Here is a 115,343-nt window from a genome sequence, read left to right as displayed (position 1 = left end):
TTCAGGTACACGCCGAGGAATTCCTGCGGGTCGCCGGCGCCGGTGCGCACGAAGGACAGCTTCACGTCGTTGTTCAGCTTACCGAAGCAGGCCTGCTCGAACAGCTTGATGGTCGTGCCGTCGGTCGACTTCTTCACCACGACCTCGGACATGTTCACGACCGAACCCTCGCGGACCGAGTTCACGCCGGAGGTGATCCGACGGCCCAGGCCGAACTCGAACGAGGTCAGCTCAATGTACTTCTCGAAACCCTTGATCTTCGATTCGCCAGGAACGCCCTGGTACTGCATCAGAATCGGCATCTGCGTTTTCCCTTTACCACCTACCCCCGGAAGGCGACCCGATGTCGCCCCCTGACACGAAGAATACTAACTCAACCGACCTCGTATCGGAACGAGCCATCGTCGTTCAACGCAACCTTCACCTGAAGGATTTCATGACCGTCGGCGAGGCGCGCAAGGATGCGCGCGGAGAGTTCCGGCAGCACCGTGCGGCTGAGGATGTTGTCGATGTTGCGGGCGCCCGAGGAGACTTCCTTGCAGCGCTCGACGATCGCGTCGATGACGTCGTCGTCCACCTGCAGCGGCACGTTGTACGCCTCCTTGAGGCGACGCCCGATGCTGCGCAGCTTGAGCCCCGCGATCTTCTTCAGGATCTCGGGCGCGAGCGGGTAGTAGATGACGACGTTGGTGCGGCCGAGGAAGGCCGGCTTGAACGACTTCAGCAGGTCCGGCATCAGCGCGTCGCGCAGCTGCTCGGGCTCCGGCGCCATCTCGGGGTCGGCGCAGAGCTTGTCGATGGTGTCCGTGCCCGCGTTCGACGTCATGATGATGACGGTGTTGCGGAAGTCGATGTCGCGGCCTTCGCCGTCCTTCATGGCGCCCTTGTCGAACACCTGGAAGAAGACGTCCTGCACGCCGGGATGCGCCTTCTCCATCTCATCCAGCAGCACGACGGAGTAGGGGCGGCGACGCACCGCCTCCGTCAGAACGCCGCCTTCGCCGTAGCCGACATAGCCCGGCGGCGAGCCCATCAGGAGGGAGACCTTATGCTCCTCCTTGAACTCGGACATGTTGATGGTCGTCATGTTCTGCTCGCCGCCATAGAGCAGGTCGGCGACCGCGAGCGCCGTCTCCGTCTTGCCGACGCCGGAGGTGCCGGCCATCAGGAAGACGCCGATGGGCTTGCGCGGATCGGTCAGGCCGGCGCGCGAGGTGCGGATCGCCTGGGCGATCGCGTCCAGCGCGTGGTCCTGGCCGACCACGCGCTCCATCAGATGGTCCTTGAGCTTGAGGACGGTGTGGATCTCGTCCGAGACCATCCGCCCGACCGGGATGCCGGTCCAGGTGCCGACGACGTCGGCGACCGCCTGGCCGTCCACCACCGGGAACACCAGCGGCTCCTCGCCCTGCAGCTTGCGCAGCGCGTCGGCCGCCTCGCCGAGTTCCTTCTTCAGCGCCTCGGTATCCGCGGGTGCGGCGGTCTCGCCGTTCGCGCCCGGCATCGGCACTGCGGCCGTCTCGATCTGGTGGCGGAGGTCGCGCATCTTCGCGACGAGCGCCTTCTCCTCCTCCCAGCGGTTCATCACCTCCTCGAGCTCGGCGGAGACCTTGGCGTGCTCCTGCTCGAGCGCTTCGCGCCGCGTATTGTGGTCGGCGCCGGTCGCTTCCTCGCGCTTGATCGAGCCGAGTTCGGTGTCGATCAGCGACAGGCGGCGCTGGCGGTCCTCGACCGGGGCGGGGATCGCCGCCTGGGACATGCCGACGCGGGCGCAGGCGGTGTCGATCAGCGACACGCCCTTGTCCGGTAGCTGGCGCGCCGGGATGTAGCGGGCCGACAGCTTGACCGCCTGGGTGATCGCCTCATCCAGGATGCGCACGCCGTGGTGCTTCTCCAGCGTCGCGACCAGGCCGCGGAGCATGGCGGCGGCCAGTGCCTCGGACGGCTCCTCGACCTTCACCACCTGGAAGCGGCGGGTCAGGGCGGCGTCCTTCTCGAAGTACTTCTTGTATTCGGCCCAGGTCGTGGCGGCGATGCAGCGCATCTCGCCGCGGGCGAGGGCCGGCTTCAGCAGGTTCGCCGCGTCGTTCTGGCCGGCGGCGCCACCGGCGCCGATCAGCGTGTGGGCTTCGTCGATGAACATCACGATCGGCGTCGGGGAGGACTTCACCGCGTCGATGACGCCCTTCAGGCGGTTCTCGAACTCGCCCTTCACGCCGGCGCCCGCCTGCAGGAGGCCCATGTCGAGCGAGTAGAGCTTCACGCCCTTCAGCGCGTCCGGCACGTCGCCGGCCGCGATGCGCAGCGCGAGACCCTCGACGACGGCCGTCTTGCCGACGCCGGCCTCGCCGGTGAGGATCGGGTTGTTCTGCCGGCGGCGGGTGAGGATATCCACCATCTGGCGGATCTCCCCGTCGCGGCCGAGGATCGGGTCGATCTTGCCGGCCTTCGCCTGCGCCACGAGCTCGGTGCAGAACTGGTCGAGCGGGCCGCCCGATCGCGGCGCATCGCCGGACGGCGCGGCGCCGCCATCGGGGCTCGCGGCCGCATCGGCACCGGCCTCGGCGGATTCCTCGCTGCCCTCGGCCATCTCACCGAGGTTCCGCCGCACCGCATCGGCCGGCAGGTTCAGCAGGGACGGCGCGCTGTCCTTCACCGTGCGGCCGAGCGACTCGTCGTTCAGCAGGGCGGCGAGCAGGTGGCCGGAGCGGATCTTCGGCGCGCCGCTCTCGAGGCTCGTCAGCAGCCACGCCTCGCGCAGCCAGGTGACGATGTCGGGGGAGAGGGAGGGGGCGCGCGCGTTGCCCGTCTTGAACTTGTCGAGGGCGCGGGTGATCTCGTTCGCCACGCGGCCGGCATCGACGCCACCCTTGCGCAGCACGGCCGCGACGTCGGACCCGCCGGTCTCGACCAGCTTGAGCAGCACGTGCTCGATCTCGACATTGTAGTGGGTGCGCGACAGGGTCAGCCCTGCCGCCGCTTCCAGTTGCCGACGCGTGAGCGCGTTCATGCGCCCGACGAGGGATTTCAGGTCGATCGCCACCATGCCGGACGTGCCTCACTTGGACAGAAAAAAGCGGACCAGGCGCGGTCCGCGGACCGGGACGGTAAGGGGGCATGCGAAACGAGTCCAGCGTGCTAGCGTGCGGCCACGGAGCCCCGGTACCTATGTGTAAGGGGCGTCACACAGGGGTTTCCGATGGGTGAAGGTGTGCTCGACATCGAGGCGCTGCTCGCGCCGCTCGCCGATGGCGACGGGGCCGGCGAGGATCTGCGCCCGGACTACTCGCCGACGTCGCTGTACCAGCAGGTCCGCACGCAGCGGAACGACGCCCGCGCGGGTGAGCGCGCGATCGACGGCGGGGATCCGGAGGCCAACCCGGCCGCCATCTCCATGGCCTGGCGGGATGTGAAGAAGCTCGGCACCCAGGCGATCCGCACGAAGTCCAAGGACTTCGAGATCGCCAGCTGGATGGCCGAGGCGCTGATTCGCGAGGACGGCCTGCCGGGCCTGATCGACGCGGCCGAGCTGATCGCCGGCCTGTGCAACCAGTATTGGGAGAACGGCTTCCCGGGCATCGAGACCCCGGAGGACCTGGAGGACCGCGCCGCCCCGATCGGCGGGCTGTCGGGCGAAGGTGCGGACGGCACGCTGATGGCCTCTATCCGCCGCTACCCGCTGTTCCAGCGCGGCGACGGTTCGGACGGCGACCTGTTCACCTGGCAGCGCGCCGAGGAGACGGCGGCGATCGGCGACGCGGAGCGGCGACAGGCGCGCATCGACGCGGGCGTGCCCGATTTCAACATCCTGCAGAACGAGGCGCGCGCCTCCCTGCCGTCGCTGCGTGCGGCGGGGCAGGAGGCGCGGAAGGCGCTCGCGGCCTGGGCGGCGATGGATGAGGCGCTGACCGCGCGCTTCGGCAGCATTGCTCCCTCGACGCGCAGGGTGAGTGAAGCGTTGCAGGCGATCATCGAGCTTGAGACCCGCATCGCCGGCGCGCCCGTGTCGGAGGAGACGGCCGGCGGAGAGGAGCCCGCGGCGGAAGGCGGTGGCGGCGGAGTGGCGGTGGCATCGGCCGGCGGCGGCGGCGGTGGCGGCCCGAAGCCGCTGCGCACGCGGGAGGACGCGATCCGCCAGATCGAGGAGATCGCCGAGTTCTTCCGCAAGACCGAGCCGCACTCGCCGCTGGCCTTCACGCTGGACGACGCTGCGCGCCGGGCGCGCCTGCCGCTCACGGAATTGCTCACGGAGGTGCTGCCCGACAGCTCCGCCCGCCGGGCGCTTCTGACCGCCCTCGGTATCCGGGTGCCGGATGAGTGGGGCTGACCATACCGGATGTGATGCGGATGCGTTGACCCGGATCATGCTGCCTGCGTAGTCTCCGCCACCGCAATCATGGGTCTCGGACCTCGCCCCTATTGGAGGAATGCTGATGAGCAGCGTGCATGACAAGCTCGCGCGGGTCCGGAAGCCGCGCGTCCACATCACTTACGAGGTGGAGACGGAAGGCGCGCAGATCGAGCGTGAGCTGCCCTTCGTGATGGGCATCATGGGCGATTTCGCCGGTGACCCGTCCGAGCCGCTGAAGCCGCTCGCCGAGCGCAAGTTCGTCCAGATCGACCGCGACAACTTCAATGACGTCATGGCCCGAATCCAGCCGGGCCTGAACATCAAGGTCGACAACACCCTGGCCGGCGACGGCAGCCAGATGGCCGTGAACCTGAAGTTCAACAGCCTGGATGATTTCGAGCCGACCCGCGTGGCCGAGCAGGTGCCGGCGCTGAAGGCGATGCTCGAGACCCGCGCCAAGCTGCGCGACCTGATGTCCAAGGTGGACCGCTCGGACGAGCTGGAAGGCCTGCTGGAGCAGGTGCTGCAGGACAAGGACAAGCTCGACAAGCTGTCCGCCGAGCTCGGCCTCGACAAGAAGGAAGGCTGATCCATGAGCCAGACCCAGTCGTCCCCCGCCGGCGCGACGACGACCACCACGGAAGAAGGCGGCCTTGGCCTCCTCGACCAGGTCATCGGCGCGACCAAGCAGACCGAGAAGGACCGGGCCCAGGACCTGATCAAGGCCCTGACCGAGGAAGCGCTGAAGGGCACCGTCACCTTCAGCCGCAACCTGCAGCAGACCTTCGACCGCGCGATCGCCGCGATCGACCAGAAGGTCAGCGAGCAGCTCAACCAGATCATGCACAATGAGCGGTTCAGCAAGCTCGAGGGCTCCTGGCGCGGCCTGCACTACCTGGTGCAGAACTCCGAGACCGGAACCTCGCTGAAGCTCCGCCTGCTGCAGATCAGCAAGCGCGAGCTGTCGCGCGACCTGCAGCGCGCGGTCGAGTTCGACCAGTCGCAGCTGTTCAAGAAGATCTACGAGAACGAGTTCGGCACCCCGGGCGGCGAGCCCTATGCCTCGCTGATCGGCGACTACGAGTGGACGTCCCACCCGGACGACGTCGAGACGCTGCGCCTGATGTCCTCGATCGCGGCCGCGTCCTTCGCGCCCTTCATCTCCGCGGCCTCCGCGCAGATGTTCGGCATGAACGACTACCGCGAGCTGTCGAAGCCGCGTGACCTCGCCAAGATCTTCGAGACGGCCGAGTACACCAAGTGGCGCGGCCTGCGCGACACCGAGGATGCGCGCTTCCTCAACCTGGTGATGCCGCGCACCATCGCCCGCCTTCCCTATGGCGCCGCCACCGTCCCGGTGGAGGAGTTCGCCTATGAGGAGGCGCCCTACGACGCCAACGGCAAGCCGAAGGCGATGGAGCACGAGCAGTACTGCTGGATGAACGCGGCCTACGTCATGGGCGCGCGCCTGACCGACGCCTTCGCCCAGCATGGCTTCTGCGTTGCCATCCGCGGCGCCGAGGGCGGCGGCAAGGTGTCGAACCTGCCGACCCACGTCTTCACCTCGGATGACGGCGACAGCGACACCAAGTGCCCGACCGAGATCGGCATCACCGACCGCCGCGAGGCGGAGCTCTCGGGCCTCGGCTTCCTGCCGCTCTGCCATTACAAGAACACCGACTACTCCGTGTTCTTCGGTGCGCAGTCCGTGCAGAAGCCGAAGAAGTACGACCGGCCGGAAGCGACCGCGAACGCGGCCATCTCCGCCCGTCTGCCGTACCTCATGGCAACCAGCCGCTTCGCCCACTTCCTGAAGGTGATGGCGCGCGACAAGATCGGCTCCTTCATGGAGTCGACCGATGTCGAGATCTGGCTGAACCGCTGGATCCAGAACTACGTCAACGCCAACGAGAATGCGGGCCAGGACCTGAAGGCCAAGTACCCGCTGCGCGAGGCGAAGGTCGAGGTGAAGGAAGTGCCGGGCAAGCCCGGCGTCTACAACGCCGTCGCCTTCCTGCGCCCGTGGCTGCAGATGGAGGAACTCTCGACCTCCATGCGCATGGTCGCGCGCATCCCGCAGAAGGCTTGACGCGACGGCAGGGCGGGAAGGGGAATGCGGCGTAGTGACACGGCCGCCCGATACCGACCCGCCCGTGCCGCTGCGCGCCCTGGTCCTGTCCGGAAACTTCCTGGGCAGGTCCGGCGCAAGCGGGGCTGAATCATTAGCGAACTTCGTCAGCGGCGGTTCGGCTGCCGCTGCCCTGCGGTCCTGGTTCGGGGACCGGCTCGACAACATCATCGACCATGACGGCACCAGGGCCGGACGCGCCGATGCGATGGCGCGGCTGGAGGAAGCCGTCGATCGCGACATCGCCTCTCTCGACCGGCTGATAGGCGCGCAACTCGACGCCGTGCTGCACGACGAGAGGCTGCGGCGGCTCGAGGGAAGCTGGCGGGCGCTCGCCTGGCTGACCGAACGCGTGCCCTTCGGCGCCCGCATCAAGGTCCGCGTCTTCACCGCACGCTGGGCGGAGATCTGCCGCGACTTCGAACGCGCCAGCGAGTTCGACCAATCCGCCCTGTTCAAGCAGGTCTACGAAAGCGAGTTCGGCACGCCGGGCGGCGAGCCCTTCGGCATGCTGCTGGCGGATTACGAGGTGCGCCACGCGCCCGGCCCCGGCAGCCCGACGGATGACGTCAACGGTCTGGATGGCCTGGCCGGCGTCGCCGCCGCCGCCTTCGCCCCGGCGGCGATCGCCGCCCACCCCGCGCTGCTCGGCTTCGATAGCTGGGCGGGGGTCAGCGCGGCGGCCGACCTGACCGATGTGCTGCGGGCGACCGACCGAACGCGCTGGCGCTCGCTGCAGGGGCGCGAGGACAGCCGCTTCCTGTCCGTCGTGCTGCCGCGCGCGCTGGGCCGCGCGCCCTGGCCCGACGACGCCACCCGCGCCGACCGCTTCCGGTATCGTGAATATGCGCCGGGACCGGAGGCGCGGGTCTGGATGAGCCCCGCCTATGGCCTCGCCGCTGCCGCGATCCGCGCCTTCGCCAAATCCTCCTGGCCCGCCGATGTACGCGGCGCGGCAATCGGTCACGAGGCGTCCGGCGGCGTGATCGAGGACATGCGGGCCGAGCATCTCTCGGGCGACCCGCGGTCCGGTACGCTGCGCCCGCCCGTGGAAGTCGCGCTGACCGACGAGCAGGAACGGCAGGCCGTCGAGGCCGGACTCATCCCTTTCATCGGGCTTGAACTGCTGCCCGAGGCGTCCTTCGCGGCGACGCCCTCCATCCACCGCCCGCCCCGCATGCAGGGAGAAACGGCGGCGGTGGCGAACGCCAACCAGCGTCTCTCGGCACAGTTCAACGCCATGCTCTGCGTCAGCCGCTTCGCCCATTGCGTGAAGCTGATGGGCCGCGACATGGTCGGGTCGTTCAAGACGGCGGACGACATCCAGTATCGGCTGCAGCACTGGCTGCAGGGCTTCACCAACATCTCCGCTGGCGGCGCCGGCGACGGTGGGGCGCGCTATCCCCTGCGCGATGCGCGGGTCGAGGTGTTCGAGAAGCCGGGGCAGCCCGGCGTCTTCGGCTGCACGGTGCTGTTGCAGCCGCATTACCAGTTGGACGAGGTGGGGGCGGCCTTCCGCCTCATGACGGATCTCCAGGCGGCGAGGCAAGCGGCATGACGACGGCAGGCGAAGCGTTCAAGGCAGGCGACATCGAAGGGGCGGTCGCTGCGGCGACGGCGGCAGTGAAGGCGGCACCGCGGGATGCGGGCGCGCGCTGGCTGCTGTCCGAGATGCTGCTCTTCGCCGGCGAGTACGAGCGTGCGGACCGCGCGCTGGACGCCGTGATCGAGGAGACCCCGTCGCCGACCGTGATGGAGTTCCGCCAGCTGCTGCGGGCCGAGGTGGTGCGCCGCCAGGTCTTCACCGAAGGCCGCGTGCCGAAGTTCCAGGGCGACGACCCGACCGAGGCACAGAAGGCGGCGGCGCAGGCGGTGACGCTGCTGCGCGCCGGCGACCATGCGGGCGCCGCGGCGTCAGGCGCCGAGGTCGAAGCCCAGCGCCCCCGCACGCCCGGCAAGATCGACGGGGTCGCCTTCGACGATCTGCGCGACGCGGATGACGTCCTCGCCGCCTTCATCGAGGTGCACACCTCGAACGGCGACTACATGTGGGTGCCGGTGGAACGCCTGGCCGCCCTGTCCTTCGATGAGCCGAAGCGGCCGCGCGACCTGTACTGGCGCCGCTGCAACATCGCGACCAAGGACGGGCAGGAGGGCGTGGTGTACATGCCCACCATCTATCCGTGGACGGTGAAGACCCTGCCGAACCCGCTGCGGCTCGGCCGGGGCACGGAATGGCAGGACGATGCTGGGCTGGTGCGCGGACTCGGCATGCGGGAATTCCTGATCGGCGAGGAGGCGAAGAGCCTCGCCGAACTGACCGAGGTGACGTTCGACTGATGGCGATGGCGGTACGCGGCGCATGGAGAGGGGCTCTGCCCCTCTCCAGACCTCACCCCGCCAAAGGCCGAAAGGCCTTTGGAAACCTCGACCATGGCGCTGGGTGCCTCGGCCGGGGAATGCGGGTGCGCACGCGCCGGACGCCGCGTGACGGGAGGGCCGGGCGACCCTCCAGCGTGGCCGCGCGCCGTGCGCGCCCCACACCAGGTAACGGTTTCCAAAGGCCTTTCGGCCTTTGGCGGGGTAGTATGGAGGGGCAGAGCCCCTCCATTTTCCGGCCGTCGACGCCATGAGCGACAACCGCTCCTCTCCCCGCATCCGCATGCCGCTGCTCGACCGGCTGCTCGATGCCGACCCGGACAGCCCGCGCGACCCGCCGCTGTCGCAATCCGTCGCGGTGGAGATGCTACGGTTCGCCGTCCGTCGCGACCTCGAGGCGCTGCTCAACGCGCGCCGGCGCCGCCTGCCGCCCTCCTCCAGCTTCCCTGAACTGTCGGTCTCTCCGATCGGCTATGGCGTGCCCGACCCGACCGCCGGTTCCTTCACCGAGGAGGAGCGCCGCTCCGCGCTGTCGCGCGAAATCCAGGCGACCATCATGCGCTTCGAGCCGCGCCTCACCGCGGTGAAGGTGCAGCTCCACAAGAATGAGGGCGAGTCGATCGACCGCGTCCTGCGCCTGCGCATCGAGGCCCTGCTGCGCACCGACCCGGTGCCGGAGCAGATCTTCTTCGAAACGGAGGTCCGCCCGACCACGCTCGACGTGGCGGTGAAGGAACGCTGACCGATGTCGGAATCGCTGCTTCCTTACTACAACCGCGAACTTCGGGCGATCCGCAAGCTGGCCGGCGATTTCGCCGATGCCTATCCGAAGGTCGCTGCCCGGCTACGCCTGACCGGGGAGGTCGCGGACGACCCCTATGTCGAGCGCCTGCTGGAAGGCGTCGCCTTCATCGGCGCACGGGTGCAGCAGCGGCTCGACGACGAGCTGCCGGAATTCAGCGAGACGCTGCTCGAGATGCTGGCGCCGCACCTGCTGGCGCCGGTGCCCTCCATGACGACGCTGAAGCTTGCCGCGCCGCCGGATTCGACAGGGCCGACCCGCGTCGGCCGGGGCCTGATGGTCGAGACGGAGCCGGTGCGCGGCGAGCCGGTGCGCTTCACCACCAGCCACGACGTCACGGTCTGGCCGCTGGCGGTGGAAGCCTTCCGCCTGTCGGGCCTGCCGATCACGGCGCCGGCCAACAACCGCGTGCAGGGCGCGATGGCGGTGCTCCGCATCACGCTGCGCACGACGACGCCGGAGCTCACCTTCGCGAAGCTCGGGCTCGACAAGCTGCGGCTGCATCTGCGCGGCACGGGGGCGCAGGCGGCGCTGCTGCACGAACTGCTCTGCACCTCGACGCTCGGCATCGCGATCGCCGACAGCCCGGTCGATCCCCGCCCCACGCTGCTCGACGCCGATGCGCTGTCGCCCGGCGGCTTCGGCGCGGATGAGGCGGCGCTGCCCTGGCCGAACCGCTCCTTCGCCGGCTACCGCATGCTGACGGAGTGGTTCGCGTTTCCGGAGAAGTTTCTCTACATCGACATCGACGGGCTTGACGCGCGGACCCTGCTGCAGGAATCCGACAAGCTCGATATCTTCGTCTACCTCTCGCGCGCCATGCCGGAGCTGGAGCGCACGGTCGGCGCGGACAATGTCGCGCTGGGCTGCACGCCCGCGATCAATCTGTTCCCGCAGCGCTGCGAGCCGGTGGCGCTGGACGGCACGCAATCCGAGATGATGGTGGTACCCGACGCCCGCCGGCCCGGTGCGCTCGAGATCTATGCGGTCGAGGCGGTACGCGAGAGCCGCGCCGATGGCCGTCGCCGCACGGTGCTGCCCTTCTATCGCCTCGGCCGCACCGAAGCGGACGAGGCCCATACCGCCGATCTGAACTACGTGACCTTCCGCCGCGGCGCGACGCCGCCCGTCACCGGCACCCAGACCTGGATCGAGTTGCGCGACACCGAGTTCGAACCGGCCCATGCCGCCGAGGGCGTGCTGACGGTCGAAGCGCTGTGCTGCAACCGCGACCTGCCGGCGCTGCTGCCCTATGGCGGCGGGCAGCCCCGGCTGCGCGTGGCGCAGGGCGGCGCGCCGGTCTCGGCAGTGGACTGCATCTCGCCCCCGACGCCGACGCTGCGGCCGCGGCTGAACGACCGCGGCGCGTGGCGGCTGATCTCCCACCTCGCCCTCAACCACCTGTCCGTCACGGGCGGGGAGGGGGGCGCCGCGGCGCTGCGCGAGATCCTGCGCCTGCACGACCTGCGCGACACGGCGGAGACGCGTGCCGCGCTTGCCGCCATCGTCGCCGTCGACACGCGGCCGGGCGTGGCGCGCCTGCCCGGCGGGCGCGCGGGGGCCTTCGCGCGGGGGCTCGATGTGACGCTCACCTTCGACCCGCAGGCGTGGCAGGCGGCTGGGCTCTATCCGCTGGCGCAGGTGCTGGAACGCTTCCTGGCGCTGCAGGTCTCGGTCAACGCCTTCTCCCGCACGCTGATCGCGCTGCGCGGCCGGCCGGGCATCGTCGCGCGCTTCGCGCCGCGCAGCGGCACCCGGACCCTGCTGTGATGCCGGCGGCGGGGTTCTTCGACCGCCAAGTGTTGAGGCATGCCTCAGGCGCGGGCGCACGCATGCGCGTGCCTGGCTTGCGCGCTGTGCAGCGTCGTTCCGGCTGCAACGGGTGGTCCGGGCGTGGCCCCGCTGTGCGCTCCCGGCCCCATGCGGGGCATCGGGCCAAAGGCTGGTTAGGGCCGTCGGCATGAGCGACACCGCCCGGCCCAGTCCCGACGCCGCGCCCGAGACGGCGGCCGAGACGATTGCTGACATCACCGAGCTGACCGTCGCGCAGCCCGAGGAGGCCGCAGCGGCCCGCCCGCCGCCCGAGCCCCCGCCGGCGCCGCTGCTTGCCCCGATGTCGCCCATCGAAAGGCTGAAGCGCGAACCCGCCCGCTTCGACATCGACCAGGCGACCGCCGTCACGCTGCGCGCCTCCGGCCTGCCCGCCGATGAGCCGGAGGCCCTGGTGCTCCGCAGCGCGGCGCGCCTCGCCATGCCGGCCGGCGCGGTGATCGCGGCGAAGCCGGAGGAGGGCGAACTCACCCTCGGCACCTTTGGCCTGATCGGCGCGGGCGGCGCGCTGCCGCGCCACCACACCGCGCAGGTGGCGGCCGAGCAACGCAAGCGCTCGCTCGCGCTGCATGCCTTCCTCGACATGCTCGGCGGGCGGACGACCGGCCTCTACAGCAAGGCGGGTGCGAAGTACCGGCCGACGCGGAACCCGGAACCGACGGCGCGGGTACTCTCCGCCGCGATCGGCATGGGCACGCCGGACCTTGAGGAACGGACCCGCATCCCGCAGGCGGCGCTGCTGTTCCACGCTGGCAACCTCGCCGCCCGGACCCGCAGCGCCGAGAGACTACGCGCGATGCTCGAGGCCGAGACGGGGCTGCGCGTCGAGGTCCAGGAATTCGCCGGCGGCTTCATCCGCCTGCCGGAGGAGGAGCGGACGCGTATGCCGAAAGGGCGCGGGGCGCCACAGCATTGCGCGCTCGGCGTATCGACCACCGCGGGGGCCCAGGTTTGGGACCCGCAGGCGCGGGTGATCATCCGCTTCGGGCCGCTCGACCGGGCGGACTTCGATTCGCTATTGCCCGGCACGCCGGCCTGGCTGCGCGTGACGCAGCTCGCGCGGCTGTTCGTCGGGCCGGACACCGCGTTTGCGGTGAACCTTGTGCTGCGCGCGCCGGATGTGCCGAGCGGCGCGCTGGGTTCGACCTCGAGGCTCGGCTGGACCTCCTGGATGGGGGCTTCCAAGCCGCGCAAAGGCGACGCCAGGGACGCCGTGTTCGAGCCGCGGGAGGTCGTGTGACGCCCGCTACCCGAGAATGCCCGTTATCATCGGAAACAGCGGATCGAGGCTTCTCCTCGATCCGGGAGCGCAAAGCGCGACCGCGCCCAGACTGCCAGCAGCCCCCGGCGCGCCAGTGCATGGCGCGAAGGCAAGGCCCGCGGATGCAGGCCACCCAACGTCTGAGGGCACGCAAAGACGCGGATCGAGGCTTTTCCTCGATCCGGGAGCGCACGGCGCGACCGCGCCGAGACCGTCAACAGCCGCCTGTGCAACAGTGCAGGGCGCGTAAGCCAAGCCGGCGAATGCCGGCGCCGGCGTTTGAGGCAAACAAAGACTCATGAACGACGCCAAGTCGCGCTACGGCGCTGCCGATGTCCGCTACGTGACGGCCTTCCAGCCCGAGGCCTCCCCGGCGCGGCTGCACTTCGCGCTCGCGCTGGCGGAGACGCATTGGGAGCCGGCGGACCGTGAGCGGCTCACCGTGCTCGACATCGGGTGCGGCCGCGGCGTCACGGCACGAATGCTCGCCGCGGCCAATCCGGGCTGGGACGTGGTCGGCATCGACCTCCAGCCCGTGCATATCGTGGAGGCGCGGGAGGCCGCCGCCGCCGCCGGCATCGACAATGTCCGGTTCCTCGAGATGGACCTGACGGAGTTCGACGAGGCGGGCTTCGCCGCGCAGCTGCCCGAAGCGGATGTCGTGATCCTGTGGGGTGTCTGGACCTGGGTTCCCGATGGCGCGCGGGACGGCATCGTCCGCCTGCTGAAAAGCCGCGTGAAAGCCGGCGGCGTCGTGCTGGTGGGCTACAATGCGCTGCCAGGCTTCAGCGATGCGGTGGTGATGCAGCGCCTGATCGAGGAAGGCGCCCGCCAGATGCCCGGCGAACCGCATGAGCGGGCGATGGCCGCGTTCGAGGCGGTCGAGGCCATGCGCGAAGCCGGCGCCTACAGCCTGCCGAACGAGCATGTGCTCGGGCACATGCTGAACAACGCGCGGCGGTCGCCGGCCTATCTGGTGCATGAATGGCTGACCACCTTCTGGCGGCCCGCCTTTCACGTGGATCTGGCCAAGGCGCTGGCGCCGGCGCGGCTTGAGTTCGGCGGCAGTGCCAACCCCTCGCGCAGCATGCCGTCCCTGCAGCTCACCCCCGCGCAGCGCGCGGTCGTCGAGAACGCACCGGCCGGCATCCATCGCGAGACGCTGCTCGACATGTTCCTCCAGCGGCGCTTCCGCGCCGACATCTTCGTGCGCGGGCGCCGGCCTGCCGGGCCGCGGGCGCTGGCGGACATCCCCGTCGCCCTCGGCATGGCGCCGGAGCTGATCGACACCTCGGTCACCACCGCCTCCGGCGAGGCGACGCTGAAGGATGAGCATGAGGCGGTCCTTGCCCAGGCCCTGGCGCATGGGCCGCGCACCATCGGCGAGCTGGCGTCGCTGCCGGGGCTCGGCGATCTCAGCCTGCTGGAGATTGCGGTGATGCTGGTCGAGAGCAGCGCCGCCCACCCGCTCTGGCGGCCGACCGTGCGCGACCCCGCGATCGCCGCGCGTGCGGCGCGCGCCAATGCCGCGCTGCTGGACAACCACACGAGGGAAGGCGGCAGCAGCGGCGCGTCGCTGGGCATCGTGGCCCCGGTTCTCGGCAGTGCCGTCGCCGCCTCGCCGTCCGACCTCGCCGTGATCGTGGAGTTGCAGAGAGGCGTGCCGCCGGAGCCGCGGACGCTGGCCGCCGCCGTCGTCGCGCCCGGCCTGCCGCCGGAAGTGATGGAGAATGCGACCGCCGCCATCGAACGCCTGCTCGCGATACGGCTGCCGGCCTGGCGTGGCCTAGGACTGGTGTGAACGGCTTCGGATGCGCCGTCTTTTCTGGCGTGCTATCCATGAAATCATCGAAGGAGGGCCGAGTATGACCCGTTCGCTGCTTCTTGCCGGCGCCGCCGCGCTGGCTTTCGTGACCGCCGCCCCCGCCGTCCAGGCGCAGAGCGACCCCGCGGCATTGTCCCTGATCGAGCGGCTGCGGCCGCAGGCCGGTGGGCAGACGCGCGGCATCCGCGTTCCCGGCGCGGTGGATTCGACGCCGGCGACGCCGTCGCCGGTGCAGCCCGCTCCGATCTACGGCCAGCAGCCGGCCCAGCCGCCGGCAGCGTCGGTCGCAGGCCCGGGCGCGCCGACTGTCGCCCCCACCACCGGCAGCTCGCGGCCGGCCCAGGCCGCAGCCCGCGCGCCGGTGCGCGAGACCACGTCGGAGGCGCCTTCGGCGTCGATCACGGTGACCTTCGCCTCGGGCTCCTGGACGGTGACGCCGGCCGCGGAGCGTGCGCTGGCGCCGCTCGGACGCGCGCTGTCCTCGCAGGACCTCGCCGGCTACCGCTTCCGCATCGAGGGGCATACCGACAATGTCGGCGATGCCGCGATGAACCAGGGGCTGTCGGAGCGCCGCGCGGCGGCGGTCCGGGAGTATCTGATCGCGCAGTTCGGCGTGTCGCCAGAGCGGCTCGTGGCGGTTGGCCTCGGCGAATCACAGCTCCTGGTGCCGACGCCGCCGCAGACCTCCAACGCGCGCAATCGGCGCGTGCAGGTCGTCAACATCGGCAGCTGACGGAGCTGCCGTGCCCGACCACGACGCGACGGTCCGCCTCGCGCGGCCCGGAACGGCGCCGGTGCAGCCACCATCCCGGCCGCCGGCGCCTGCAGGCAGGGGGCGGCCGGTCGCGCTGATCGCCGCCGCGGGTGCGCTGGTGGCCGTCACGGGTTCCGGGGCGGCGCTGTGGTTCCTGCGCGGCGCCGACCCGGCGGATCCACCACCGAAGCCCGAGGCCGCCGCGCTCGCGCCCCCGCCGCCCATCGTCCCGGCGGCGGCGCTGTACGTCGAACCGCCCGCCATTGCCGCGACCGAGGACACGATCCGCGAGCATCGTGCCGCCGTCCCGACCCTGTTCAGCCTGGCCAACAATCCCCGGGTCTTCGTGATCGACTTCCCGGACCTCGAGGCCCAGGGCGCGGCGATGAACCGCGTCGCGGCCCTGATCGAGAAGGCCGGCGCGCCGCGCGACCGCGTGCTGGACGATGCCGAACTCGCCGCCGCGATCGCCCGCAGCGGGGAGACGCCGGCGACCTACTACTACGGCCACAATTATCGCGGCCGCGACATCGACCGCTTCTTCGCCCTCGCGGCGCAGCAAGGCATTGCGCTGACGGCGGGTGAGACCTGGCTGCGCGACCAGCTTGCCCGTATCCGCACCACGGTGCCGGCGGGCGACGCGATCGCGATTCTCTCCGTGCCGGGCCTCGACGCGCGGATCGACCCACTGATGCGGCGCGCGATCCTGCACCACGAGATCGGCCACGGGCACTTCTTCACCAATACCGCCTTCGCCGACCATGTCGGGCGCGTGTGGCGAGAGGTCTTCACCGCGGACGAACGCGCCCATTTCCGCGCCTTCCTGCAGCGGGAGGGCTACGACCCCTCGCTGGAGGAGGTGATGATGAACGAGGCGATGGCCTATCTGATCTTCACCCCTGATACGCGCTTCTTCACCCCGGCCCATGCCGGGCTGGATGAGGCACGGGCGGATGAGTTGCGGGCCGCGCTGCGGGACGGCGTGCCGCGGTAGGGGCGGCGCCAAAGGCCGCAGGGGCGCTGCTGCTGACGCGAAGCACCCCGCGATCGGCCGCCATGGAGGTTGCTTCGCAACGCCACGGGCGGCCCGGTGCCGGGCAAGACAGACGTGCTGCGGCCCCTATCCGGCGGATTTCCTGCGCAAGGGCGGGTGCCGGCACTGACTGTGCCCGCGGCGCGCGGCACCAGGTGGAGGTTTGCAAAGGCCCTTCGGCCTTTGCTGGGGTGGCTTGGAGGGGCAAGGCCCCTCCAACGGCAACACCGACGTATCCCGGTCCCGGGAAGGCCTCACCCCGCCCGGATCAGCTTCACCCGCCTGCCGTCGACGCCCAGGGCGAGCCGCCCCGTCTTCAGCGCCAGCGCCGCATCGCCGAACACCTCGCGCCGCCAGCCCTGCAGCGCCGCCACGTCGGCGCCGTCGCCGCCGGCCAGCCGGTCGAGGTCGTCGCCGCTCGCGAGGAGCTTCGGGGCGACGTTGTGTTCCTCGCTCTTCGCCGCCAGCAGCACCTTCAGCAGCGCCACCAGGGCCGGTGACGCGGGCGGCCCGGCGCGCTCCTTGGGAGCCTCCGGCAGCGCCTCGTCCGGGGTCTCGCGACCGGCCTGCACGGCGGCGAGCAGCCCGGTGCCGGACTTCCCCTTGGCGAAGCCTTCCGAAATGCCGCGGGCGCGGGCGAGGTCGGCGGCCGTGCCCGGCGTGGTGGCGGCGATCTCGAGCAGTGTCTCGTCCTTCACCAGCCGTTGGCGGGGGATGTTGATGCGCTGGGCCTCGCGTTCGCGCCAAGCGGCGACCGCCTTCAGCACGCCTAGGAAGCGGCGGTTGCCGGTGCGCGGGCGCAGGCGTTCCCAGGCGGTCTCGGGGTCCTGCCGGTAGGTTGCCGGATCGGCGAGCGCGGCCATTTCCTCGGCCACCCAGGCGAGGCGGCCTTCCCGTTGCAGCTTGCCGTCCAGCGCCGTGTAGATCCGGCGCAGATGGGTGACGTCGGCGGCGGCATAGGCGAGTTGGGCGGCCGAGAGCGGCCGCGCCGACCAGTCGCTGAAGCGGTGGGCCTTGTCGATCTGCGCATTCGCGAGGGACCGGCACAGCGCGTCGTAGGAGACCTGGTCGCCATAGCCGGCGACCATGGCGGCGACCTGCGTATCGAACAGCGGCGTGGGCACGGCGCCGAACTTCAGCAGGAAGATCTCCACATCCTGCCGGGCGGCATGGAACACCTTCACCACTGCCGGGTCGGCCAGCAATTCGCCGAGCGGGGCAAGATCAAGTCCCGGGGCAAGGGCATCGACCAGCGCAACTTCCCCTTCGCCGGCGAGCTGCACGAGGCAAAGCTCAGGCCAATAGGTCCGTTCCCGCATGAATTCGGTATCGACCGTGACGAAACGTTCCTGTCGCAGCCGGGTGCAGAGGGCGGCCAGTTCCTCGGTGCCGGTGATCAGGGCGGGGGGCGCCTCGCCGGTGGTGGCGGGGGCGTGGGCAGGGCGTCTAGTCATCGGCGATGGGTTTAGACCCCGGGGCCGGCGAGGGAAAGGCGAGGCGGGTTCCAGGGGACTGGCCGCACCGCTCGGCCGGGCGCATGCTGCCGCCGCCATCGGGGAAGGATCATGGACATGCGGCAGCGCGCGCTCGGCCGGTCGGGGATCGAGGTTCCGGTCATCGTCTTCGGCGGCAACGTCTTCGGCTGGACGGCCGACCAGGCCATGTCCTTCCGGCTGCTGGATGCCTGCGTGGAGCGCGGCCTGGTCGCGATCGACACGGCGGATGTCTATTCCGCCTGGGCGCCCGGGCATTCCGGTGGCGAATCGGAAACGATCATCGGCGCCTGGCTTAAGGCGCGCCCCGGCGTGCGGGACAAGGTGCTGATCCTGACGAAATGCGGGATGGAGATGCCCGGCAAGGGCAAGGCCCTGTCCCCGGCCTGGATCGCGACGGCGGCCGAGGCCTCGCTGAAGCGGCTCGGGATCGAGCGGATCGATCTGTACCAGGCGCACCGGGACGATGAGGCGACGCCGCTCGCCGACACGCTCGGCGCCTTCCAGGCGCTGATCAAGGCGGGGAAGGTGCGGGCGATCGGGTCATCGAACTACAGCGCCGCGCGGCTGAAGGCGGCGCTGGACCTGTCCGTCGCCCAGGGCCTGCCGCGCTTCGAGAGCCACCAGCCGGTCTACAACCTGATGGATCGCGGGCTGGAAGCCGAACTGCTGCCGCTGTGCAAGGCGGAGGAGGTGGGGGTCATCACCTTCTCCTCCCTGGCCTCGGGGTTCCTGACAGGAAAGTACCGGACGGCGGCTGACCTCGGGAAAAGCGTCCGGGGGGAGCGGTCGGTGGCGAAGCACATGACCGACAAGGGCATGGCGGTGCTCGCGGCGGTGGATGCGGCGGCGGCGAAGCATGGGGTCAGCCCGGCGGCGATCGCGCTGGCCTGGCAGATCGCCCGGCCGGGGATCACGGCGCCGATCGCGAGCGCGACCAGCCCGGAGCAGCTCGCGGAACTGGTGAAGGCCGCGGATGTGACGCTCGGCGCCGAGGATATGGCGGCGCTGGACGCGGCGAGCGCGTGAGGGGGAGGGGCCCGGCCGCAGCCGGGCCTTCATCACTAAGCAGGCCGGCGGGCCGATACCGGTCGCCGCAAGGGGTGAACCTTGACACGGCGCGGCCGCTCGGTCCCTTTGCCGCCCTCCCTCGCATCCGAGCACGGTTCGACGATCATGCACGCCTACCGCACCCATACCTGCGCCGCGCTGCGCGCTTCCGATGCCGGCAAGACCGTGCGCCTGTCCGGCTGGGTGCATCGCAAGCGTGACCATGGCGGGCTTTTGTTCATCGACCTGCGCGATCGCTTCGGCCTGACGCAGTGCGTCTTCCCCGCGGGGTCGGTGGTGTTCGATGGGGCAGAGGCGGTGCGCCCCGAGAGCGTCATCACCGTGACGGGCGAGGTAGTGCTGCGGGAAGGCAGCACCATCAACGACAAGTTGCCGACCGGCCAGGTCGAGATCCGCGTCCATGAGATCGAGGTGCAGTCGAACGCCGAGGTGCTGCCGATCCAGGTCGCCGGCGACCAGGAATTCCCCGAGGATCTGCGCCTGCGCTACCGCTTCCTCGACCTGCGGCGGGAGAAGCAGAAGAACAACATCCTGCTCCGCGCCGGCGTGATCGCGTCCATTCGACGCCGCATGATCGAGCAGGGCTTCACCGAGTTCCAGACGCCGATCCTGACGGCGTCCTCGCCCGAAGGGGCGCGCGACTTCCTCGTGCCGTCGCGCAACCATCCCGGCAAGTTCTACGCGCTGCCGCAGGCGCCGCAGCAGTTCAAGCAGCTCGCCATGGTCGCGGGCTTCGACCGCTACTTCCAGATCGCGCCCTGCTTCCGTGACGAGGCGTCCCGCGCCGACCGCTCGCCGGGCGAGTTCTACCAGCTCGACTTCGAGATGAGCTTCGTCACGCAGGAAGACGTCTTCGCCGCCATCGAGCCGGTGATCGCCGGGGTGTTCGAGGAGTTCGCGGGCAGCCGGAAGGTGTATGGCGCGCCGTTCCCGCGCATCGCCTACGACACGGCCATGCTGGAATACGGCTCGGACAAGCCGGACCTGCGCAACCCCATCAGGATCACCGACGTCACGGAACACTTCGCGGGGTCCGGCTTCGGGCTGTTCGCGAAGATCGCGGCCGCCGGCGGCATCGTGCGCGCCGTGCCGGCGCCGGGCGCGGCCGACAAGCCGCGCGGCTTCTTTGACAAGCTGAACGAATGGGCGCGTGCGGAAGGAGCGGGTGGCCTCGGCTACATCCAGTTCGCCGCGGATGGCGCGAAGGGCCCGATCGCCAAGAACCTGGAAGCCGACCGCGTCGAGGCGATCCGCCGCGCCTGCAAGCTCAACGACGGCGACGCGGTGTTCTTCGCCGCGGGCAAGAAGGACGAGGCGCCGAAGTTCAGCGGCAAGGTCCGCACCCGCCTCGGCGAGGAGCTCGGCCTGATCGCGAAGGACGAGTTCCGCTTCTGCTGGATCGTCGATTTCCCGATGTATGAGCTGAACGAGGACACCAAGCAGATCGACTTCAGCCACAACCCCTTCAGCATGCCGCAGGGCGGGCTGGAGGCGCTGAACACGATGGACCCGCTGGAGATCAAGGCATTCCAGTACGACATCGTCTGCAACGGCGTGGAACTCTCCTCGGGCGCCATCCGCAACCATCGCCCGGACATCATGATCCGCGCCTTCGAGATCGCGGGCTACACCGCCCAGGATGTCGAGGACCGTTTCGGTGGCATGCTGAACGCCTTCCGCTACGGCGCGCCGCCGCATGGAGGCTCGGCGCCCGGCATCGACCGTATCGTGATGCTGCTGGCGGATGAGCCGAACATCCGCGAAGTCATCCTCTTCCCGCTGAACCAGCAGGGCGAGGACCTGATGATGCAGGCGCCGGCCCCGGTGCCGGCGGCGCGGCTGAAGGAACTTCACATCAAGCTTGATCTTCCGCCGGCAAAGGGTGCACCGGGCAGCAAGACTGCCTAAATTGGCCGAACCACCCCGGAGCAGGAGCCCGCGATGCGGCTGACGATCACTACCGCCCTCGTTCTCGGCACGCTGTTCGGGATGCCGCAGGCCGGGGCGCAGACCGCGGCGCCTGCTCCCGCCGCGCCGGCCACGCCTGCTGCCCCCGCGGCGGCAGCTGTGCCGATGGGCCAGCCGATCGAGGCGCGGCATCTGCTGGCGCATCGCGCCGCCTACCGGCTGTCGCTCGCGCCGTCCCGCGACGGGAACCTGACCAGCGCGCGCGGCGGCATGATCTATGAGCTGGTCGATGCCTGCGATGGCTGGGCGACGCGCCAGCGCTTCACCCTGACCCTGACCGACCGGGAAGGGACGGAGATCGAGACCGCCTCCGACTACTCCACGGTCGAATCGAAGGATGGCCGCCACCTTCGCTTCACCCTGACGCAGATGACCCAGGGCGCGGTCACGCAGCGCATCGCCGGCGAAGCCGAGCTGAACCCAGACGGTTCCGGCGTGGTCCGCTACAGCGAGCCGGAGGTGAAGGAGGAACGCCTGCCCGCCGGCACGATGCTGCCAAACCGGCACACCATCATCGCGCTGAACGCGGCGCGGAGCGGCCAGCGCCTGGTGGTCGGACCGCTGTTCGACGGCACCTCCGACGACGGGTCGCAGGATACGACGACGGTGCTGTCCGCTTGGGATGCGGCGCGCGAGAACGCCGAGTTCCCGCTGCTCTCGCCGCTCGGCTCGGTGCGCATGCGAATCGCCTTCTTCGACCGTGAGGCGCAGCAGCAGGGCGGCGGCGCGACGACGCCGTCCTATGAGGTCTCCCTCCGCTACTGGGAGAACGGCGTGGCCGACCAGCTGCTGATGGACTTCCGCGAATTCGCGGTGGACGGCCGGATGGTGAAGCTCGAGCCCGTGCCCGGCGGTTGCTGAGCCCGGTGGCGGCCGGAGGCAGTGCCTATGCGTGGCTTGGCCTCGCCATCGTCGCTGAGGTGATCGCAACCTCGACGTTGAAGGCGTCCGAGGGCTTCACACGGCTGTGGCCCAGCGTGATCACGGTGATCGGCTACGGCATCGCCTTCTACGCGCTGTCGCTGACCCTGCGGACAATGCCGACGGGCATTGCCTATGCGATCTGGTCGGGCGTCGGGATCGTGCTGATCTCGGCGGTCGGCTGGGTGTGGTTCCGCCAGACGCTGGATGCGCCGGCACTGATCGGGCTGGGGCTGATCATCGCCGGGGTGCTGGTGGTGAACCTGTTTTCGAAGACGGTGGCGCACTGAGGTTGGAGGGGCTTTGCCCCTCCAAGCCACCCCAGCAAAGGCCGAAAGGCCTTTGCAAACCTCAACCTGGTACCGGGCGCCGCTGGCAGACTCGGCGCCGTAATCCGCCCCTGCGCCCGAGGCGCGCGCGCCAAGCCCGGCACCAATAGATTGCGGTCCAGGATGCCCAGCATCCTGGCGGGGTGGTTCGGAGGGGCAGGGCCCCTCCGACCTTCATCCAGTTCACCCCCGCCTGAGGTTCCACACGAACGGGTTCGGCCCCTGCAACACCCCGGTCAGGTCGGACCGGAAGGCCGTCCGCAGCCGGAACAGGCCGGTCGGCGCAAATGGCACGGCGTCCCAGGCGAGTTCCTGAAGCCGCCGCATCGCCACCGACTGCGCCTCGGCCGTCGGGGCGTCGACCCAGGCCTGCACCTGTTCCTCCACCGCCGCATCCTCCGGCCAGCCGGGCCAGGCGGCCGGGCCGTTCATGCGGATGGCGAAGGAGACGGCGGGGTTCGCGATGGTCGCCGCCGGCCCGTTGGTGTTGTGCAGGTTCCACCCGCCCTGTGCCGGCGGGTTGCGGTTGTTGCGGCGGCCGAGGATCGACGCCCAGTCCGATTCGACCGGCTGGATGTTCAGCCCGAGGCGGCGCATCAACTCGACCGTCAACCGGCCCTGCTGCGTCACCGCGTTGAAGTCGGACGGGTTGATGTGGACGATCGGCTCACCGTTGTAGCCGGCGGCGCGGATCGCCTCCCGCGCGCGGGCCATGGCGGCGTCGCCACGGGGCGCGGGGGGGAATTCCACCACGTCGGGCAGGCCGCAGGGGAACATGGCGTGGCATTCCTGCCAGTCCCCTTCCAGCGCGACGGCCGACATGAAGTCCGATTGCACGATCACGTCGCGGATCGCGCGCCGCACCCGCACGTCGTTGAAGGGCGGGTGCAGGTGGTTGAAGCGCAGGAAGCCGAGGAAGCCGTTCGGGTCGTAGATCTGCGTCTTCGTGTGCCGATCGCGTTCCAGCACCGGGACCAGGTCGGGCAGGGGGTACTCGATCCAGTCGATCTCCCCGGTGCGCAGCGCGGCCGCGGCCGTGCCGCCATCGGGGATCCAGATCAGTTCCAGGCGGTCGAAATGCACGACCTTGCCGCCGGTCGCGGCCTCGGCGGGCTCGCTGCGGGGCCGGTAGTCGGCGTTGCGGACGTAGGTGCTGCGCGCGCCCTGCACGTAGTCGGCGGCGACGAAGCGCCAGGGGCCGGACCCGATCATGTGCTCGACGCCGAGGGGGCGGTCCGCCGGCAGGCTGGCGATGCGCTCCGGCATCATGAAGCAGGGGGAGGAGCCGGGCTTCGCTAGCGCGTCGAACAGGGCGGGGAAGGGGCGTTTCAGGCGGAAGGCGATGGTGCGGTCGTCGGCGGCGGCGAGTTCCTCCGTCGCGCGCAGCAGCAGCCCGCCGAAGCCGTCGCGGCTGCCCCAGCGATTGATGGAGGCGACGCAATCCGCGGCGCGTACCGGTTCGCCGTCATGCCAGCGCAGCCCGTCGCGCAGGCGGATGCGCACGGTGCGGTCGCCATCCTCGACGACATGGCCCTCCGCCATCTGCGGCCGCGCGGTGAGCGACCGGTCGGCGCCGTAGAGCGTGTCGAACACGCAATAGGCATGGGTGGTGATGATGGTGCTCGGGTTGAACACCGGGTCCAACGAGGCGAGGGCGGCCTGCGGCATGAAGCGCAGGAGGCGACCGCGCGCATCCTGCGCGACGGCGGCGCGCGCGAGGGGCGTGGCCAGGGCGGCGGCAAGCACGGCGCGGCGATGCATAACCTTCGTACCTCCATGCCGGCATGGAGAACGACGCCCGCGGCGCGACCGCGCGCACGGCCCCCTTCACGGGCTAAACGCGCGGACGAACGGGTGGCACCGTTCCCTTCGCCGGTCCGAACCGGATCAGGTTCCATGGGTCGCGGGTGAAGCCCGCCTCTCAGCCCCCGGACGGGGCTCCCCAAGGTGTCCGTCATCAAATTGATCGCATTCGGCGCCGGCGGCAAGGGCATGGCTGGCGCCGCGGCCTCTCCCCCGGCATGCTGCGGGCGGCGCCGCAGCGCGCCCAATCACGCCCGTCCCGGCCTGCGCAGACCTCTGGAGATCTGTACATGAGCGCCGGCCTCGCCCCTGACCCCGACATGCTCGACCTGCGCCCGGTGGGTGCGACCTTCGGCGCCGAGCTGAGCGGCTTCCGCCTCGACGGCGACCTCCCCGACGCGGAGATCGGGGCCTTCCGCGCGGCGCTGCACCAGCATCGCTTCCTGCTGCTGCGCAACGTTCCGAACGATCCGGCGGCATTGGTTGCCTTCAGCCGGCGCCTGGGCGCGCTGGAAATGCATTCGGCCTCGGCCCATACGCATCCCGACCATCCGGAGATCTTTCTCGTCGGCAACTACGCGGACGACCGGATGCGGGCGAATTTCGCGACCGGCGTCGAGCAATGGCACGCCGACAGCAGCTTCCGCGACCGGCCGAGCCTCTGTTCGCTGTTCTACGGCGTGATCTGCCCGCCCGAGGGTGGCGAGACCTGGCTGCTCGATGCCGTCGCAGCCTATGCCGAGCTGCCCGCGGCGCTGCGGGCGCGCATCGCCTGGCTGAACGGCGTGCACGATCTCGACACGCTGTCCGAGTGGAACCGCCGCCACACGCCGGGCCGGCCGAGGCTGTCGGAGGAGGCGCGGCGGCGCTTCCCGCCCGTGTCCCAGCCGCTGGTGCGGCGCCACCCCGTCACCGGGCGACCGTCGCTGTTCATCTGCCCGTCGGTGATCAGCCATGTCGAGGGCCTGCCGCCGGCTACAGGCCACGCCCTGATTGCCGAGGTGATGGAGCACGCGACCCGCGACCGCTACGTCTATCGCCATCGCTGGCAGGCGGGCGATCTGGTCGTGTGGGACAATTTGGCCACGCTGCACACGGCCAGCCTGTTCGATCCTGCGCGGCACCAGCGGCTGATGTTCCGCACGACCGTGGCGGGCTGACCCGCCGCACACCAGACGCCCGAAACCGCATGATCCACGGCGGCGGATCATGCTGTAGGCTCCCGCCCGACCAGGGAGAGAGACAATGGACGCCACGACGCTGCCGCCCGTGATCCGTCTGCACGCCGATGACGGGGTGGTCATCGCGCGAACCGTCCTGCAACCGGGCACGCAGGTCGCCCCGGGCGTGACCGTGGGCGGGCGGCGCATCCCCGCCGGGCACAAGGTCGCGATCCGGCCGATCGGGAAGGGCGAACCGATCCGCCGCTACGGCCAGATCATCGGCTTCGCGACGGATGCCATCGAACCCGGCGCCTGGGTCCACACCCACAACTGCGAGATGGGCGACTTCTCGCGTGACTATGCCTGGGGCGTCGATGCGAAGCCGACCGCCTATGTTGACACCCCTGCGACCTTCATGGGCATCCGCCGCGCCGATGGGCGCGTCGCGACGCGGAACTACATCGGCATCGTCACCAGCGTGAACTGCTCGGCGCACGTCGCGGAGCTGATCGCGCGGCAGTTCGAGCGCAACCCGATCACCGGCCACGACCCGCTGACCGACTGGCCGCAGGTCGATGGCGTGGTCGCCCTGACGCACAAGACCGGCTGCGGCATGACGATGGACGAGCCGCTGCGCGTGCTGCGGCGAACGCTCGCGGGCTTCGCGCGACATGCGAACTTCTCCCACGTCATCGCGATCGGGCTGGGCTGCGAGGTGAACCAGCTCGGCCCGATGCTGGAGGAGCAGAAGCTGACCGGGCGGCTGCGCAGCATGGACATCCAGGACAGCGGCGGATCGCGCGCGACCGTGCTGAAAGGGATGGACTTCGTGAAGGAGGTCCTGGTCGAGGCCGACAAGGCGCGGCGAGAGCCGGTGCCGGCCTCCGAACTGTGCGTCGCGCTGCAATGCGGAGGGTCGGACGGCTATTCCGGCATCACCGCGAACCCGGCGCTCGGCGCGGCGTCCGATCTGGTCGTGCGGCATGGCGGCACGGTGATCCTGTCGGAATCGCCCGAGACCTACGGCGCGGAACACCTGCTGACGCGCCGGGCCGTGTCGCGGGAGGTCGGGCAGAAGCTGGTCGACGTGATGACGTGGTGGGAGGGGTACACCGCGCGCGAAGGGGCCGAGATGAACGCCAACCCATCCCCAGGGAACAAGGCCGGTGGGCTGACGACGATCCTCGAGAAGTCGCTCGGCGCCATGGCGAAGGCGGGCACGACGAATCTGGTCGACGTGTATCGCTATGCCGAGCCGGTCACCGCCAAGGGCTTCGTCTTCATGGACACGCCGGGCTACGACCCGGTGGGGGCGACGGGGCAGGTGGCGGGCGGTGCCAACCTCGTCTGCTTCACGACAGGGCGCGGGTCGGTGTTCGGGATGAAGCCGGCGCCGTCGATCAAGCTGGCGACCAACACGGCGATGTATGAACGGCTGTCGGAGGATATGGACATCAACTGCGGCACCATCGTCGCCGGCGAGGAAGGCGTCGCTGCTTGCGGCGAACGCATCTTCGAATTGATGCTGCGCACGGCGTCGGGCGAACCCACCAAAAGCGAGGCGATGGGATTCGGGGCGCAGGAATTCGCGCCATGGGTGCTGGGCGCGACGATGTGAGTGCGGTGTTGCACGTGATCGCCTGGCTGTTCGCCGCCGCGTCGGGCGTCTTTGCCCTGGCGGCGCTCGTCGCGGCGTATCAAGCCGTCCGCATCGGCGGCGCGCGCCTGCTGTTCAACGGTTGGGACTGGTTCTTCGTGTCGAGCCGCGTGCCGGAGGCGGCGCGCCCGCATATGCGCGCGACGTTGAAGCGGTGGTGCTATGCGATCGGCTGCCTGATGCTGGCGGCCATCGCCGGTGCCCTGTCAGCGTGAGCGCCGCCGACCTCGTCGCCGCGGCGCAGCGCCTCGACGCGGCCGGGATGATGCCGTCGAAATCGGGCAATCTCTCCATCGGTGACGGCACCGGCTTCGTTATCACCCCGGCCGGGCTGCCCTATGCGGGGATGACCGCGGCCGATCCGGTGCACCTTGGTCTGGACGGCACGCCTGCGGCCGGCGCGCAGCGGCAGCCATCCTCCGAATGGCGCCTTCATGCGGCGATCTACGCCGCGCGGCCCGAATTCGGCGCCGTGGTTCACACGCACAGCCCGCGCGCGACGGCGCTGGCCTGCGCAGGGCGGGGGATTCCGGCCTTTCACTACATGGTGCTGCTCGCCGGTGGGCCGATCCGCTGCGCGGCGCATGCGACCTTCGGTACGAAGGCGCTCGCGCGGAACTGCGTGACGGCGCTGAAGGGCCGGCGCGCGGTGCTGCTCGCCAATCACGGCGTCGTCGCGTGCGCCGCCACGCTGGAGGCGGCGGTGATATTGGCGCTGGAGGTGGAGAATCTCGCGGGACAGTACCTGGACCTGCTGGCAGCGGGGCTGAGGCCCGTGCTGCTGAAGCAGCGCGACCTGGCAGAGGCCGCGGCGCAGTTCGCGGCGTATGGCCGGTGAGCGGAGGTCCGGTTCCGGGCCTACGCCGCCGCCATCCGCCGCCACCGACCCAGCATCAGTAGTGCCACGATCCCGGTGCCGATGAACAACCCGAGCCACACACCGACCGGTCCCCAGCCGGCGAGATGGGCCAGCGCCAGCCCGCTCGGCAGTCCGATCCCCCAGTAGCCGAGCGCCGCGAGCAGCATGGGCACCCTGGTATCCTTCCGCCCGCGCAGGGCGCCCGCGGCGACCACCTGGATGCCGTCGCCGAGCTGGAACAGCCCGGCCACGACCAGGAGCGTTGCCGCCAGTGCCGTCGCCTCGACGGCGCGGGGCAGGGTCGGGTCCAGGAACAGCCCGGCGATGCCCGGCGCCGCCACGATCAGCAGCACTGCCATCGTGGCCATGAACGCGGCGCCGAGCCCGATCCCCACCCAGCCGGCGCGGCGTGCGCCCGGCAGGTCCCCGGCTCCGGTAGCCAGCCCGACGCGCGCCGTCACCGCCTGGCCGACGCCCAACGGCACCATGAAGGTGGCGGAGGCGGTTTGGATCGCGATGGCGTGTGCCGCCGCAGCCACGGCGCCGAACCAGCCCATGGCGAAGGCGGCGGCGCTGAATACCCCGATCTCGAGCAGCATGGACCCGGCGATCGGCAGCCCGACCAGCGCCACCTCCTTCAGCGGTGCGAGCCGCGGCAGCCAGACCCTGCCCAGCAGCCGGAAGCGGCGGAACACACGGTCGCGATGGATGACCAGCAGCAGCGCGGCGAGCATCGCGGCGTCCACGATCGCGACGGCGAGCCCCGCCCCCTGCACGCCGAACCCGGCGGGAAAGATCAGCGCCCAGGCGACCGGCAGGTTCAGCGCGACGGCCGCGAGCGAGACCCACATCGCCGCCGCCGGCCGCTCCATCGCCGCGAGGAAGCCGCGCAGCACGACGAAGGCGCAGAAGCTCGGCATGGCGAACATCGCCCCGCGGGCGTAGTCCTGCGCCAGCAGTGCAAGCGTCGGGTCCTGCCCCAGGGCTCGCAGCACGGGCGCGGCATTCCACATCACCGGCCAGGTCGCGAGGATGGCGAGCGCCGAGGCCCACAGCGCCGCGCGCGTGCCCTTCCGCATGTCGCGCACCCACCCACGCCCCGCACCGCCCGGCAGCCGCGAGGCACCGCGGCACTGCGCCTGTAGCGGCGCGGCGGCGAGTGCCAGCCCGAAGCCCGGGGCCAGCAGCGCGAAGAACAGGCTCGACCCCAGCACGCCGGCCGCCAGCGCCTCGGTGCCCAGCCGCCCCAGCAGCATCGATTCGGTCAGCACCAGCGCCATCTGCGACAGGTTGGTGAGCACGATAGGGCCGGCGAGCGCGAGCGTCGCGCGGGCCTCCACGGCCGGGCCCGGCCGCGCCGTGGTGGTTGTTCCGGCATCCATCGCAGCGGTGTACAGCGGCGATGGGGGCGGCGCGACCCGGCGCCGCCGGACGGTCAGGTGCGCGGCGGCGGCCCGCGCGCTATCCTGCGCCCAACGACCGCAACGAGGCCGACATGCATCGACGTGCTTTGCTCGCCACCCCGATGATCGCGCCGCTGCTGGCGAGTGCCGCCGCCCAAGCGCAGACCGCGGCGATCGTCACCGAGGAATACATGGTCCCGGCCGGCGATGCCGGCATCGAGATCTTCCTGCGCAACAAGCGGCCGGAGACGATGACGACCTATGCGCCCGGCAGGACGCTGCTGATCGTGCACGGGGCGACCTATCCCGCGCATACCGCCTTCGACATCCCGCTCGGCGGGCTGTCCTGGATGGACTACATCGCCGGCCGCGGCTTCGACGTGTGGTGCATGGACATCCGCGGCTATGGTCGCAGCACGCGACCGCCGGAGATGTCACAGCCGCCCGAGGCGAACGCGCCGATCGTGCGCGGGGACGTCGCGGTTTCGGACATCGGCACGGCGGCGGCCTTCATCCGCAGCCACCGTTCCGTGCCGCGCATCATCCATATGGGCTGGTCCTGGGGCAGCACGCTGATGGGCCGCTTCGCGGCGGACAATTCGGGTCTGGTGGAACGCCTGGTGCTGTTCGCCCCGCCCTGGCTGCGGGAGGGCGCGAGCCCGGCTGCCGCCGGCGCCGGCGATTCGCTCGGTGCCTACCGCCAGGTGACGCAGGCGCAGGCGCGTCAGCGCTGGCTGAACGGCGTGCCGGAGGACAAGCGCGCCGGCCTGATCCCGCCCGGCTGGTTCGAGCATTGGGCCGGCGTCACCTGGGCGACCGACCCCGAGGGCATGCGCCGCAACCCGCAGGTGCTGCGCGCGCCGAACGGCGTGCTGCTCGACAGCCGGGAGTACAATCAGGCCGGCCGACCCTATTGGGACCCGGCCAAGGTGACAGCGCCGACGCTGCTGGTGGTGGGCGAATGGGACCGGGACACGCCGCCCGCGATGGCGACGGCTATCTTCCCGCTGCTGGTGAACAGCCCGGGCAAGCGGCTGGTGATGCTCGGTGAGGGCACTCACACCATGCTGATGGAACGCAACCGCGGTGCACTGTTCCAGACGGTGCAGGGCTTCCTGGAGGAAGCGGCGGCGTGAAGGCCTTCATTGCCGCGTAAGGCTTGCGGGCGCAGGGTGCCACGGTCGCCGATCCGGCGGCCTTCCACGGGACAACCCGCATGACCACTCGTCGCGCCCTGTTCGGCCTTGGTGCCGTCGCCGCTGCCACCGCCTTCGCCTTCGGCATCGCCGGTGCGGCGCATGCGCAGACCACGGATCCGTCGTTCCGGCTGAACAACCGGTCGAACGAGACGATCATGGAGCTCTATGTCTCCTCCTCCCAGGACAGCAACTGGGGGCAGGATCTGCTCGGCACCAACGTGCTGGCGGCGGGGCAGTCCTTCGTGGTGCGCCTGCCGAATGGCCAGTGCCAGAATGACATCCGCATCGTCGTCGACGGCGGGCGGGCGGTGGAACGGCGCAACATCAACACCTGCGAGCTGACGGACATCAACTTCCCCTGATGGGCGGCGGACCCGGCACGATGCACCGCTTCGTGCCCACGGCTCCCGTGGGCCGCGATTGACAGCTTCGGCGGCCGCGACCCACGCTCTCCTCCAAGGCAGCGGAGGAGAGCGTCATGGCGGAACACGACCAGACCAAGCGGCCGTTCAAGCTGCGGAGCCAGCGCTGGTTCGACGACCCGGCCGATCCGGGCATGACGTCTCTCTACATCGAGCGGCAGCTCAATTTCGGCATGACGCGGGATGAGCTGCAGTCGGGCCGCCCGATCATCGGCATCGCGCAGAGCGGTTCCGATATCGCCCCCTGCAACCGCCACCACATCGCGCTGGCGGATCGCGTCAAGGCGGGCATTCGCGACGCGGGCGGCGTGCCGCTGGAATTCCCGATCCATCCCATCCAGGAAACCCTGAAGCGGCCGACCGCGGCGCTCGATCGCAACCTGCAATACCTCTCGTTGGTCGAGGTGCTGCACGGCTACCCGATCGACGGCGTGGTGCTGACGACAGGCTGCGACAAGACGACGCCGGCGCAGCTGATGGGTGCCGCGACGGTCAACATCCCGGCCATCGCGCTGTCGGGCGGGCCGATGCTGGATGGGTACTGGCAGGGGCGCCTCGCCGGCTCCGGCACCATCGTGTGGGAAGCGCGCAAGAAGCTCGCCGCCGGCGAGATCGACAACGACACCTTCATCGAGATGGTGGCGGCGAGTGCGACGAGCGTCGGGCATTGCTCGACCATGGGCACGGCGCTGTCGATGAATTCGCTGGCCGAAGCGGTCGGCATGTCCATCACGGGCTGCGCCGCCATCCCGGGGCCGTACCGCCAGCGCGCGCAGATGGCCTATGAGACCGGCAAGCGCATCGTGCGGATGGTCGAGGAAAATCTCCGCCCGTCCGACATCATGACGAAGAAGGCGTTCGAGAACGCTGTCGCCGTCGCCTCCGCCATCGGCGCGTCCTCCAACTGCCCGATCCATATGGTCGCGATCGCCCGGCACATGGGTGTGGAGCATACGGTCGAGGATTGGCAGCGTGTCGGCGCGGACATCCCGCTGCTGGTCGATTGTCAGCCGGCCGGCCGCTTCCTGGGCGAGGCTTTCTACCGCGCCGGTGGCATCCCGGTGGTGATGAAGCAGCTTCTTGATGCGGGGCTGATCCATGGCGACGTGATGACGGTGACGGGCAAGACCGTCGCGGAGAATCTCGCCGATGTGGCGCCGCCGGACCCCGAGGTGATCCGCCCGCTGTCGAAGCCGATGAAGGAACGCGCCGGATTCGTCGTTCTCTCCGGCAACCTGTTCGACAATGCGGTGATGAAGATCAGCGTCATCGACAAGGCGTTCCGCGAGCGCTTCCTGTCGAACCCGCCCGACGTCTTCGAAGGCAAGGTCGCCGTCTTCGAGGGGCCGGAGGACTACCATGCCCGCATCGAGGATCCCGCCCTCGGCATCGACGAGAAGACGGTCCTGGTGATCCGCAATTGCGGCCCGGTCGGCTATCCGGGTGCCGCGGAGGTGGTGAACATGCAGCCGCCCGCGACGTTGATCAAACGCGGCATCACCGCGCTGCCGACGATGGGCGACGGACGGCAGTCCGGGACGTCGGGGTCGCCGTCGATCCTGAACGTCTCGCCGGAAGCGGCGGTCGGTGGCGGGCTGGCGCTGCTGAAGAATGGGGATCCGATCCGCATCGACCTCAATACCCGCAAGGTGGATGTGCTGATCCCGGCGGAAGAACTCGCCGCGCGGCGCGCCGCCTGGAAGCAGCCCGACCTGCCGAACAAGACGCCGTGGGAGGAGATCTACCGCAATTCGGTCGGCAGCCTCGGTACCGGCGGCTGCCTGGAGCCGGCGACGCTGTACCTCAACATCCTCGAGACGCGGGGCGAGAGCCGGCACAACCACTGACGCGCCAGCGATTTGTTGACGCCTGCGGCCGCCGACACCCACTCTCGGCGGCGAATCGGGGGAGGATGGGGATGCCCGGCAGGCTGGCAGGCAAGCGCGCGCTGGTGACGGCGGCGGGTCAGGGCATTGGGCGCGCCGCCGCCCTCGCCATGGCGGCGGAGGGTGCGACCGTCATCGCGACCGACCGCGACGCGCGCAAGGTGGGCGACCTGGCGGTGCGTGGCATCCTCCACCAGCCGCTCGACGTGCTGGACGATGCGGCCGTCGAGCGCGCGGCGAAGCAAGCCGGGCAGATCGACGTGCTGTTCAACTGCGCGGGCTTCGTCCACCAGAACACCATCCTGACCTGCACCGACGATGACTGGGACGTCGCCTTCGCGCTGAATGTGCGGGCCATGTGGAAGATGGCGCGCGCCGTGCTGCCCGGCATGATCGAGCGCGGCGGCGGCGTGATCGTGAACATGGCGTCCGCCTGTTCCTCGGTGAAGGGCGCCCCGAACCGCTTCCTCTACGGCACCACCAAGGCGGCGGTGATCGGGCTGACCAAGTCGATCGCGACGGAGTATGTGGCGCAGGGCATCCGCTGCAATTGCCTGTGTCCCGGCACGGTCGACACGCCATCCCTGCATGATCGTATCGCGGCCAATGCAACGGCGGCCGGTTCGGTCGAAGCGGCCCATGCCGCCTTCGTCGCGCGGCAGGCGATGGGGCGGCTCGCCACGGCCGAGGAGATCGCCGGCCTCGTCGTCTATCTCGCCGCCCCGGAAAGCACCTTCGTCACCGGCCAGGCCATCGTCATCGACGGCGGCTGGACGCTGTAGGGCAGCCCTGCGGCCGCCGCCCTTCCGGCAGGCCCGCCGCCCTGGCATGCTGGGCCATCAACGAACGAGTATCAGGAACACGCCGATGAAGCTCCTGCGCTATGGACCGCCGGGTCAGGAAAAGCCGGGCCTGCTCGATGCCGAGGGCGGCATCCGCGACCTGTCGGGCGTCGTCGCCGATCTGGCCGGGGAGGCGCTGTCGCCGGCCGGGCTCGCGAAGCTCGCCGCGCTCGACCCCGCGACGCTGCCGACGGTATCGGGAAATCCCCGCCTCGGCCCGCCGGTGACGGGCATGAGGAACCTGGTCTGCATCGGCCTGAACTACGCCGACCACGCCGCCGAGACCGGCTCGCCGATCCCGAAGGAGCCGATCGTCTTCCTGAAGTCCCTGAACGCGTTGCAGGGCCCGAATGACGACGTCGTGATCCCGCGCGGCAGCGTGAAGACCGACTGGGAAGTCGAGCTCGCCATCATCATCGGCACGCGCGCGAAATACGTGTCCGAGGAGAATGCGCTGGACCACGTCGCCGGCTACGCCGTCGGCAACGACGTTTCGGAACGCGAATGGCAGGCCGAGCGCGGCGGCACATGGGACAAGGGCAAGGGCTTCGACACCTTCGGCCCACTCGGCCCGTGGCTCGTGACCAAGGACGAGGTGCCCGACCCGCAGAACCTCGCCATGTTCTGTGACGTGGACGGCGTCCGCCAGCAGGACGGCTCCACCCGCACCATGATCTTCGGCGTGAAGCAGCTCATCGCCTATGTCAGCCAGTGCATCACGCTGAACCCGGGTGACGTGATCTTCACCGGCACGCCGCCCGGCGTTGGCCTGGGGAAGAAGCCGGCGCCGGTCTTCCTCAAGGCGGGCCAGGTGATGACGCTCGGCATCGCCGGGCTCGGTGAGCAGAAGCAGAACGTCGTGGCGTCGTCGTGATGCGCGTTGCCGCAGTCGCCCTGGCGTTGCTGCTGCCGGGCGTGGCCTTCGCGCAGCAGCAGCGCAGCCAGGCGGCGCCTCGCCCCGACGACCTGGCGCAGCAGGTCGAGCGCAACATCCGCAGTTGCGTCGGCAATGCGCAGGATATGGCACTGGTGGCCCGCTGCATGGACAGCCAGCGCACCGTTGTCGGCCCGCGGCTGGAAACGGCGGTGGAACGCCTGCTCGGGACCCAGACGAACCCCGAACGCCGGGAGAGGCTGGCGGCGGTGCAGGCGGCATGGGTGACCTACCGTGACATGCGGTGCGACTTCGCCGGCAGCAACCCGGATCGCGGCACGGAATCCGCGGCGGACCGGGCGGCCTGCCTGCTGCAGTTCGACCTGAGCCGGACGATGGAAATCGAGCAGCTGCTCGCGCCGCCGTCGCCGCCGGCCGCTCAGCAGCGGCAGCAGCAGCGGCGGTGATGGTGTGTCGGAGAGGGGCTCGGCCCCTCTCCGAACCTCACCCAGCCAAAGGCCGAAGGGCCTCTGGACACCTCGGCTTGGCGCGGGGCACGGCTGAGTGCTGAACGCGCTTCGGGCAGCGCCCCGGCGCGGTTCGCCCTTATCGCCGGGCCACCGTCTCCACCACCACCGGCCGCACCACCACCCGCGTCCCGTTTGCCCGCGCCGTCCGCAGGGCGGCCGCGAGCGCGGCGAGATATGCCGCCTGAGGCTCGACGACGGGGCGGGAGGAACCGAACAAGGGCCGGTCCGACACGATGACGATCGCAAGGTCCGTGCCGTAGGGCTCGTCGACCACCCAGCCGGGGAAGTTCCCCTGCGGCTCGCCCAGGCGCACCTGCGCGCCCGGCTGCTGCAGCGCGGACGGGACGAGGTTCGCGACCTCGCCCGAATGCATGAAGTAGGCGACGTACAGATGCGCCGGCCAGTCCGGCATCTGGACGTCGAGGCGCATCAGCTCCTCGCGCTGGAGAGGCATTTGGCCGATGACGGAGACGAGCGGCGGCACGCCGGCCGGCCCCAGCAGCGGGCGCAGCAGGTCCAGCGCTTCGCAGAAATTCCCGTCGAAGGCGGTAAGCTCGAGCCGCGCCACGTCGTCGGGCACGCCGCGGCGGGCGAGTTCCTGTCGGATCGCCGCCTCGTCGCCGCGCCGCACGACGCCGGACAGCGTCATGCTGCGGTCGGCGACCGACCAGGCGATCAGCGAGCAGGGGGTGGAGACCGCGATGGACTGCGCGGCGGCGCGCAGGTCGAGCCGCGCGAGCTGCTGTTCACGCGCGGCCTGGTCCCGGGCCGCCTGGTCTCGTGCCGCCTGTTCCCGTGCGGCCTGCTCGCGCGCGGCCTGTTCGCGGGCCGCCTGGTCGCGTGCAGCCTGGTCCCGCGCGGCCTGGTCGCGTGCAGCCTGGTCGCGCGCTGCCTGATCTCGCCCGGCCTGCTCGCGAGCGGCTTGTTCCCGGGACGCCTGTTCGCGCGCGGCCTGCTCGCGTGCGGCCTGGTCCCGGGCGGCTTGTTCGCGTGCGGCTGCCTCGCGGGCCGCTGCCTCGGCGGCGAGGCGTTCACGCTGCGCCTGTTCGCGTGCCGACTGGTCCCGCGCGGCGGCCTCGCGCGCAGCCGCCGCCTGAGCGGCGGTCTCGGCCTGCTGACGGGCTGCTTGCTCGCGTGCCGCGGCTTCCCGAGCGGCCGCTTCCCGCGCTGCCGTGTCGCGCACGGTCTCGGCCGCCTGTCGCGAGAGTTGCTCCTGCCGTTCGCGCTCGGCGATCGCCGGGTCGGGTCCCGAGCCGGGGCCTAGCAGGAAGAACCAGCCTGCTGCGGCCGCCACCACCAGCGCGCCGGCGCCACCGGCGATCAGCGCGACCGGCGGGCCCTTGCCGCCACCTGCCGGTGCGGTCGGGACCGGGGCAGCGCCTGGCCCGCCGCTTGGCGCCACGGGGGGGCGCGTCGAGACCATGGTCGCGTCGTCGTTCAGGCCGGGCAGTCCCGGCAGGCCGGCGGCCTCCGGCGGTGCGGCGGGCGCGTTCACCGCGTTGCGGATCGCCTCGGCGAATTCCGCGGCGGAGCGGTACCGGTCCTCCGGCCGCTTCGCCAGCGCACGGGCGATGACCGCGTCGAAGCCGCGGGGCGCGGTGACGGACAGGGTGGAGGGCGGCGGCGGCTCGGTGTTCAGCGCCTTGTGCATCACGGCGGAGAAGCCACCTTCGAACGGCTTCTCCCCGGTCAGCAGCTGGTACAGCATGACGCCCGAGGCCCAGATGTCGGCGCGCAGGTCCACCGGCTCGCCGCGGAACTGCTCCGGCGCCATGTAGGATGGCGTGCCGATCAGCGTGCCGACCTGCGTCATCGATGAATTCTCGAGCCGGGCGATGCCGAAATCGGCGATCTTCACCTGGCCCTCGGTGGTCATCATGATGTTGCCGGGCTTGATGTCCCGGTGCACCACGCCGCGCTGGTGGGAATACTGCAGGCCGGCGCAGACTTCGCCCATGAAGCGCACGATCTCGGGGATCGCGAAGCGTTCCTGCCTGTCGAGCCGGCCCTTCAGGGAGCCGCCCTCGACCAGTTCCATCACGATCCAGGCCTGGGTCGCGTTCTCGCCGTAGTCGTAGACGCCGACGATGTTGGGGTGCGAAAGACGGCCGGCGGCCTGGGCTTCGCGCCGGAAGCGGGCATGCGCCTCGACGGCCTCGGGGTCGCTTTCGTTCGGCCGGTTCACCACCTTGATGGCCACGCGGCGTTCGATGATCCGGTCGACCGCGTCGTAGACCGTGCCCATCGCACCCGCGCCGAGTGTGCCGCGCACCTCGTATTTCTGACTCAGCTCGGCTGGCAGCATGGGCTGAAGGAATCTCCGGCTTCCGGCAACGGCACTGCGGGGATGCTACAGCCTCTCGGCGCGCCTGTCGTCAACACCCGGCACGCGTCCTGCGACCGTGGTCACCATGATTGTCTCGCGACGGTGCCATCACAGCCGCGACGGCGCGGTGGCGCCCGCGCTCGGGCCGGGGCCGCGCCGGCCGTCCCCGATCAGCACGAAGGGCGCCCAGTAGTAGGGGTGCGCGAAGGCCGACGGCAGGTTCCGCCCGGCCTCATCGAGGATCAGCAACTGCGCCCCGCGCAGCGAGGCCGACGAACTCGCGCCCCCCTGCTGGCGGCGCAGCGTGTCGGCGACTGTCAGCGCGGCGGCCGCGTCGTCCACCGCCCAGTGCGTGACCATCAGCCCTCGCGCACCGGCGTAGAAGAAGGCGCGGGCGAGGCCGGACAGCGCCTCGCCGCCGCCCTCGCCGCCCGGCCCGCCGGTATTGCAGGCCGACAGGATGACGAGGTCGGCATCCATCTTGAGGTCGAGCACCTCGCTCGCCTTGAGGAAGGCGGGGTCGGCCGAGGGCGCGCCGGATGGCGGCGAGGCGACGATCGAGGGCTCGGTCAGGCAGGACAGTTCGCCCGGCAGCAGCGCGTGGGTCGCGAGGTGCACGACGCGGAACTGGTTCAGCGGCTGGCGCCGCAGGGCAGGAATGGTGAAGTCGGCCCCGAGGATTGCCCGGTCCGCGGCGGCGCCGAGCAGGGCCCGCGAGGTCAGCACCTCCGCCCGCGTGCCCGGCAGCCGGCCGAGGCCGGTCGCGAGCCGCGCATCTCGCCCGCAGCGGTCGGCCGGGAAGGATCGCGCGAACTGCGCCGCGGAGGGCGGCACGAAGTCGCCGAAGCCGATATACGGATGCGGCGCGGTCGAGCCCGTGCCGGCGGCGCGCAGCGTCACCAGCGTCTGCGGGGACGGCACGTGGACGATGGCGTGGCGGCGCACCAGCCAATCTCCGGCGCCGAGCGCATCTGGGCTGGCGGGCTGCGCCAGCAGCAGCCCGAAGGGCAGGGCCAGCAGCGGTCCATCCGGTGCCACCACCAGGTTCCCCGCCCCGGCAAGCGTGCCGGCGACCGGCGTTACCAGCAGCCGGTGCAGCTCGTGCGCGGCTTCGGTGTCGAAACGCGGCACGCCGCCGGGGCCGATCTCCGAGGACCGCCGCACGCGGGTGACGAGGGCAGCCACCGCATCCTCCCCCATCGGGATGCGGCGGGCATCGACGCGGCCGTCGCGCACCACCATGACGAAGCCCTGCTGCGGGCCGAGCAGCATGGTGAGCAACGCCTCGCCCTGACCAAGCGCGCGCGCCACGCTGTCGGCATCGACCGAGGCCAGCAGGAGCTGGCGATAGCCCGGTGCGGCGGCCGCGACCTCGCTCTCCGACTGGGCGCGCCGTTGCTGGGCGGCGGCGATGCGGTCGTCCAGCGCGGGGTTCTGCGTACCTGACGCGTCGCGCTCGGCGAACAGCTCGCGCAGCTCGCGGTCGGCGTCCTGCAGGCCGCGCACCGCGCCCTGCACCGCGGGGTTGCCCTCCGACGCGCCGAGGCGGGCGGAGGCCTGCTGCACGAAGCGCGCCGTGCTGGACCGCTGGGCGAGCTGCGCGGCGCCGAACATCTCCGCGCGCAGCCCCGGCGAAAGCCCCGGATTGGCGTTGGCTTCCTGGTCCAGTGCGTCGAGATAGGCGACGATAAGCGGCACCGGCAGGCCGATCTGGCGGGCGCGCAGGATGGCGGCGCCGGCGCGGAAGGCCGTCAGCGCTTCGGCCCGCCGGCCGGCGCGGATGCGCTGCTGGCCGGCGAGGAACAGCGTCACCGCCTCCGGCCGCTCGCCCGGTGCGGCGACGCCGAAGCGGCCTGCCGCGCGTTCCAGCAGCTGCGCCGCCGCCTCGTTCCGGCCGAGCCGGATGTCGGCGCCCGCCTCCGTGCGCATCGCGCGGCCGACCATCATGTTGGGCTCGAGCCCGGCGTTGCGCAGAACCTGTCGGGACTCATCGACCAGCGCGGCGGCTTCCGAGGCGCGGCCGCTACGGATCATCGCCACGGCCCGGTTGCGCTTGGCCTCGGCGAGGCCGAGCACGGCCGACTGCACGACGGGGTCGGAGACGAGGTTCATCGCATCCGCCTCACGCGCCGTGGCCGAGGCGGGGATCAGCGAGCCGTAGCTCCCCTCAGCCTCCAGCAGCAGCCCGGCCGCCGCGGCCGGGTCGCCGGCGTTCAACGCGTGCAGCCCGCGATAGTGCAGGACGCGGGCGGGGGTGGCGGGGTCGGCGGCGCGCGGCGCGAGGCCGGCGGCACGGTCCAGCAGGACGGCCGCTTCCGCCAGACGCTTCTGATTCGACAGGTTCACGGCGAGGTGCAGCATCGCCGTCGCGGTGTTCGGGTTGTCGCGGCCCAGCACGCGCTCCTGCACGGCGAGGGCGGCGCGGTACGCATCCTCGGCGGCGGCGAAGTTCTCGGTCTGGTTGAGGTCGCGACCGAGCGTCATGAGCTGCTCGTAGCGGCCGACATCGGCGGCGCCGAAGGCATCCGCCGACAGCCGCGCGACAGCGAGTTCGAGGGCGGCCGAGCGGCCACCGCCCCCACCGCCGCCGCCCGACTGGCCGGTGGCGAGGCGCTCGATGACCGGCAGGGAGGTCGCGACGCCGTCGGCGACCACGGGGCCCGATGGGCCGCGCGTGACCAGGGCGACATGCGGCCAGCCGCCGGCGCGGCGCGTGCAGGCGAGCAGCCGCGCATCGGTGCCGCCGGCGATGGTGGTGCGCGTCGGCGCCGCGCAGGTCACGCGCTGGTCGAGCCAGGACCGCCAGAGCCCCGAGGCCGCGATGGCGTCGAGATCGGCGCCGCTGGTGCTGCCCGACAGTTCGACCACGCGGGCGGCGGGCTGGGTCCAGCCGCCGCAGAACACCTCCCGCGCCCGCAGCACTTGCCGGTCGGCCGGCATGGTGCGGCCGGGCTGCACCTGGCAGGGTTCGTTGCGCGCGTCGTTGCCGGCCGGCTCCCCCGCCGTCGCACTGGCCGAGCGGGAGACATAGGCATCGGGCGAGGGCTCGGTGCAGCCGAGCAGGCCGAGCAGCGCGCCGGTGGCGATCAGCGTCCGCACCGGTCAGTAATCCTCTTCGGCGACGTTCGGGAGCTGCACGTCGGGGTCGGTGATGGCGCCGCCGCCCAGGCCGATCTCCACGCGCTGCGGCGGGGCCTGCGGGATCGCCAGCACCTGGCTCGGCACGATGCAGTTGATCGAGGAGACGACGCAGCCGTTCAGCCGGTAGCGCGTGAGTGCGCCGGTGCTAGCGGGGCGCGTGCTGTCCGCGAAGCGCGCCGCATTCTGCCCCTGGACCGGCGCGCCTGCGGGGTCGACGAGCTGGCCGGTCAGTTCGGCCGAGCCGCCGGTGCCGTGGATGGCAAGGCGCCCGGCGGAGACGATCTCCCCCGTTGCGCTGCCGCCGTCGAGCAGCAGGAAGATCGCGCTGCGCCCGGCATCGATGTCGATCTGCATCGGCCCGGCGGCAGCGGTGGAGGCAGGGCCGAAGGCGCCCGGCGCCTCGGTGCCCGGAATGCGCACCTGGGTCGCCTGCTGGTTCGCCGGCACCCCGGCGATGTCCGGCTCGACGACCTCGAGCGGGTCGATGGGGCCGGGCGCGCGCGTGTCGAACACCACAGCCGGCAGGACGCCGTCGCGGGGCGCGACGGTGATGGTGGAGGGCGTCGAGATGCCGCCGGGCGCCCGGAACGCGACTGCCCGGCCAATGACGTAGCGGCCGCCGTCTAGCGTCAGCGTCCCGTCGGCGGTCACGCCCAGCCTGTCGGCGACGATGGTGTTGCTGCGCAGTGCCGCTGAGCCGCCGCCGAGGCGGATGGTGCCCCCGGCGGTCAGTAAACTGCCTTCGACCAGCAGGCCGCCATCCGTCTGGAACGCAATGGCGCCGGTGCCGACCTGGAAGGAGCGGATGATGAGACCCTGACCGGCATCCAGCCGGACCTCGCGGCCCGCGGTGATCGAGCCGTCGGCCAGAGTGGCGACGCCACCGGCGGCCATGATGATGTCGCTCGCCGCCACGGTCTGCCCGGACAGCATCAGCGCAGCGCCGGCCGTCAGGCTGACGGCCTCGCCTGATTGCAGCACGCCCGACTGCGCCAGCGTGCCTCCAGCCGCAAGCAGAAGCGACTGGCCGGTCAGCGTGCCGGTCTGCAGGACGTCGCCGCCGGCCGCCGCATCGATCGTGCCGCCGGCGATTGCGGTCGCGCCGAGGCTCATGCCCGCACCGGCACGAAGCGTCATGTCGCTGCCGGCCTGCACAGACCCTTGCAGCGCCAGAGCCTGGCCGGCCCTGATCGTCACCGCCTGGCCGGCCGACACGGCACCGCTGCCGGTGACGCTGCCCGCGGCGTCGATGGCAAGCGCGGTGCCGGCGGTGTGCAGCTCGGACAGCGCCGCATCGCCGCCCGCGGTGACGGTCAATGTGGAGCCGGCCCGCACCTGAGCGGCGCTCTGCAGGCCACCGCCGGCGGCGAGCTGAATGGCCGCACCGGCGCTGAGCGTCCCGGCGATCGTGACCGGACCGCCGGCCGAGGCCAGCACGGCGTCCCGGCCGGCGGCGAAGGTGCCGCTGGCGCGCAGCCCCGCGGCCCCACGCAGGGTCAGGTCGCGGCCGGCCTCGATGCGGTTGGTCGCGTCGAGCAGCCCGCCGGCGACAAGGCTCGCATCGGTGCCGGCGACGACCAGCGCGCTGGTGGTGAGGGAGCCACCTGCCGCGGCGGAGATCGCCTCGTTAGCCGTGATCGCGCCGGCGAGGGTCATCGCGCCGCTGCCGGCGCGCAGGTCGATCATCGTGCCGCTGAGGGTGCCGGCCGCGGCGAGGTCCGCCGCGGCGTCGAGGCCGATGGCACCCCCAGCGTTGATGACGCTGCCGGCCGCGGCGGAGATGGCGCCCCGGGTCGTGATGGTGGTGGCGCCGCCTGCGGTGCCGACGGCGGTGTAGGTAACAAGGCCGCCGGCGTTGAAGCGCGCGGCGCCACCGGCCGACCAAGTGCCGGCAACGTCCATCGCCGCACCGGCGCCGAGGGTCAGCGCGCCAGCAGCCGCGATCCGGTTCGACGCCGACAATGCGCCGCCGGCGGTCAGGGTGGCGTCGCTGCCGGCCGTCAGGATCGCAGTCGTGGCCAGCGCGCCGCCGGCGTTGAGCGCCAGGTTGCCGCCGGCGCTGATGCTCGCTGACGCCGACAGGGCGCCGCCGGTAGTGAGCGTGGCGTCGCTGCCCGCCCTGATCGCCGCGGTGGTGGTGAGGCCCGTGCCGGCGGCGGCGGTGATGGCGCCGGCCGCATCGATGGCGCCGGCCAGCGTCATCGCGCCGCTGCCGGCGATCAGCTGGACCAGTGGTCCGCCGCTGATGGTGCCGGTGGCCGAGAGTGTCGTGCCGGCGTCGAGCCGCACCGTGCCGGCGGCGTGGATGGCACTGCCGGCGGCGGCGATCATGCCGCCCGGCGTGGTCACGATGACATCGGCCCCGCCGGAGCCGGCCGCCGTGTACGTGACGAGCCCGCCGGCGGTGAAGGTGGCCGCGCCGCCGGCTGACCAGGTGCCGTCGATGTTCATCGCCGCGCCGGCGTCGAGCGTGAGGGTGCCCGCCGCCGTGATCCGGTTGGATGCCGAAAGTGCGCCGTCGGCGATCAGGGTCGCGTCACGGTCGGTCGTCAGGATCGCGGTGGTGGCAAGCGTGCCACCGGCCTCGAGGGTCAGGCTGCCGCCGGCGTCGATGCTGGCCGATGCGGACAGGAAACCGCCCGTCGCCAGCGTCGCGTCGCCGCGCGCCGTGATCGCCGCGGCGGTGGTCAGCCCCGTGCCGGCGGTAGCGGTGAAGGCGCCGCTCGCGTCGATGGTGCCGGCAAGGGTCGCGTCGCTGCCGGCGATCAGTTCGACCAGCGGTCCGCCGCTGATCGTGCCGGTGGCCGAGAGTGCCATGCCCGCGTCCAGCCGCACCGTGCCGGCAGCCTCGATGGAACTGGCGGCGGACGCGATGATGCCGCCCGGCGTGGTCATGGTGACCCCGGCGCCGCCCGTGCCGGTCGCCGTGTAAGTGATGAGGCCGCCGGCGGTGAAGGCGGTTGCGCCGCCGGCCGACCAGACGCCATCGATACTCATCGCGCCGCCGGCATCCAGCGTCAGCGCGCCGGTGGCGACGATGCTGTTCGAAGCGGACAGCGCGTCGTCAGCTGTCAATGTCACAGCCCCGCCGGCGGTGATCGCCGCGGTCGTGGTGAGCTGAGCGCCGGCCGTGGCGGTCACGGCCCCGGTCGCGCCGATCGTGCCGGCCAGCGTCATCGCGCCGCTGCCGGCGATCAGTTCGACCAGCGGTCCGCCGCTGATGATGCCGGTCGCCGAGAGCGTCGTGCCGGCGTCGAGCCGTACCGTGCCGGCGCCGTCGATGGAACTGACCGCCGAGGCGATGATGCCGCCGGTCGTCGTGATGGTGACGCCGGCCTCACCCGTGCCGGTCGCGGTGTAGGTGACGAGGCCGCCGGCCGTGAAGGTCGCCGCGCCGCCAGCCGACCACGTGCCGGCGACGTCCATCGTCGTGCCGGCATCCAGCGCCAGGGTGCCGCCGGCCCCGATCCGGTTAGACGCGGAGAGGGCCCCGTCGGCGGTGAGCGACACGTCGCCATCCGCCGTGAGGACGGCCGTCGTCACCAGCGCGGCGCCCGCATCGAGGGTCAGGTCGCCGCCGACATTGATGGTGGTCGACGCCGAAAGCGCGCCGCCGGCGGTGAGGGTGGCGTCGCCGCCGGCCGTGATCGTGCCGTTGGTGGTCAGGCCGGCGCCGGCGGTGGCGATGACGTCACCGGTCGCGTCGATGATGCCGGCGAAGGTCATCGCGCCCGTGCCGGCGATCAGCTCGACGAGCGCGCCGCCGCCGATGGTGCCCCCGGCCGAAAGGGTCGTGCCGGCGTCCAGCCGCACGATGCCCGCAGCGTCGATGGAACTGCCGGCGGTCGCGATGATGGCGCCTGGCGTCGTCAGCGTCGCTGCGCCGCCGGCCGTGCCCGTCGCGGTGTAGGTGAGCAGGCCCTGAGCGTCGAAGGTCGCCGCTCCGCCGGCGGACCAGGTGCCGCCGACATCCAGGGTGGTGCCCGCGGTCAGCACGATTCCGTCCTCGGCCGTCAGCGCTGCGGTGCTGGCGAGGGCGCCGACCGCCTCGGCCTCGATCTCGCCGCCGGTGCCGATCGTGCCGGCGAGGGTCATCCCGGCGCCGGCGCCGAAGACCAGCGTGCCGCCGACATCGGCCGTGCCGGTGAAGGACAGGGCGCCGCCGGCGGTCAGCGTCGCGGCGCCGCTGGTCGTCAGCGTACCGGCGAAGTCGATGGCGCCACCGGCGGTCAGCAGCGCCGTGCCGGGGCCGCCGGTGACGGTGATGCTGCCGGTATCGGCGACGGTGAGGCCCCGATCCGTGGCGAGCGAGAGGCTGCCATTGGCGGAGATCGCGCCGCTGACCAGCAGCTCGAGCACGGTGTTCAGCGCGAAGACGGGGCCGGTCGCGACAAGGCCCGTCAGCTCGAGGATCTGGTTCTCCTCGGGCAGGGAGATGCTGCCGCTGCCGATCGTCAGTGTCTCGGCGATGATCAGCGCACCGGCCTGCTGCGTCAGCGCGCCGTCGCTGTCGATGCGGACGGAGCGGGCCGCGCCGCCGTCGCCTTGGATGAGGCCGCTCAGCGTGACGGAGCCGCCGTCGAGCACGATGTCCTGCGCCGTGACACCGCCCGCCGTCAGCGCGCCGCCCGCGGTCAGGCTGGCCTGGCCACCCGCCGTGATGGCCGCGCCCAGGCTGCCCGGCGTGCCGCCCGGCAGGGTAACGAGGCCGGTGGCCAGCGTGCCGCCCGCCGTGATCGAGAGGTTGCGCGTCGCGACGATGCCGCCCGCCGTGACGTTGCCGGTGCTGCGCAGCGCGACATCGGCTGCGACCGCCGCATCGCCGTTGCGTTGCTGGCCAGCGGTGATCTCGCCGAAGCCGTCGATGACGTTCGCGCCATCGACGCGGAAGTCGCCCTGCGCGCTGCCGGTCAGCGCCGCGACGTTGACGGTGCCGCCCGTCTGGCTGACCGAGCCGCCGCTGATGCCGGCGCTGCCGGCAAGCAGGTCCAGCACCGAGGCGCGCTCGCCGCCCGGCCCGCGCAACGCCACGTCGCCGACGATGCGGATGTTGCCCGCGGTGACGGTGCCGGCGCTGTCGCCGCCGATGCGCAGCCGCAGCGCGCCTGTCGCGCCGCCGGCGCCGAGCCGGGCAATCTCCGCCGCGTCCAGCGCCAGCGTGCCGGCGCCGGTGCCGCCGAGGGTGACGCCGTGGCCAGCCGTTTCCGGCAGCAGGTTGATGACGCCGCCCGGGGCCTGCACCGCTGCCTGGATGTCGAGGTCGTCGGCGCGCAGCGTCACGGTGCGGCCGGTGCCGTTCACCGTGATGGCGTTGCCGCTGCCGTCGTCGAGCAGCGCCATCATCCCCGCGCCGCCGCGGATGGCGACATCGCCGCCCGCCGTCACGCCATGCAGCGCCGCGATCCGGTTGCCGGCGCTGCCCGGGTCGAGCAACACCGCGCCATTGGGGAAGATCGCGCGCAGCGCGGCGACGTCTAGGCGCGTGCCGGCTGCCTGCGTCAGCGCGCCGTCCCCGATCAATGTCAGCCGATTGACGCGCGGCGTGGCGCCGGCGGTCGCGAGCGACACGTCGCCGACGATGTCGACGCTGCCCGTCACGCCCAGGGCGCCGAGGATCAGCTCCGCCGCCGGCGTGCCGGACGGGAAGAAGGACAGTTCCGTGCTGTCGAGCGTGATGCGCCCGGCATTGGTGCTGCCCGAGGCGCCGCCAAGAACGTAGCCGATCCCCGCGCCCGTCGTGTAGGGCAGCAGGGTGATGATGCCGGACGGCACGCGGATGGCCGCCGCGATGGCGAAGTCGTCCGCCCGCAGCAGCAGCGATCCGCCGGGGCCGATGTCGAGCGCCCCGGTCACGCCGAGCGAGGCATTCCCGCCATAGCCGGTGCTGCGCAGCACGGCCGAGGTGCCGGCGCGCAGGCCGAGGCCGAGATCGGCCCTCGCCGCGCTGGTGCCGCCGCCGAGCGCACCGATCGCATTGCCCGTCCGGTCGAGACTGACCGCCCCGCCCGCCAGCGCGGCAAGCGTCGGCGCGGTGATGGTCCCGCCCGTTTGGGTGATGTCGCCGCCCGAGGCGACGCCGCCGATGAACGACCCGGTGCGCAGCACGATCCGCCCGCCGGCGCCGGCCGTCAGGTTGTCGCCGATGGTCAGCGTCGGGGCTTCCAGCGTCAGCACCTGCCCCGCACCGACCGAGAGCGGCAGGTCGAGGGTGAGGGCGATGGCGTTGCGCAGCGTGATGTCGGCTCCGGCCGAGAGCGCGTCGATGTCCTGGATCTGGTTGCGCGCGGTGCCGTCCGGGTTGGCGCCGTCCAGGATGACGGAGCCGGTGGCGCCCGCGCGCAGGATGCCGGCGGCGAGGCGTGCGCCGGCCGCCTGGTCGATCGTCCCGGCGCTCGCCGTCAGGTCGACCGTCCCGGTGGCCAGCACGTCGTTCAGCCGCAGCGACGGGGCCGCGAGCCGCACATTGCCGGCGATCGCCGTGCCGCCTGCGCCGGTGGCGCCGGCCGTCAGGGCCCTGGTGTTCTCGAAGGTGACGCCGGTGCCGGCGATCGCGGCGAGGGTGCCGACTGCGTTGTTGCCGGTGAGATCGATCGTGGTGGCGGCGGTGGCGTTGAGCGTCGTCGCCTGCACCGCGGCGAGGTCGGCTGCACCGGTGATGCCGCCGGTGGTGGCCGTCAGCGTCGCCGTGCCGACGGCCCATACGGCGATGATGCCGGCGGCGTCGGACAGCGTGATGCTGCCGGCGTTGATGGCGGCATTGCCGAAGGCGCTGCTGGTGCCGAGGACGGTGGTCGCGCCGCCCGTGGCGATCGAGATGTCGCCGGTCGCCGTGGCCTGGATCTGCGGCAGGCTGTTGCCGGCGCGGTCGATCTGCACCGAGAACGCATCCGCCCGCAACGACTGGGCAGCCAGGGTGCCGCCCGACTGCGTGATGAAGCCGCTGGAGGCGAGGTCGAGCAGGGTCGCATCCGCCGCGTCGATGGCGACGGTGCCGGCGAAGTCGATCGCAGTGCCTTCGAGCCGCAGCGTGCCGCCGCGCGCGTCGAGCCGCGAAATCTCCGCCTGCGACAGCCCGGCCTCGGAGTCCGACACGCCGAGGTCGAGCCCGGCCGCGTTGGTCGACCGCACCGTGATGCGCGAGCCCGGCACGGCGCCGGTCTGCACCTCGGCGCCCGATGCGATGGCGAAGTCGGCGGCCTGCAGCGTGATCCCGGCACCGTCCGTGCGGATCGACGCATCGACCGCGAGCGTGCCGCCGGTTGCGACCGTAACATTGCCGCCGGCCCGGATGCCGTCGGCCTCGGTCTCGCCGGCGACGATGCGTTGGATGGCGCTGCCGGCGGTGCCAAGGACGACGCTGTCGGCCGCGTAGGCGCTGACCTCGCGCAGCGAGAGGGTATAGCCGCCGGCGAGGATGTCCCGGCCGCTGCGCAGTTCGAGGGCGAGCGGCGCGCCGACGCCGGTGAGGTTCAGCGCCTCCCGCAGCGTGATCGTCCCGGCCGTTTCGCTGCCGATCACGAGTCGCCCGGTATCGACGCGCTGCAGCAGGGACGTCGCGTAGGTGGTGGTGTCGCCGGACCCGCCGAGCCCGATCGTCGCGCCGGCAGTGAAGGGGAGGAAGCGCACCACGCCGCCCGGCGCGTAGAACACGGTGCCGGACAGGCCGGGCGCGACGGTCAGCCCATCCGCGATGATGCGCACGGCGCCGCCGGCGCCGGCATTGACGCGCGCGGCGACCTGGATGCCGTTGAGTCCGTCCGTCAGGTTAAGCGTGCCGCCGGCGCCCAGCACGATGCTGTTCGTGCTGCCCGCCGACACGCCCTGCCCGGCGACGAGGCGCGTGATCTGGTTGGCGCTGCCGAGATCGATCTCGTCGCCCGCCGAGGCCGAGAGGTCGCGCGCCTGGATGATGCCGCCGGTCTGGACGATCGAGGTGCCGTCCGCGGGGGCGTCGAAATCCGCCGCGGTGCGCAGGATGACGCGGCCGTCGAGCGTGCTGGCGAGGATGTTCCCGGCCAGGGTGAGGTTCGGCGCCTCCAGCACGATCAGGCTGCCGGTGGGACCGGTCGCCGTGACCCCCTCGACGGTCAGGTCCTCCGCGTTGCGGAAGATGACGGAGGTGCCCGAGGAGGGGCCGAGCGTCGCGACGCGGTTCAGGTCACTCGCATCGGCATCCGCCCCGCCGCCGTCGAGCGAGACGAGGCCTGAGGCGTTCGCACTCAGCCGGTCCGCGACGATCGGCGCGCCGAGCGATTGGGTGATGCTGCCGCTTGGCGCGTGGAGCGCGACGGTGCCGCCCGTCGCATCGATGCCGTTGCCGGCCACGATGTAGGACCCGCTCCCGCTGAAGGCGAAGGTCTCGCCCGCGCCCGCCGAGCCGGACAGCCGGTCGACATCGTTCAGCGCGAGGGCGCCGTCGAGGAGGACCGACCCGTTCTGCGCACGGGCGATCAGCGTCGGGGCAATGACGGCCCCGCCATTCTGGACGATGTCGCCCGTGACGGCGTTCAGCGTCAGCGTGCCGTTGGCGGTCCACAGGGCGAAGACGCCGTCGAGCGTGATGCCGCCGCCTTGCAGCAGAACGTCGTTGACGGTGGTCGGCATGCCGACCGCGCCGGCCACCGTCAGCGCGCCGGCACCGGCCTCCGACCGCCCGATGACGACGCTGCCGCCATAGAGCTGGTTGATGAGGGTTGCCGGCAGGGACAGCGCACCCGCCTCGCTGCCACCCAGCACGACCTGGCGGCTCAGCGTGCGCGGCGCGATCTCGATGCGGCCGGTGAGGCCGGGGCCGGCGAACAGGTAGCTGTTCAGCGCAAGGTTGTCCGCCCGAAGCCGCAGAACGCCATCGGCGGCCGAGGCAAAGGCCCCGATCCCGATGCCGAATCCAGCATAGGGGCCGAGATTCGCCGCATGGATCGTGAGGTCGGCCGCCGACAGCGTGACCGAGCTGCCCTGCACGCCCCAGACATCGGCGCTGCCGCCACCCGGCCGTTCCACTGCGATCGGGGCGAGGGTGGTCGCCAGCGCGCCATTGGTGTCGAGCGCGAAGACCCCGCCCGTCATCGCGGCGATCTGCCGCACGTCGTTGTCGCCGTCCATCAGCGACACGTCGCCGGTGGCCCTGAGCCCGAGCTGGTGGGCGACGATGCGCCCCGTCGCCCCCTGCGTGATGCCCGCATCGGTACCGAGCCGCACGACGCTGACGGGATTCGCCTGGTCGACGCCGATGGTGCCGCCGAGCGTCATCGCGCCGGGCGCGACCAGGGTGATGTCGCTGAAGCCGAGCACCGCGCCGGCATTCTGGGTCAGGGTGCCGCCGGCCGCGATCCGGACCGCGCCGCCCGGGCCGGTCTGCGTCAGGCTGCCGTCGAGGATGAGGTCGCCCGCGGCATTGAAGCGCAGGGTCCCGCCGATCGTGCCGCCACCGAGCGTGCCCACCACGTTGCGGTCGGCCGCGAGGGTCGGGTCGAGCAGTGCGTCGCCGCCCGCCGTCAGTTCGAGCCGCCCGGCGGTGATCGCCGCCCCGGCCGCGTCCTGGAGGATGTCGCCCGTGGTCGCGTTCAGCCGCACCGTGCCGCTGCCGGCGGAGATCGGCGCCTGGAGCAGGATGTCGCCGGTATCGGCGATGATGGTGATGTTGGCGTTGCCGCCATCGGACGGCGCCAGCGCACCACCGACCGTGAAGCCCGTCGTGCTGCGATAGCCGAAGCCCTCGGTGAAGCTGACGGTGCCGAGCGTGCCCACCTGGTTCGCCGCGAGGGAGAGGTCGATCGCGCCCTCGGCCGACAGCGTCAGGTGCCCGGTGCGGATCAGGCCCAACGCGGTCTGGGAGATCGTGCTCTCCCCGCCGCCGCCGGTGGCGGTGAGGGTGAGTGCCGACAAGCCCGGTAGGAGGATCGGGGCCTCGATTGCGATCGAGCGACCGACCAGCGCCGTGTACGTGGATGAGGCGGCGACTTCCATCGCCGCGGCGACCGTGATGGCGCCGGTCGTTTCGAACTGGATGCCTAAGGGGGCGAAGAGCGACCGCTCGCCGCTCGCCGAGGCCGGCGTGATGCCGCCGGCGAGGCGGAAATCGCCCGAGCCGATCAGGTCGATGGTTACCTGCGCATGGGCGATCAGGTCGACGACGGTGCCGCCGGGCGAGACCAGCGCGCCGCCGGCGGACTGCTCGATGCTGCCGGCCGAGAGCAGGGTGATCGCCGCGTTCGGGCCATTGGCCTCCACGTTCACCGCGCCGAGCGCAATGTTGCCCGCCGACGTTTCCATGCGGATGGAGGGCGCGGTGATGCCGGCATTGACGTTGATGCCGTTGGCGCTGACCAGCGACAGGGCTGCCGAGGGCGCCACCGCATCGACGACCGTCAGCCCGTTCGCCGTGATGGTCTGCGTCGCCTCGGAGGCGATGGTGGTGCGGCCGATGCGCAGCGTGCCGGCGGCGATCGCCTCCAGATCCGCGGTCGCAAGTTCCGTCGTGTTGGTGGGATTGCCGGATGTGCCGATCTGCACCGCACGGCCCGCCGTCCGCGGTCCGATCTCGACCGTGCCGGTGGTGCCGGCGGTGACGGTGGCACCCGTCAGGTCCAGGCTGTCCACGCGCAGGGAGATGGTGCGGCCGTCGGATGCGCTCACCGTGCCGGCCACATCCAGGCTGTCGGCGATGACGGCGACGTCGCCGGAGCCGGTGGCGACGATGCCGCTTTCGCCCGCCGCCCCCGTCGGTACCGTGATTGCCGCACCCGTCAGCGTCACGCCCGCGCCGTGCGCCTGCGTGACGGAGAGGTCGCCGGCGGCGGTGAAGGCGAGCGCGCCGGAAGCGCGGGCATCCAGCTCGGCGACGGAATTCGCCTGGGTGAGGGCGATACTTCCGCCGACGCTGGCGTCGCCGCCTTCCGGCCCGCGCAGCCGAAGGCGCCCGCCGCCGGTGCCGCCGAGGTCGAACGCCGCGGTCTGCGTCACGTCGCCGGCCGCGCCGATGGCCGCATTGCGAGCGGTGACCGCGGCTTCGATCGCCATCCCGCCGCCCGTCGCGACCAGTGTGACGTCGCCGCGCGCGGCGCCGGCCCGATCTGCGGTCACGGCGCCGGCGACAGTGAGGCTGCGGCCGGCCAGGATCATGTCGCCGTCCTCGGTCGTCGCACCGAGGATCCGCAACGCTCCGTTCGCGCCGGTGAGCGAAATGTCGTGGCCGTTGCCGGTGGCCGTCGCGGTCAGCGGCAGGGCGGCGGCGAGGTCGGCGGTGCCGTCCGCTGCGCGGCGCGCCAGCACGCCACCAGCCGCCTGGGTGATGGAACCAGTCGCGGACAGTGTCACGCTGTCGGCGAAGAGCGAGCCGTTCAGCAGCAGCGCGTTCCCGGTGTCATTGCCGGAGACGGTCAGCGCCGCCGCACCGGCCACCGAGAAGGTCTGGCCGTCGATCAGTTCGATATGCTGCGCACTGGTGATGCTGACCGAGCCATCGGCGGTGCCGCCGGACATGATCTGCATGTTGCCGTTGGCGCCGTCGAGCACGACGTCGCCGGTGCCGGTCACGTTGATCGTCAGCGGCAGGCCAAAATTGCTGTTCTCGCGGTGGATGATGGTGCCGCCGCCCTGGGTGATGCCGGTCACCGACGTCAGGGCCAGGCTGGTGGCGCGCAGGTCGTCGCCGAGGGCGATGGCGCCGGTCGTCGCGGTCAGCGACGTCCCGTCGGCGGCAAGGGCGCCGGTCACGCGGATCGCTTCGCCGGTCAGGGCGAAATCGCCCGCCGCGGTGCTCGCGCCAAGCGCGATCGCGCCGTTCGTCGTGCTGGTCAGGTCGACCGACCCGTCCTCGCTGGCGTTGACTGTCAGCGGCAGCTCGCTGCCGGCGGTGACATGCGCGATGCTGCCGCCGGTCTGGCTGATGTCGCCCGCGGCGGTGAGGCTGACGCTCTCGGCGCGCAGCGACCCGGCCAGCACGAGCGGATTGCCGTCCCCCGTCACCGCCAGTTCCAGGGCGCCCGCGACCGTCAGCGTCTGCCCGCTGCCGACCTCGAGGCGGCGGCTGCTGGCGACGCGCATGTCGCCATCGGCGGTGCCGCCGTCGCGCAGGCGCAGGTTGCCGTTGGTGGTGCGGTCGAGCCCGATGTCGCCGATGCCCGAGACACTCGCCGTGAGGGCGAGGGCGGTGGCGGCATTGGCGCGATGCTGGATGTTGCCGCCGGTCTGGTCGATGCCGGTGGCGGCGCGCAGTGTGAGGTCGGTCGCGCGGATATTCGCGTCGATGACCAGCGCGCCGGTGGTCGCGGCGAGCGAGACGGCGCCGCCCGAGAGCGTGCCGTCGACGCTGATCGCTTCCCCCGACAGCGCGAAGCTGCCGGGCGCGCTGCTTGCATTCAGCGCGATGCGCCCATTGCCGGCCTGGTTCAGGGCGACCGCGGAACCAGCCCCCGTGGCGGTGACGGTCAGCGCCAGATCGGTATCGGCGGTGCTGTGGGCGATGGTGCCGCTGGTCTGCGAGATGCTGCCCGCCGCGGCGAGGGTGAGGCTCGTCGCCCGGACATCCGCGCCAAGTGTCAGCGGCCCGGCCGTCGTCGTCAGCGACACGGCATCCGCGGTCAGGTCTCCGGCAACGCGTATCCGGCTGCCGGAAAGCGCGAAATCGCCCCCGGCACTGCTGGCCGCCAGCACGAACCGGCCGTTGCCGGCCTGGGTGAGGTCGACATCGGCATTGGCGCCGCTTGCCGTCACCGTCAGCGCCAGGTCAGTGCTGGCCGTGCGATGGGCGATGGTCCCGCCGGTCTGGGAAATGTCGCCGGAGGCTGCAAGCACGACGCCGGTCGCGCGCAGGTCGGCGCCGAGCGAGATCGAACCCGCCGCCGTCTGCATCGTCAGCACGCCGTTCACGGAGATGTCCGCGCCGGCATTCTGCGTGATGTTGCCGCTGCTGCCTGACAGGCCTGCGGTCAGCGTCAGGTTGCCGGCCGTGGTGCGGTTGACCTCACTGCCGATGACGATCTGGCGGCTGGCTTCGAGGATGATGTTGCCGGCGGCGTAGCCCTCGATGATGTCGGGGGTGATCCGCACCCAGTCGGAATCGCCGCCGGTGGTCGCGCTGATGGCGCCGGGGCCGGTCACCGAGCCGCCCACCGAGTCGAGACCGGTCGGCGTCTCCGTCACCGTGCCGGGCGGCGTCACGCCGCTGTCGGCGATGAAGATGTTGCGCGGGTCGAGCAGGAAGTCGCCCATCTCGCCATTCGGCGCGCGCAGGTCGACGATGCCGTCCAGCACGAAGGCGGACTGGCCCGACACCTCGATGAAGCCGCCATTGCCGCCGGCCTCGCCACCGCGGGCGGAGAGCGTGCCGCGCATCTCGGTGCGGTCGGTGCTGTTGACGAGGATCTCGCCGCCGCGCCCGTTCTGCGTGGCGTCGGCGCGGATCTCGGCGCCGCGTTCGACAACGGTGCGCGCCGCCATGGTCTGGTTGCGGCCGCGGCCCGTGGTGCCGGCCAGCACGCGGCCGCCGCCGGCGCCGCCCGAGGCATCGACCCGCGCCGCAGCGCCGACCGTGACCTGCCCGGTCGCCTGCATCGCGACAGTGCCGCCGCGCTGCCCGGCCCCGCCGGTCGCGCTGATCGTGCCATCCTGGCGCACGCCGCCGCCATCCGCGCGCAGCGCGACCTCACCCGTGCGCGCGCCGACGGTGTTCGCCTCGATCCGGCCGGTGTTGCGAACCAAATCTTCCACCAGGCCCGAGGCGGCATGCGCGGTGATCAGCACCGAGCCGCCATTCGCCTCGATCACGCCGCTGTTCGTCACCAGCGCGGCATTGCCGTCCGGTGCGGCAGTGACGGCGCGCGTCACGTCGATGCCGATCAGCCCGTCACCCGCGAGGTCGAGCACGAAGGTCTCGGCCGCCCCCAGCGCCACGCGGCCGAGATTGGCGCGGATCACGCCCGAATTGGACACGCCGGGCCCGACCAGCGCGGCGAGGCCGCGATCGGCGACCGTGATGGTGCCGCGGTTCTCCACGCGCGCGCCGGGCCGCGGGGCGCCGTCGAACACCATGCGCCCGGCCATGAAGTTGTTGTTGGTGATGTTGGCCGCGGAGGCGATCAGCGAGCCGACATCGACCTGCGCCCCACCCGCGAACACCATGCCCGACTGGTTGACGATGGCGACGCCGCCATTGGCCTGGATACGGCCGGCGATGACGGAGGGATCAGGGCCGACAACGCGGTTCAGCGTCCAGGACCCCTGGTTCGGCTGGACGAACTGCACCGTGTGCTGGCTGCCGACGTTGAATTGCTGCCAGTCGATTGCCGCGCGGTCGGTCCGCTGCGTGATGGTGGTGCGGTTGCCGCCCTGGGCGATCGCGGCCTGGCCGGCGACGACCTGCGCGCCCGTCGGCGCCTGGGCCAGCGCGGTGCCCGTGACCGGCAGCAGCGCCGTGGTCGCGAGCAGCCACCACCGCCGCACCGGCGGGCGCGTGGCGGCCGGGGCAGGGGCGGGCACGGCGGCGCGGCGGCGGGAAGGGCGGGCACGGCGGAGCACGGCGCGACGCGGCATGGGCTAGAACCTTATCAGCGTGCGGAAGTAGAGCTGCGTGGCGCGCAGCGGCTCGGAGAACTGGCCGTCGGGCTGGGTGGTGATGCGACGGGCGAGCTCGACATCGACCTGCACCGTGTCCGCGACGATGGTGCGCACGCCGCCGCCCCAGGAGGACAGCCGCCGGTTCGCATCGGTGTCGAGGTTCTGGTACGCCCAGCCCATGTCGCGGAACATGTAGAACTGCGTGGTGCCGCGGTTGTTGCCCATGGCGGGATCGGCCGGGATCTCGTAGCCGAGGTCGAGCTGCAACTCGATCGCGTAGCCATAGCCGTAGTCGCCCGTCACCTGGCCCGAATAGAAGCCGCGCCCGAGGCGGTTGCCGCCGAGGTAGTACTTCTCGGCATTCGGCAGGACGTTCGTCGACCACTGGCCGTTCACATAGGCCTGGATGTTGAACATGGCGCCGTCGAAGGGCGAGAAGAGCGGCTGCACCCGCTGGTATTCGCCGGTGTACTTGGTGAAGTCGAATTCGGATCCGATGCGCGTCGCCCGCGGATCGTCATTCGCGGTCGCATCCCAGTCGATGATGCCCTGATGCGCCCGGAAGCCACCCTGGTTGATGGCCGGTGGCAGGAACGGGATGAAGCTGTCGAGCGCCTGCCCGTCGAAACCGCCGCGCGCCGCCCGGATGTGGTCCCGCCCGGCGAGCGACCGGCCGGAGCTGGTGCCGACGCCCGTGTAGGTCGTGCTGTCGAACATGTCGAACTGCGCGACGGCCCACAGATTGGCGGGCCGCGAGCGGATGATCGGGTATGTCGCGACGACGCCGGCAAGGGTCGTCTCGCCATTGTAGCCGATCTGCGCGAGCTGGCCCGACGGCAGCGTGTTGCCCATGCCGGCATAGACGCGCACGCGCAGGCCCGAGCCGCCGATGAAGGTCTCGAAGCTGCCCTGGGTGAACCACTGCGTCCCCTGTTCGGAACCGAACAGCGTGAGCTCCGTCCGCTCGCCGAACTCGGTCAGCGAGTTCAACCCGCCGACGAACAGCGCCTCCCACGGGCCGGTGAGGTTGTAGGCGCGGTTGTCCACGTTGAAATAGCCGCTGACGACCGAGCGCGTGACCTGCGCGACGAGGCGCAGCGCGCCGGGTTCCCCCTGGATCGGCTGCAGAACCCCGCGAACGCGCACGCCCGGAACGTCGGAGGCGAGCAGCAGCGCGCGCTCGACGCCGGCAGTCGAGACCGGCCGTTCATCCTTGACCCGTTCGAGGAAGCGCAGCACCTGCGTGCCGGCCGGGCCGATATCGCCGTCCAGGCGCACTTCGGCGACGTAACCCTCGGTGAAGGCAAAGCGCAGCTCGGCCCGGCCATCGGGGCCCGGCACCAGGGCGGCAGCGACCGAGACGAACGGATAGCCGGCGCGGCGATACGCGCCGAGCAGGGTGAGCCGGACTTCCTCGATGCGCGACAGCGCGACGGTCTGGCCCTCGACCGGCGCGACCAAACGGCGCAACTCAGCGTCATCGAGCGCGGTGTTGCCTTCCAGGGCGACCGTGCTGATCGCCACCTGCTGGCCTTCGCCGGGTCCGCGACGGGCTTCAGGCGGCGGCGGCTGGGTCCGGGGCGAAAGTTCGGGGGCGCGGGGCGGCAGCACGCGTTCCTGGAGATCGACGGGCGGCGGCGGCGCGCGCGGCACCGTCGGCGGCACCTGTGCTGACGCGCCCAGAGGCAGGCCGAGCGCAAGCAAGGCAGCGGCCGAAGCCGTGCCGAAGTTCGACACCTGGCGAAAACGCGGAGTGGCCGTCACGGTCGCTCGCAGAAGGGTGCTGGGGGATATCCACAAAGATAGCTGGAATCTCAAAGATATGAACATCTGATTGATGAAATACGGGTGATTTGAAGTCACGATGCGCCGTTCCTGCAACGGTCCGAGGTCGTTTCGATCGATCTCCCGGATCGCTCATCTGCACGCGACGGTTGTGTATCGCCGCGGTCTGGACGGTGTCGCGACCATAGGTTGATTCGGCCCGCCTTGCGCGAGCAGCGCTGCGGCGAACGTGAACGGGCGGCGCGCATCGGCGGGCTTCGGAATCTGCGCCGCTGCCGCTCCGTTCCGCCGCCGGCCCCGCGGCGCCGTCGGGTCCGGTGGCCAATCGGGGGCATCCGCGTATCCTGCGCCGATGGAGGTCACCGCCGACTTCATTCCCCCGATGCCGCCACGCGCGGCGCGCGAGCCGACGGCGATCGCCGGGCTGCTGCGCGCCCGGCGGGACGTGCTGTCGATCTTCCCCGCCGACGCCTATCGCCGGCAGGTCTTCACGACGCGGCTGCCAGGGCGGCTGATCCTCGTCGCCAACACGCCGGAGGTGGTGCGGGACGTCTTCGTGACGCGCCACGACATCTACCAGCGCAAGGCCCGGTTCCTGGAGGACGCGCTACGCCCGGTGGTGGGCGGCTCCTGCTTCATCGGCTCCGGCGAGGACTGGGCGGAGCGGCGGGAGGCAGTCTCCCCCCCCATCCACCCCTCCGGCCTCGCCCAGTTCCACCCCTGCTTCGTCGAGGCTGCCGAGACCTGCGCCGAATCGCTCGCCCGCGCCGAGGGGCCGGTGGACGTCGCCGCCGCCTATGCTGCCGCGATCAGCCATGTGCTGCTGCTCGCCGTGTTCGGAAAGGCAGGGACCGCCGCGGAGGCGCGGCTGATCGCCGAGACCTTCACCGCCTACCAGGACGCGGCGGAGGTGGTGGACCTGCTGGGCCTGATGGGCCTGCCGGACGTGTTCGGATGGCTGACGCGGCGGCGGGCGCGGCAGCTCGCCGCCGTGCTGCGCGGCCGCGTCGCGCGGCTGATCGACGCGGCCGGCCCCGATGGCGGGACCCCGCTGCTGCGCGCCCTGCGCGCTGCCCGCCGGGAGGACGGATCGCCGGTGCTGGCCGGCGAAAGGCTGCTGGACGAGGTGGTGATGTTCCTTCTCGCCGGCGCGGAGGGGGCGGCGATCACGCTGACCTGGACGACCATGCTCGCCGCGCTGCATCCCGCGACAGCCGACCGCATGGCGGCGGAACTGCCGGCGGACGTCCCGGACCTCGCCGCGCTGATGGCGCTGCCCTTCACCAAGGCGGTGATCCAGGAATCGATGCGGCTGTATCCGCCCGTCGCCGTCTTTCCCCGCCAGGCAACGCAGCCCCACCGCATCCGCCGCTGGGACATCCGCACGGGCGACATCGTGCTCGCCGTGCCTTGGCTGCTGCACCGGCACGAGGCGCTTTGGGAGGCGCCGGACGCGTTCCGCCCGGAGCGCTTTCTCGGCGAGGCCGCCCGGCAGCGGCCGCGCTTCGCCTACATGCCCTTCGGCGTGGGGCCGCGTATCTGCGCCGGTGCCGCCTTCGGCATGGCGGAGGTGACGGTGTTCGCGGCGGTGCTGTTCCGCCGGTTCCGCTTCGCGCTGGCGCCAGGCTTCACGCCGCAGCCGAACTGCCGGCTGGCGCTGCGGCCGAAAGGCGGGATGCGGGTTGTGGTGACGCGGCGATAACCGGCCCGCCGAAGCGCTGAAGCCTTCGATCCCACGCCCCATCGCCCGACATCGAACGATCCAGAACGCACAAGGCTGCCCCCCTGAGGGCAGCCCTGGATCACGCCACGCCCATCTCCGGAAATCCCGAGAGTGCATACAACCGAGCTAGCCGCTCGTGATGTTGTTGCTGCGCGCGATCTCGCCCCAGCGCGCATGATCCGCGCGGACGCGCTGGTCGAAGGCGTCGGCGGTTCCGCCGCCCACGACGGCGCCCTGCGCCTCGATCTGCCGGCGCACGGTCGGGTCGCGCAGGACTTGGTTCACCGTGTCGTTCATGCGGGCGATGATCTCCGGCGGCGTGCCGCGTGGCGCGGAAATCCCCGTCCAGGCCCCGACGACGAAGTCGTCGATGCCCTGCTCGCCCGCGGTCGGCACGGTGGGGAAGGCGGGAACGCGGGTCGTACTCGTGGTCATGACGCCGCGGATCTGCTCCGCGTTCAGCGCGCCGGCCATGACGGACAGCGAATCCGTCATCACCGGGAAGCGTCCCGCCAGGAAGTCTTGCAGCGCCGGCCCGCTGCCGCGATAGGGGATCTGCTGCATCTCGGGCAGGCCGGTGCGCGACCTGAACAGCTCCATCGCGAGATGCGGCAGGCTGCCGGCGGCGGGAATGCCGTAGTCGATCATGCGCGGCTGCGCCTTGATCCAGGCGACCAGTTCGGGCGCTGTCGTCGCGGGCACCGAGGGATGCACGCAATAGACCAGCGGCGCATCGAGGATCATGCAGACATTGACAAGGTCGAGCGGGTTGAGGCCGGTCGGCGGGAAGGTGTGTGGGTTGATCACCATCGGGCTCGAATTCGAGGCCAGGAAGGTGTAGCCGTCCGGCCGCGCACGCAGCACCGCGTCGAGGCCGAGATTGCCGCCGGCGCCGCCGCGGTTCTCCACCACCACGGGCTGGCCGAGCGCCTGGCTGAGCCCGTTCTGCACGATGCGCGCGGCGAAGTCGGTCTGCCCGCCGGGCGGATAGCCGACCACCAGCGAGATCGGGCGGCCCGGCCAGGCCTGCGCGTAAGCCGGCGCCGAGAGCGCGGCCGCGGTGCCGCCGAGCATCAGAAGGCGCCGCGACAAGGCATGACGTGGTGACATGGTGCTGGTTCTTCCTGTCGTTCGGATGTCCTCAGCGGCCGGCGGCCGCCAGGATGGCGTCGATGTCGGGCATCCCGTCGCTCAGATCCGGGCAGGCGGCGCCGGCGGCGATGCCGGCTGCGCGGCGCGCCGGGTCGAGCGTCAGCAGCGTGACGGCGGCAGGCGCCATGCCGAACAGCGCGGCTAGGCGCGGTACGAGGTCAGGTTCGCGGCTGATGGGTTCGGCGGGCAGGCGGCGGCCGGGCTGCGCGCCCGGCGGCAGATAGAGGGACAGTGCGTCGGCTTGGCCGGCGTCGCTCCCGAGAGCCTGGAAGAAGGCATCATGCGCGTATTGCAGGCCCCGCCAGGTCGCCGTCCCGGTCTCCGGCGCGTGCCAGGGCGACGCGATGGCGACATGCCCCTGCGCGGCGAGGCCGGCGATGATCCTGGCCATGTCCGAGCGAGGGACCAGCCGCGGCGCTGCGCCGTCAGCCGGCGGCAGTGTCAGCAGCCCCGGACGATCGACGATGGTGAGCTGCTTGGCCGCCGTGAAGGACGCGCCCAGCGCATCCTCCTCCATCGCGATCGGTCCGCCGGGATCGATGCGGAACACGCGAAAGCGGTGTGGCGGCTCGCAGAAGGCGGGGCAGGCGCCCATCAGGGCATTTCCGACCTGCACCATCGGCGTGCCCTCGTGCCAGTGGCCCGAAAGGAGCAACCGGCGGCCGGGGGCATCCGCGACGCGGCGGGCAATGTCGTCGGCATCGCCGTAGAGCAGCGGGTAGTGGTAGTCGACATGCGGGCGGACGAGGAAATGCTGGAGGTGGACCTCATCCGTCTCCACGCCGGACGCGGCGATGGCCTGCTCGAAGTGCCGACGCGACGGGCCGATGCGCAGCGCCTGGTTGCCGGCCTGCTCCCAGTCATGAAAGGCGTGGATCGTCAGGTGGCCGCAAGGGCGCGTGACCGGTTCTGACCCGAACACCACGTCGAAGGCCGGACCGTGGTCATGGTTGCCGGGCAGCACCATCCATGGCCGGCCAAGCGAGTCCAGCCAACGGCGCACCAACAGGTAGTCGGCAAGCGCGGCCTGCGTGATGGCTCGCAGGTCATGGCCCGGTTCCCCATCCAGCAAGGCATGCGGCACGTCGAGGAGGTCGCCGGTGACGGCCACCAGGTCGGGCGCGACGGCGGCGATGCGGCCGGACAGCGCGTCTAGCAACGCCGGCATGCGGCGCGACAGCCGGTGGAGATGCCCTGCATGGCCTGGCAGGGCCTGGCGCAGATGCAGGTCGGTGACGTGAAAGATGGTGGCCATGCTGCTCCTCGCCCGACCCTGTGCCACGGCGCATCGCGGGCGCGGGTGACAAGCGGGTGAAATATTGTTCTTATGAAGGGACAATATCTCATTTCTCCGGAGAAGCCATGCGTTCCGACAGGGAATTGAAGCTCTGGGTGGGCTGGCTCCATCTGGTGGAAGGTGCCACGCAGGATTCCATCGCCGGGCGCCTGGGTCTGACGCGGGCGAAAGTGAACCGCTACGTCGCGGCGTGCCGCGAAGAAGGCCTGATCCGAGTCTCGGTCGATACGAGCCTGCGCTTCTGCTTCGAGGCGGAGAGCGCGCTGACCGCGCGGTACGGGCTGACCGCCGCCTATATCGTGCCGACGCCGGCCGACCGCGATGCGGTGGCCGGCGTAATCGGGGTCGCCGCCGGCGCCTTCGTCTCGGCGCGGCTCGCGCCCGGGCAGACGCTGGCGCTGGGCTGGGGCCGGACGCTCGATGCTTCGGTGCGGGGCCTGGAACCGCGCAGCGCCGGCGGCAACGTGGTCGTCGGGCTGATGGGCGGCCTGCCGCGCGCGGGCAGCATCAACCCCTACGACATCGCCGCGCGCTATGCGCGGCAACTCGATGCGGCCTGCTACTATCTGATCGCGCCGATCCTCGCGGAATCGGTCGAGGCCGCCGAGACCTTCCGCACCATGCGCATGGTGCGCGAGGTACTGGAGCGCGCCGCCGGCGCCGATCACGCGCTGGTCGGCGCCGGAGATCTGCATCAGGCGTCGACCGAGATCGCCTCGGGCATCCTGACACGAGCGGACCAGCAGCGGCTGATGCGCGCGGGGGCGGTCGGCAACGTGTTCGGCATCTACCTGTCAGCCGCCGGCGAGGTCGTAGACGACCCCGTGAATGCACGCCGCGTGCAACTGGACCCCGCGGCGATCCGCGGCATCCCGAACCGCATCGTGGCCGCGGGCGGGCCGGAGAAGGTGGCTATCCTTCGCGCGGCCCTGGCGGCAGGGCTGTGCACGGGCCTCGTCAGCGATCTCGAGACGGCGGAGGCGATCCTGAAGGCGGAGGCGCTCGGCGGGAGCGCGCGATAGTTCTCGCGCCGGTGGCCGATGCCGGCCCGCGCGTCACTCGTTCCGCAGCACTTCCATCAGGTCCAGCGCCTGCATGTCGTCATGCGTCACCTCGCGGCGTGGTGCCGCGGCAAGCCAGGCTGCGACCTTCGCGCGAGAGGCCTCGACCAACCGCCGTTCGGGGCCGGCGCGCGGGTCGGGCGGCGGGACGGAAAACGGGCCACGGCCGTTCCAGCGCAGCGTCGTGCCCCATTCGGCGCGGAAGGGGCGCGGGCGGCGCGTGGGCGGGCCGCAGGTGCCGAAGACGCCGCGCGCGAAGTGGTTCAGCCGTAAGCCCTTGCCATCGGCCAGCGGCGTGATGCGGATCGTGAGGTAGGAGGCATCGCTGCAGATCGCCGTCAGGCGGTTGTGCAGCGTTTCCAGCGCCAGGATACGCGCGACGCCGTCATCATCCACGCCGATCACGGCCTGGATTTCCTGATAGACGCCGGTGCCAGTGTTGCCCTCGAAGGCGACGACCAGCAGGTCGCGGTCACGGACCCGCAGCACCCCGATGATCCGCGCATTGCCGTACCAGGACGGCAGGCGGAAGACCTCCGTCGGCGCCCCGGGGCCGGTGAAGCTGATCTCGATGGGCTGCTGGCCACCATCGCCAATGCGCGCATGCGCCATGACCGGCGCGGCGCCGGGGCGCAGGCGCACCGGGAGTGGCGTCGGCAGCGCCGGCGGACGGCGGCTTTCATCCTGCGCCAGGGCAGGGGCAGCGAGAAGGAAGGGAACGGCGAGCAGCGCACGGCGAATTGGCATGGCCAGGATATCACCACGCCGTGTGCGACCGCGCGATGAACGGCTTCGGCGGCGCCCTATAGCCGCGAGGGGAGCTGGGCGATCACGCTTTCCTCGGCATTGGCGAAGGCGAGCCGAAGGTGCCGATCCTGGCCCGGCCCGAAGAACGGACCCGGCAGGCCGAGCAGGCCACGCTCGACGGCGAGCGTCTCCGCCATCGCCACCGCGTCCGGCGCCTCCGCCGGCAGGCGCAGATAAGCGAAGTAGGCGCCCAGCGCATCGAGCCGCCAGCCCGGTAGCTGCGAGGCCGCGCGGCGGAACGCCTCGGCACGGCCCGCCATCAGGTCGCGGTTGGCGAGGCGCCAATCGCGCAGCGCCTCCACCCCCCAGGCCAGCGCCGTCTGCGCAGCCCGCGGCGCGCAGATCTGCATGGTGTCGAGTGCCTTCATCAGCGCGCCGCGGAACGCGGCACCCGAGGCGATGGCCGCGACGCGGTGGCCCGGCACGCAATAGGCCTTCGAGAAGGAATAGAGATGGATGAAGCCGTCGCCCCAGTCGCGATCCGCGAACAGCCCATGCGGCGGCGACTGCGTGGGGGCGAGGAAGTCGCGATAGGTCTCGTCGATCACCAGCCAGGCGTCATGCTGCCGCGCCAGCGCGGCGAAGCCTTCGATGATGGCGGGCGGATAGACGGCGCCGGTCGGATTGTTCGGGCTGACCAGCACGATGGCGCGCACGCCGTCCATCAGCGCGTCGGCGCGACCGGGGTCGGGGATGAAGCCGTCCTCGGCGCGGCAGTCGAGCGGTACGCAGGGAATGCCGAGCGCCGTCAGCGCCATGCGATGGTTGAAGTACCAGGGGGCGGGCAGCATCACCTTCTCGCCCGTGCCGGCCAGCACGCTCATCGTCATGGTGAAGGCCAGGTTGCCGCCGGAGGTGATCGCCACCGCATCGGTCGGCACGCGCGCGCCGTAGACGGTGGAGATGTCGGCGGCGAGCGCCTCGCGCAGCACGGCTTCGCCGTCGATCGGACCATAGGTCGCCGCGGCGCGGCCGCCCGCGGCCTCGGCGAGCTTCGCCAGCAGGTCCGGGTGCGGCGGGTAGCCGGGCACCGCCTGCGTCAGGTCGAGGATCGGGCCGGCGCGGCCGTCATAACGCCCCGCCCAGGCGCGGACGGCGGGGATAGGCGGGTCCTGGGTGTCGCGGATGCGCGGGGAGAGTGCGGGCATGGGGGCGGACCCTTCCAGCGCCGGTGCGGAGCCGTCAAGGACGGGCGTTGTCCGTATGCGTGGGGATTGGCGGGGCGGTCGGATCAGGAAGGGGCTCTGCCCCTTCCCGAACCCTACCCCGCCAAAGGCCGAAAGGCCTTTGGAAACCTCAACCTGGCACGGCGCGCACAGGGTCGGAGCATCGTCGTCATGCGGCGCCGCGCACCGAACGAATTTGACGTCAGGGGAATGACCTTTGCGCCCGGCGCCAAATGACGGCGGTCCAGGCCATCCATGGCCTGGCGGGGTGAGGTTCGGAGAGGGGCAGGGCCCCTCTCCGAGACACCGCCCTACTCCATGAACCACCCATGGCTGACCACCAGCGACTGGCCCGTCAGCGCCTTCGACCCGAAGGAGGCGAAGAACAGCGTCGCCTCGGCCACGTCCTCGACGGTGGTGAACTCGCCGTCCACCGTCTCGCCGAGCATGACCTTCTTGATCACCTCGTCCTCGGAGATGCCAAGTTCCTTCGCCTGCTCCGGGATCTGCTTGTCCACCAGCGGCGTGCGGACGAAGCCGGGGCAGACCACGTTCGCGAAGACGTTGTGGGCGGCGCCTTCCTTGGCGACGACCTTGCAGAGGCCGAGCAGGCCGTGCTTCGCCGTGACGTAAGGCGCCTTCAGCTTCGACGCTTCCTTCGAATGCACCGAGCCGGTGTAGATGATCGAGCCGCCGCGGCCCTGCTTGTACATCTCGCGCAGGCAGGCGCGGGTGGTCAGGAAGGCGCCGTCCAGGTGGATCGCCATCATCAGCTTCCACTTGGCGAAGTCGAACTGGTCGACGGGTGCGACGATCTGGATGCCGGCGTTGCTGACGAGGATGTCGACGCCGCCGAAGGTCTTCACCGTCTGCGCGACGCCCGCATCGACGGCTTCTTCCTTCGTCACGTCCATCGCGACGGCGAGCGCGACCTTGTCGCCACCGAGCTCATCCGCCGTCGCCTTCGCGGCGTCGAGGTTGAGGTCGGCGATCACCACCTTCGCGCCTTCACGCACGAAGGTCTTCGCGATCTCCTTGCCGATGCCGCTGGCCGAGCCGGTGACGATGGCGACCTTGTCCTTGAGACGCATGATCCGCTCTCCGTATGTTCAGGCGAGATAGTCGTGCACGACCTTGCCCAGGCCGAGGGTGAGATCGGCGACGAGATGGGTCGCCGAGAGCACTTCGAGCACCGGCAGCTCCGCGACGGGGGCGAGCGCGTGCGGCAGCAGCGACAGCGCCGCCGGCCCGGTCCACGCACCCTTCAGCGTCACGTCCTGCAGGTAGTATTCCACCAGTTCGCAGACGCGGGCCGTGCCGTCGACATGCGGGATGATCTTCAGCAGCCAGTTCGGCGTGGCGAGCGAGGCGAGCACCGCATCATGGTCTGCCTCGCGATGCTTGTAGCCCATGGTGCCCGTGGCGACGCGCACCGGGCCGTAATCCAGCGTGCCGACCAGCGTGTCGATCTCGGCCTTCAGCGTCGGGTTGGCGAGCTTCTTCGGAAAGCCCCACAGCTCCCGCCCGCCAGCGATCGGCGGGTGGTCGTTGAGGAACATGCAGTGGGTGTAGCCGCCCTTCTTCCCGTTCAGTGAGACGGGGATGACCTGGCCGGTCTCGGTGTAGTCACCGAAGCCGGTCGAATCCGGCATGCGGATGAACTCGTACTTCACCACCGGCTCCGTCACCTCGAGCGGCGCGGGCACGATGGCGCGCAGCTTCTCCGGGTCGGTGCGGTAGGTGATGATCATGAATTCGCGGTTCACGAAGCGATACGGCCCGACCGGATAGGCCGGGCTCGTGAACGGCATGGCGAAGGCGTTCTGGCGGATCTCGTCTTCGGTCATTGCGTCCTCTTGGAGGGTTGTGCGCGCGGTCAGCGCTCGTCGCCACGGGCAAGGTCGTAGGTCGCGAGGCAGGTATCGGCCGAAGGCCGCTCCAGCGCCGCGGGGTCGCGCAGGGTGCGGACCGCATCCAGAAGGCCGGATTCCCAATGCTCGCGCATGGAGCGGCGGGAGAATTCGTAATCCTTGGAATCGCTCTCGAACTGGCGGGAACGGTAGATCAGGTGGACGATGCGGAACACCGTGTCGTTCGCGGCGCGCGCCAGCACCTGCCCGTCCGGGGTGGCGAGGATCTCCGGCGGCACCTGCTTCAGCACGTTGCGCAGCGCGACGCGCAGCCGCTGGATCTGCATGAAGGTGTCGGTGTTCGCGCGGGTGCGGCTGGAATACTGAATCTCCTTCTGCCGCATCGCGACTTCCGGGAGATCCCGCGGCAACTGGCCCTGCGCGCTCCAAAGATCGACCTGGAAGGCGATGGTGTCGCGCATCGGCCGGTCCTGCACCACCCATTGCAGCGGCGTGTTCGAGACGATGCCGCCATCCCAGTACAGCTCGCCCTCGATCTCCACCCCCGGGAAGCCCGGCGGCAGCGCACCCGAGGCCATGACGTGCTCGGGGATGATCGTGTCGGTGCGGCTGTCGAAATAGACGAAGTTGCCGCTGCGGACATTGACGGCGCCGAGGCTCAGCCGCGGCGAGGTCTCGTGGTTGATGCGATCGAAGTCGACGAAGGACAGTAGCGTCGCCCGCAGCGCCGAGGTGTCGTAGTAGCTCGTCGCCTCCCGGCAGCCCGGCGGATGTAGATAGGGCGGCGGCAGCCGCGGGGCGAAGAAGCCCGGCGCGCCGCCGAACAGCGCGGCCGCCGCATGGGTGCCGTTCACCCAGCGCCGCCAGTCGGTGCCGTGCGCCGGCGGCTCGTAGCTGTCGAAGGCCCCGCCGATCAGCCCGCCCTGGGGCGCGGTGATGCCTTCCCAGAAGCCGCGCAGGGCGGGAATGCGCTCATCTGGCGCATTGCCGGCGATGATCGCGGCGTTGATGGCGCCGATCGAGATGCCGGCCACCCAGTTGGGCTCGATCTCGGCCTCGCACAGCGCCTGGTAGACGCCGGCCTGGTAGGCACCGAGCGCACCGCCCCCCTGCAGCACGAGGGCGATGTTCTCATAGGGGAGGCGGCCGATGCCGCGGTGGGTGCGTCGGAGCATGATGCGGGGCACCATAGCCCAACATTCTTGCGACGGGATGACGGGTTTTGAGCCCTCGGGTGCTCCCGGATCGTGCGTGGCCGCGATCCGATGAGAAGCGGGGTTAGCTCAGGCCGCCTCCCCCGCGGGGCGGCCCGTCGCATGGCGCCAATGGTGCCACAGCAGCCGCGCGGCCAGGGACCGCCAGGGCGACCAGGCCGCCGCCATCGCCACCAGCGCCTTCTGGCTCGGCCGTTCCGGAAGGCCCTTCAGGTGGGCGAGGCCCGCCGCCAGCGCCACATCGCCGACCGGGAAGACATCTCGGCGGTCGAAGCCGAACAGCAGGTGCACCTGCGCCGTCCAGGGGCCGATGCCCGGGACGGCGGAAATCGCGGCGACCGCTTCGATATCCGTGGCGGCGCGCAGCGCGACAAGGTCCAGTCGTCCTTCCGCGATCGCCGTCGCCAGCGCCCGCACATGCGCCACCTTCGGTCGGGACAGTCCTGCGCCGCGCAACGCGACCTCGTCCAGCGCCAGCAGCCCGGCGGGGTCGAGCGCGCCGGGCAGGGCTGAAACCCGCCCCCAGATGGCAGCCGCCGCCTGATTGCTGATCATCTGGCCGCAGATGGTGCGCAGCAGGCCCGGAAAGCCGGGGTCCCGGCTGCGCCACGGCAAGGGGCCGGCCGCTGCCTCGATGCCGGCGAAATCGGGGTCGAGCCTCGCGAGTTCGGCAATCCCATCCCGCGCCCAGTCGGGCGATGCGGGGAAGGCGGCGGGGGCCGCAGTCAGAGGGGGGATCACCCCCGCCGCCGCGGAGCCGCGCCCGGGGGGGAGGCAGGGCGCGATGCTCCTGACCGGATGAGATGGGTCGCTCATGGCCCGCACGAAGCCCGCAACGCCGGATAATTGCAACGCAGGGCAACACGCCCGGCGGCCGTTACGGATCGAAACGCGAACCCCCGCTGAATGCCTGCCGGAACGCGCTATTGTAACAGCCTATGGAACCCGTCCCTCACATCCTGGTGGTCGATGACGACCGCGAGATCCGCGACCTCCTCTCCCGCTTCCTGGAAAAGCAGGGAATGCGCGTCACCGCCGCGCGCGATGCGCGGGAGGCGCGGCGGGTCTGGCCGCTCGGCCGCTACCACCTCGTCGTGCTCGACCTGATGATGCCCGGGGAGCCGGGGCTCGATTTCGCCCGCTGGCTGCGTAGCCAGTCCGACGTGCCGGTGGTCATCCTCACCGCCATGGGTGAGGAGACGGACCGCATCGTCGGCCTCGAACTGGGCGCCGACGACTACGTCGCGAAGCCCTTCAATCCGCGCGAGTTGCTGGCCCGCATCCGCGCCGTGCTGCGCCGCGCGAATGGCGAAGGTCCCGCGAAGGAGCCGCCCGCCAAGGTCATCGAGTTCGCCGGCTGGACGCTGGAACCGGGCCGCCGCCGCCTGCTCAACCCGGATGGCGCCGAGGTCCCGCTCACGGGGGGCGAGTACGAGCTGCTGCTGGTGCTCGTGGAACGCCCCAACCGCGTATTGACGCGCGACATGCTGATGGACCTGCTGCGCGGCCGCCAGGCGGGACCCTTCGACCGGGCGATCGACGTCGCCGTCTCCCGCCTGCGGCGCAAGCTCGAGGATGACGGCCGCAACCCGAGCCTGATCAAGACGGTCCGCGGCGGCGGCTACGTTCTGGCCGCGACGGTCGAGCGTGGCTGAGGGCGCGCCGCCGGCCACCGACGCGCGCCCGCCCCAGCCGCGCGCCCGGCGCTGGCGCGTCGGCTGGCCGACGAGCCTGGGGGGGCGTACCGCGTTCTGGCTGATCCTGGCGCTTGTGTTGGTGCAGGCGGCGGGGCTGACAATCCATGCGCTGGACCGCGTGGATCTCCAGCGCTTCAGCCATGTCCGGGAGATCACGGGGCGCACCATCAGCGCTTGGCGCACGGCCGTCCTCGCGCCGCTTGATCGGCGTGAGCAGATGCTCGGCGACCTCGACCTGCCGGATGGGCTGAGGGTCGAGATCGACCGCATCCCCATCGTGCGGCAGGGGGCGCCGCCGCCGCCGCCCGAGGTGGTACGGCTTTTCCGGCTCGACCTGCTCGGCGGCGGGCCGCCGCGTCAGCGGCCGCGGGAGGTGCGGATCGGCCCGTCCGACCGCCCCGGCGGCGGCTTCAACGCTTCCCTGCGGTTGCCCGACGGGGACTGGCTGAACATCCGCGTGGCCATGCCGCCGCCCCGGCCGTGGCATTCCGCGACTTTCCTGGCGGCCTTCGTGCTCATGACCGTGGCCGCGGTGCTCCTGATCGTCGGCGCCGTAGCACGCCTGATGCGGCCGGTGCGGCTGCTGGCCGCCGCCGCCGACCGGCTCGGCCGCGACGTGAACGCCCCGCCGATGGAGGAGAGCGGTCCGTCAGAGGTCGCGACCGCCGCGCGCGCCTTCAACCAGATGGCTGAGCGCATCCGCCGCTTCGTCGCCGATCGCACCCAGATGCTGGCGGCGATCGGCCATGACCTGCGCACGCCCATCACCCGGCTGCGGCTGCGGGCCGAGTTCATGGACGACGACGAGCAGCGCCGGAAGATGCTCTCCGACCTCGACGAAATGGAGCAGATGATCGCCGCGACGCTGGCCTTCGCGCGCGACGACGCGGCGGCAGAGCCCGCGGCGCCGCTCGACCTTGCCGCGATGTGCCGCACCGTGGCGGATGAGGCGGCGGATGCACGGCCCGAATGCGCCGAGACGATCAGCTATGACGGGCCCGAGCGGCTGACGGTGCGGGCGCGCCCGGTGGCGCTCAAGCGGGCGCTCGCGAACCTCGTCAACAATGCGCTCGCCTATGGCGGCGCCGCGCGGCTGCGCCTGACGCGGGACGAGAGCGGGCTGGTCCGGCTGACGGTGGATGACGATGGACCAGGCATTCCCGAGGGCGAGCTGGAGGCTGTGTTCGCCCCGTTCCGGCGGCTGGAGCAGAGCCGCAACCGGGAGACCGGCGGGACCGGGTTGGGACTGACCATCGCCCGCAACATCCTGCGCGCGCATGGCGGTGATGTCGTGCTGCGGAACCGGGCGGGCGGCGGGCTGACGGCGGTGGCGAGCCTGCCAGGTTAGAAGGGCGCTGCGCCCTTGCACGAAGATTGGTGGGCGCTGTTGGATCAGGAAGGGGCTCTGCCCCTTCCCGAACCCTACCCCGGCAAAGGCCGAAAGGCCTTTGCAAACCTCGACCTGGCACTGCGCGCGTAGGGTCGGACGGTGGTGGTCAAATGGCTATGCGCACGGAAGCGCTCTGCCATCAGGAGAATGGGCTTCGCGCCCGGCGCCAGATGATGGCGGTCCAGGCCATCCATGGCCTGGCGGGGGGAGGTTCGGAGAGGGGCAGAGCCCCTCTCCGATCTTGCTTTCGCGCGCCTGGGACTTTCTCTAGGTTCACCCGCCGCGCCGCGTCACCGCATCAGGGCGGAAGCACTACTGGCACCAGCAGCACGCAGACCACCATCGTCACGATGGTGAACGGCACGCCAACCTTCAGGAAGTCTCCGAAGCTGTAGTTCCCCGGCCCGACCACGAGCGTGTTCACCGGCGAGGATACCGGCGTCATGAACGCCGCCGAGGCTGCGAGCGCGACGATCATCGCGAAAGGGTAGGGTGAGGCGCCGACATCCTTGGCGACGGCCAGCGCGACCGGCGCCATTAGCACGGCCGTGGCAGTGTTGGAGATGAACAGCCCGAGCAATGCCGTGATGGCGAAGATGACCGCGAGCAGCACGCGGGGGGAGGCGGCGCCCGCCACCGAGAGCACCGCATCCGCCGCAAGGTCCACGCCGCCGGTGCGTTGCAGGGCGAGCGAGAAGGGCAGCATGCCGACGATCAGCACGAGCGTCTTCCAGGAGATGGACCGATAGGCGCTGTCGAGGTCGATGCAGCGGAACAGCCCCATCAGCAGGCAGCCGATCAGCGCGGCATGCGCGTTCGAAACCCAGCCGCTGATCATCAGCCCGACGGTCAGCGCGAGGATGGCGATGGCCTGCGGCATGCGTCCGGCGGCGGGCAGCACTTCCTCATGCTCCGCCGGCAAGTTCAGCACCAGCAGGGTATGCCGGTCCGATTGCAGCTTGCGGATGTCGGACCAGAAGCCGGTGATCAGCAGCCTGTCACCGGCCGTGAGCTTTTCCTCCAGCAGGTCGGCACCGGCCACTTCCTGCCGATGGCGAAGGCCGATCACGGTCAGGCGGTGCTCGGCGCGGATGCGGGCTTCGAGCACCGTACGGCCGATCAGGGGGGAATCGGGCGGCACGATCACCTCGACCATCCCGATCTCCTGCGAGCGATCGAGGAAGTAGTCGCCGTCGATCAGGGGCAGCGGCGCCACGCCGTACTCGTCCCGCAACTCGGCCATGCGGTCCGGCGCGACGCGTACATCCAGCAGCACGACATCGCCGGCGGCGAGAACGCTCGTTGCATTGGGCCGGACGACATCGACGGCGAAGCGCCGCTGCCGCTCGATGGCGAGGATGTTCACGCCTTCCTTGCGCAGGTCGAGCTGGTCGAGCCGCTTGCCCACCAGCACGGAGTTCGGGGAGATGCGGACGCGATAGGCGCGGTCGGCGAGGCCATAGGCGGCGATCCAATCGCGCAGGCTCGGCGCGCGACGGCTGTCCGTCCCCGGGGGGCGGCGATCCGGGAGCAGGCGGCGGGCGAACAGCATGTAGAGGATGGCGAGGGCCAGCACCGGCAGGCCGAAGGGGGTGAAGGCGAAGAAACTGAAACCCTCCTGCCCCTGGCGGACGAGTTCCGCGCTGACCACGAGGTTCGGCGCCGTGGCGACCAGCGTCATCATCCCGCTGATCAGCGCCGCGACGGACAGCGGCATCATCAGCTGGCTCGGCGCCGCGCCGCTGTTGCGGCAGATGCGCAGCACGACAGGAATGAAGATCGCGACCACGGCTGTCGAGCTCATGAAGGCGCCGAGCCCCGCGCCGGCAACCATCAGCAGCGCCAGCATGCGCGTCGGGCTCTTGCCGGCGCGGGCATTCAGCAGGTCTCCGATGCGTTGCGCCGTGCCGGTGCGCACGAGGCCCTCGCCCACTACGAACAGCGCGGCGAGCAGGATGATGGACGGGTCGGCGAAGCCGGCCAGCGCCTCGTTGATCGTCAGCGTCCCGGTGAAGGGCAGCAGCACGATCATCAGCAGCCCGACGGCATCCATGCGCGGCCGGTTCGCGATGAACATCGCGATCGCCGCGCCCAGCAACGCGAGGACGAGAACAAGCTGCGTGGTCATGGCCGGGACACCATTGGGGTCAGCCGCGCGCGGCGAGAAGCGGCCGGGGAAATCCACCAGCCGACGCCGGCCGAATACTCGCCGACGCCGAAAGGGTGGAGACGCCAAGGCTGCCGCATTCCAGGCCGCGGACGTGCAGGCGCCCGCCCCCTGTGCACGACGGCCGCGCCGCGTCGCTCCATCAGAGCCCCCAGGGCAGGCCGAGTAGGTGCCAGCCGGCTAGGAACACCGTCCAGATCACCGAGATCACCAGCACATAGGGCAGCATCAGTGCGATTACCGTCCCGACACCGGCATCCTTCTGGTACTTGATGGCGAAGGTGACGATCATCGCGAAATAGGCATTGAGCGGGGTGATCGAGTTCATCGGGCTGTCGCCGACGCGATAGGCCGCCAGCACCGCCTCCGGCTCGACGCCAAGCTGCATCAGCAGGGGGACGAAGATCGGCGCGAAGATCGCCCATTTGGCGATCGCGGCCGTGATGATCAGGTCGAGGATGAACACCACCCCCACGAAGCCGACGAGCAGCCACAGCGCATCCAGGTTCATCTGCTGCAGCATGCGGGCAAGGGAGACGGCGGCGAGCGTCGCCATGTTCGTGTAGTTGAAGTAGGCGATGAACTGGCTGATCACCAGCAGCAGCAGGATCAGCCCGGCGAGGCCCGCGATCGCCTTCTGCATGGCGCCGATGACGTCGTTGGTGCCCTTCATCGTCCTGGCACCGATGCCATAGGCCGCGCCGCAGACCAGGAAGATCAGTGCGATCGACACGATCAGGCTGTTCATGAACGGGGAGGAGCCGATGATCGCACCGGTTTCCGGATGCCGCAGCGGCGCGCCGGGCGGTACCGTCAGCAGCGCGAGGAAGGCGAGGACGCCGAGCAGGCCATAGAGCGCGTAGCGCAGGCCGCGATACTCGTCCTCGGAAAGCCCGGTCTCGCCCGGCACCTGATAGTCGCCCGTGTAGGCGCCGAGGCGTGGTTCGATGACGCGTTCGGTGATGACCGCGATCAGGACCGTCAGCAGCACCACCGAGCCGATCGAGAACCAGAGATTGGCGGCAAGGTCGATGGTGCGGGTCGGGTTCACCAGCCGGATGGCGTCGTTGGTGATCTCGGTCAGGATGCCGTCCACCGGCACGATCAGCACATTGACCAGGAACGCCGACGCCACCGCCGCGAAGGCGGCCGCCAGGCCGGCCAGCGGATGCCGGCCCACGCTGATGAAGGCCGCCGCCGCCAGCGGGATCAGCACCAGGTACCCCGCATCCGCCGCGATCGAGGAGATGATGCCGACGAAGACCAGGATGTAGGTCAGCCCCTTGGGCGGCGCGACAACCACCAGCTTGCGGATCAGCGCCTTGACCAGGCCGGCCTCCTCGGCGACGCCGACGCCGACCATCGCGACGATGATCACACCGACCGCGTTGAAATTCATGAAGTTCTGCACGAAGCCGGTGAACATGAAGCGGATGCCGTCGGCCGTCAGCAGGCTGCGCGCCGTGGTGCTGGCGGGCTCGATGTCGCCGGTCGCCGGGTTGTAGGCCTGATACGTCACATGCGCGCCGAGCGTCCCCAGCAACGCCGACAGCACGATGACGATGCCGATCAGGTAGACGAAGATCATCACCGGATGCGGTACGCGGTTGCCGATGCGCTCCACGGCGTCGAGCAGCTTCTGCATCATGGTCTTCGGCGCTTCGGCGGTCGCGGTCATGCCCAGGGCCTCACTTCGCCAGCGCGTGCAGGATGCGTGCCCAGGACCGCATGCCCTTGCGGAAGGACTGCAGGTCGTACTTCTCGTTCGGGCTGTGGATCCGGTCGTCCTCCAGCGCAAAGCCGGCGAGGATCACGTCCATGCCCAGTGCGTTCTTGAGTTCGGTCGTGACCGGGATCGAGCCTCCGCCGCCGATGAAGACCGCCGGCTTGCCCCATTCGGCGGTCAGCGCGTCGCGCGCCTTGCCGAAGGCCGGCGCCTCGATCGGGAAGCGGATGGCGCTGCCCGAGCCGTAGTCGGTGAACGTCACCTTGCAGTCGGCCGGCACGCGGGCGCGGACGAAGTCTCGGAAGGCTGCGCGCACCTTGTGCGGGTCCTGGTCGAAGACCAGCCGGAAGGAGATCTTGGCCGAGGCGACGGATGGGATCACGGTCTTGAACCCCGCGCCCTGGTATCCGCCGCCCATGCCGTTCACCTCGCAGGTTGGGCGCGACCAGGTCATCTCCAGCACGGACCGCCCCTTTTCCCCCGCTGGAACGGACAGCCCGATGGCACCGAGGAAGGCGCCGGCATCGAACGCCAGGCTGTCCCACTGCTTCTTCAGCGCCTCTGGCAGTTCGGGCACGCCGTCGTAGAAGCCGGGCAGGGTGATGCGGCCATCCGTGTCGCGCAGATCGGCGATGATGCGCGCCAGCACGTGGTTCGGGTTCGCCGCGGCCGAGCCGTAGAAGCCCGAATGCAGGTCGCGGTCGGCGGCGGTGATGGTGATCTCCTCCCCGCACAACCCGCGCAGCATGGTCACGATGCCGGGCGTTTCGGCGTCCCACATGCCGGTGTCGCAGATCAGGCCGATATCGGCCTTCAGCTCGGCGGCGTGCTTCTGCAGGAAGGGCGGCAGGTTCACGCCGCCGGACTCCTCCTCCCCCTCCAGCAGGACCGTCACCGGGAGGGGCAGCGCGCCGGCCACTTCCTTCCACGCGCGGCAGGCCTCGATGAAGGTCATGACCTGGCCCTTGTCATCGGACGCGCCGCGGGCGCGGATCACTTTCGATCCGTCGGGGCGCGTCTCGATCCTCGGTTCAAAGGGGTCATGGTCCCACAATTCCAGCGGATCGACCGGCTGCACGTCGTAGTGGCCGTAGAACAGGGCGCTGGGGCCGCTTGCGCCGCGGTCATGGGCGACGACGATGGGATGGCCGGGTGTCGCATGCGCTTCGGCCGCGAAGCCCATCGAGGCGAGATCCGCCGCATGCCAGTCCGCGCAGGCCTTGCACTCGGCCGCATAGGCCGGGTCGGTCGAGATCGACCTGATGCGGAGCAGCGCGAAGAGGCGATCGAGCGCCGCATCGGCATTCGCATCGATGCAGGCGAGAACGGCGTTGAGCTTATCCATGAGAAGTCCCGAGGGTGAGAGGGCGGTGGTCGGGCGATCGCGGGTGCGCCGGGGCGCAGCATGGCATGGGGCCGCGCGCGGCCGGCATCAGGCGCGCAATGGCGGCAAGGCGTAGGCGGCCGGCCACGCCATGCCCGTCCCCTTTCGCGCCGCCGGACAGCCCGTGTCGCGTGAGCAGGTATTCGGCGCGGCGTAGGGTGAGCCTCGCACCGGCTGGGCCAGCCAGCCGGATCGTCCGCCCTGGTGGCGCGGCGGCACAACCATGCGCGGGGGCCGGCGCCCATCGCGTCATCGACTTCTGCTTCCCCCCAGCCAATGCTTCCCGTGAGGTTACGGGCGGCCATCCGGCGACAACAAGATGATTGCCATGGCCGGCCTGTGCCGTGCGTCTCTTTGTCGCGCCGCTGGCGCCCGCACTGTGCTGGGACGGCTGGCGCAGGGGCGGGATAGATGACCAATGACGCAGTGCGGCAGGATGCGTAGGATCAGGCGCCGCTCGCGGGACGTAAGGTGAGGTGTGGGCCCCATGCCCCTGGTGACGATGCAGACCGGCCGCGAGGCGGCACCGGCCCATCCCGGGCGCGCGTGTGTCGGTCCGGTTCCACAAGTGCCGCCGCTGGCGCACCATCATCTGCCGTCCGCCCCCATCCCCCGGGATCCCGCCATGCCTCATCGGCCGCTCCGTCCACTTTCCCCCCGGCCGCTGGCTGTGCTTCTCGCCCTGCTGATGGTTGCCGGCTGCGACGGCGGCCCGCCGCCGACGCCGCCGGAGGTCCGCCCTGTCCGCGTCGTGACGGTGGAGCACAGCGCGGGCGGCGAGGTCGTCTCGCTCACCGGCACGGTGCAGGCGGAGACCGAAGTGAACCTCGCCTTCCGCATCGATGGCCGCATGGTGGAACGCCTCGCCAATGTCGGCGACACGGTGCGCGCCGGCCAGGTCGTCGCGCGGCTGAACCGCGACAATGAGGAGAACGGGTTGCGCGCCGCCCGCGCCCAGCTGGTCGCGGCCCGCGCGCAGCTCACCGAGGCCGCCAACAACTATTGGCGTCAATCCGAGCTGCTGCGCGACGGCTGGACCACGCGCGTGCGCTACGACCAGGCGAACCAGACGCGGCAATCCGCGCAATCCGCCGTGGATGCCGCGGAAGCGCAGGTCGGCATCGCCGAGACGCGGCTGGGCTACACGGAACTCGTCAGCGACGTGGATGGCCGCGTCACGCAGCGCGGCGCCGAGCCCGGCGAGGTGGTGCAGCCCGGCCGCATGATCGTGCAGGTGGCGCGCGACGAGGGCCGCGACGCGGTGTTCGACGTGCCGCCCGCCCTGAAGGACCAGGCCCCCGCCAATCCGGTGATCGAGGTGGTGCTGGCGACCGACCCCGCCGTGCGCACAACGGGCCGGGTGCGGGAGGTCTCGCCGCGCGCGGATGCCGTGACCGGCACCTTCCAGGTGCGCGTCGGCCTCGCCGATCCGCCCGCGGCGATGCGCCTCGGCGCGACGGTGACGGGGCGGATGACGCTGGGGTCGAGCGCGGGCTATGCCATCCCGGCCTCGGCCCTGACGCGCGCGAACAACCAGCCGGCGGTGTGGGTGGTGAACCCGGCCGATGAGACGGTGTCGATCCGCAACGTGGAACTCGTGCGGCACGACCCCGGCCATGTCGTTGTCGGCACCGGGCTTTCCGCGGGTGATATCGTCGTCACGGCGGGCGTGCAGGCGCTGAGGCCGGGGCAGAAGGTGCGGCTGCTAGGTGGCGCCGCGCGATGATCGGCCCGAACCTGTCGGAATGGGCGATCGGGCGGCGCTCGCTCGTCATCTATTTCATGATCGTCGCGCTGGTCGCCGGCGCCTTCGCCTTCGTGAAGCTGGGGCGGAACGAGGACCCGGCCTTCACCGTCCGCACGATGGTCGTCTCCGCCATCTGGCCGGGGGCGACGATCGAGGAAACCCTGCAGCAGGTCACGGAGCGGCTTGAGCGCACCCTGCAGGAGACGCCCCACTTCGACCGCATCCGGTCCTATACCGTACCGGGCCAGGCCACGATCTTCGTCGAGTTGAGCGGCGCTACGCCGCCGGCGGCCGTGGCCGACACGTGGCTGCGGGTACGCAACCGTGTCGCGGACATCCGCCACACCCTGCCGCAGGGCGTCCTCGGCCCCTTCTTCATCGACGATTTCGGCGACACCTTCGGCATCATCTACGGCTTCACCGCGGATGGCTTCACGCAGCGCGAGTTGCGCGACTATGTCGAGGATGCGCGGTCCCGCCTGCTGCTCGTGCCGGACGTCTCGAAGATCGAAATCCTCGGCGCGCAGGATGAGCGTATCTTCATCGAATTCTCCTCCGAACGCCTCGCCGGCCTCGGGCTGAACCGCGCCGCGCTGATCCAGGCCTTGCAGGCGCAGAATTTGGTGCGCCCCGCCGGCATGGTCGAGAACGACACGGAGCGCCCGGCCGTGCGTGTCTCCGGTGCGTTCGAGACCGAGCAGGACATCCGCAACGTCAATTTCGTGGTGGGCGACCGCGTCTTCCGCCTGGGCGACATCGCGGAGGTCCGCCGCGCCACCGCCGACCCGCCGCAGCCGATGTTCCGCGTGAACGGCAAGCCCGCGATCGGGCTCGCCATCTCGATGCGCGAGTCCGGCGACATCCTCGCTCTCGGCCGCAACATCACCGCGGCGATGGACCGCATCCGCGCCGACCTGCCGATCGGCATCGAGCCCGTGCTCGTCGCCGACCAGGCGGTGACGGTGGATGAGGCGATCACGGATTTCACGGACAGCCTGTGGCAGGCGATCCTGATCATCATGGCGGCGTCCTTCGTCGCCCTCGGGGTGCGCGCCGGTTCGGTGGTGGCGCTGTCCATCCCGCTGACGCTCGCCATCGTGTTCCCGCTGATGTCGGTGTTCGGCATCGATTTGCAGCGCATCTCGCTTGGGGCGCTGATCATCGCGCTGACGCTGCTCGTCGATGACGCCATGACGACGATCGACGCCATGATCCGGCGGCTGGCGGCGGGCGATTCCAAGCCGAAGGCCGCGACCTTCGCCTATTCGTCGCTCGCGTCGTCCATGCTGATCGGCACGCTGGTGACGATCGCGGGCTTCGTGCCGATCGGCTTCGCGGCGAGTGGGGCGGGCGAATACACCTTTTCGATCTTCGCGGTGGTCGGCATCGCGCTGATCGTGTCCTGGTTCGTCGCGGTTATCTTCGCGCCGCTGCTCGGCATGGCGATCCTGAAGGCGCCGAAGCCCGGCGCTTCGACGGAACCGGAGAAGCCGGGCCCAATCCTGCGCGGCTACACGCGCTTCCTGACCATGGCGATGCGGGCGAAGTGGATCACCATCGGCTTCACGGTCGCGATGTTCGTCGTCGCCGTCTTCGCGATGCAGTTCGTGCCGCGGCAGTTCTTCCCCTCCTCTGACCGCACGGAACTGCTGGTCGAGGTGACGCTGCCGCAGAACGCCTCGATCTTCGCAAGCGAGCAGCTGGCCACGCGCCTCGACGCCGCCCTGGCGCAGGACCCGGATGTGGAACGCTGGTCCACCTATATCGGCCGCGGCGCGATCCGCTTCTACCTGCCGCTGAACGTGCAGCTCGCCTTGCCCTTCTTCACGCAGGCGGTGGTGGTTGCGAAGGATCTCCCGGCACGCGAGCGCCTGCATCGGCGGCTGGAGACGCTACTGGCGGAACAGTTCCCCTCCGCCGTCTCCCGCGTCTATCCGCTGGAACTCGGTCCGCCGGTCGGCTGGCCGGTGCAGTACCGCGTGAACGGCCCCGACATTGAGCGCGTCCGCGCCATCGCCCAGGATGTGGCGAAGTTGATGGCGGAGACGCCCGGCACCCGCCACGTCCATTTCGACTGGATGGAGCCTGCGCGTCAGCTTCGCGTGCAGATCGACCAGGATGAGGCACGGCGGCTCGGCCTGTCCTCGGCGCAGGTCGCCGCGGCGATCAACGCGGCGGTGACGGGAACCACCATCACCCAGCTGCGCGACGACATCTATCTGATCGACGTGGTGGCGCGTGCGACGGCCGAGGAACGCCTGTCGCTCGACACGCTGCGGTCGTTGCAGGTGTCGCTGCCCGGCGGGCGCACCGTGCCGCTGTCGCAGCTCGCGACCTTCGAGCATGGGCAGGAGTTCCCGCTGATCTGGCGGCGCAACCGCGTGCCGACGCTGACGGTGCGGGCCGACGTCAACCCCGGCGTGCTGCCCGACACCGCCGTCGCGGCGCTGCAACCGCGCATCGATGCGCTGAACGCTACGCTGGAACGGCCGTACCGCGTCGATCTGGGCGGCATCGCGGAGGAAAGCGCCGAAAGCCAGGCCTCGGTCATCGCCGTGGTGCCGATGATGCTGGTACTGATGTGCACGCTGCTGATGCTCCAGCTCGGGTCGTTCCGGCGGCTGGGGCTGGTGCTGGCGCTGCTGCCGCTCGGCATCATCGGCGTGGTGCTGTCGCTGCTGATCTTCCAGCGGCCGCTCGGCTTCGTGGCGATCCTCGGCATCCTCGCGCTGCTGGGCATGATCGCGAAGAACGCCATCATCCTGATCATCCAGATCGAGACGGATCGCGAGAGCGGGCTCGGCGTGCGGGATGCGGTGGTCGCCGCGGCATCTTCGCGCCTGCGGCCGATGCTGCTGACGGCGGTGTCGACGGTACTCGGGTTGATCCCCATCGCACCCACCGTGTTCTGGGGGCCGATGGCCTTCGCGATCATGGGCGGGCTGATGGTGGCGACGCTGCTGACGCTCGTCTTCCTGCCGACGCTCTACGTCACCGTCTTCGACCGCAAGCCGGCGAAGGCGGCGGCACCGGCGGCGTGACATGGCGGTGGCGGTCTTCCGCTTTGCGCTGCTGCTGTTGCTGTGGGTGGCGATCGCCGGCGCCGCTCCGGCGGACCTGCCGGTCGGCGCCGCGGGATCGGCGATTGGCGCCTGGGCCAGCCTGCGGCTGATTCCGCCGGCCCGCATCACGCCGCGCCCGGCGGCGCTGGCCATGCTGGTGCTGCGCTTTCCCTGGCAGGCGCTGCGCGCGGGGGTGGAGGTCGCTTCCATCGCCCTCGATCCGCGCCGGCGGGCCGCGCCCGCGACCATCGCCTGGACACCGCGCCTGCCACCCGGTCCGGCTCGGGATGCATTCCTCGCCTACGCCAGCCTGCTGCCGGGAACCCTGCCGGCGGGCGAGATGCCCGGTGGCGCCATCGCCATCCATGCCCTCGACGGCAGCACGGATGTCGCCGCCGCGATGACGTTGGAGGAAACCCGCTTCACCCGCGCCTTCGGCCTCGATGGCTGAGTTCCTGTCCATCGCCGCGCTTCTGGTCTTCGCGACGGCCGCAGTGGGCCTGCTGCGGGTACTGCGCGGACCGGGCGATCCGGATCGCGTCATGGCCGCGCAGCTTCTCGGCACGGGGGGCATCGCGGCCCTGCTGCTGGCGGGTGTCGCGATGTCGGCGCCCGCGCTGGTCGATCTTGCCTTGATCCTTGCGCTGCTGGCGGCCTTCGCCTCCGTCGCGCTGGCCCGCGCCGCACCGCCGCACGACCGGGAACCGCCGCGGTGAGCCTGCTCGCCAACGGCTTCACCATCGTCGCGGTCCTCGCGGGGCTGGTGTTCTTCGTGGCCGGCACCGCGGGGCTGCTGCGCTTTCCCGACACCTCATCCCGCCTGCATGCATTGACCAAGGCCGACCATCTCGGCCTCGGCCTGATCGTGCTCGGCCTGCTGCCGCAGGTGGGCGGCGTGGGGGAGGCGGCGCGGCTGCTCGCCATCTGGGCGCTGGTGATGCTGTCGAGCGCCGCGGTCGGCCCGATGATCGCGCGCCTGACGCGCGGCCAGGAGGGCGCGGAATGATCGCCGACCTGCTGCTCGCCGCCGCCATTGCCGCCGTCGCGACCGGCAGCGTGCTGGCGCGCCGCGCCTTCACCGCCGTCGCGCTGTTCATCGCCTACGGACTACTGCTCTCGCTCGCCTGGGTGCGGCTCGCCGCGCCGGATGTCGCGATGACCGAGGCTGCGATCGGCGCCGGCCTGTCCGGCGTGCTGCTGCTCGGGGCGGTCCGGCGCCTCGGACCGCACGCGGACGCACCCGCCAACCTGCCGCCGGGCCTGCTGCTGACGGCACTGATCGGGATCGGCTGCGCGGGCGTCGCCGCTGCCCTGGGCGCCGCAATCCTGTGGCTGCCGGAACCCGCACCGACACTCGCGCCACAGGTCGCGGCGGCGTTGCCGACGACCGGCCTCGGCAACGCCGTGACGGGCGTGCTGATGTCCTTCCGCGGGTTGGACACGCTGCTGGAAGCGGCGGTGGTGGTGCTCGCCGTCATCGCTGTCTGGTCCCTGGCGCCTGATGGCGGCTGGGGCAGTGCGCCGGGCGCGCGCCAGCCGGTGGTCGGGCGCGGCCCGCTCTCGCTGCTGGCGCGCATGCTGCCGCCGATCGGCATCGTCGTTGCGGCGCATATCCTCTGGGTGGGTGCCGATGCGCCGGGCGGGAAGTTCCAGGCGGCTGCGATCCTCGCCGCGATGTGGCTGCTGCCCTGGCTCGCCGGCCTCGCGACGCCGCCGCGTATCGCCGCGCCGTGGTTGCGGATGGCGGTCGTCGCCGGGCCGGTGCTGTTCATCGTCGTCGGGCTTGCCGGTGCCGCCGTCGAAGGCGCTTTCCTCGCCTACCCCCCCGGCTGGGCGAAGCCGCTGATCAAGTCGATCGAGGTGGTGCTGACGGCCTCCATCGCCGTCGCGCTCGCGCTGCTGGTGATGGGTCCGCCCGAACCGGACGCGCCGCGATGAGCGCGACGATCTTCGGCCTGCTCGGCGCGGCGCTGGTCGGCATCGGCCTGTTCGGCATGCTGGTGCGCGTCAGCGGGGTCTTGCGGCTGCTGTCGTTCAACGTGCTGGGCGGCGGCATCTTCCTTGTCTTCGGCGTCGTCGCGCGGCGTGGCGCGGGGGCAGGGCTCGCGGGAGACCCCGTGCCGCAGGCGCTGGTCCTGACCGGCATCGTCGTCGCCTTCGCCGCGACCACGCTCGCGGTCGCGCTGCTGCTGCGCCTCGGCCGGGACGGGGAGTGATGCAGGCGACCGGATGGGGTGCGCTGCCGATGCTGGCGGTGATGCTGCCGGTGCTGGCGATGGTCGTCGCGCTGCCGCTCGGCGCGCGCCGGGCGGAGCGGCTGACCCTCGCCATGCTGCCGGCCGGCCTGGCGCTCGCCATCGGCACTGCGGTCGCGGTGCAGGTCGGCGGCGCGCCGGTCGTCCATCTCCTCGGTCATTGGTCACCGCCGCTCGGCCTCGCCTTCCGTGCCGACGGCCTCGCAGCGGCGATGCTTCTGACAGCGGCCGTCGTCATCGGCGCTGTCGCGATCTTCGCCCGCGCGGATTTCGGCACGAAGGCCGGCCAACCGGAACGCCGCGAGGCCTTCGCGTTCTGGCCGCTGCTGCTCGCGGTCTGGTCGGCCATCAACCTTGCCGTCGTCGCGAACGACCTGTTCACGCTCTATGTCGCCCTCGAGCTGCTGACCTTCGCCGCCATGCCGCTGGTCTGCCTCGACGGCAGCCGTACGACGATGGAAGCCGCGCTGCGCTACCTGATGTTCGCGCTGCTCGGCTCGGTGCTCTACCTGCTCGGTGTTGCGCTGATCTACGGCGCGTGCGGCACGCTGGACATCACGCTGCTGGCGCGGATGGCGCCGGACCAGCCGGCGGTGATCCTCGCCATCGTGCTGATGACGGTGGGGCTGCTGGCGAAGACGGCTCTGCTGCCGCTGCATCTGTGGCTGCCGCCCGCCCATGCGGGGGCACCTGCGGCGGCTAGCGCGGTGCTTTCGGCCCTGGTGATCAAGGGATCCTTCGTGCTGCTGCTGCGGCTCTGGTTCGGCGTGATGGCCGGGCAGCCGATGCCGGGCGCGGCGCAGATCCTGGCCGGGCTGGGCGCCGCGGCGATCCTGCTCGGCTCTGTCGCGGCGCTGCGCGAGGCGCGGCTGAAGCTGCTCGTCGCGTACTCGACCGTCGCGCAGATCGGCTACCTGTTCCTGATGTTCCCACTGCTCGCCTCGGTCGCGGCGGACAGCCAGGTTGCGGCCATGGCCTGGAGCGGCGGTGCGGTGCAGGCGGTCTCGCATGCGTTCGCCAAGGCGGCGATGTTCCTCGCCGCCGGCATCATGGCGGCACGGTTCGGTCATGACCGCATCGTCGAACTCGGCGGTGCCGGCCGTGCCATGCCGGTCACGCTGCTGACCTTCGGGCTCGCCGGGCTGTCGCTGATGGGCGTGCCGCCTTCGGGCGGTTTCGCCGCGAAGTGGCTGCTGCTGTCCGCGGCCATCGGCGCCGGGCAATGGTGGTGGGCGCTGGTCGTGCTCGGTGGCGGGCTGCTGACGGGCGGCTACGTATACCGCGTGCTGGCCTCGGGCCTGCGGGCCGGGGAGGGCGCGCCCGACCCAGCGCCGATCGCCTGGCAGCGCGACGGCGTCGCGCTCGGGCTCGCGGTGATCTCGGTGGTGCTGGGCTTCCTGCCGCTCGCCGCCTTCGGGCTGGTGCAGGTCGGGCGGCTGGGGGTTCTGCCGTGAACGCGCTGCTGCTGGCGGCCACGCCGCTCGCCCCCCTGCTGCTTCTGGCCGCGCTGGTGGTGCCGGCGTTGCGCGGGCGGGCGCTGGCGCTGCTGTGGCTCGCGCCGCTGCCGGGTCTCGCCTGCGCGGCCTTCGGGACGGGCGAGCCCTTCATGGTCTATGCGCGCGTGCGGCTGACGCTGGCGCTCGACCAGCCCTCCGCGATGCTGCTCGGCGGCGCGGCGCTGCTGTGGTGCGCGGCCTCCGTCTATGTCCGCGCCTACATAGAACGGGAGGCGCACTGGCGCTTCGCCGCCTGGTGGCTGCCGACCATGGCAGGCAGCCTCGGCGTCTTCGTCGCGGGGGATCTCGTCAGCTTCTACTTCGTCTTCGCGTTGGCGAGCCTGCCGGCCTGGGGCCTCGTCATCCACGACCGGACGCAGCGCGCTTGGGCGGCCGGGGCGACCTACATCCTGATGACGGTGGCCGGGGAGGCGGCACTGCTCGCGGGCTTCGCGCTGCTCGCCGCCTTCACCCCGGATGGCAGCCTCGCCATCGCGGATGTGCTGTCGGCGGCAGCGGAGGCACCGCTGCGCGATCTCGCCATCGCCTTCGTCGTCATCGGCTTCGGGCTCAAGGCCGGCTTGGTGCCGCTGCATGTCTGGCTGCCGCTGGCGCATCCGGCGGCGCCCATGCCGGCCTCGGCGGTGCTGAGCGGTGCGATCATCAAGGCCGGCGTCATCGGCCTGATCCGCTTCCTGCCGCTGGACGTCACGCCGGCCGCCTGGGGCGAGGTGCTGGCCGTCATCGGCTTCGTCACCGCCTTCTGGGGCGTGCTGGCCGGCATCACGCAGCAGAACCCCAAGACGGTGCTGGCCTATTCTTCGGTCAGCCAGATGGGCGTCGTGGCGGCGGCGATCGGGATGGGGCTGGCGGCGGGCATCGGCACCACGCCGCAATCGGCCGCCTTCTACGCGCTGCACCATGTGCTGGCGAAGGGCGCGCTGTTCCTCGCTGTGGGCGTCGCGGCAGCGACTGGCGGCCGGGTGCGCTGGCTGGTCATCGCGCCTGCCGTGCTGCTTGCCCTCGGCTTCGGTGGGCTGCCGCCCGCCGGCGGCTGGCTGGCGAAGGAGGCGGTGAAGGCTGAGCTTGGCAACGGGCTGGCCGCTACGCTTTCCGCGCTCTCCGCCGCGGGCTCGACGCTGCTGATGCTGCATTTCACGCGACGCCTCGCCGCCGGCCTCGCCGCGGATGCCACGGCCCGCCCACCCCCTGGGATGCTGCTGCCCTGGCTGGCGCTGGCTGCTGCGTCGGTCCTCGTGCCATGGGCGCTTTTCGCGCCGGCGGCCGGCGGCGACTGGGCTTCCGTACTCACCCTCGACGCGCTCGCCAAGGCCGTAACCCCCGTGCTGGCCGGCGCGCTGGCCGTGCTGGCGCTGGCCCGCTGGGAGCACCGCCTGCCGCCGGTGCCGGAAGGCGACATCATCCACCTCGCGCGGCGTCTGCTGCGCGTGGCGTCCCCGCTGGGGAATGCGCTCGCGCGCGGCGAGGCTCTGCTGCGGCGATGGCCGGTGGCCGGCCTCGCCATGCTGGTGCTGACCGCTGCGCTCGGCTTTGTCATGATGGGGCGATGAAGCGGGTCCTGCGCGTCGTCGCCTTGCTGCTGGTGGGCGTCATCGTGCTAGGTGGCGTCGCGACGATGGCGCTGCATGTGGCGCTGACGCGCGGCGCGTTGGCGCAGCGGATCGACGCGGCGCTGGAACGCGCCATCGGGCGGGAGGTGACGCAGGGCGCCTTCTCCATCCGCCTTGGCTTGCGGCCGCGCATCGGCATGGCCGATGCGACCATCGCCAACATTCCCGGCGGATCACGGCCCGACTTCGCCCGCATCGGACAGCTCGACGTTACCCTCGCCCTGCTGCCGCTGTTCTCCGGCCGGGTGGAGATCGACACCGTCTCGATCGCCGATGCGGAGATCGTCCTCGAACGCAATGCCGAAGGCCGCGCCAATTGGGAATTCGGCGAAGGTGGCGGCGCGGACTCGGGTGGCGGCGGTATCAGCATCGCGGCGATCGGGATCGAATCCTCCCGCATCCTGCTGCCCGGGCAGCCGGTGGGCGAGATCGGCATCGCCTCGCTCGATCTCTCGCGCGACGAGCCCGGCGATCCGCTGGTGCTGGATGGTCGCATCACCGTCGATGGCGAGGCGCTGGCCGTCTCTGCCACGCTCGGTGTGGAGACGGCGGGCGCCGCACCCATCGCGGCCACGCTGAACGGCACGGGCCTGCGCATCAGCCTGAGCGGGAGCTGGCCCCGAGGTGTCGGCGCGCCGGCCTGGTCGCTCGCTGTCGAAGCCGAGGCCGACGCGGCTGCCGTTCAGCGCCTCGCGCGATTGGCAGGCCGGACCGTGCCGCAGGTCGGCGCTGTCCGCCTTGCCGCGCGGGTCAGCCCCGGCGAGCCGGTGCCCACCGTCTCCAGCCTCACCTTGAGTGTCGGCGCGACGGATCTCGGCGCCCATGTCGCCGGCCTGGCATTGTCGCGCCTGGAGCTCACCGCTGCCTCCTTCGACGCACCGGTGGCGGTGACGGCCCGGGGCCGCCGCGGACGCGCTGATCTGGGGCTGACCGCGACCCTGCCTTCGCTGCGCCGGATCGCGACGGAGGAGACGCTGCCGATCGAGGCGGTGCTCACGGCCGGGGCGGCGCGCCTCGTCCTGTCGGGGCCGATCCCTCGCGATCTCGACCTCGGCCCCGCGGTGTTCGACGCGCGGCTGACGACGCCGGATGCCGCGCTGGTCGGGCCCGTGCTGGGCATCGCCCTGCCGCGCGTCACGGGCGTGACCGCGCATGCACGCCTCGGCGGCCTGACGACGCGCGAACTGCGCCTGAACGCGCTGAGCGTCACCGCCGATGCGCTGGAGATGGATGGCGACCTGACCATCGTCCTTGCGCCGCGCACCGCCTTCCGTGGCCAGCTCGCGGCCCGGCGCATCGACCTCGATGCCCTCGGCGGCGGCGGTCCCGCACCCCGCCGGAACGCGGCGCGCGTCCTGCCCGATCTCGACCTGCCCATTGGCGCCCTTCAGGGGGTCGATGCCGCGCTGCGCCTCTCCGCGCGCCAGCTCACTGCCGGCGGCGTGACCTGGCGCGACGCCAGCGGCACCGTCGCCCTCGCCAACGGGCGGCTGGTGATCGACCCGGTACAGGTGACGACGCCGGGCGGGCCGGTCGGCGGGCGGGCCGTGCTGGATGGGTCCGTGCAGCCGCCGCGCGCCGAACTGCGCCTCGACAGCCGGGGGCGGGGGCTCGACCTCGCCGCCCTGCGCCGTGCCTTCGGCGTGCCGGCCGGCTTCGACGGCAGCGCGGAAGTCGCGTTCGACCTGCGCGGGAGCGGCGCGACCACGCGCGCCGTCCTCGCGACTCTCTCGGGTGAGGCCGGCATCGCCATGGTCGGCGGCCGCTTTTCCGGCGGCACGGCGCTGCGCATCGGCCCCGACCTGCTCCGCGCGCTGATGCCGCGCGGCACGCCCGCCGGCGGCGTGGCGCTGCGCTGCCTGGCGCTGCGCCTGTCGGCCGCTGACGGCGTCGCGCACAGTGAGGCCCTGCTGATGGAAGGGGATTTCGGCCGCATCGACGGCACCCTCGCCATCAATATGCGGGACGAGGCCATCGCCGCCCGCCTGCTGCCGGACGTCACCGTCATGGGAGTGACGGTGCGCGCGCCGGTGACGATCGGCGGGACGCTGGCCGACCCCCGCATCGGCGTGGAGCCCGCCGCCGCGCTGGCCCGCGTCATCGGCGATACGGTTGCCAATCGGCTGTGGCGCAGCAGCACGGTGGAATTCCTGCGCGGCGCCACCGGAAGCACGCCGCCCGGGGGCGATTGCGGTGGTGCGCTGACACTCGCACGCCTGGGTCGCGTCGGGCCGATGCCGGCGGCTGCGCCGACGCCGATCCCGCTGGTCCCGCGGGAGATCCAGGGCACGGCGCGCGATGTCATGCAGGGTATCGGCGGGCTGTTGGGCGGTCGGCGGCGCTGACCCGAGGCAGCCTGTCCTACCTGGTGCAGGCCTCGGCCACTGCTGCGATTCTCGCGCGCGTCGCGGCATCGGCGATGCCGTCCGCGCGGCCCGGCAACCAATGGCGCTGGAAGGCGGTGACGAGCACCGGCAGCGGCAGGTCGGTGTGGTAGCCGATGACGCCGAGGAGCCCCATCACTTCGGCTTCCGGCGGGGGCGCCGGATCGGGGCCGGGCCACAGCCCGACCCTGTTCGCGGCAAGGCCCTGCCAGTCGAACAGCTCGCCGGGGTCCTCCTTGCGGTCCGGCGCGATGTCGCTGTGCGCGACCACGTTGCGGGGCGGGATCGGGTGGCGGGCCAGGATGTCGAGGCACAGGTCGCAGACCGCGGCCATCTGCAGGGCAGGGAAGTCGCGATAGCCCCATTCATGGCCGGGATTGACGATCTCGATGCCGATCGAGCGGCCGTTCAGCGCCTCATGCCCGCGCCAGTGGGAGATGCCGGCATGGGCTGCGCGCCGATCTTCCGCCACGAGCCGAAACACCGCGCCGTCCTCCTCCACGACATAGTGAGAGGATACCTTGGCCGCCGGCTCGCACAGGCGCGCAATCGCCTCGGCGCCGCTGCGCATGCCGGTGTAATGCAGCACCAGCATGTCGATGGGGGTGCCGGCCGGCCGCGGTTCGTGGTTGGGGCTCGCCAATTCGCGGATGCGCATCAAATGGCCACCGCGTCCGCCTCGATCTCCAGGAGCCGGGCTGGGTCGATGAAGCGCACGACGCCGACGACGGTGGCGACCGCGATCACCGTGCCGACCCGTACGGCGCGGGAAAAGCCGATGCCGGGTTCGAGTGGTGAGCCCGAGGACACGAGATGCCCGGCCGTCAAAGCTTCCGTTCTCGCTTGATGCGATCCCACGCCGCATTGATGTCGGCGACCTTCGCCGTTGCGCGCTTCACGAATTCCTCGGGCACGCCGCGGGCGGCGAGGCCGTCCGGGTGGTTCTCCCGCATCAATTGCCGCCAGGCGGCGCGCACCTGCTCGTCGGAAGCCTCCCGCGTCAGGCCGAGAACCGGATAGGGATCATCGAATTGCTGGGCGGAGGCGCCGCGGGGCGCGCCACCCTTGGCCCGTTCCCAGGCCGCCGCATCCAGGCCGAAGCGGGCATGGATGCCGCGCAGCATGTCGCCCTCGGATTTCTGCACCGGTCCGTCGGCGCGGGCGATGCGCACCAGCGCGGCGAGCACGTCCTCCAGCATGGCCTTGTTGTCGGCGAAGGCGGCGCCGAGCTTCTCCGCGAAGGGCTCCCAGTCGTCCGATGACTCGCGCGCCTGGTCGAACAGGCGGCCGACGTCGCGCAGCCCTTCCTCCGGCACGCGGAACATCTGTCGGAACGCGTCGATCTCGGCGCGCTTCACCGGCCCGTCCACCTTGGCGAGCTTGGCGGCCAGCACGACGACGGTGAAGGAGAACAGGTTCTCCTTCCCGCCCAGCATATGGACCATGTCGGCCGCATGCGGGGGGATTCGCCCGCCCGGCGACGTGCCCTGGTCGGCGGCATGGCCGATCGCGGCACCCATCATGGCGCCGAAGGGGCCGCCCATGGCGAAGCCCGCCATGCTGCCGAGGATCTTGCCCAAGAAGCTCATCGCCCATGGTGCTAGCACAATGCGGGCCGGCCGTCAGTCGCGCGCCTTGCCGCATGGGCCGGGCCTCTCTATTGCCGGTCAGGGCCGCATCGCGGACCTGGGCCGGGGGTGCGGCCCCGGGGGTGGCGGCCGGGTCGGAAGGGATTGGTTTCATGGCCGGCTGGCAGTTCTGGATCGATCGCGGCGGTACCTTCACGGACATCGTGGCGCGTGACCCCCAAGGGCGGCTATCCACCCGCAAGCTGCTTTCCGAGAACCCGGAACGTTATCGGGACGCAGCGGTGGCGGGCATCCGGGAGACGCTCGGCCTTGCCCCGGGCGCGCTGATTCCCGAGGGCACGATCGATGCCGTGAAGATGGGCACGACGGTCGCCACCAATGCGTTGCTGGAACGCAAGGGCGAGCGGGTGCTGCTGCTGGTCAATCGCGGCTTCGCGGACATGCTGCGCATCGGCAACCAGGCGCGGCCGCGGCTGTTCGACCTCGACGTGAAGCTGCCCGAGCTGCTGCACGAGCGCGTCGCCGAGATCGGCGGCCGTGTCGCGGTGGATGGCGCGGAACTCGAGCCGCTGGACGAGGCCGCGGCGCGCGCCGCGCTGAAAGCCGGCTTCGCGGAGGGCATCCGCGCCGTCGCGATCGTCATGATGCACGCCTGGGCGCATCCGGCGCATGAGGTGCGCCTCGGCGAGATCGCGCGGGAGGAGAGATTCACCCAGGTCTCGCTGTCCCACCAGGCGAGCCCGTTGCCGCGCATCGTGCCGCGCGGCGACACCACCGTTGTCGATGCGTATCTCTCGCCGGTGCTGCGACGCTACGTCGACCAGGTGGCGTCCGAGCTGCCCGGCGTGCGCCTGTACTTCATGCAGTCGAATGGCGGGCTGACCGAGGCCGGCCGCTTCCAGGGCAAGGACGCGATCCTGTCGGGCCCGGCGGGCGGCATCGTCGGCGCGGCGCGCACGGCGGCGATGGGCGGCTTCGACCGCATCATCGGCTTCGACATGGGCGGGACCAGCACCGACGTCGCGCTCTATGCCGGCGAATTCGAGCGTGCCTTCGAGACCGAGGTCGCCGGGGTGCGCATGCGCGCGCCGATGATGGCGATCAACACGGTCGCCGCCGGTGGCGGCTCTATCCTGCATTTCGACGGCGCACGGATGCGCGTCGGGCCGGACAGTGCCGGCGCGGTGCCGGGGCCGGCCTGTTATCGTCGCGGTGGCCCGCTCGCCGTGACGGATGCGAATGTGATGGTCGGCAAGATTCAGCCGAAGCACTTCCCCGCGATCTTCGGTCCCGATGGGGACCAGATGCTCGATGCGGAGATCGTCCGGGCGAAGTTCATCACGCTGGCCGGCGAGATCGCGGCTGCGACCGGCACGAAACGCGACCCACGCGAGGTCGCGGAAGGCTTCCTGCGCATTGCGGTCGCCAACATGGCGAATGCCATCAAGCAGGTGTCGATCCAGAAGGGCCACGACGCCACGCGCTTCGCGCTGCAATGCTTTGGCGGCGCGGGTGGTCAGCATGCCTGCCTCGTCGCCGATGCGCTGGGCATGGAGACGGTGTTCATCCACCCCTTTGCCGGCGTGCTCTCGGCCTATGGCATGGGCCTCGCCGATCAGGCGGCCATTCGCGAGGGCGCGGTGGAAGCGCCGCTGTCGCCGACCGGCATGGATGACCTCGCCGCACGGCTCGACGCGCTGGCTGAGCAGGGGCGCGAGGAGCTGGTGCGACAGGGTGCCGACCCGTCTCGGCTGCAGGCCGCGCGCCGGCTGCATCTGCGCTATGCCGGCACGGACGCTTTCCTGCCCGTGCCCTTCGGCGATCACGCAACCGTACTGGCCGCCTTCACGGACGCGCATCGCCGCCGCTTCGGCTTCGCGACGCCTGAACGCCAGGTGGTGGTGGAGGCCTGCATCGCCGAGGTCACCATGCCCGGCGAGCGCGTTACGGAACCGGGGCTGCCCGATCGCGGCGACGGCCACCCCGGACCCATCGACACGGTAGAGATGTGGAGCGAGGGCGCGGCGCACTCGGCCCCTCTGTTCGACCGCGACGAATTGCTCCCGGGCGACATCATCCCCGGCCCGGCGCTGATCCGCGAGGCCATCGCTACCACGGTGATCGAACCCGGCTGGACGGCGGAGATCACCGCGCTCGACCACCTCGTGCTGCGGCGGACCTCGCCGCGCGCGGCGGCACTGGCCGCGACGAGCGACCGGCCCGACCCGGTCATGCTCGAACTGTTCAACAACCTGTTCATGAACGTCGCCGAGCAGGCGGGCGCGGTGCTGCAGAACACCTCGCTGTCGGTGAACATCAAGGAACGGCTCGACTTCTCCTGCGCCATCTTCGACGCGCAGGGGTATCTCGTGGCGAATGCGCCGCATGTGCCGGTGCATCTCGGCGCGATGGGCGAGAGCGTGCGCACCGTCATCCGCTCCCGTGGGGCGACGCTGAAGCCGGGCGACGTGGTCGCGCTGAACAACCCGTCCAATGGCGGCACGCATCTGCCCGATATCACCGTCATCACGCCGGTGTTCAACACGGCGGGCGCCGAGATTCTGTTCTTCGTCGGCAGCCGCGGCCATCACGCGGATATCGGCGGGCTGACGCCGGGCTCGACGCCGCCCGGATCGAAGACGCTTGAGGAAGAAGGCGTCGTCATCGACGACTTCCTGCTGGTCGATGGCGGCACGATCCGCGAGGCGGAGTTCCGCGCCATCCTCGCCGGCGCGACCTATCCTGCGCGCAGCCCAGATGTGAACGTCGCCGACATCAAGGCGCAGATCGCGTCGAACGAGAAGGCGGTGCAGGAGCTGCAACGCGCCGTCGCGGAATTCGGCCTGCCCACCGTGCGCGCCTACATGAAGCACGTGATGGACAACGCGGAGGAATCCGTCCGTCGCGTGCTGGAACGCCTGCCGCATGGCGAGTTCTCCACCACCATCGATGACGGCACGCCGTTGAAGGTCGCGGTGCGCGTGGACCGCGCCAACCGCCGCGCGGTGATCGACTTCACCGGCACCGGCCCGCAGCGGCCGGACAACTTCAACGCGCCATCCGCGGTCTGCCGTGCCGTCGTGCTCTACTGCTTCCGCTGCCTGGTGGGCGAGGACATCCCGCTCAACGATGGCTGCCTCAAGCCGCTGGAAATCGTGATCCCTGACGGCACCTTCCTGTCGCCGCGCCCTGGTGCCGCGGTCGTTGCCGGCAATACGGAAGTCTCCCAGATGACCTGCAACGCCGTGCTCGCCGCGCTGAACGCCTGCGCCTCGGCGCAAGCCACGATGAACAACGTGCTGTTCGGTGATGCCACCTATCAATATTACGAGACGGTCTGCGGCGGCGTTGGTGCCGGCCCCGGCTTCAACGGCGCCGGCCCGATCCAGACGCATATGACGAACACGCGCATGACCGATCCGGAGATCCTGGAACTGCGCTACCCCGTGCGGCTCGAGGAATTCTCGATCCGCAGCGGCTCCGGCGGCGCCGGGCAGTTCCGTGGTGGCGACGGCTCCCGCCGCCGCATCCGCTTCCTGCGCCCGATGGAGGCCGTCATCGTCGCGTCCCGCCGCAGCGTTGCGCCGCACGGGCTGCAAGGCGGCGCGGATGGCGCGGCCGGACGGCAATGGGTGGAACGTGGCGACGGTACCGTCGAGGCGCTGAAGGGCAGTGACCGCGCCAGTCTCGCCCCCGGCGACGTCTTCGGCCTCGAAACGCCGGGCGGCGGCGGATGGGGGGCGCCGGAAGGGTGAGGAAGCGGCTCCTCCTTCTCATCCCGCTGCTGCCGGTCGCGTTGCTCCTCGCGGCATGGTTCGGGCCTCGCTTCTTCGATTGGGAATCGCAGCGCGGCCGGGTCGCCGCCATTGCTTCCGCCCGGCTCGGCCGCTTTGTCACCGTCGAAGGTCCGCTGCGCGTCACCCTGCTGCCGCAACCGATGCTGGAAGCGGACGACGTCCGCGTCGGTGAGGTGGATGGCGAGGCGCTCGGCGTCTCGGCGAAGGTGCTGCGGTTGCGTCTCGGTCTGGCGCCGCTGCTGCGCGGCCGGCTCGAACCGCGCGACCTGGTGCTGGTCGGCGCCGATATCCGTCTGCCCTGGCCGCCGGAGTCCATCGGGGCGCTGCGCCCGCCGCTATGGCTGACGGGCTTCGACGCGCGCATCGAGGACAGCCGCGTCGAGGTAGGCGGCGCGGTGCTGGAACGGGTCACGGCGCGTCTCGCCGCGCCGGGCCCGCTCGATGCGATCCGCACCGAGGGCAGCTTCACCTGGCGCGGCGCCGCCGCGCGCTTCGATGCGGTGCTCGGCCGTCCCGGCTTCGACGGCGTGGCGACGCTGGACGTATCGGTCGCGGCACAGGGCACGACGGTGACGGCGCGCGGCGCGCTCGTCGCTGAGGGCGGCTTCGAGGGGCGGATCGAGGCCTCCGGCAGCGACCTCGCCACCCTGATGGCCGCCCCGTCAGGCCCCTTTCGCGCCACCGGCCGCGTCAGCGTGACGGGGGAGGTGGCGGCGGCTGACGACCTCACCCTCGATCTCGGCGGCGTCACCGGCCGGGGTGCGGCGACCTTCCGCTTCCGTCCGGAATCGCGGCTCGACATCGCGCTCGCACTGGCGCGGATCGATCTCGACGCCTGGATCGGCACGCTGCGGGGGGCACAGGCGCCGCCGCTGCCGGTCGGTCTCGACCTTTCCGCGGAGGCAGCGTCCTTTCGCGGCCAGACCATACGGCGCCTGCGCGGTGGCATCTTCCGCGAAGGCGACCGCATTACCCTGACCGACATCACCGCCCTGCTGCCGGGAGAGGCCGAGGTCGAGGCAGCCGGCGCGACGGCGGGCGACCGGCTGGAACTCGCGCTGCGCTTCGCCGGGCCCAGCTTGCGGGCGACGGTCGCCGCCTTCGGCCTGCCGGTGGACCGCCTGGACCCGTCCCGCCTGCGCACCTTCGAGGGGCGGGCGCGGGTCGTGCTGGAACCGACGCAACTCGGCGTTCCCGAGCTGTCCGCGACGCTGGATGGTGGGCGGGTCAGCGGCGCCGGCGTGTTCCGCTTCGGCGCGCGGCCGGCGCTCGGGCTGGGCCTGAATTTCGACCGGCTCGTTCTCGACGGGCTGCTGCCGCCTGCCGCCGATTGGGCACCGCTGCTGCGCGGCGGCGTCGAACTCGACGCCAATCTGCGCCTCGCCGCGGAAACGGTGGTCTGGCGTGGCGCCACCGCGGCGCGCGCTGCGATCGACGCGGTGATGGAGCGCGGGCGGATCGGGCTGCGGCGTGCCTCGGCGCAGATCGGCGGGGCGGATGTGACGCTCGCGGGCAATCTCGTCACCGGGGCCACCCCGCGCTTTGCCGACCTGGTGCTGGAAGTGGCCGGCCCGAGCGCCGCTGGCTTGGCCGCGCTGGCGGCGCCGGTGATCGACCTGCCGGACGCCCTCGTCGCGCAACCGCTACGCCTGCGCGCGACCGGCGGCGGCCCGCCCGATGCGCTCGCCGTCGCCGCCGAAGGCGAACTCGGTGAATTGCGCTTTGAGGGCCAGACGACGCTGAACGTCGCGCAGGAGCGGTTCAGCGGGAACCTCACGCTGCGACATCCCGGCGCGCCGCGGCTTGCGCTGCTGCTCGGCGCGGCGGACATGCCGAGCTGGCTGGGGGAGGGCTCCTTCTCACTGATCGCCACGCTTGCCGGAGGGCGCACCGGCGTGGCGGCGGAGAGCATGGAACTGGTCGCCGGTGGGCTGCGGGCGCGAGGGCAACTCGCTCTCGCCCTGGACGCCGCGCGGCCGCGTTTGACGGGGCGCGTCGCGGCGGAGCGTCTGCCGCTGCCCGGAGTCGCGCTGCGCGACAACGACCCGATCGGGCTCGGGCCGCTTGGCGCCTTCGATGCGGAGCTGACCCTGGAGGCGGCCGAGGTCGTCACTTCGGACCTGCCGCCGCTGACCGAACTGACCACCAAACTCACATTGTCCGGTGGGCAGCTTGCGCTCGCGGATATCCGCGCGCGGCTTGGCGGCGGCGTGCTGGACGGGACGTTGAATCTCGACGCCGCGGCGACGCCGCCAGTGCTGTCCGGCGCGTTGGGCCTGGCGGGCTCGACGCTGACGCGCCCGCTCTTCGGCCTGCCTTTCGATCTCAATTCCGGTCAGCTTTCGGTGCAGGGACGCTTCACGGCGACGGGGCATGCACCGGCAGCGCTGCTCGGCAGCCTGTCGGGGGAGGGGCGGTTCTCGCTGGTCGACGGCGTGGTTGCCGGCGTTGCCCTGCGCACCGTGGTCAACGCCGCGGGCGTGGACGAGCTGGCCCAGGCGGAGGCCGGCATGCGCGAGGGCCTGGGCGGCGGCGCGACGGCGCTGGAACGGCTGGAAGGCGGCTGGCGCGCAGCGGCCGGGGTCGTGGTGCTCGATGGCGTGCGCATTGCGGGAGAGGGCGGCGTGGCCGGCGCCGTCGAGGGTAGCGTCGACCCGCGGCGCGGCACGATGGACCTGCGCATCCTGGTGCAGCCGCCGCCGGCGGGGGCGCCGGCCATCGGCCTGCGCGTGACCGGGCCGGCTGAGATGCCGCGACGGCAGCCCGAACTGGCGGACTGGGCGCGATGGCGGGCTGCGCAGTGATAGCGACGGGCGAGTTCTTGGACCGCTGTTAGGCTCCAGGCGTCGGCGCCCGCATCCGCGGACCCGACGTGCGCGTCGCGCCGAAGGCCAACTGATCGCGTTACCGGTTTGGGCTACCTTCGGGGCATGGACATCACCATCCACCACGCCTGGACGCCCGGCGCGATCGGCGACATCGCAGCGCTACACGCGCGGCACTACGCCGACAGCCACGGCTTCGGCGCCTTCTTCGAGGCGAAGGTCGCGCGTGAACTCGGCGACTTCCTCCTGCGCTTCGATCCGGCGAGGGACCTGTTCCGCTGCGCTACCGGGCAGGGGCGGGTGCTGGGGTCGCTGGTGCTGGATTGCGGGGAGGACCCGGCTTCCGCGCATCTGCGCTGGTTCATCATGGACCCTGCGTTGAGGGGGAGAGGCGTCGGGCGGCGCTGGCTGGAGGAAGCCGTCGTCCAGGCGCGGCGTGTCGGCGTTCCGCGGGTGCATCTGTGGACCCTGGCCGGGCTCGATGCCGCCGCACATCTCTATGCCGCAGCCGGCTTCGCCCTGGTCGAGGAAGTCGAGGCCCAGCAATGGGGGAGCCGCGTGACCGAGCGGCGGCTGGAACTGTCGCTCACTCCCCAATGTTGAGCAGCGCGCCGCGAACCCGCGCCTGATGGAACTGGGCCAGGAAGATCCAGGCCGCCACGGCCAGCCAGACGAAGTCCAGCAGCACTGCCCAGAGCAGGTGGTCCCACGCCATCGTGCCGTCCAGCAGCGCCGCCCGCATACCCTCGAACACATGCGCAGCCGGGATGGCGAGGGCGAACGGCTGCAGCCAGCCGGGCAGGATCGCCACGGGATAGAAGACGGCGGCAAAGGGAGCGATGCCGAACATCACACCCCAGGCCAGCGCCTCCGCCCCCGCGCCGTGGCGCAGGATCAGCGCGGTGACGGCGAGCGCCACCGCCCAGCCCATGGCCATCAGCGCGAAGACATAGGCGACGAGCACCGGCCCCAGCGTCCACACCCCGAAGCCGTAAAGCAGGAAGGCCAGGCCCATGGCCGGGCCGACGGCCGCGACGGTGCGCAGCACGCTCATCGAGGCGAGACCGGCGACCAGTTCCCAGGGCCGCAGCGGCGAGACGAAGATGTGGCCGAGATTGCGCGACCAGACCTCCTCGAGGAAGGAGATGGCGAAGCCCATCTGGCTGCGCAGCGTCACCTCCCACAGCAGCACGCCGCCGAGCAGCACCCCGGCCGTCACCGAGGCCGCGCTGCCCTGCACGCCCGCGAGGTAGGCGGTGATGAAGCCCCAGACGACCATCTGCAGGACGGGCCAGTACATCAGCTCGAGCACCCGCGGCCAGGAACGGCGGTAGAGCGCCAGGTGCCGGTACATCAGCCCCCAGATGCGCCGCGCCGGGCCGCCGGTCATGCCGCCGTCTCCCGCGCGCGGCCGCGCGCGATGTCGAGGAACACCTCCTCCAGGTCGTCACGCCCGTAGCGGTGCAGCAGGTCGTCGGGGCTGCCTTCGTCCACCACCTTGCCGCCCTTCAGCATCAGCACGTGGGAGCAGAGGCGCTCGACCTCCGCCATGTTGTGGCTGGCGAGCAGCATCGCGGCGCCACTCTCGGCACGATAGCGTTCCAGCGCGCTGCGCACCCAATCCCCGGTGTCCGGGTCGAGGCTCGCCGTCGGCTCGTCGAGCAGCAGCAGCGCCGGTCGGTTGATCAGCGCCTTCGCCAGCGCGACGCGCGTCTTCTGCCCGGCCGAGAGCTGCCCGGCCGGCCGCTTCGCGAACTCTGTCAGGGCGAAGTCCTCCAGCAGTTCGGCGATGCGGCGCTTCATGTCCGGCACGCCGTAGAGATGGCCGTAGACGCGCAGGTTCTCCTCGACCGTCAGCCGGTGCGGCAGGGCGATGTAGGGGGAGGAGAAGTTCATCCGCGCGAGCGCGGCGAAACGCCTTGTCGCCATGTCGTGACCGAGCGAGACGACGCGCCCGCCGCTCGGCACCAGCAGGCCGAGCAGCATGGCGATGGTGGTGGACTTCCCGGCGCCATTGCCGCCGAGCAGCCCCCAGGTCTGCCCCATCGGCATGGTGAAGGTCAGGCCATCCACAGCCGGCCGGTCGCCGGGGCGGTAGGTCTTCGTCAGGTCCTCGACGAGCAGCGCCGGCGTTTCCATGACGGGGATATCGGGCCGTCGCCCGGCCACGCCAAGGGAGCGGGGGGAGCGGAGGGGCGCTACCCGGCCGGCCGTCGTGCTTCCACCAGCCGGCCCTGGAACAGGGTGATGCCCATCTCCCATCCCCAGGCGATCGCGGCGGGGCGGTCCACCCCGGCCAGCACCACCGATTCGGTTCCGGCCGGGAACGCGGCGCGCAACGTCTCGGCCGCCGGTGTGCCGAGGGGGGGCAATGCGTCCGACCAACGCAGCCGCAGCCGCCCGATTCCGGCGCGTGAAGGCGGCAGGGCGAGCACCGCCGCCGGCCCTGCCGCATCCAGCATCGGCCGATGCCCCCGCGCGGCCAGCAGGTCTCGCGCAAATGCGAAGCCTGCGGGGTGCCCGGCCGCGTCGTCGGCTGCCAGCGCCACGGTCAGCGCCCCGCGCAGCGCGGCCGGCCACAGCGCGTCGAGACGGAGGAAATCCGGCGAAGTCACCGCCTCGATTCCAAGGCTGAGACAAAGCGGCCCGAGGTCTCGCATCTCCTCCGGCCGGGCCAGGCCCGCCAGCAGCCGCCGGTCCAACAGCCGCCGCAGCCGCCGCACCAGGGCGGGCGCGAGGCCGAGGTCGATGCCGGGCAGCAGCGCATCCCGCACATCAGCCAGGGACAGGCGCCGGTCCTCCTGCAGCCGTTCCGGCGCTCCACCGCCCGGGGTCAGGCGGCACACCTTGCGGCGGCGCAGGAAGGCGCTGACGTCGGCTGAGGCAAGTGCCCGCTCGGCCGCGGCGATCGCCTCGCCATCCGGGGCGCGGCCGGGCGGCCGAGGGGCCGCCGCGCGCACCGCCGCCGTCAGGCCGAGGGCCTCCTCGACCGCCGTCAGCACCGCCGCCGCCTGGTCCGGCAGCCGCAGCAGTGCTAGCGACGCCGTTGCCTCCTGCGGTTCCAGCATGCTGGCGAGGCTGCGTTCGGCCTCGACCAGATGGTGGCCGGGCGGCGCCTCGATGGCGACGAGGGCGCCGCGCGGCAATTCGAAGATGCGGGTGCGGGAGGTGCGGCGGAGCCCATCCCACGCAGCGCGTAGCAGCGCCATCTGCGGGTCCCGACGGCGGGTGGGCGCGAGGCGGGCGGGGTGGAACAGCAGCACCCGGCGCTCGACGCCAGCGGCGACGGTTTCGCGCACCAGCCCGGCCAGGGCGACGGCGTCGGCCGCGCCCGGCGCCGAGCCCAGGGCGCCGAGAGCGGGGATCTCCTCGAGCGTCATGCCGCGCCTTCCCGCGGCAACAGGGCTGAGAGCAGTGGCAGGGCGAAGCAGCCGGCGCGACCCGCCGGCGCGGCGGCCTGGCCCCGCGTGGCGCAGGCGCTGCGGGTGCAGGTGCCGGCATGGTCGCAGGCCGCCATGCGCTGGGCGGCGAGCAGCGCGTCGATCGCCGGGCCGGCGAAGCGGGCGACGCCCATCGCCATGCCCCATTCGATGGCGGCGCCGTCGCAGCCGGTCAGGATGAGCCGTGCCGCATCGACCCGGCGCAGCCCCGCGACCGCGGCGCGTCCGGCGAGATCGGGAGACCAGTGCAGCAGCAGCAGATCCACCGGCAGGGCTTCCGGCGCCAGCAGCGCGAGGGACGCGGCATCGAGGCCGCGGACGGCCAGCCCCCATCCGGCATGGCGCAGCGCCGCGCGACGCCGGGCAAGGCCCTCGGTCATCGCTTCCGCAGCCGAGAGGGTGGCGACGAGGGCGGGCAGCGGGACGCCGTCCTCCCCCGCCGCAGCTGCGGCGGGGGGAAGGCTGGGCAGCAGGGCGTAGGGCAGGTCGATCAACAACGGCACGGCCGGGATGGCGCCGAGCAGCGCGTCCCGCCTGGCCGGCTCGGCGAGCTCGGTGAGGAGCCGGCCGCGCAGGCGGTCCCCCGCATGGCGGAGCAGGTCGGGATCGGCGGCGGCGGCGCCGAGATGCGGTGCCAGCGCGGCGTCGGGCAGGACCAGTTGCAGGAAGGCGAGGCGCCGTGGCTGGCCGGCGGCGAGGTGCAGCACGCCATGCCGCCGCAGCAGCGCGGCCAGTGGCAGGGCGGCGGTCATCGCCTCGATGCCGGTGGCGGCGGGCGGGGCGGTGATGGCCGTGCCCGCCGGTGCCAGTCCCGGCAGTGCCAGCAGCGGCGCCACCGCCTCGGGCAGGGCAAGGCGTTCCGGCTCAGTGCCGAGCAGCCTGACGAGCAGTGCGGCAAGGCGCGCCCCGTCGGCGGGTTCGGCGTCAGTCAGCAGGAGCTCGCCCTGGGCGGTTTCCAGCACCGCAGCACCACGCGGCCGGGCGGCTTCCTCCATGAGGGCGACGATGACGCGCCGCTGTGCGGGCAGGGCGGGCGCGGGCAGGCGCAGTGCCACCCGGCCCGGCGGACCGCGCAGGGCGCGCCGCAGCGCGTCGGGGCCAGGTCCGGTGGGGGGCGCCGTGCCGTCGGCCGCAACGGTACTGTCCTGCCGTGGCATCCCTGCTTCCTGCGGAGGCGGCGGACGGCCCGCGCGCTGGAGCAGCATCGCGCCCGGCGGATGAAGGAAGCGTTGCGGCGGAAGGGTATCGAAACATGCCGCGCTTTTGCTTATATTGCAGGAAGTTCATGTCGGAGACGCCAAGTCCAATGCGCCGTACCGCAACATTCCTCACCGCGATGGCCGCGCTGGCCTTCGTGCTTGCGCCGATGATGGCCGAGGCCCGGCCGGGGGGCGGTCGCTCCTCGGGCAGCCGCGGCAGCCAGACCTATTCCGCCCCGCCCTCGACGACGACCGCGCCGGGCGGCGGCACCCGGTTCGACCGCACCAACACCCCGCAGCCGGGGTCCAACGTGGCGCGGCCGGGCACGGCGGCGCCCGGTGCCGCGCCGCAGCGCGGCTTCTTCGGGTCGTTCGGCGGGGCGCTGCTCGCCGGCGGGCTGATCGGCGGGCTGCTCGGCTTTGGCCTGTTCGGCGGCGGGGCCGGCTTCGGCGCCATCCTCGGCATGATCCTGCAGATTGCCCTGATCGGCCTGCTGGTGATGTTCGTCGTGCGCTTCATCCGCAGCCGTCGTGCCGCCCCGGCCGGTGGCCCGGCCGCCGCCCCCTACGCGTTCCAGGCGCAGCCCGAGCCGAAGCAGTTCGGTGGTGCCATGGGTGGCGCCCAGGCGGCGCCGGCGCGGGCCGGCGGGCCGCTCGAGGTCGGCCCGGATGACTTCCAGGCCTTTGAGCAGACGCTGAAGGATGTGAACGCGGCGTGGTCGCGGCGCGACCTGAGCGCGCTGCGCGCCGTCGCGACGCCGGAGATGGTTGGCTACTTCTCGCAGGACCTGCGCGACCTCGAAGCCCGCAACTGGCGCAACGAGACGCGCGACGTCCGGCTGGAGCAGGGCGACCTCGCGGAATCCTGGAACGAGGACGGGGAGGACTACGCCACAGTCGCGATGCGCTTCTCGATGCTGGATGCGACCTTCGACAATGCGACGAACAAGGTCGTCGAGGGGAGCACGACGCAGCGCGCCGAGGCGACCGAGCTCTGGACCTTCACCCGCAAGGGCCCCGGCGGGCGCTGGATGCTGTCGGCGATCCAGCAGTCGCAGCCGGCCTGAGATAAGCTGGGGAGGGGCTTTGCCCCTCCTCAGCAAAGGCCGAAAGGCCGTTGCAAACCATCATCTGGTTGTCGGACACGTCGGCCTGAAGGATTGGTGAGGACCGCGTTGTGCGCGGCGCGGGGAAGTCCAGCCCGGCACGAGATGACGTGACGGCCGTGCGCTTCCTTCCCATCCGACGCCGGATCAAGGTTTCCAAAGGCCCTTCGGCCTTTGGTGGGGAGAGGTTCGAAGAGGGGCAACGCCCCTCTCCGTCGGACCTCAGGCCCCTTCGCATCCCTTGGCGCGAAGCGACTCCAGCACCCAGCTCCGATCATAGTTCCGGGCGTCGATCGCGGCCTGCGCCTTCTGTTCCTTGGCGTTGTGCGCCTCGGCCAGTGCGATGACCGCGGCGGCCTCGGCGCGCGGCACGACCACCACGCCATCGGCATCCGCCACGATCAGGTCGCCCGGCATCACCACCTGGCCGCCGCAGGAGACCGGGTGCCCGATCTCGCCCGGCCCGTCCTTGTAGGGGCCCGAGGGCGTCGCGCCGCAGGCCCAGACGCCGATGTCCATCGCCGCCAGCGCATCGACGTCCCGCACCGCGCCATCCAGCACGATGCCCTGCACGCCGCGTGTCTGGGCGTGGCCGATCATCAGTTCGCCCATCAGGGCGATGGACAGGTCGCCGCCGCCGTCGCCGACGATGATGTCACCCGGCTCGGCCATGTCGCAGGCGCGGTGCAGCAGCAGATTGTCGCCCGAGCGCGCCCGCACGGTGAAGGCCGGGCCGGCGATGACCTTCTTGCCGCCGAAGGGGCGGAAGCCGCCGCGCATGGTCTGCAGGCGGGACATGACATCGCCGATATTCGCGGCCGGCAGTGTCGCCGCGCGGGCGATCAGCGCCGGGTCGACGCGCTGGGTGACGGGGGCGATGCGAAAGCCGATGGGCATGAGTCTGGAAGTCCTCGGAACGTGGAAAAGCGGACGCAATCCAGCACGCGTTGCCCGGCCGCGCCAGGACTGGGCCGCCGCCCTGCGGCGTCGACAGGATCAGAGTGCCTTACGGCTGACAGGGCCGGCGTGCCCGTTCGGCAAGACAGGGCAGGCGTGCCTTACGGCACGATAGGGCGGGCGTGCCTTACGGCACGATATGGCGGGCGTGCCTTACGGCACGATATGGCGGGCGTGCCTTACGGCACGACGATCCGCATCGGTCGCGGCGCCGGCCCGATCATCACCGGCAGGCAGCCGGCCGCGTCGCCATCCGCCTGCGCGGGCAGATCCGGCCCTTCGAGCCGTACGGTTTCGGCGCAGCGGATCTCCACCCCGCGCATCCGCGGCAGCAGGCCAAGCGGCAATGCCGCCCCATAGCGCATCGCAGCCAGCACGCCGGCATCCCGGAACAGCGCGACGTGAAAGCCTTCGGTGCGGGGATCGGCCCCGGGTGCGAGCAGGAACCGCCCGGCATAGAGACGGCCCTTCGAGACGATCACGCTCGCCGCATCCTCGATACGGCCGTCGATCTCGGCGCGGATGGGGGCGAAAGGGTAGCGCGGCATTTCCCGCAGCGTCTGCAGGACATAAGCGCCCTTGCCGATGGCGCGCTTCAGGGGGCTGGAGAGGTTATGCACGACGGCGGCGTCGAAGCCGGCGCCGAGCATCTGCACGAACAGCAATTCCCGCCCATCCGGATGGCGTGCGAGGCCTGGATGCAGCAGCGCCGTGCGGCCCATCGCAAGCACCGCGGCTGCGTGCGCGGGCGCGCGCGGGATGCCGAGTTCCAGCGCCAGCACATTCGCCGTGCCGAGCGGCAATACGCCGAGCGCGGAATCGGAACCGGCGAGGCCGTCCGCCACTTCCGCGATGGTGCCGTCCCCGCCGGCGGCGACCACGATCGGCACACCGGCCGCCGCGGCGTTGCGCGCGAGCTCGGCGGCATGGCCGCGGCGCTCGGTATCCGCCACCTCCGGCCGCAGGCCGATGCCGCGCATCAGGTCGAGCGCAGCGAACAGCCGGCGGCGACGGCGCGCCCCGGCGGCGGGATTGAACACGATGAGCATGCGCGTCGGCATGGGGCAGGGCTTCTGGCAGCGCGACGGTGACGATACGGCGTCGCTTCGGCGACCGTCGCATGACAAGGCGTTCCGACAAGCCCTCGCGCTACTTCCTTCATTCAAGATTCATGCGCGGCTTCCTGATCACACTGTATCGCCGCGGCATCTGCAGCACGTCGCCGGAGTCGTGTCGAAGGCCCGGTGACGCTCCGGAGTCTGAGTCGGATGCACGAAGCCAGCCCCCGCCGCCGCTACCGCAGCATCTTCCTGTCGGACGTTCATCTTGGCACCCGCGGTTGCCGCAGCGACTTCCTGGTGGACTTCCTCAAGAAGGTCGAATGCGAGCGCCTCTACCTCGTCGGCGACATCGTCGATGGCTGGCGCCTGAAGAAGTCCTGGTACTGGGACAGCGACCATGACGAGGTGATTCGCCTGGTTCTCCGCATGGCGCGCCACGGCACCGAGGTGATCTACATCCCCGGCAACCACGATGAGATGTTCCGCGACTGGCTCGGTCTCGAGGTCGCCGGCGTGAAACTGGCGCGCGAGGCGGAGCACGAGGCCGCCGACGGCCGCCGCTTTCTTGTCATCCATGGAGACGAGTTCGACGGCGTGATCCGCTACGCCAAGGTCCTCGCCCATCTCGGCGACTGGGCCTATGACTGGGCGCTGGTGCTGAACCGCTGGTTCAACGCCGGGCGCCGCCGCTTCGGCTACCCGTACTGGTCGCTGTCGCAGTGGCTGAAGCGGCAGGTGAAGGAAGCAGTGAAGGCGATCGACCGCTTCGAGACGGCGCTCGCCACCGAAGCCAAGCGCCGCGGCCTGGATGGCGTGATCTGCGGCCACATCCACCATGCCGAGATGCGCGAGGTCGCGGGCGTTCTCTACATGAACGACGGCGATTGGGTGGAATCCTGCAGCGCGCTGGTCGAGCACGCGGATGGGCGCTTCGAGCTGGTGGACTGGGTGCAGGAGAACCGCCTGTCCTTCGCCCGCACGCCGCGCCGCGCTGCGGCCGCCACCGCCATCGAGCCGGCGGCCTGACGCCGATGGACGATGCCGGGGCCGTCCAGGCCGCAGACTGCATCGGCGCGCATCGCGCGTCGCTGCGTATCCTGATCGTGTCGGATGCGTGGTTCCCGCAGGTGAACGGCGTGGTGCGCACGATGTCGATCGTCGCCGACACGCTGCGCGCCGGCGGCGACACGGTGGAGGTCATCGGCCCCGACCGCTTCGTGAACGTCCCGATGCCGGGCTATGCCGAGATCCGCCTCGCGATCGCACCGGGGCGCCGGCTGCGCAAGCTGGTGGACGCGTTCAAGCCGGAGGTCGTGCACATCGCGACCGAGGGCCCACTCGGCTGGGCGATGCGATCGCTGTGCCGCAAGCGCGGCTGGCCCTTCACCACGGCCTTTCACACGCGCTTCCCGGAGTACCTGCACGCGCGCACGCGCATTCCCGTGGCGTGGTCCTGGGCGGTGATGCGGCGCTTCCACGAGGGCGGTGCCGGCACCTTCGCGGCAACGCTGTCGCTGCGCGAGGAACTGGTTCGCCGCGGCTTCACCAAGGTGCGGGCCTGGACACGCGGCGTCGACCTCGCCCGCTTCCGGCCGGAGCCGCGCGAACCCTGGGAAGGGTTGCAGCGGCCGGTGTTCCTCTATGCCGGGCGCGTGGCGATCGAGAAGAACATCGAGGCGTTCCTGGCGCTCGACCTGCCCGGCACCAAGGTCGTGGTCGGTGACGGGCCGGCACGCGAGGGGCTTCAGAAGCGGTTCCCGGACGTGCATTTCACCGGGTACCGCGACAACGGGAACCTGGCCCGGTCCTATGCCGGCGCGGATGTCTTTGTCTTCCCCTCGCGAACCGACACGTTCGGCCTGGTGCTGCTGGAGGCGCTGGCCTCCGGTACGCCCGTCGCGGCGTTTCCGGTGACCGGGCCGCTCGACGTGATCACCGACCCGCGCATCGGCGCGCTGGACGAAGACCTGCGCGCCGCCGCGCTGCGCGCAGTGGAAGCGGACCGCAGCGCGTGCCGGACGCATGCGGAAGCGTGGTCTTGGGAAGCATGCGCGGCGCAGTTCCGGGCCGCGCTGGTGCCGGTGGGGTGAAACGATCCCCGTGCCGCAGAGCCGTGCGCCCACCGTTGTGGACGCCGGAACTCGCGGGCGACGGCAGCAGACGCTATCGGCTACTCATGCGGAAGCGCGAAGCGACGACCTGCTGCCATGCAACGCTCAACGCATCGGCAGCGCGTAGAGCAGCCCACCATTGGTCCAAATATTGTTCGGCCCGCGCGCCAAGCCCACAGGCGTGTTCGGTCCCATGTTCCGTTCGTACATCTCGCCGTAGTTGCCCAGCGTGCGAACCACATTGTACGCCCAGGCCGAATCGAGCTTCAGAGCCTGGCCCAGTTCCGGCGTGACGCCGAGCAGCCGCCGCGTATTGGGGTTGGCCGCGGTGCGGCGTATCTCCTCGGCGTTCGCGCTGGTGATGCCCTGCTCCTCGGCCTCGATCACCGCGTTGGTGAACCAGCGCACGATGTCGAACCAGTTGTCGTCGCCGCGGCGGACATAGGCGCCATAAGGTTCCTTCGAGAATCGCTCCGGCAGCACGACCCAGTCGCCCGGATTGGCCATGGTCGAGCGCAGGGCGGCCAGCGCGCCCGCATCAAGGCCGAAGCTGTCGCAGCGCCCGGCGGCCAGGGCGCCGATCGCCTGGTCTGCGCGCTCGAACACCACCGGGCGGAACTCGGCATTGATCGACCGGAAGTAGTCCGCGGTGATCTGCTCGTTGGTCGTGCCCTGCTGCAGGCAGATGGTCGCGCCTGCGAGGTCGCGGACACGCTGGATCCCGGCATCGGCGCGGACCATGAATCCGTGCCCATCGTAGAAGTACGGCATGGTCGCCCGCAGGCCGAGTGTCGTGTCGCGCAACATGGTCATGGTGGAGACGCGGATCAGGACGTCGATCTCCCCGGACCCCAACGCGGTGAAGCGCGTGGAGGTGGCCAACGGCACCAGGCGCAGCTTGGCCGGATCGTTGAAGATGGCGGCGGCGAGCCCGCGGCACAGATCGATATCCAGCCCACGCCAATTGCCCTGGCTGTCCGGCAGCGCGAATCCCGCGACGCCTGTGCTGATGCCACAGACCAGCGCCCCGCGTGCGCGGATGGCATCGAGCGTGGGGCTCGGCTGGGTGCTCTGCTGTGCGGATGCCGGCCCGGCGAATGCTGCACCGAGCGCGACGCAGGCGGCCATGAGATGGCGCTTCAACATGATTGGCTATTCTCCCCCCAAGGTGTGATCAGCGGGTGCTTTTCGTTGCCCGCATGGATGGGCGCTTCGCGGGCGCGCGAGCCGTTCCGCGCGGCGCCGACGGACCTGCCTCGATCTCCCCGCCATCGGCGAGGCGGAGCAGGAGCATCACGATCCGGCGCCGCTCGAGGGCGGTGAACGGAGAGACACCGGCAAGTTCCATGTACCAGAGGCCTTCGACCGCAAGATGCACGATGGCGGCCCGGTCGCGGTCCATCCCGGCTGCCATCTCGCGGAAGCGGCGCGCGTAGTAGGCCTTGCCGACGCGGCGGTTCCACACGCCGGACATCTTCAGGCGCGCACTTGCGCCATCCGCCTTGGAGCGGTTGTGCAGCGAGGCGATGGCGTAGCCCTTCAGTTCGCGCGAAGGCGATTCCGGCAGTTCCTCGGTGGTCGCACGGCGAGCCTCGGCGTAGCGGTCGACCAGCCGTTCGGTGAGGGCGTCGAGCAGCGCATCCTTGCTCGGGAAGTGATACAGCAGCCCGCCCTTGCTGACGCCAGTGCGCACGGACAGCGCCTCATAGGTCAGCGCGCCCACACCGTCCTCCGCGATCAGGTCGAGCGCGGCGTCGAGCAACTGCGGCCGGAGGCTGGGACGGCCGACGCTGCGCTTCACCGGGGCTGCGTCGGGGGCGGAACGTCGTGTCATCGGCGCTTCATAGCGCGCGACGTACGCCGCTCGTCAAGGCCGTTTCTCGTAATTACTGCACCACCCGTACTGTTCCATTAAGTCGGCGCGCATGGCCGTATATGTGAGATTTCACGGAGGAACGGCGAAATGCGGCGGGGGATGATTTCTAAACCGGATGGCCGGTATGGTTTTAGCCACGGCTGCGCGCGGTGGCCGCGGTCCTGTGCGCGACGCCCACGGCCGTGCCGGCACAATCGGTCGGGGATGGCCAGCACCGCCCCGCGCCCGATCGCGTCAGAGATGGAAAGGAGGGAGCGGGGACGGCGTCAGCAGCTCTTCCGCACGCGACGGGCGGGGTCGGGAGAGGGGGCTGAGCCCCTCTCCCATCTGCATCACCCCACCGTCGGCACCACGCTCGTCCAGCCATGCGGGTCGTTGGTACGCCCATACTGGATGCCGACGATCGCGTCGTAGAGCTTCTGCGTGAGTTCGCCCGTCTCGCCGCCGTTGATCGTCACATCCTCGCCCTTGTAGCCGAGCGTGCCGACCGGCGAGACCACGGCCGCCGTGCCCGTGCCCCACATCTCCTTCAGCGCGCCGCTGCGGCCGGCTTCCATCACCTCGTCGATGGTGATGGCGCGTTCGCTGACCTTCAGCCCCCAATCGCGCATGAGCTGCAGCGTGGAGGCGCGGGTCACGCCGTCGAGGATGGTGCCGGCGAGCGGCGGGGTGATCACCTCGTCGCCGATCTTCACCATGATGTTCATGGTGCCGACCTCGTCGAGATACTTGCGGTGCACGCCGTCGAGGTAGAGCACCTGCGTGTAGCCCTGCGCCGCCGCATCCTGCTGGCCGGCGAGGGACTGCGCGTAGTTCGCCGCGGTCTTCGCCTCGCCCGTGCCGCCCTTCACCGCGCGGACATGCTTGTCGGTGGCCAGGATGCGCACCGGCTTCACGCCTTCCTTGTAGTAGGAGCCGACGGGCGAGAGGATCAGGAAGTACAGCAGGCTGTGCGCCGGGTGCACGCCGAGCATGACGTCCGTCGCGATGATGGTCGGGCGCAGGTACAGGGAGGTACCTCCCTTGCGCGGCACCCAGTCCGCATCCAGGCCGACCAGGGCGTCGAAGGAAGCGCGGATGATGTCCACCGGCACTTCCGGCATGGACATCAGCCGGGCCGAGCGGTTGAAGCGCTCCGCATGGCGGTCGGGGCGGAACAGGCGGATCTGCCCGTCATCGCCGCGGAACGCCTTCAGCCCGTCGAAGATCGCCTGGCCGTAATGCAGTACCGAGGTCGCCGGATCGAGGCTGAGCGGGCCGTAGGGCTCGATGCGCGGGTTGTGCCAGCCCTTCCCTTCCTCATGGTTCATCAGAAACATGTGGTCCGTCAGGACCTTGCCGAAGGCGAGAGTGTCGTCGGCCGGCTTCTGCTTCGGCGTCGTGGTGCGGGTGGTCGGGAACTGGGCCATGCTGCGTATCCTTCCGGAGTCTCTTGTCTTAAGCGTTCGGCGTGCTCTGTCGCGCGATGCGAGCGCCATGTTGCGAAAGAAAATTGCGTCAGACAGCCAAAAGTTAAAATGACACGTCTGATGCGTCAATGTTACTGACCAAACTGGAGGGCCACGCCAGAACATGCCAGCCAAGAGCAGCGCGCAGATCGCCGACGTCCCGGAACGCAGCAGCCTCGCCGCCGGGCGAAACCTGCTGTTCCTGCGGGAGGAGGAGCTGCGCCTCGCCCAGGACCTGCTGTTCTTCGGTTATCGGGATTTCACGGCGGGCGCGGATGAGATCCTCGTCGAGCTCGGCATGGGCCGTGCCCATCACCGCGTGCTGCATTTCGTCGGGCGCCGGCCGGGCATCACGGTCGGCGACCTGCTCGGCATCCTGGCCATCACCAAGCAGAGCCTCGGCCGCGTGTTGCAGCCCCTGGTCGAGGATGGCTACGTGACCCAGACACCCGGCCGCAACGACCGCCGCCAGCGCCTGCTGACGCTGACCGAGAAGGGCGCCGCCCTGGAACGTCGCCTGTTCGACCGCCAGCGGGAGACGGTCATGCGCGCCTATCGCGAGGCGGGCCCGGTCGCCGTCGAGGGCTTCCGCCGTGTCATGCGCGGCCTGATGGGCGACCAGGCGCGCGATGCCTGCGACGCAATCGAAGCACCCCCTGCGCAAGGTCTCGCGCGATGAACGGGACGGTGGACACGGCGCATCTGCTGGTCGTCGACGACGATGCGCGGCTGCGCGATCTGCTCCAGCGGTTCCTGACCGAGCAGGGCTTCCGCGTCACCGCCGTCGCCGATGCCGCCGCGGCGCGGGGCGCCATCGCGTCCATGACCTTCGACCTGATGGTGCTCGACGTGATGATGCCGGGCGAATCGGGCCTTAGCCTCGCCGAGTGGCTGCGGCGGGACGGCAATGAGGTGCCGATCCTGATGCTGACGGCCCGCGGCGCGCCGGACGACCGCATCGCCGGCTTCGAACATGGCGTGGACGACTACCTGGCGAAGCCCTTCGACCCCCGTGAGCTCGCGCTGCGCATCCGCACCATTCTCCGCCGCGCCGCCCCGCCGCCAGCGAGCCAGGCGCTGCCGACCGCCCCTGTGCAGCTCGGCCCCTGCTGGTTCGACATCGAGCGTGCCGAGCTGCGCGGCGGGGAGGGCATCATTCGCCTGACGGGCGGGGAGGCGGCGCTGCTCCAGGCGCTCGCCCGCCGCGTGGGGGAGGTGCTGAGCCGAGAGGAGATCGGGGCTGCCCTCGGCACGCCGGAGGCCGGCGAGCGCGCCATCGACGTGCAGGTGACGCGGCTGCGCCGCAAGGTGGAGACCGACCCGCGCGAGCCGCGCTTCATCCAGACGGTGCGGCATCGCGGCTACGTGCTGAGGCCCGGGCCGTGAGAAAAGGGGGGCGGGAGAGGAACACCTTCCCCGGATCGTGCCCCTCGACGTCGCTGCGCGCCGCTGACAGCGGCGGCCGGCGCCAAGTGACAGAAAAAGGAGGGGGTTCGGGGGGGTTCATCTCCCCCGCCCTTCCTATCTGATGGCCATGAACCGGCTTCTCCGCGGATTGGCACCGCGCGGCCTGTTGGGCCGTGCGCTGCTGATCATCCTGGTCCCGCTCGTCGTCCTGCAGATCATCTCGCTCTACCTGTTCTACGGGAACCATCTCGACGTCATCTCGCGCCGCCTCGCCGGGGGTGTGGCGGGCGACGTGGCGATGGTGGTGGAGCTGCTGGCGCGCAGCCCGAACCCGGCCGATCGCGGCTGGATCTTCCGCGAGGCCGCCTGGCGGCTGGACCTGTCGCTGGCCTTCGAAGCCGGCGCGCAGCTTGGCCCCTCCGGCAACCGCGGCGCCTCCCTGCCGCTGCTGCCGCTCGAGGAAGACCTCGACGCCGCCATGCGCGAGCGCGTGGGCCTGCCCTTCGACACCGACTGGCAGACCGACCCACGCAGCGTGATCATCCGTGTGCAACTGCCGGACGGCGTGCTGCACGCCGAGGCGCCGCGCAAGCGGCTGTTCAGCGGCACGCTGTACCTGTTTGTCATCTGGGTCGTGGGGTCATCGCTGCTGCTGTTCGGCGTCGCGGCGCTGTTCATGAAGAACCAGGTCCGCGCCGTCCGCCGCCTGGCCGATGCGGCGGAGGCCTTCGGTCGCGGGCGCGACCTTGGGCCCATGAAGCCGGAAGGGGCGGCGGAGGCGCGGCAGGCCGCGCTGGCCTTCAATTCCATGCAGTCGCGCATCCGCCGCTTCGTCGAGAGCCGGACCGAGATGCTGGCCGGCATCAGCCACGATCTGCGCACGCCGCTGACGCGGCTCAGGCTCGGCATCGCCATGCTGCCTGCCTCTGTGCAGGAAGACGCGGCGGCGATGACGCAGGATGTGGAGGAGATGGACCGGCTGATCGCCGCCTACCTCGCCTTCGCGCGCGGGGAAGGGACGGAGCAGTCGGCGCCCGCCGACCTCGCCGAGCTGGTCGAGGAGGCGGCCGCGAAGGCGCGGCGGGACGGCGCGCAGATCGAGCTGGAGGTGCCCGCGGCGCCGCTGGTGCTGCCGGTGCGCGCCGATGCGCTGCGGCGCTGCCTGGGCAACCTGCTCGACAATGCGCGCAAGCATGCGCGGCGCATCGCGATCGGCCTGTCCAGCGTGCCGCGCGGCGAGGCCGGGAGCTGGGCGATGGTGACGGTCGACGATGACGGACCGGGCATGCCGGAGGAGCAGCGGGAGGAGGCCTTCCGGCCCTTCGCGACCTTCTCGGCGGGCGGGACGGGGCTCGGGCTCGCCATTGCGCGGGACATCGCGCGGGCGCACGGGGGCGATATCGTGCTGGAGGACAGCCCCCTCGGCGGGCTGCGGGCGCGGGTCAGGCTGCCGGTCTGACGCCGGCCGCTTCGACGAGGATCCAGGCGGGGAAGCCCCCCCGCCGTGGTTGGGGTCAGGGGGTTGGCGTGGCGATCGAACAGGATGACGCCCAGGCGCTGTTCGTGCAGCCGCACGATCGGCCGTGCGCTGAAGCTGGCCTATTTCGGCGCCATGGTGGCTGATCCCGGCTGAATCATCCGGCGCTGGCCTTGGCGGGCGCGATGCTGGCGCAGCGGCTGTTGGAGGCGATGAGCGACACCACATATCGGCTCTCGGCCGCGCGCATCGTGACGGTGCTCGGGCCTTCTACATCGGCTAGGATAGCTGGCTGCTGCTCACCGACTGACCCACGCGCGGAGGAGGTTGGACATGTCCGAGACGTTGCGGCCGCTGATCCTCGACCTGGTGGCCTTCGTGGCGGAGCGCCCCCGGCCTTATGCCGAGGTGCTGGACGCTTGGCGGACGAACTGCCCGCGTCTGACGGTGTGGGAGGATGCGGTCGAAGCGGGGCTGGTCACGCTGCACGATGGTGTGGTGCAGGCGACGGATCGCGGCCGGGACGCGCTGGCGCGCCGCTGAGCGCAGTTTGCGGCGGTGACACCCCGCCACACCGGAGGCAGCGGATCGCGGCTGGGCCGCGATCCGGGAGCGCAAAGCGCGACCGCGCCCAAGCCGACCAACGCCCCGAATCCACCAGCGCATGGCGCGAAGCCAAGGCCCGCGGATGCGGGCCGCCCGGCGTCTGAGGGACGAACAAATACTCGGAAGCGGTCGCTTGCGACCGCTTCGACTACAGCTTCTCGACCTGCCCGTATTCCAGGTCGACCGGCGTCGAGCGGCCGAAGATCGAGACGGAGACCTTCACGCGGCCCTTCTCCTCGTCGACTTCCTCGACCACGCCGTTGAACGAGGTGAAGGGGCCGTCCGCGACGCGGACCTGCTCGCCGACCTCGAACACCACGGCGGGCTTGCGCGGCTTCTCCACGCCTTCCTGCACCTGCTGCAGCAGGCGCTGGGCCTCGCTGTTCGGCACCGGCTGCGGCTTGTTGCGCGCACCCAGGAAGCCAGTGACCTTCGGCGTGTCCTTCACCAGGTGCCACGCCTCGTCGGTCATCTCCATCTTCACCAGGACATAGCCGGGGAAGAACTTGCGGTCGGTATCGACCTTCTGGCCGCGGCGGACCTCGGTGATCTGCTCGGTCGGCACAAGCACGTCGTCGAACTTATCGGCCAGGCCCTTCTGGGCCGCCTGCTGCTTGATCTGCTCGGCGATCTTCTTCTCGAAGCCCGAGTAGACATGCACGACATACCACTTCTTGTCGGCCACGGTGCCGTTCCCCCTCAGCCGATCTGGAACACGAGGCGCATGATCAGCTGGATCAGCTGATCGACCACCAGGAAGAAGACCGCCGCGAGCGCCGACATCGCCAGCACCAGACCCGTGGTGACAAGCGTCTCCTTGCGGGAAGGCCAGGTGACCCTGGAGACTTCCTGTCGGACCTCCCGGACGAACTGCGCCGGATCGAGCTTGGCCAAGTCAGCTTCCTCAAGGGTTGATGCGGGATGCAGCCCAGGGCAGGGCTGCCCCCCGCCGCGACGGGTCTGCCGGCGCACAGCGGCGGATGGCAGGGGCGGAGGGTCTCGAACCCCCAACCTCCGGTTTTGGAGACCGGCGCTCTAGCCAATTGAGCTACGCCCCTCGACGCGCTCGCGCGACGGAGGGGGCGGTCTATAATTCAGCCTCGCCGCCCTGTCGAGGCTTGCGGACGGGCAGAAACCGCGCCCGGGGGCCTGCGTTGACGGTCCGGACGGATCGGATTGAGGTCAACGATGACCGCGCGGCGCATGCGGGCGATATTCCTTGATGCCATACAGGGCTTCATCGCCGACGAATGCCTGAGCCGCGCAGCGTCCATCGCCTATTTCACCCTGTTCTCGCTCTCCCCGCTGCTGGTCATCGCCATGGCGATCGCCGGCGCCGTATTCGGGGAGGAAGCGGCGCGCGGCGCGGTCGAGGAGCAGTTGCGCGGCCTGCTCGGCCGCGACGCCGCCGAGGCGATCCAGGCCGCGATCCGGGGCGCGGCCGATGTCGGCGTCGGCACCCTGGCGGGCGCGTTCGGCCTCATCATGCTGCTGCTGACCGCAAGCGGCGCGTTCGGTGAGATCCAGTCCTCGCTCAATGCCGTCTGGAAGACGGAGGTACCGGCAGGGAACGGCGTCTCGCACCTTCTGAAGGCGAAGGCGGCCGCGGTCGGGCTGGTCGCGGCGACGGGATTCCTGTTGCTGACCTCGCTGGTAGCGAGCGCGGTCATCGCGGCCATCGGCACCTGGATGCAGGGGCGGCTGCCCGGCAGTGCCGGGCTGATCGAGGCGGTGAACGCCGTGATCTCCCTGCTGCTGCTCGCGACGCTGTTCGGTGCGATCTACAAGGTCCTGCCGGACCGGCGCATCGCCTGGCGCGACGTGGCGGTGGGCGCGCTGATCACAGCGGCGCTGTTCACCGCCGGCAAATCGGCGATCGGGCTGTATATCGGCGGGGCGGGCATCGCGGGCAGCTTCGGTGCGGCAGGCTCGCTCGCCGCCGTGCTGGTGTGGATCTACTACTCCTCGCTGATCTTCCTGTTCGGCGCGGAGATCACCCGCGCCTGGGCGAATCGGGAGGGATCGCGGCAGGCACAGCCGGTGCCGGCGGTTGCACCGCCCGCCGGGCCGATCGTGATCGTGGAACGACCCGCACCGGTTCCGGAACGCGTGCCGCTCGCGGCGATCGGCGGAACACTCGCCGCGGTGGCCGGCGTGCTGATGCTGCGCGGGCCACGCCGGCGCGGGTGAGGGCGGGCGGGTTGGAGAGGGGCGCTGCCCGTCTCCAAGCCTCACCCCGCCAGGGGGTTGGACCCCCTGGACCGCAATCTGTTGGCACCGGGCATCGGGGTGGCGCGAAGTGAGGCGGGCGTGTCGGGCATGGGCTCCCAGCCGGCCTGCATGCGCCGCCTGAGACCATTGCACGCCGCCCGCATGGCCCGACACCAGTCGAGGTTTGCAAAGGCCTTTCGGCCTTTGCTGGGGAGAGGTCCGGAGAGGGGCAACGCCCCTCTCTGGTCTACCCGGCACCACAAAAAAAGCGGCGCCCGGTTCCCCGAGCGCCGCCTTCCGCGTCACCACCCTGTCGGGCGGCGGCGATTACTTCGTGATCGACGCGACGACGCCGGCGCCGACGGTGCGGCCGCCTTCGCGGATGGCGAAGCGCAGCCCCTCGTCCATCGCG

86 protein-coding genes, 1 tRNA gene and 1 riboswitch (1 of these 88 running past the window's edge) are annotated in these 115,343 nt (G+C 71.1%); of the genes, 51 read left to right on the top strand and 36 right to left on the bottom strand.

Annotated features, from left to right (window positions below; translation table 11 throughout):
• Both GXW78_RS11635 and tssH read right to left on the bottom strand, forming a co-directional pair.
• Nucleotides 1-302 carry the 5' portion of an Hcp family type VI secretion system effector gene (locus GXW78_RS11635; protein ID WP_211868919.1) on the bottom strand. Its footprint begins 181 nt before the window's first position, so only the first 302 of its 483 coding nucleotides appear in the window; the start codon lies at nucleotides 300-302; its stop codon lies beyond the left edge, outside the window.
• A 71-nt stretch (nucleotides 303-373) separates the two neighbouring features.
• Nucleotides 374-3,046, bottom strand: coding sequence for a type VI secretion system ATPase TssH (gene tssH / locus GXW78_RS11630; protein ID WP_211868917.1), 2,673 nt, complete (start codon nucleotides 3,044-3,046; stop codon nucleotides 374-376).
• Nucleotides 3,047-3,199: 153 nt separating this feature from the next.
• Between tssH and tssA the strand changes: the two genes are divergently transcribed.
• The 11 genes from tssA to GXW78_RS11575 all read left to right on the top strand — a co-directional run bounded on the left by tssA (nucleotide 3,200) and on the right by GXW78_RS11575 (nucleotide 16,324).
• Nucleotides 3,200-4,327, top strand: a complete 1,128-nt coding sequence (gene tssA, locus GXW78_RS11625) for a type VI secretion system protein TssA (RefSeq protein ID WP_211868915.1) — start codon at nucleotides 3,200-3,202, stop codon at nucleotides 4,325-4,327.
• A gap of 106 nt (nucleotides 4,328-4,433) precedes the next feature.
• The gene (gene tssB / locus GXW78_RS11620) at nucleotides 4,434-4,940 is read left to right on the top strand and encodes a type VI secretion system contractile sheath small subunit (protein ID WP_211868913.1); all 507 of its coding nucleotides are present in this window, start codon (nucleotides 4,434-4,436) and stop codon (nucleotides 4,938-4,940) included.
• A gap of 3 nt (nucleotides 4,941-4,943) precedes the next feature.
• Nucleotides 4,944-6,440: a type VI secretion system contractile sheath large subunit gene (gene tssC, locus GXW78_RS11615; protein WP_211868911.1), complete on the top strand. Its 1,497-nt coding sequence runs from the start codon at nucleotides 4,944-4,946 to the stop codon at nucleotides 6,438-6,440.
• Nucleotides 6,441-6,474: 34 nt separating this feature from the next.
• Nucleotides 6,475-8,037, top strand: a complete 1,563-nt coding sequence (gene tssC, locus GXW78_RS11610; protein WP_338147733.1) for a type VI secretion system contractile sheath large subunit — start codon at nucleotides 6,475-6,477, stop codon at nucleotides 8,035-8,037.
• The gene (locus GXW78_RS11605) at nucleotides 8,034-8,819 is read left to right on the top strand and encodes a type VI secretion system accessory protein TagJ (RefSeq protein WP_211868909.1); all 786 of its coding nucleotides are present in this window, start codon (nucleotides 8,034-8,036) and stop codon (nucleotides 8,817-8,819) included. The genes tssC (GXW78_RS11610) and GXW78_RS11605 overlap by 4 nt, the downstream gene beginning before the upstream one ends.
• Nucleotides 8,820-9,108: 289 nt before the next feature.
• The gene (gene tssE, locus GXW78_RS11600) at nucleotides 9,109-9,600 is read left to right on the top strand and encodes a type VI secretion system baseplate subunit TssE (protein WP_211868907.1); all 492 of its coding nucleotides are present in this window, start codon (nucleotides 9,109-9,111) and stop codon (nucleotides 9,598-9,600) included.
• 3 nt (nucleotides 9,601-9,603) lie between these two features.
• Nucleotides 9,604-11,430 (top strand): type VI secretion system baseplate subunit TssF, encoded by a 1,827-nt coding sequence (gene tssF / locus GXW78_RS11595; RefSeq protein WP_211868905.1) that lies wholly within the window; start codon nucleotides 9,604-9,606, stop codon nucleotides 11,428-11,430.
• Nucleotides 11,431-11,620: 190 nt separating this feature from the next.
• Nucleotides 11,621-12,730 carry a type VI secretion system baseplate subunit TssG gene (gene tssG / locus GXW78_RS11590; RefSeq protein ID WP_211868903.1) on the top strand — a complete coding sequence of 370 codons (1,110 nt, stop codon included), beginning with the start codon at nucleotides 11,621-11,623 and terminating at the stop codon, nucleotides 12,728-12,730.
• A gap of 319 nt (nucleotides 12,731-13,049) precedes the next feature.
• Complete coding sequence (locus GXW78_RS11585) at nucleotides 13,050-14,552, top strand: class I SAM-dependent methyltransferase (RefSeq protein ID WP_211868901.1); 1,503 nt, start codon at nucleotides 13,050-13,052, stop codon at nucleotides 14,550-14,552.
• A 64-nt stretch (nucleotides 14,553-14,616) separates the two neighbouring features.
• Nucleotides 14,617-15,309, top strand: coding sequence for an OmpA family protein (locus GXW78_RS11580; RefSeq protein ID WP_211868899.1), 693 nt, complete (start codon nucleotides 14,617-14,619; stop codon nucleotides 15,307-15,309).
• 10 nt (nucleotides 15,310-15,319) lie between these two features.
• Nucleotides 15,320-16,324 (top strand): hypothetical protein, encoded by a 1,005-nt coding sequence (locus tag GXW78_RS11575; protein ID WP_211868897.1) that lies wholly within the window; start codon nucleotides 15,320-15,322, stop codon nucleotides 16,322-16,324.
• A gap of 293 nt (nucleotides 16,325-16,617) precedes the next feature.
• Here the strand turns inward: GXW78_RS11575 and rnd are convergent, their stop codons facing one another.
• Nucleotides 16,618-17,817 (bottom strand): ribonuclease D, encoded by a 1,200-nt coding sequence (gene rnd, locus GXW78_RS11570; RefSeq protein WP_211868895.1) that lies wholly within the window; start codon nucleotides 17,815-17,817, stop codon nucleotides 16,618-16,620.
• A 117-nt stretch (nucleotides 17,818-17,934) separates the two neighbouring features.
• On the opposite strand from rnd, the gene GXW78_RS11565 reads away from it, so the two are divergent.
• The 4 genes from GXW78_RS11565 to GXW78_RS11550 all read left to right on the top strand — a co-directional run bounded on the left by GXW78_RS11565 (nucleotide 17,935) and on the right by GXW78_RS11550 (nucleotide 22,106).
• The gene (locus tag GXW78_RS11565) at nucleotides 17,935-18,885 is read left to right on the top strand and encodes an aldo/keto reductase (RefSeq protein ID WP_211868893.1); all 951 of its coding nucleotides are present in this window, start codon (nucleotides 17,935-17,937) and stop codon (nucleotides 18,883-18,885) included.
• 147 nt (nucleotides 18,886-19,032) lie between these two features.
• Nucleotides 19,033-20,835 (top strand): aspartate--tRNA ligase, encoded by a 1,803-nt coding sequence (gene aspS / locus GXW78_RS11560; protein WP_211868891.1) that lies wholly within the window; start codon nucleotides 19,033-19,035, stop codon nucleotides 20,833-20,835.
• 33 nt (nucleotides 20,836-20,868) lie between these two features.
• On the top strand, nucleotides 20,869-21,756 hold the full coding sequence (locus GXW78_RS11555) for an EipB family protein (protein ID WP_246522071.1): 888 nt from the start codon (nucleotides 20,869-20,871) through the stop codon (nucleotides 21,754-21,756).
• A 5-nt stretch (nucleotides 21,757-21,761) separates the two neighbouring features.
• Nucleotides 21,762-22,106 carry an SMR family transporter gene (locus GXW78_RS11550; protein ID WP_211868889.1) on the top strand — a complete coding sequence of 115 codons (345 nt, stop codon included), beginning with the start codon at nucleotides 21,762-21,764 and terminating at the stop codon, nucleotides 22,104-22,106.
• 222 nt (nucleotides 22,107-22,328) lie between these two features.
• Here the strand turns inward: GXW78_RS11550 and GXW78_RS11545 are convergent, their stop codons facing one another.
• Complete coding sequence (locus GXW78_RS11545) at nucleotides 22,329-23,906, bottom strand: ABC transporter substrate-binding protein (protein WP_211868887.1); 1,578 nt, start codon at nucleotides 23,904-23,906, stop codon at nucleotides 22,329-22,331.
• Nucleotides 23,907-23,991: 85 nt separating this feature from the next.
• Nucleotides 23,992-24,100: riboswitch (TPP riboswitch) on the bottom strand.
• A gap of 138 nt (nucleotides 24,101-24,238) precedes the next feature.
• Here GXW78_RS11545 and GXW78_RS11540 point away from each other — a divergent pair.
• The 4 genes from GXW78_RS11540 (at nucleotide 24,239) to GXW78_RS11525 (ending at nucleotide 27,606) form a co-directional block, all read left to right on the top strand.
• Nucleotides 24,239-25,108, top strand: coding sequence for a TauD/TfdA dioxygenase family protein (locus GXW78_RS11540; RefSeq protein WP_211868884.1), 870 nt, complete (start codon nucleotides 24,239-24,241; stop codon nucleotides 25,106-25,108).
• 85 nt (nucleotides 25,109-25,193) lie between these two features.
• Nucleotides 25,194-26,729: a UxaA family hydrolase gene (locus GXW78_RS11535; protein WP_211868882.1), complete on the top strand. Its 1,536-nt coding sequence runs from the start codon at nucleotides 25,194-25,196 to the stop codon at nucleotides 26,727-26,729.
• Nucleotides 26,705-26,983 carry a hypothetical protein gene (locus GXW78_RS11530; RefSeq protein WP_211868880.1) on the top strand — a complete coding sequence of 93 codons (279 nt, stop codon included), beginning with the start codon at nucleotides 26,705-26,707 and terminating at the stop codon, nucleotides 26,981-26,983. The genes GXW78_RS11535 and GXW78_RS11530 overlap by 25 nt, the downstream gene beginning before the upstream one ends.
• Nucleotides 26,980-27,606, top strand: coding sequence for a class II aldolase/adducin family protein (locus GXW78_RS11525; protein ID WP_338147732.1), 627 nt, complete (start codon nucleotides 26,980-26,982; stop codon nucleotides 27,604-27,606). Before GXW78_RS11530 ends, GXW78_RS11525 begins: the two co-directional genes overlap by 4 nt.
• Before the next feature lie 20 nt (nucleotides 27,607-27,626).
• Here GXW78_RS11525 and GXW78_RS11520 read toward each other — a convergent pair whose 3' ends face one another.
• Nucleotides 27,627-29,009 (bottom strand): MATE family efflux transporter, encoded by a 1,383-nt coding sequence (locus GXW78_RS11520; protein ID WP_211868878.1) that lies wholly within the window; start codon nucleotides 29,007-29,009, stop codon nucleotides 27,627-27,629.
• Between the two features lie 113 nt (nucleotides 29,010-29,122).
• Between GXW78_RS11520 and GXW78_RS11515 the strand changes: the two genes are divergently transcribed.
• From GXW78_RS11515 to GXW78_RS11490, 6 genes are all read left to right on the top strand, one after another.
• Nucleotides 29,123-30,166 (top strand): alpha/beta hydrolase, encoded by a 1,044-nt coding sequence (locus GXW78_RS11515; protein ID WP_211868876.1) that lies wholly within the window; start codon nucleotides 29,123-29,125, stop codon nucleotides 30,164-30,166.
• A gap of 80 nt (nucleotides 30,167-30,246) precedes the next feature.
• Nucleotides 30,247-30,591, top strand: a complete 345-nt coding sequence (locus tag GXW78_RS11510; RefSeq protein WP_211868874.1) for a hypothetical protein — start codon at nucleotides 30,247-30,249, stop codon at nucleotides 30,589-30,591.
• Between the two features lie 116 nt (nucleotides 30,592-30,707).
• Nucleotides 30,708-32,498 (top strand): IlvD/Edd family dehydratase, encoded by a 1,791-nt coding sequence (locus GXW78_RS11505; RefSeq protein ID WP_211868872.1) that lies wholly within the window; start codon nucleotides 30,708-30,710, stop codon nucleotides 32,496-32,498.
• Between the two features lie 71 nt (nucleotides 32,499-32,569).
• Nucleotides 32,570-33,319 (top strand): SDR family oxidoreductase, encoded by a 750-nt coding sequence (locus tag GXW78_RS11500; RefSeq protein WP_211868870.1) that lies wholly within the window; start codon nucleotides 32,570-32,572, stop codon nucleotides 33,317-33,319.
• 85 nt (nucleotides 33,320-33,404) lie between these two features.
• The gene (locus tag GXW78_RS11495) at nucleotides 33,405-34,253 is read left to right on the top strand and encodes a fumarylacetoacetate hydrolase family protein (protein WP_211868868.1); all 849 of its coding nucleotides are present in this window, start codon (nucleotides 33,405-33,407) and stop codon (nucleotides 34,251-34,253) included.
• Nucleotides 34,253-34,720, top strand: a complete 468-nt coding sequence (locus GXW78_RS11490) for a lysozyme inhibitor LprI family protein (protein ID WP_246522081.1) — start codon at nucleotides 34,253-34,255, stop codon at nucleotides 34,718-34,720. The genes GXW78_RS11495 and GXW78_RS11490 overlap by 1 nt, the downstream gene beginning before the upstream one ends.
• 139 nt (nucleotides 34,721-34,859) lie before the next feature.
• On the opposite strand, the gene GXW78_RS11485 is transcribed toward GXW78_RS11490, so the two are convergent.
• The 4 genes from GXW78_RS11485 to GXW78_RS11470 form a co-directional block, all read right to left on the bottom strand.
• Nucleotides 34,860-37,088 (bottom strand): protein kinase domain-containing protein, encoded by a 2,229-nt coding sequence (locus GXW78_RS11485; protein WP_211868864.1) that lies wholly within the window; start codon nucleotides 37,086-37,088, stop codon nucleotides 34,860-34,862.
• Nucleotides 37,089-37,217: 129 nt separating this feature from the next.
• Nucleotides 37,218-40,208, bottom strand: a complete 2,991-nt coding sequence (locus GXW78_RS11480) for a CHAT domain-containing protein (RefSeq protein WP_211868862.1) — start codon at nucleotides 40,206-40,208, stop codon at nucleotides 37,218-37,220.
• Between the two features lie 3 nt (nucleotides 40,209-40,211).
• Nucleotides 40,212-54,782: a two-partner secretion domain-containing protein gene (locus GXW78_RS11475; RefSeq protein ID WP_211868860.1), complete on the bottom strand. Its 14,571-nt coding sequence runs from the start codon at nucleotides 54,780-54,782 to the stop codon at nucleotides 40,212-40,214.
• Nucleotides 54,783-54,785: 3 nt separating this feature from the next.
• Nucleotides 54,786-56,570: a ShlB/FhaC/HecB family hemolysin secretion/activation protein gene (locus GXW78_RS11470; protein ID WP_211868858.1), complete on the bottom strand. Its 1,785-nt coding sequence runs from the start codon at nucleotides 56,568-56,570 to the stop codon at nucleotides 54,786-54,788.
• Between the two features lie 373 nt (nucleotides 56,571-56,943).
• On the opposite strand from GXW78_RS11470, the gene GXW78_RS11465 reads away from it, so the two are divergent.
• Nucleotides 56,944-58,293 (top strand): cytochrome P450, encoded by a 1,350-nt coding sequence (locus GXW78_RS11465; protein WP_211868856.1) that lies wholly within the window; start codon nucleotides 56,944-56,946, stop codon nucleotides 58,291-58,293.
• 147 nt (nucleotides 58,294-58,440) lie between these two features.
• On the opposite strand, the gene GXW78_RS11460 is transcribed toward GXW78_RS11465, so the two are convergent.
• On the bottom strand, nucleotides 58,441-59,424 hold the full coding sequence (locus GXW78_RS11460; protein WP_211868854.1) for a Bug family tripartite tricarboxylate transporter substrate binding protein: 984 nt from the start codon (nucleotides 59,422-59,424) through the stop codon (nucleotides 58,441-58,443).
• Nucleotides 59,425-59,455: 31 nt separating this feature from the next.
• A complete protein-coding gene (locus GXW78_RS11455; protein ID WP_211868852.1) occupies nucleotides 59,456-60,721 on the bottom strand; it encodes a metallophosphoesterase family protein in 1,266 nt (421 codons plus the stop codon).
• A 107-nt stretch (nucleotides 60,722-60,828) separates the two neighbouring features.
• Here GXW78_RS11455 and GXW78_RS11450 point away from each other — a divergent pair, with 107 nt between their 5' ends.
• Entirely contained in the window at nucleotides 60,829-61,785 is a 957-nt protein-coding gene (locus GXW78_RS11450) for a sugar-binding transcriptional regulator (RefSeq protein ID WP_211868851.1), read from the top strand.
• Between the two features lie 33 nt (nucleotides 61,786-61,818).
• Here the strand turns inward: GXW78_RS11450 and GXW78_RS11445 are convergent, their stop codons facing one another.
• From GXW78_RS11445 to GXW78_RS11420, 6 genes are all read right to left on the bottom strand, one after another.
• Complete coding sequence (locus tag GXW78_RS11445; protein WP_211868850.1) at nucleotides 61,819-62,571, bottom strand: hypothetical protein; 753 nt, start codon at nucleotides 62,569-62,571, stop codon at nucleotides 61,819-61,821.
• Between the two features lie 56 nt (nucleotides 62,572-62,627).
• Complete coding sequence (locus GXW78_RS11440; RefSeq protein ID WP_211868849.1) at nucleotides 62,628-63,779, bottom strand: aminotransferase; 1,152 nt, start codon at nucleotides 63,777-63,779, stop codon at nucleotides 62,628-62,630.
• Nucleotides 63,780-64,108: 329 nt separating this feature from the next.
• Nucleotides 64,109-64,888 (bottom strand): 3-hydroxybutyrate dehydrogenase, encoded by a 780-nt coding sequence (locus GXW78_RS11435; RefSeq protein WP_211868848.1) that lies wholly within the window; start codon nucleotides 64,886-64,888, stop codon nucleotides 64,109-64,111.
• A gap of 18 nt (nucleotides 64,889-64,906) precedes the next feature.
• A complete protein-coding gene (locus GXW78_RS11430; protein ID WP_211868847.1) occupies nucleotides 64,907-65,644 on the bottom strand; it encodes an acetoacetate decarboxylase in 738 nt (245 codons plus the stop codon).
• A gap of 29 nt (nucleotides 65,645-65,673) precedes the next feature.
• A complete protein-coding gene (locus GXW78_RS11425; RefSeq protein WP_211868846.1) occupies nucleotides 65,674-66,843 on the bottom strand; it encodes a DUF3734 domain-containing protein in 1,170 nt (389 codons plus the stop codon).
• Nucleotides 66,844-66,951: 108 nt separating this feature from the next.
• Nucleotides 66,952-67,623 carry a DNA-3-methyladenine glycosylase family protein gene (locus tag GXW78_RS11420; RefSeq protein ID WP_211868844.1) on the bottom strand — a complete coding sequence of 224 codons (672 nt, stop codon included), beginning with the start codon at nucleotides 67,621-67,623 and terminating at the stop codon, nucleotides 66,952-66,954.
• A 197-nt stretch (nucleotides 67,624-67,820) separates the two neighbouring features.
• On the opposite strand from GXW78_RS11420, the gene GXW78_RS11415 reads away from it, so the two are divergent.
• The gene (locus GXW78_RS11415) at nucleotides 67,821-68,537 is read left to right on the top strand and encodes a response regulator (protein WP_211868842.1); all 717 of its coding nucleotides are present in this window, start codon (nucleotides 67,821-67,823) and stop codon (nucleotides 68,535-68,537) included.
• Nucleotides 68,530-69,927, top strand: a complete 1,398-nt coding sequence (locus tag GXW78_RS11410; RefSeq protein ID WP_338147731.1) for an ATP-binding protein — start codon at nucleotides 68,530-68,532, stop codon at nucleotides 69,925-69,927. The genes GXW78_RS11415 and GXW78_RS11410 overlap by 8 nt, the downstream gene beginning before the upstream one ends.
• A gap of 340 nt (nucleotides 69,928-70,267) precedes the next feature.
• Here GXW78_RS11410 and GXW78_RS11405 read toward each other — a convergent pair whose 3' ends face one another.
• The 3 genes from GXW78_RS11405 to GXW78_RS11395 form a co-directional block, all read right to left on the bottom strand.
• Entirely contained in the window at nucleotides 70,268-72,097 is a 1,830-nt protein-coding gene (locus GXW78_RS11405) for an SLC13 family permease (protein WP_211868840.1), read from the bottom strand.
• 181 nt (nucleotides 72,098-72,278) lie between these two features.
• Nucleotides 72,279-73,814: an AbgT family transporter gene (locus GXW78_RS11400; protein WP_211868838.1), complete on the bottom strand. Its 1,536-nt coding sequence runs from the start codon at nucleotides 73,812-73,814 to the stop codon at nucleotides 72,279-72,281.
• Between the two features lie 10 nt (nucleotides 73,815-73,824).
• Nucleotides 73,825-75,207, bottom strand: a complete 1,383-nt coding sequence (locus GXW78_RS11395) for a M20/M25/M40 family metallo-hydrolase (protein WP_211868836.1) — start codon at nucleotides 75,205-75,207, stop codon at nucleotides 73,825-73,827.
• Between the two features lie 664 nt (nucleotides 75,208-75,871).
• Here GXW78_RS11395 and GXW78_RS11390 point away from each other — a divergent pair.
• From GXW78_RS11390 to GXW78_RS11345, 10 genes are read left to right on the top strand one after another with little or no spacing between them, the layout of a single operon-like run.
• Entirely contained in the window at nucleotides 75,872-76,972 is a 1,101-nt protein-coding gene (locus GXW78_RS11390; RefSeq protein WP_211868834.1) for an efflux RND transporter periplasmic adaptor subunit, read from the top strand.
• Entirely contained in the window at nucleotides 76,969-80,034 is a 3,066-nt protein-coding gene (locus tag GXW78_RS11385; RefSeq protein ID WP_211868832.1) for an efflux RND transporter permease subunit, read from the top strand. The genes GXW78_RS11390 and GXW78_RS11385 overlap by 4 nt, the downstream gene beginning before the upstream one ends.
• 1 nt (nucleotide 80,035) lies before the next feature.
• Complete coding sequence (locus GXW78_RS11380; RefSeq protein ID WP_211868830.1) at nucleotides 80,036-80,506, top strand: Na+/H+ antiporter subunit E; 471 nt, start codon at nucleotides 80,036-80,038, stop codon at nucleotides 80,504-80,506.
• On the top strand, nucleotides 80,499-80,771 hold the full coding sequence (locus GXW78_RS11375; RefSeq protein ID WP_211868828.1) for a monovalent cation/H+ antiporter complex subunit F: 273 nt from the start codon (nucleotides 80,499-80,501) through the stop codon (nucleotides 80,769-80,771). The genes GXW78_RS11380 and GXW78_RS11375 overlap by 8 nt, the downstream gene beginning before the upstream one ends.
• Nucleotides 80,768-81,061, top strand: a complete 294-nt coding sequence (locus tag GXW78_RS11370) for a cation:proton antiporter (RefSeq protein WP_211868826.1) — start codon at nucleotides 80,768-80,770, stop codon at nucleotides 81,059-81,061. Before GXW78_RS11375 ends, GXW78_RS11370 begins: the two co-directional genes overlap by 4 nt.
• Nucleotides 81,058-81,993 (top strand): Na(+)/H(+) antiporter subunit B, encoded by a 936-nt coding sequence (locus tag GXW78_RS11365; protein ID WP_211868824.1) that lies wholly within the window; start codon nucleotides 81,058-81,060, stop codon nucleotides 81,991-81,993. The genes GXW78_RS11370 and GXW78_RS11365 overlap by 4 nt, the downstream gene beginning before the upstream one ends.
• Entirely contained in the window at nucleotides 81,990-82,271 is a 282-nt protein-coding gene (locus tag GXW78_RS11360) for an NADH-quinone oxidoreductase subunit K (protein WP_211868822.1), read from the top strand. The genes GXW78_RS11365 and GXW78_RS11360 overlap by 4 nt, the downstream gene beginning before the upstream one ends.
• Nucleotides 82,271-83,764, top strand: coding sequence for a complex I subunit 5 family protein (locus GXW78_RS11355; RefSeq protein WP_211868820.1), 1,494 nt, complete (start codon nucleotides 82,271-82,273; stop codon nucleotides 83,762-83,764). The genes GXW78_RS11360 and GXW78_RS11355 overlap by 1 nt, the downstream gene beginning before the upstream one ends.
• Nucleotides 83,761-85,377, top strand: a complete 1,617-nt coding sequence (locus GXW78_RS11350; RefSeq protein ID WP_211868818.1) for a complex I subunit 5 family protein — start codon at nucleotides 83,761-83,763, stop codon at nucleotides 85,375-85,377. The genes GXW78_RS11355 and GXW78_RS11350 overlap by 4 nt, the downstream gene beginning before the upstream one ends.
• Entirely contained in the window at nucleotides 85,374-87,782 is a 2,409-nt protein-coding gene (locus GXW78_RS11345) for an AsmA family protein (RefSeq protein ID WP_211868816.1), read from the top strand. The genes GXW78_RS11350 and GXW78_RS11345 overlap by 4 nt, the downstream gene beginning before the upstream one ends.
• Before the next feature lie 16 nt (nucleotides 87,783-87,798).
• Here the strand turns inward: GXW78_RS11345 and GXW78_RS11340 are convergent, their stop codons facing one another.
• The 3 genes from GXW78_RS11340 to GXW78_RS11330 are packed head-to-tail and all read right to left on the bottom strand — an operon-like array spanning nucleotide 87,799 to nucleotide 89,410.
• Nucleotides 87,799-88,479, bottom strand: a complete 681-nt coding sequence (locus GXW78_RS11340) for an N-acetylmuramoyl-L-alanine amidase (protein WP_211868814.1) — start codon at nucleotides 88,477-88,479, stop codon at nucleotides 87,799-87,801.
• Nucleotides 88,479-88,649, bottom strand: a complete 171-nt coding sequence (locus GXW78_RS11335; RefSeq protein ID WP_211868813.1) for a RidA family protein — start codon at nucleotides 88,647-88,649, stop codon at nucleotides 88,479-88,481. Before GXW78_RS11335 ends, GXW78_RS11340 begins: the two co-directional genes overlap by 1 nt.
• Entirely contained in the window at nucleotides 88,646-89,410 is a 765-nt protein-coding gene (locus GXW78_RS11330) for a TerB family tellurite resistance protein (RefSeq protein ID WP_211868811.1), read from the bottom strand. Before GXW78_RS11330 ends, GXW78_RS11335 begins: the two co-directional genes overlap by 4 nt.
• Before the next feature lie 152 nt (nucleotides 89,411-89,562).
• Between GXW78_RS11330 and GXW78_RS11325 the strand changes: the two genes are divergently transcribed.
• The 3 genes from GXW78_RS11325 to GXW78_RS11315 all read left to right on the top strand — a co-directional run bounded on the left by GXW78_RS11325 (nucleotide 89,563) and on the right by GXW78_RS11315 (nucleotide 96,635).
• Nucleotides 89,563-93,165, top strand: coding sequence for a hydantoinase B/oxoprolinase family protein (locus tag GXW78_RS11325; RefSeq protein ID WP_211868810.1), 3,603 nt, complete (start codon nucleotides 89,563-89,565; stop codon nucleotides 93,163-93,165).
• Nucleotides 93,162-96,011, top strand: coding sequence for an AsmA family protein (locus GXW78_RS11320; RefSeq protein WP_211868809.1), 2,850 nt, complete (start codon nucleotides 93,162-93,164; stop codon nucleotides 96,009-96,011). The genes GXW78_RS11325 and GXW78_RS11320 overlap by 4 nt, the downstream gene beginning before the upstream one ends.
• A 126-nt stretch (nucleotides 96,012-96,137) precedes the next feature.
• The gene (locus GXW78_RS11315) at nucleotides 96,138-96,635 is read left to right on the top strand and encodes a GNAT family N-acetyltransferase (RefSeq protein WP_211868808.1); all 498 of its coding nucleotides are present in this window, start codon (nucleotides 96,138-96,140) and stop codon (nucleotides 96,633-96,635) included.
• Here GXW78_RS11315 and GXW78_RS11310 read toward each other — a convergent pair.
• The 4 genes from GXW78_RS11310 to GXW78_RS11295 are packed head-to-tail and all read right to left on the bottom strand — an operon-like array spanning nucleotide 96,619 to nucleotide 100,629.
• Nucleotides 96,619-97,422 (bottom strand): ABC transporter permease, encoded by an 804-nt coding sequence (locus GXW78_RS11310; protein ID WP_211868807.1) that lies wholly within the window; start codon nucleotides 97,420-97,422, stop codon nucleotides 96,619-96,621. The two genes, GXW78_RS11315 and GXW78_RS11310, sit on opposite strands and share 17 nt — an antisense overlap.
• The gene (locus tag GXW78_RS11305; RefSeq protein ID WP_211868806.1) at nucleotides 97,419-98,171 is read right to left on the bottom strand and encodes an ABC transporter ATP-binding protein; all 753 of its coding nucleotides are present in this window, start codon (nucleotides 98,169-98,171) and stop codon (nucleotides 97,419-97,421) included. Before GXW78_RS11305 ends, GXW78_RS11310 begins: the two co-directional genes overlap by 4 nt.
• Before the next feature lie 59 nt (nucleotides 98,172-98,230).
• On the bottom strand, nucleotides 98,231-99,412 hold the full coding sequence (locus GXW78_RS11300; RefSeq protein ID WP_211868805.1) for a hypothetical protein: 1,182 nt from the start codon (nucleotides 99,410-99,412) through the stop codon (nucleotides 98,231-98,233).
• Nucleotides 99,409-100,629 (bottom strand): hypothetical protein, encoded by a 1,221-nt coding sequence (locus tag GXW78_RS11295; protein WP_211868802.1) that lies wholly within the window; start codon nucleotides 100,627-100,629, stop codon nucleotides 99,409-99,411. The genes GXW78_RS11300 and GXW78_RS11295 overlap by 4 nt, the downstream gene beginning before the upstream one ends.
• Nucleotides 100,630-100,778: 149 nt before the next feature.
• Here GXW78_RS11295 and GXW78_RS11290 point away from each other — a divergent pair, with 149 nt between their 5' ends.
• The gene (locus GXW78_RS11290; protein ID WP_246522069.1) at nucleotides 100,779-101,738 is read left to right on the top strand and encodes a TIM44-like domain-containing protein; all 960 of its coding nucleotides are present in this window, start codon (nucleotides 100,779-100,781) and stop codon (nucleotides 101,736-101,738) included.
• A gap of 261 nt (nucleotides 101,739-101,999) precedes the next feature.
• Here the strand turns inward: GXW78_RS11290 and GXW78_RS11285 are convergent, their stop codons facing one another.
• Nucleotides 102,000-102,674: an RraA family protein gene (locus GXW78_RS11285; protein ID WP_211868798.1), complete on the bottom strand. Its 675-nt coding sequence runs from the start codon at nucleotides 102,672-102,674 to the stop codon at nucleotides 102,000-102,002.
• Nucleotides 102,675-102,913: 239 nt separating this feature from the next.
• On the bottom strand, nucleotides 102,914-103,795 hold the full coding sequence (locus GXW78_RS11280; RefSeq protein ID WP_211868796.1) for a diacylglycerol/lipid kinase family protein: 882 nt from the start codon (nucleotides 103,793-103,795) through the stop codon (nucleotides 102,914-102,916).
• Between GXW78_RS11280 and GXW78_RS11275 the strand changes: the two genes are divergently transcribed.
• The 3 genes from GXW78_RS11275 to GXW78_RS11265 are packed head-to-tail and all read left to right on the top strand — an operon-like array spanning nucleotide 103,776 to nucleotide 105,885.
• On the top strand, nucleotides 103,776-103,982 hold the full coding sequence (locus GXW78_RS11275) for a hypothetical protein (protein WP_211868794.1): 207 nt from the start codon (nucleotides 103,776-103,778) through the stop codon (nucleotides 103,980-103,982). The genes GXW78_RS11280 and GXW78_RS11275 overlap by 20 nt on opposite strands.
• A gap of 20 nt (nucleotides 103,983-104,002) precedes the next feature.
• The gene (locus GXW78_RS11270; protein ID WP_211868792.1) at nucleotides 104,003-104,821 is read left to right on the top strand and encodes a UDP-2,3-diacylglucosamine diphosphatase; all 819 of its coding nucleotides are present in this window, start codon (nucleotides 104,003-104,005) and stop codon (nucleotides 104,819-104,821) included.
• Nucleotides 104,822-104,826: 5 nt separating this feature from the next.
• Nucleotides 104,827-105,885 (top strand): glycosyltransferase family 4 protein, encoded by a 1,059-nt coding sequence (locus tag GXW78_RS11265; RefSeq protein WP_246522068.1) that lies wholly within the window; start codon nucleotides 104,827-104,829, stop codon nucleotides 105,883-105,885.
• Nucleotides 105,886-106,011: 126 nt separating this feature from the next.
• Here the strand turns inward: GXW78_RS11265 and GXW78_RS11260 are convergent, their stop codons facing one another.
• The 3 genes from GXW78_RS11260 to GXW78_RS11250 form a co-directional block, all read right to left on the bottom strand.
• Nucleotides 106,012-107,052 carry an amino acid ABC transporter substrate-binding protein gene (locus GXW78_RS11260; protein ID WP_211868790.1) on the bottom strand — a complete coding sequence of 347 codons (1,041 nt, stop codon included), beginning with the start codon at nucleotides 107,050-107,052 and terminating at the stop codon, nucleotides 106,012-106,014.
• 28 nt (nucleotides 107,053-107,080) lie between these two features.
• Nucleotides 107,081-107,740: a TetR/AcrR family transcriptional regulator gene (locus tag GXW78_RS11255; RefSeq protein WP_211868788.1), complete on the bottom strand. Its 660-nt coding sequence runs from the start codon at nucleotides 107,738-107,740 to the stop codon at nucleotides 107,081-107,083.
• Between the two features lie 374 nt (nucleotides 107,741-108,114).
• On the bottom strand, nucleotides 108,115-109,191 hold the full coding sequence (locus GXW78_RS11250; RefSeq protein ID WP_211868787.1) for a branched-chain amino acid aminotransferase: 1,077 nt from the start codon (nucleotides 109,189-109,191) through the stop codon (nucleotides 108,115-108,117).
• A gap of 163 nt (nucleotides 109,192-109,354) precedes the next feature.
• On the opposite strand from GXW78_RS11250, the gene GXW78_RS11245 reads away from it, so the two are divergent.
• The 4 genes from GXW78_RS11245 to GXW78_RS11230 all read left to right on the top strand — a co-directional run bounded on the left by GXW78_RS11245 (nucleotide 109,355) and on the right by GXW78_RS11230 (nucleotide 112,657).
• Nucleotides 109,355-109,909, top strand: coding sequence for a MarR family winged helix-turn-helix transcriptional regulator (locus GXW78_RS11245; protein ID WP_211868786.1), 555 nt, complete (start codon nucleotides 109,355-109,357; stop codon nucleotides 109,907-109,909).
• Complete coding sequence (locus tag GXW78_RS11240; RefSeq protein WP_211868785.1) at nucleotides 109,906-110,616, top strand: response regulator; 711 nt, start codon at nucleotides 109,906-109,908, stop codon at nucleotides 110,614-110,616. The genes GXW78_RS11245 and GXW78_RS11240 overlap by 4 nt, the downstream gene beginning before the upstream one ends.
• 148 nt (nucleotides 110,617-110,764) lie before the next feature.
• Nucleotides 110,765-112,096, top strand: coding sequence for an ATP-binding protein (locus GXW78_RS11235; protein WP_211868784.1), 1,332 nt, complete (start codon nucleotides 110,765-110,767; stop codon nucleotides 112,094-112,096).
• 351 nt (nucleotides 112,097-112,447) lie between these two features.
• Nucleotides 112,448-112,657: a hypothetical protein gene (locus tag GXW78_RS11230; RefSeq protein ID WP_211868783.1), complete on the top strand. Its 210-nt coding sequence runs from the start codon at nucleotides 112,448-112,450 to the stop codon at nucleotides 112,655-112,657.
• Nucleotides 112,658-112,868: 211 nt separating this feature from the next.
• On the opposite strand, the gene nusG is transcribed toward GXW78_RS11230, so the two are convergent.
• The 3 genes from nusG to GXW78_RS11215 form a co-directional block, all read right to left on the bottom strand.
• A complete protein-coding gene (gene nusG / locus GXW78_RS11225) occupies nucleotides 112,869-113,405 on the bottom strand; it encodes a transcription termination/antitermination protein NusG (RefSeq protein ID WP_211868782.1) in 537 nt (178 codons plus the stop codon).
• Nucleotides 113,406-113,419: 14 nt separating this feature from the next.
• Nucleotides 113,420-113,614 (bottom strand): preprotein translocase subunit SecE, encoded by a 195-nt coding sequence (gene secE, locus GXW78_RS11220; RefSeq protein ID WP_211868781.1) that lies wholly within the window; start codon nucleotides 113,612-113,614, stop codon nucleotides 113,420-113,422.
• An 87-nt stretch (nucleotides 113,615-113,701) separates the two neighbouring features.
• Nucleotides 113,702-113,778 (bottom strand) — tRNA-Trp (locus GXW78_RS11215).
• A gap of 130 nt (nucleotides 113,779-113,908) precedes the next feature.
• Here GXW78_RS11215 and GXW78_RS11210 point away from each other — a divergent pair.
• The gene (locus GXW78_RS11210; protein ID WP_211868779.1) at nucleotides 113,909-114,910 is read left to right on the top strand and encodes a YihY/virulence factor BrkB family protein; all 1,002 of its coding nucleotides are present in this window, start codon (nucleotides 113,909-113,911) and stop codon (nucleotides 114,908-114,910) included.
• A 348-nt stretch (nucleotides 114,911-115,258) separates the two neighbouring features.
• Here the strand turns inward: GXW78_RS11210 and GXW78_RS11205 are convergent.
• On the bottom strand, nucleotides 115,259-115,343 hold an 85-nt coding region (locus tag GXW78_RS11205; RefSeq protein ID WP_211869026.1), incomplete at its 5' end, for an EF-Tu C-terminal domain-related protein.

It is taken from the genome of Neoroseomonas terrae, assembly GCF_018129025.1.
Lineage (GTDB): Bacteria > Pseudomonadota > Alphaproteobacteria > Acetobacterales > Acetobacteraceae > Neoroseomonas > Neoroseomonas terrae.
Note: the sequence above shows the minus strand (reverse complement) of the source record. Positions and strands in the feature narration are given on the sequence as shown.

Excerpts from the sequence above, each read along its gene's own strand:
- GXW78_RS11210 (WP_211868779.1), top strand. The coding sequence starts at position 113,909 with ATGACCGCGCGGCGCATGCGGGCGATATTCCTTGATGCCATACAGGGC.
- GXW78_RS11450 (WP_211868851.1), top strand. The coding sequence starts at position 60,829 with ATGCGTTCCGACAGGGAATTGAAGCTCTGGGTGGGCTGGCTCCATCTG.
- rnd (WP_211868895.1), bottom strand. The coding sequence starts at position 17,817 with ATGACTAGACGCCCTGCCCACGCCCCCGCCACCACCGGCGAGGCGCCC.
- GXW78_RS11585 (WP_211868901.1), top strand. The coding sequence starts at position 13,050 with ATGAACGACGCCAAGTCGCGCTACGGCGCTGCCGATGTCCGCTACGTG.
- GXW78_RS11510 (WP_211868874.1), top strand. The coding sequence starts at position 30,247 with ATGACCACTCGTCGCGCCCTGTTCGGCCTTGGTGCCGTCGCCGCTGCC.
- GXW78_RS11405 (WP_211868840.1), bottom strand. The coding sequence starts at position 72,097 with ATGACCACGCAGCTTGTTCTCGTCCTCGCGTTGCTGGGCGCGGCGATC.
- GXW78_RS11555 (WP_246522071.1), top strand. The coding sequence starts at position 20,869 with ATGCGGCTGACGATCACTACCGCCCTCGTTCTCGGCACGCTGTTCGGG.
- GXW78_RS11455 (WP_211868852.1), bottom strand. The coding sequence starts at position 60,721 with ATGGCCACCATCTTTCACGTCACCGACCTGCATCTGCGCCAGGCCCTG.
- GXW78_RS11400 (WP_211868838.1), bottom strand. The coding sequence starts at position 73,814 with ATGACCGCGACCGCCGAAGCGCCGAAGACCATGATGCAGAAGCTGCTC.
- GXW78_RS11380 (WP_211868830.1), top strand. The coding sequence starts at position 80,036 with ATGGCGGTGGCGGTCTTCCGCTTTGCGCTGCTGCTGTTGCTGTGGGTG.
- GXW78_RS11545 (WP_211868887.1), bottom strand. The coding sequence starts at position 23,906 with ATGCATCGCCGCGCCGTGCTTGCCGCCGCCCTGGCCACGCCCCTCGCG.
- GXW78_RS11340 (WP_211868814.1), bottom strand. The coding sequence starts at position 88,479 with ATGCGCATCCGCGAATTGGCGAGCCCCAACCACGAACCGCGGCCGGCC.
- GXW78_RS11530 (WP_211868880.1), top strand. The coding sequence starts at position 26,705 with ATGGGTGCTGGGCGCGACGATGTGAGTGCGGTGTTGCACGTGATCGCC.
- GXW78_RS11505 (WP_211868872.1), top strand. The coding sequence starts at position 30,708 with ATGGCGGAACACGACCAGACCAAGCGGCCGTTCAAGCTGCGGAGCCAG.
- GXW78_RS11265 (WP_246522068.1), top strand. The coding sequence starts at position 104,827 with ATGGACGATGCCGGGGCCGTCCAGGCCGCAGACTGCATCGGCGCGCAT.
- tssE (WP_211868907.1), top strand. The coding sequence starts at position 9,109 with ATGAGCGACAACCGCTCCTCTCCCCGCATCCGCATGCCGCTGCTCGAC.
- GXW78_RS11485 (WP_211868864.1), bottom strand. The coding sequence starts at position 37,088 with ATGCTGCCAGCCGAGCTGAGTCAGAAATACGAGGTGCGCGGCACACTC.
- tssB (WP_211868913.1), top strand. The coding sequence starts at position 4,434 with ATGAGCAGCGTGCATGACAAGCTCGCGCGGGTCCGGAAGCCGCGCGTC.
- GXW78_RS11520 (WP_211868878.1), bottom strand. The coding sequence starts at position 29,009 with ATGGATGCCGGAACAACCACCACGGCGCGGCCGGGCCCGGCCGTGGAG.
- tssG (WP_211868903.1), top strand. The coding sequence starts at position 11,621 with ATGAGCGACACCGCCCGGCCCAGTCCCGACGCCGCGCCCGAGACGGCG.
- GXW78_RS11275 (WP_211868794.1), top strand. The coding sequence starts at position 103,776 with ATGAGCATGCGCGTCGGCATGGGGCAGGGCTTCTGGCAGCGCGACGGT.
- GXW78_RS11360 (WP_211868822.1), top strand. The coding sequence starts at position 81,990 with ATGAGCGCGACGATCTTCGGCCTGCTCGGCGCGGCGCTGGTCGGCATC.
- GXW78_RS11565 (WP_211868893.1), top strand. The coding sequence starts at position 17,935 with ATGCGGCAGCGCGCGCTCGGCCGGTCGGGGATCGAGGTTCCGGTCATC.
- GXW78_RS11490 (WP_246522081.1), top strand. The coding sequence starts at position 34,253 with ATGCGCGTTGCCGCAGTCGCCCTGGCGTTGCTGCTGCCGGGCGTGGCC.
- GXW78_RS11375 (WP_211868828.1), top strand. The coding sequence starts at position 80,499 with ATGGCTGAGTTCCTGTCCATCGCCGCGCTTCTGGTCTTCGCGACGGCC.
- aspS (WP_211868891.1), top strand. The coding sequence starts at position 19,033 with ATGCACGCCTACCGCACCCATACCTGCGCCGCGCTGCGCGCTTCCGAT.
- tssH (WP_211868917.1), bottom strand. The coding sequence starts at position 3,046 with ATGGTGGCGATCGACCTGAAATCCCTCGTCGGGCGCATGAACGCGCTC.
- GXW78_RS11345 (WP_211868816.1), top strand. The coding sequence starts at position 85,374 with ATGAAGCGGGTCCTGCGCGTCGTCGCCTTGCTGCTGGTGGGCGTCATC.
- tssF (WP_211868905.1), top strand. The coding sequence starts at position 9,604 with ATGTCGGAATCGCTGCTTCCTTACTACAACCGCGAACTTCGGGCGATC.
- GXW78_RS11500 (WP_211868870.1), top strand. The coding sequence starts at position 32,570 with ATGCCCGGCAGGCTGGCAGGCAAGCGCGCGCTGGTGACGGCGGCGGGT.
- GXW78_RS11390 (WP_211868834.1), top strand. The coding sequence starts at position 75,872 with ATGCCTCATCGGCCGCTCCGTCCACTTTCCCCCCGGCCGCTGGCTGTG.
- GXW78_RS11540 (WP_211868884.1), top strand. The coding sequence starts at position 24,239 with ATGAGCGCCGGCCTCGCCCCTGACCCCGACATGCTCGACCTGCGCCCG.
- GXW78_RS11310 (WP_211868807.1), bottom strand. The coding sequence starts at position 97,422 with ATGACCGGCGGCCCGGCGCGGCGCATCTGGGGGCTGATGTACCGGCAC.
- GXW78_RS11255 (WP_211868788.1), bottom strand. The coding sequence starts at position 107,740 with ATGACACGACGTTCCGCCCCCGACGCAGCCCCGGTGAAGCGCAGCGTC.
- GXW78_RS11240 (WP_211868785.1), top strand. The coding sequence starts at position 109,906 with ATGAACGGGACGGTGGACACGGCGCATCTGCTGGTCGTCGACGACGAT.
- GXW78_RS11260 (WP_211868790.1), bottom strand. The coding sequence starts at position 107,052 with ATGTTGAAGCGCCATCTCATGGCCGCCTGCGTCGCGCTCGGTGCAGCA.
- GXW78_RS11435 (WP_211868848.1), bottom strand. The coding sequence starts at position 64,888 with ATGCGTCTCAAGGACAAGGTCGCCATCGTCACCGGCTCGGCCAGCGGC.
- GXW78_RS11445 (WP_211868850.1), bottom strand. The coding sequence starts at position 62,571 with ATGCCAATTCGCCGTGCGCTGCTCGCCGTTCCCTTCCTTCTCGCTGCC.
- GXW78_RS11495 (WP_211868868.1), top strand. The coding sequence starts at position 33,405 with ATGAAGCTCCTGCGCTATGGACCGCCGGGTCAGGAAAAGCCGGGCCTG.
- GXW78_RS11365 (WP_211868824.1), top strand. The coding sequence starts at position 81,058 with ATGATCGCCGACCTGCTGCTCGCCGCCGCCATTGCCGCCGTCGCGACC.
- GXW78_RS11295 (WP_211868802.1), bottom strand. The coding sequence starts at position 100,629 with ATGCCACGGCAGGACAGTACCGTTGCGGCCGACGGCACGGCGCCCCCC.
- tssC (WP_211868911.1), top strand. The coding sequence starts at position 4,944 with ATGAGCCAGACCCAGTCGTCCCCCGCCGGCGCGACGACGACCACCACG.
- GXW78_RS11330 (WP_211868811.1), bottom strand. The coding sequence starts at position 89,410 with ATGAGCTTCTTGGGCAAGATCCTCGGCAGCATGGCGGGCTTCGCCATG.
- GXW78_RS11305 (WP_211868806.1), bottom strand. The coding sequence starts at position 98,171 with ATGGAAACGCCGGCGCTGCTCGTCGAGGACCTGACGAAGACCTACCGC.
- GXW78_RS11475 (WP_211868860.1), bottom strand. The coding sequence starts at position 54,782 with ATGCCGCGTCGCGCCGTGCTCCGCCGTGCCCGCCCTTCCCGCCGCCGC.
- GXW78_RS11270 (WP_211868792.1), top strand. The coding sequence starts at position 104,003 with ATGCACGAAGCCAGCCCCCGCCGCCGCTACCGCAGCATCTTCCTGTCG.
- GXW78_RS11235 (WP_211868784.1), top strand. The coding sequence starts at position 110,765 with ATGAACCGGCTTCTCCGCGGATTGGCACCGCGCGGCCTGTTGGGCCGT.
- GXW78_RS11325 (WP_211868810.1), top strand. The coding sequence starts at position 89,563 with ATGGCCGGCTGGCAGTTCTGGATCGATCGCGGCGGTACCTTCACGGAC.
- GXW78_RS11280 (WP_211868796.1), bottom strand. The coding sequence starts at position 103,795 with ATGCCGACGCGCATGCTCATCGTGTTCAATCCCGCCGCCGGGGCGCGC.
- GXW78_RS11425 (WP_211868846.1), bottom strand. The coding sequence starts at position 66,843 with ATGCTCCGACGCACCCACCGCGGCATCGGCCGCCTCCCCTATGAGAAC.
- GXW78_RS11460 (WP_211868854.1), bottom strand. The coding sequence starts at position 59,424 with ATGTCACCACGTCATGCCTTGTCGCGGCGCCTTCTGATGCTCGGCGGC.
- GXW78_RS11315 (WP_211868808.1), top strand. The coding sequence starts at position 96,138 with ATGGACATCACCATCCACCACGCCTGGACGCCCGGCGCGATCGGCGAC.
- GXW78_RS11515 (WP_211868876.1), top strand. The coding sequence starts at position 29,123 with ATGCATCGACGTGCTTTGCTCGCCACCCCGATGATCGCGCCGCTGCTG.
- GXW78_RS11355 (WP_211868820.1), top strand. The coding sequence starts at position 82,271 with ATGCAGGCGACCGGATGGGGTGCGCTGCCGATGCTGGCGGTGATGCTG.
- GXW78_RS11385 (WP_211868832.1), top strand. The coding sequence starts at position 76,969 with ATGATCGGCCCGAACCTGTCGGAATGGGCGATCGGGCGGCGCTCGCTC.
- tssA (WP_211868915.1), top strand. The coding sequence starts at position 3,200 with ATGGGTGAAGGTGTGCTCGACATCGAGGCGCTGCTCGCGCCGCTCGCC.
- GXW78_RS11440 (WP_211868849.1), bottom strand. The coding sequence starts at position 63,779 with ATGCCCGCACTCTCCCCGCGCATCCGCGACACCCAGGACCCGCCTATC.
- GXW78_RS11430 (WP_211868847.1), bottom strand. The coding sequence starts at position 65,644 with ATGACCGAAGACGAGATCCGCCAGAACGCCTTCGCCATGCCGTTCACG.
- GXW78_RS11285 (WP_211868798.1), bottom strand. The coding sequence starts at position 102,674 with ATGCCCATCGGCTTTCGCATCGCCCCCGTCACCCAGCGCGTCGACCCG.
- GXW78_RS11245 (WP_211868786.1), top strand. The coding sequence starts at position 109,355 with ATGCCAGCCAAGAGCAGCGCGCAGATCGCCGACGTCCCGGAACGCAGC.
- GXW78_RS11395 (WP_211868836.1), bottom strand. The coding sequence starts at position 75,207 with ATGGATAAGCTCAACGCCGTTCTCGCCTGCATCGATGCGAATGCCGAT.
- GXW78_RS11230 (WP_211868783.1), top strand. The coding sequence starts at position 112,448 with ATGTCCGAGACGTTGCGGCCGCTGATCCTCGACCTGGTGGCCTTCGTG.
- GXW78_RS11535 (WP_211868882.1), top strand. The coding sequence starts at position 25,194 with ATGGACGCCACGACGCTGCCGCCCGTGATCCGTCTGCACGCCGATGAC.
- GXW78_RS11415 (WP_211868842.1), top strand. The coding sequence starts at position 67,821 with ATGGAACCCGTCCCTCACATCCTGGTGGTCGATGACGACCGCGAGATC.
- GXW78_RS11605 (WP_211868909.1), top strand. The coding sequence starts at position 8,034 with ATGACGACGGCAGGCGAAGCGTTCAAGGCAGGCGACATCGAAGGGGCG.
- GXW78_RS11250 (WP_211868787.1), bottom strand. The coding sequence starts at position 109,191 with ATGGCCCAGTTCCCGACCACCCGCACCACGACGCCGAAGCAGAAGCCG.
- GXW78_RS11290 (WP_246522069.1), top strand. The coding sequence starts at position 100,779 with ATGCGCCGTACCGCAACATTCCTCACCGCGATGGCCGCGCTGGCCTTC.
- GXW78_RS11300 (WP_211868805.1), bottom strand. The coding sequence starts at position 99,412 with ATGACGCTCGAGGAGATCCCCGCTCTCGGCGCCCTGGGCTCGGCGCCG.
- GXW78_RS11465 (WP_211868856.1), top strand. The coding sequence starts at position 56,944 with ATGGAGGTCACCGCCGACTTCATTCCCCCGATGCCGCCACGCGCGGCG.
- GXW78_RS11580 (WP_211868899.1), top strand. The coding sequence starts at position 14,617 with ATGACCCGTTCGCTGCTTCTTGCCGGCGCCGCCGCGCTGGCTTTCGTG.